The organism is Brevibacterium sp., assembly GCF_052105255.1.
Taxonomy (GTDB): domain Bacteria; phylum Actinomycetota; class Actinomycetes; order Actinomycetales; family Brevibacteriaceae; genus Brevibacterium; species Brevibacterium linens_B.
Map to the genome: position 1 here is coordinate 57,933 of NZ_JBQDYQ010000003.1, position 87,012 is coordinate 144,944.

The 87,012-nt window shown below is 64.2% G+C and carries 85 protein-coding genes and 1 pseudogene (1 of these 86 cut by a window edge); 69 read left to right on the forward strand and 17 right to left on the reverse strand.

Annotation, left to right across the window (positions count from 1 at the left end; translation table 11 throughout):
* The 34 genes from ACTIIH_RS01700 to ACTIIH_RS01865 form a co-directional block, all read left to right on the forward strand.
* Positions 1 to 289, forward strand: partial view of a hypothetical protein gene (locus tag ACTIIH_RS01700; RefSeq protein ID WP_441450192.1) — the 3' portion only. The gene continues 95 nt to the left of window position 1, outside the view; 289 of the gene's 384 nt are visible here — the last part of the coding sequence; its start codon lies off the left edge, out of view; the stop codon is at positions 287 to 289.
* A gap of 198 nt (positions 290 to 487) precedes the next feature.
* Positions 488 to 634 (forward strand): hypothetical protein, encoded by a 147-nt coding sequence (locus ACTIIH_RS01705; RefSeq protein WP_441450193.1) that lies wholly within the window; start codon positions 488 to 490, stop codon positions 632 to 634.
* The gene (locus tag ACTIIH_RS01710; RefSeq protein WP_441450194.1) at positions 627 to 758 is read left to right on the forward strand and encodes a hypothetical protein; all 132 of its coding nucleotides are present in this window, start codon (positions 627 to 629) and stop codon (positions 756 to 758) included. Before ACTIIH_RS01705 ends, ACTIIH_RS01710 begins: the two co-directional genes overlap by 8 nt.
* Positions 759 to 785: 27 nt before the next feature.
* On the forward strand, positions 786 to 1,961 hold the full coding sequence (locus ACTIIH_RS01715; RefSeq protein ID WP_441450195.1) for a hypothetical protein: 1,176 nt from the start codon (positions 786 to 788) through the stop codon (positions 1,959 to 1,961).
* Positions 1,958 to 2,290, forward strand: a complete 333-nt coding sequence (locus ACTIIH_RS01720; protein ID WP_441450196.1) for a VRR-NUC domain-containing protein — start codon at positions 1,958 to 1,960, stop codon at positions 2,288 to 2,290. The genes ACTIIH_RS01715 and ACTIIH_RS01720 overlap by 4 nt, the downstream gene beginning before the upstream one ends.
* A gap of 2 nt (positions 2,291 to 2,292) precedes the next feature.
* The gene (locus tag ACTIIH_RS01725; protein WP_441450197.1) at positions 2,293 to 3,057 is read left to right on the forward strand and encodes a hypothetical protein; all 765 of its coding nucleotides are present in this window, start codon (positions 2,293 to 2,295) and stop codon (positions 3,055 to 3,057) included.
* 1,252 nt (positions 3,058 to 4,309) lie between these two features.
* On the forward strand, positions 4,310 to 4,468 hold the full coding sequence (locus tag ACTIIH_RS01730) for an HNH endonuclease (protein ID WP_441450198.1): 159 nt from the start codon (positions 4,310 to 4,312) through the stop codon (positions 4,466 to 4,468).
* A gap of 35 nt (positions 4,469 to 4,503) precedes the next feature.
* Positions 4,504 to 5,049, forward strand: coding sequence for a hypothetical protein (locus ACTIIH_RS01735; RefSeq protein ID WP_441450199.1), 546 nt, complete (start codon positions 4,504 to 4,506; stop codon positions 5,047 to 5,049).
* A 239-nt stretch (positions 5,050 to 5,288) separates the two neighbouring features.
* On the forward strand, positions 5,289 to 6,719 hold the full coding sequence (locus tag ACTIIH_RS01740) for a hypothetical protein (RefSeq protein WP_441450200.1): 1,431 nt from the start codon (positions 5,289 to 5,291) through the stop codon (positions 6,717 to 6,719).
* A 22-nt stretch (positions 6,720 to 6,741) separates the two neighbouring features.
* A complete protein-coding gene (locus ACTIIH_RS01745; RefSeq protein ID WP_441450201.1) occupies positions 6,742 to 8,142 on the forward strand; it encodes a phage portal protein in 1,401 nt (466 codons plus the stop codon).
* Positions 8,093 to 9,064, forward strand: coding sequence for a hypothetical protein (locus ACTIIH_RS01750; RefSeq protein WP_441450202.1), 972 nt, complete (start codon positions 8,093 to 8,095; stop codon positions 9,062 to 9,064). The genes ACTIIH_RS01745 and ACTIIH_RS01750 overlap by 50 nt, the downstream gene beginning before the upstream one ends.
* A gap of 80 nt (positions 9,065 to 9,144) precedes the next feature.
* Positions 9,145 to 9,744 carry a hypothetical protein gene (locus tag ACTIIH_RS01755; protein ID WP_441450203.1) on the forward strand — a complete coding sequence of 200 codons (600 nt, stop codon included), beginning with the start codon at positions 9,145 to 9,147 and terminating at the stop codon, positions 9,742 to 9,744.
* Positions 9,745 to 9,763: 19 nt separating this feature from the next.
* Positions 9,764 to 10,747 (forward strand): major capsid protein, encoded by a 984-nt coding sequence (locus tag ACTIIH_RS01760; RefSeq protein ID WP_441450204.1) that lies wholly within the window; start codon positions 9,764 to 9,766, stop codon positions 10,745 to 10,747.
* Positions 10,747 to 11,088, forward strand: a complete 342-nt coding sequence (locus ACTIIH_RS01765; protein ID WP_441450205.1) for a hypothetical protein — start codon at positions 10,747 to 10,749, stop codon at positions 11,086 to 11,088. Before ACTIIH_RS01760 ends, ACTIIH_RS01765 begins: the two co-directional genes overlap by 1 nt.
* An 18-nt stretch (positions 11,089 to 11,106) precedes the next feature.
* Positions 11,107 to 11,511, forward strand: coding sequence for a Gp19/Gp15/Gp42 family protein (locus tag ACTIIH_RS01770; RefSeq protein WP_441450206.1), 405 nt, complete (start codon positions 11,107 to 11,109; stop codon positions 11,509 to 11,511).
* The gene (locus tag ACTIIH_RS01775) at positions 11,511 to 11,906 is read left to right on the forward strand and encodes a DUF6093 family protein (protein WP_441450269.1); all 396 of its coding nucleotides are present in this window, start codon (positions 11,511 to 11,513) and stop codon (positions 11,904 to 11,906) included. The genes ACTIIH_RS01770 and ACTIIH_RS01775 overlap by 1 nt, the downstream gene beginning before the upstream one ends.
* Before the next feature lie 10 nt (positions 11,907 to 11,916).
* Entirely contained in the window at positions 11,917 to 12,309 is a 393-nt protein-coding gene (locus ACTIIH_RS01780; protein ID WP_441450207.1) for a hypothetical protein, read from the forward strand.
* On the forward strand, positions 12,306 to 12,725 hold the full coding sequence (locus ACTIIH_RS01785; RefSeq protein ID WP_441450208.1) for a hypothetical protein: 420 nt from the start codon (positions 12,306 to 12,308) through the stop codon (positions 12,723 to 12,725). Before ACTIIH_RS01780 ends, ACTIIH_RS01785 begins: the two co-directional genes overlap by 4 nt.
* 30 nt (positions 12,726 to 12,755) lie before the next feature.
* Positions 12,756 to 13,049 (forward strand): hypothetical protein, encoded by a 294-nt coding sequence (locus tag ACTIIH_RS01790; RefSeq protein WP_025780231.1) that lies wholly within the window; start codon positions 12,756 to 12,758, stop codon positions 13,047 to 13,049.
* Between the two features lie 9 nt (positions 13,050 to 13,058).
* Positions 13,059 to 13,574, forward strand: a complete 516-nt coding sequence (locus ACTIIH_RS01795) for a phage tail tube protein (RefSeq protein WP_441450209.1) — start codon at positions 13,059 to 13,061, stop codon at positions 13,572 to 13,574.
* Positions 13,575 to 13,671: 97 nt separating this feature from the next.
* Entirely contained in the window at positions 13,672 to 14,211 is a 540-nt protein-coding gene (locus tag ACTIIH_RS01800; protein WP_441450210.1) for a hypothetical protein, read from the forward strand.
* A gap of 149 nt (positions 14,212 to 14,360) precedes the next feature.
* Positions 14,361 to 14,576: a hypothetical protein gene (locus tag ACTIIH_RS01805; protein WP_441450211.1), complete on the forward strand. Its 216-nt coding sequence runs from the start codon at positions 14,361 to 14,363 to the stop codon at positions 14,574 to 14,576.
* Positions 14,577 to 14,594: 18 nt separating this feature from the next.
* Complete coding sequence (locus ACTIIH_RS01810; RefSeq protein WP_441450212.1) at positions 14,595 to 20,663, forward strand: phage tail tape measure protein; 6,069 nt, start codon at positions 14,595 to 14,597, stop codon at positions 20,661 to 20,663.
* Positions 20,664 to 20,668: 5 nt separating this feature from the next.
* Complete coding sequence (locus ACTIIH_RS01815) at positions 20,669 to 21,544, forward strand: hypothetical protein (RefSeq protein WP_441450213.1); 876 nt, start codon at positions 20,669 to 20,671, stop codon at positions 21,542 to 21,544.
* Positions 21,545 to 21,555: 11 nt separating this feature from the next.
* Complete coding sequence (locus ACTIIH_RS01820; protein WP_441450214.1) at positions 21,556 to 22,584, forward strand: hypothetical protein; 1,029 nt, start codon at positions 21,556 to 21,558, stop codon at positions 22,582 to 22,584.
* Between the two features lie 9 nt (positions 22,585 to 22,593).
* The gene (locus tag ACTIIH_RS01825; protein ID WP_441450215.1) at positions 22,594 to 23,715 is read left to right on the forward strand and encodes a hypothetical protein; all 1,122 of its coding nucleotides are present in this window, start codon (positions 22,594 to 22,596) and stop codon (positions 23,713 to 23,715) included.
* 389 nt (positions 23,716 to 24,104) lie between these two features.
* The gene (locus ACTIIH_RS01830; protein WP_441450216.1) at positions 24,105 to 27,695 is read left to right on the forward strand and encodes a hypothetical protein; all 3,591 of its coding nucleotides are present in this window, start codon (positions 24,105 to 24,107) and stop codon (positions 27,693 to 27,695) included.
* 11 nt (positions 27,696 to 27,706) lie between these two features.
* Positions 27,707 to 28,462, forward strand: a complete 756-nt coding sequence (locus ACTIIH_RS01835) for a glycerophosphodiester phosphodiesterase (protein ID WP_441450217.1) — start codon at positions 27,707 to 27,709, stop codon at positions 28,460 to 28,462.
* Positions 28,455 to 28,859: a hypothetical protein gene (locus tag ACTIIH_RS01840; RefSeq protein WP_441450218.1), complete on the forward strand. Its 405-nt coding sequence runs from the start codon at positions 28,455 to 28,457 to the stop codon at positions 28,857 to 28,859. Before ACTIIH_RS01835 ends, ACTIIH_RS01840 begins: the two co-directional genes overlap by 8 nt.
* 2 nt (positions 28,860 to 28,861) lie before the next feature.
* Positions 28,862 to 29,170 (forward strand): hypothetical protein, encoded by a 309-nt coding sequence (locus tag ACTIIH_RS01845; protein WP_172171065.1) that lies wholly within the window; start codon positions 28,862 to 28,864, stop codon positions 29,168 to 29,170.
* Positions 29,171 to 29,200: 30 nt separating this feature from the next.
* Positions 29,201 to 30,076, forward strand: a complete 876-nt coding sequence (locus ACTIIH_RS01850; RefSeq protein ID WP_441450219.1) for a hypothetical protein — start codon at positions 29,201 to 29,203, stop codon at positions 30,074 to 30,076.
* Positions 30,077 to 30,091: 15 nt separating this feature from the next.
* Positions 30,092 to 30,574, forward strand: coding sequence for a holin (locus tag ACTIIH_RS01855; RefSeq protein ID WP_441450220.1), 483 nt, complete (start codon positions 30,092 to 30,094; stop codon positions 30,572 to 30,574).
* 174 nt (positions 30,575 to 30,748) lie between these two features.
* Complete coding sequence (locus tag ACTIIH_RS01860; protein WP_441450221.1) at positions 30,749 to 32,416, forward strand: polysaccharide pyruvyl transferase family protein; 1,668 nt, start codon at positions 30,749 to 30,751, stop codon at positions 32,414 to 32,416.
* A gap of 21 nt (positions 32,417 to 32,437) precedes the next feature.
* Positions 32,438 to 32,707, forward strand: a complete 270-nt coding sequence (locus tag ACTIIH_RS01865; protein WP_441450222.1) for a hypothetical protein — start codon at positions 32,438 to 32,440, stop codon at positions 32,705 to 32,707.
* Here the strand turns inward: ACTIIH_RS01865 and ACTIIH_RS01870 are convergent.
* The 7 genes from ACTIIH_RS01870 to argG form a co-directional block, all read right to left on the reverse strand.
* Positions 32,704 to 32,877 carry a hypothetical protein gene (locus ACTIIH_RS01870; RefSeq protein ID WP_441450223.1) on the reverse strand — a complete coding sequence of 58 codons (174 nt, stop codon included), beginning with the start codon at positions 32,875 to 32,877 and terminating at the stop codon, positions 32,704 to 32,706. The genes ACTIIH_RS01865 and ACTIIH_RS01870 overlap by 4 nt on opposite strands.
* Before the next feature lie 14 nt (positions 32,878 to 32,891).
* Positions 32,892 to 33,089 (reverse strand): hypothetical protein, encoded by a 198-nt coding sequence (locus ACTIIH_RS01875; protein ID WP_441450224.1) that lies wholly within the window; start codon positions 33,087 to 33,089, stop codon positions 32,892 to 32,894.
* Between the two features lie 240 nt (positions 33,090 to 33,329).
* The gene (locus ACTIIH_RS01880; protein WP_441450225.1) at positions 33,330 to 33,536 is read right to left on the reverse strand and encodes a hypothetical protein; all 207 of its coding nucleotides are present in this window, start codon (positions 33,534 to 33,536) and stop codon (positions 33,330 to 33,332) included.
* A 12-nt stretch (positions 33,537 to 33,548) separates the two neighbouring features.
* Positions 33,549 to 34,310 (reverse strand): tyrosine-type recombinase/integrase, encoded by a 762-nt coding sequence (locus ACTIIH_RS01885; RefSeq protein WP_441450226.1) that lies wholly within the window; start codon positions 34,308 to 34,310, stop codon positions 33,549 to 33,551.
* Positions 34,311 to 34,646: 336 nt separating this feature from the next.
* Complete coding sequence (locus ACTIIH_RS01890) at positions 34,647 to 35,327, reverse strand: hypothetical protein (RefSeq protein ID WP_441450227.1); 681 nt, start codon at positions 35,325 to 35,327, stop codon at positions 34,647 to 34,649.
* 179 nt (positions 35,328 to 35,506) lie between these two features.
* A complete protein-coding gene (locus ACTIIH_RS01895; protein ID WP_441450228.1) occupies positions 35,507 to 36,313 on the reverse strand; it encodes a DNA alkylation repair protein in 807 nt (268 codons plus the stop codon).
* Between the two features lie 253 nt (positions 36,314 to 36,566).
* Positions 36,567 to 37,988 carry an argininosuccinate synthase gene (gene argG, locus ACTIIH_RS01900; protein ID WP_441450229.1) on the reverse strand — a complete coding sequence of 474 codons (1,422 nt, stop codon included), beginning with the start codon at positions 37,986 to 37,988 and terminating at the stop codon, positions 36,567 to 36,569.
* A 130-nt stretch (positions 37,989 to 38,118) separates the two neighbouring features.
* On the opposite strand from argG, the gene ACTIIH_RS01905 reads away from it, so the two are divergent.
* The gene (locus ACTIIH_RS01905) at positions 38,119 to 38,385 is read left to right on the forward strand and encodes a hypothetical protein (RefSeq protein ID WP_441450230.1); all 267 of its coding nucleotides are present in this window, start codon (positions 38,119 to 38,121) and stop codon (positions 38,383 to 38,385) included.
* Positions 38,386 to 38,398: 13 nt separating this feature from the next.
* Entirely contained in the window at positions 38,399 to 38,563 is a 165-nt protein-coding gene (locus ACTIIH_RS01910) for a hypothetical protein (protein ID WP_441450231.1), read from the forward strand.
* 60 nt (positions 38,564 to 38,623) lie between these two features.
* On the opposite strand, the gene ACTIIH_RS01915 is transcribed toward ACTIIH_RS01910, so the two are convergent.
* Positions 38,624 to 40,171 carry an APC family permease gene (locus tag ACTIIH_RS01915; RefSeq protein WP_441450232.1) on the reverse strand — a complete coding sequence of 516 codons (1,548 nt, stop codon included), beginning with the start codon at positions 40,169 to 40,171 and terminating at the stop codon, positions 38,624 to 38,626.
* A 209-nt stretch (positions 40,172 to 40,380) separates the two neighbouring features.
* Here ACTIIH_RS01915 and ACTIIH_RS01920 point away from each other — a divergent pair, with 209 nt between their 5' ends.
* The 6 genes from ACTIIH_RS01920 (at position 40,381) to ACTIIH_RS01945 (ending at position 47,476) form a co-directional block, all read left to right on the forward strand.
* Positions 40,381 to 41,427, forward strand: coding sequence for a CPBP family intramembrane glutamic endopeptidase (locus ACTIIH_RS01920; protein ID WP_441450233.1), 1,047 nt, complete (start codon positions 40,381 to 40,383; stop codon positions 41,425 to 41,427).
* 96 nt (positions 41,428 to 41,523) lie between these two features.
* Entirely contained in the window at positions 41,524 to 42,000 is a 477-nt protein-coding gene (locus ACTIIH_RS01925) for a DoxX family protein (RefSeq protein ID WP_441450234.1), read from the forward strand.
* A gap of 188 nt (positions 42,001 to 42,188) precedes the next feature.
* Positions 42,189 to 42,755: an isochorismatase family protein gene (locus tag ACTIIH_RS01930; RefSeq protein WP_441450235.1), complete on the forward strand. Its 567-nt coding sequence runs from the start codon at positions 42,189 to 42,191 to the stop codon at positions 42,753 to 42,755.
* Between the two features lie 139 nt (positions 42,756 to 42,894).
* The gene (locus tag ACTIIH_RS01935; RefSeq protein WP_441450236.1) at positions 42,895 to 45,222 is read left to right on the forward strand and encodes an MMPL family transporter; all 2,328 of its coding nucleotides are present in this window, start codon (positions 42,895 to 42,897) and stop codon (positions 45,220 to 45,222) included.
* Positions 45,223 to 45,413: 191 nt separating this feature from the next.
* Positions 45,414 to 46,859 (forward strand): histidine kinase, encoded by a 1,446-nt coding sequence (locus ACTIIH_RS01940; protein ID WP_441450237.1) that lies wholly within the window; start codon positions 45,414 to 45,416, stop codon positions 46,857 to 46,859.
* Entirely contained in the window at positions 46,856 to 47,476 is a 621-nt protein-coding gene (locus ACTIIH_RS01945; RefSeq protein WP_441450238.1) for a response regulator, read from the forward strand. Before ACTIIH_RS01940 ends, ACTIIH_RS01945 begins: the two co-directional genes overlap by 4 nt.
* A gap of 146 nt (positions 47,477 to 47,622) precedes the next feature.
* On the opposite strand, the gene ACTIIH_RS01950 is transcribed toward ACTIIH_RS01945, so the two are convergent.
* On the reverse strand, positions 47,623 to 48,024 hold the full coding sequence (locus ACTIIH_RS01950; protein WP_441450239.1) for a VOC family protein: 402 nt from the start codon (positions 48,022 to 48,024) through the stop codon (positions 47,623 to 47,625).
* Positions 48,025 to 48,073: 49 nt separating this feature from the next.
* Positions 48,074 to 48,490 carry a hypothetical protein gene (locus tag ACTIIH_RS01955; RefSeq protein WP_441450240.1) on the reverse strand — a complete coding sequence of 139 codons (417 nt, stop codon included), beginning with the start codon at positions 48,488 to 48,490 and terminating at the stop codon, positions 48,074 to 48,076.
* 300 nt (positions 48,491 to 48,790) lie between these two features.
* On the opposite strand from ACTIIH_RS01955, the gene ACTIIH_RS01960 reads away from it, so the two are divergent.
* From ACTIIH_RS01960 to gap, 4 genes are all read left to right on the forward strand, one after another.
* Entirely contained in the window at positions 48,791 to 50,719 is a 1,929-nt protein-coding gene (locus tag ACTIIH_RS01960) for a serine hydrolase domain-containing protein (protein WP_441450241.1), read from the forward strand.
* 149 nt (positions 50,720 to 50,868) lie between these two features.
* Entirely contained in the window at positions 50,869 to 51,237 is a 369-nt protein-coding gene (locus tag ACTIIH_RS01965; RefSeq protein ID WP_231488465.1) for a carboxymuconolactone decarboxylase family protein, read from the forward strand.
* A 45-nt stretch (positions 51,238 to 51,282) separates the two neighbouring features.
* Positions 51,283 to 52,380, forward strand: coding sequence for a GlxA family transcriptional regulator (locus tag ACTIIH_RS01970; RefSeq protein ID WP_441450242.1), 1,098 nt, complete (start codon positions 51,283 to 51,285; stop codon positions 52,378 to 52,380).
* Positions 52,381 to 52,616: 236 nt separating this feature from the next.
* A complete protein-coding gene (gene gap, locus ACTIIH_RS01975) occupies positions 52,617 to 53,612 on the forward strand; it encodes a type I glyceraldehyde-3-phosphate dehydrogenase (RefSeq protein WP_101594990.1) in 996 nt (331 codons plus the stop codon).
* A gap of 213 nt (positions 53,613 to 53,825) precedes the next feature.
* On the opposite strand, the gene ACTIIH_RS01980 is transcribed toward gap, so the two are convergent.
* Entirely contained in the window at positions 53,826 to 54,143 is a 318-nt protein-coding gene (locus ACTIIH_RS01980) for an XRE family transcriptional regulator (protein WP_169253309.1), read from the reverse strand.
* A 203-nt stretch (positions 54,144 to 54,346) separates the two neighbouring features.
* Here ACTIIH_RS01980 and ACTIIH_RS01985 point away from each other — a divergent pair, with 203 nt between their 5' ends.
* Positions 54,347 to 55,144: a hypothetical protein gene (locus tag ACTIIH_RS01985; RefSeq protein ID WP_441450243.1), complete on the forward strand. Its 798-nt coding sequence runs from the start codon at positions 54,347 to 54,349 to the stop codon at positions 55,142 to 55,144.
* A gap of 32 nt (positions 55,145 to 55,176) precedes the next feature.
* On the opposite strand, the gene ACTIIH_RS01990 is transcribed toward ACTIIH_RS01985, so the two are convergent.
* Positions 55,177 to 57,096 carry a bifunctional sugar phosphate isomerase/epimerase/4-hydroxyphenylpyruvate dioxygenase family protein gene (locus ACTIIH_RS01990; RefSeq protein ID WP_441450244.1) on the reverse strand — a complete coding sequence of 640 codons (1,920 nt, stop codon included), beginning with the start codon at positions 57,094 to 57,096 and terminating at the stop codon, positions 55,177 to 55,179.
* The gene (locus ACTIIH_RS01995) at positions 57,093 to 58,418 is read right to left on the reverse strand and encodes an MFS transporter (protein ID WP_441450245.1); all 1,326 of its coding nucleotides are present in this window, start codon (positions 58,416 to 58,418) and stop codon (positions 57,093 to 57,095) included. The genes ACTIIH_RS01990 and ACTIIH_RS01995 overlap by 4 nt, the downstream gene beginning before the upstream one ends.
* 242 nt (positions 58,419 to 58,660) lie before the next feature.
* Between ACTIIH_RS01995 and ACTIIH_RS02000 the strand changes: the two genes are divergently transcribed.
* Genes ACTIIH_RS02000 through ACTIIH_RS02010 form a run of 3 tightly spaced genes read left to right on the forward strand, consistent with a single transcriptional unit; the run spans position 58,661 to position 60,740 of the window.
* The gene (locus ACTIIH_RS02000; RefSeq protein WP_441450246.1) at positions 58,661 to 59,410 is read left to right on the forward strand and encodes an IclR family transcriptional regulator; all 750 of its coding nucleotides are present in this window, start codon (positions 58,661 to 58,663) and stop codon (positions 59,408 to 59,410) included.
* A 2-nt stretch (positions 59,411 to 59,412) separates the two neighbouring features.
* Positions 59,413 to 59,883: a type II 3-dehydroquinate dehydratase gene (aroQ, locus tag ACTIIH_RS02005; protein ID WP_441450247.1), complete on the forward strand. Its 471-nt coding sequence runs from the start codon at positions 59,413 to 59,415 to the stop codon at positions 59,881 to 59,883.
* Positions 59,880 to 60,740 (forward strand): shikimate dehydrogenase, encoded by an 861-nt coding sequence (locus ACTIIH_RS02010; RefSeq protein WP_441450248.1) that lies wholly within the window; start codon positions 59,880 to 59,882, stop codon positions 60,738 to 60,740. The genes aroQ and ACTIIH_RS02010 overlap by 4 nt, the downstream gene beginning before the upstream one ends.
* 3 nt (positions 60,741 to 60,743) lie before the next feature.
* On the opposite strand, the gene ACTIIH_RS02015 is transcribed toward ACTIIH_RS02010, so the two are convergent.
* Entirely contained in the window at positions 60,744 to 61,574 is an 831-nt protein-coding gene (locus ACTIIH_RS02015; RefSeq protein WP_441450249.1) for a DedA family protein, read from the reverse strand.
* Positions 61,575 to 61,703: 129 nt separating this feature from the next.
* Here ACTIIH_RS02015 and ACTIIH_RS02020 point away from each other — a divergent pair, with 129 nt between their 5' ends.
* The 9 genes from ACTIIH_RS02020 to ACTIIH_RS02060 all read left to right on the forward strand — a co-directional run bounded on the left by ACTIIH_RS02020 (position 61,704) and on the right by ACTIIH_RS02060 (position 72,650).
* The gene (locus ACTIIH_RS02020; protein WP_441450250.1) at positions 61,704 to 62,102 is read left to right on the forward strand and encodes a hypothetical protein; all 399 of its coding nucleotides are present in this window, start codon (positions 61,704 to 61,706) and stop codon (positions 62,100 to 62,102) included.
* Positions 62,038 to 63,591 carry an ATP-binding protein gene (locus ACTIIH_RS02025; protein ID WP_441450251.1) on the forward strand — a complete coding sequence of 518 codons (1,554 nt, stop codon included), beginning with the start codon at positions 62,038 to 62,040 and terminating at the stop codon, positions 63,589 to 63,591. Before ACTIIH_RS02020 ends, ACTIIH_RS02025 begins: the two co-directional genes overlap by 65 nt.
* Positions 63,588 to 64,247, forward strand: coding sequence for a response regulator transcription factor (locus ACTIIH_RS02030; protein ID WP_441450252.1), 660 nt, complete (start codon positions 63,588 to 63,590; stop codon positions 64,245 to 64,247). Before ACTIIH_RS02025 ends, ACTIIH_RS02030 begins: the two co-directional genes overlap by 4 nt.
* Before the next feature lie 75 nt (positions 64,248 to 64,322).
* Entirely contained in the window at positions 64,323 to 65,672 is a 1,350-nt protein-coding gene (locus tag ACTIIH_RS02035; protein ID WP_441450253.1) for a glycosyltransferase family protein, read from the forward strand.
* A 106-nt stretch (positions 65,673 to 65,778) separates the two neighbouring features.
* Positions 65,779 to 67,026 carry a glycosyltransferase family 4 protein gene (locus tag ACTIIH_RS02040; protein ID WP_441450270.1) on the forward strand — a complete coding sequence of 416 codons (1,248 nt, stop codon included), beginning with the start codon at positions 65,779 to 65,781 and terminating at the stop codon, positions 67,024 to 67,026.
* The gene (locus ACTIIH_RS02045) at positions 67,023 to 68,357 is read left to right on the forward strand and encodes a glycosyltransferase family 4 protein (protein WP_441450254.1); all 1,335 of its coding nucleotides are present in this window, start codon (positions 67,023 to 67,025) and stop codon (positions 68,355 to 68,357) included. The genes ACTIIH_RS02040 and ACTIIH_RS02045 overlap by 4 nt, the downstream gene beginning before the upstream one ends.
* A complete protein-coding gene (locus ACTIIH_RS02050) occupies positions 68,354 to 70,186 on the forward strand; it encodes an ABC transporter ATP-binding protein (protein WP_441450255.1) in 1,833 nt (610 codons plus the stop codon). Before ACTIIH_RS02045 ends, ACTIIH_RS02050 begins: the two co-directional genes overlap by 4 nt.
* On the forward strand, positions 70,183 to 71,478 hold the full coding sequence (locus ACTIIH_RS02055; RefSeq protein ID WP_441450256.1) for a phosphotransferase family protein: 1,296 nt from the start codon (positions 70,183 to 70,185) through the stop codon (positions 71,476 to 71,478). The genes ACTIIH_RS02050 and ACTIIH_RS02055 overlap by 4 nt, the downstream gene beginning before the upstream one ends.
* Entirely contained in the window at positions 71,475 to 72,650 is a 1,176-nt protein-coding gene (locus tag ACTIIH_RS02060) for a phosphotransferase (RefSeq protein WP_170286963.1), read from the forward strand. The genes ACTIIH_RS02055 and ACTIIH_RS02060 overlap by 4 nt, the downstream gene beginning before the upstream one ends.
* 37 nt (positions 72,651 to 72,687) lie before the next feature.
* On the opposite strand, the gene mgrA is transcribed toward ACTIIH_RS02060, so the two are convergent.
* Both mgrA and ACTIIH_RS02070 read right to left on the reverse strand, forming a co-directional pair.
* The gene (gene mgrA, locus ACTIIH_RS02065; protein ID WP_101554562.1) at positions 72,688 to 73,728 is read right to left on the reverse strand and encodes an L-glyceraldehyde 3-phosphate reductase; all 1,041 of its coding nucleotides are present in this window, start codon (positions 73,726 to 73,728) and stop codon (positions 72,688 to 72,690) included.
* Positions 73,729 to 73,768: 40 nt separating this feature from the next.
* The gene (locus ACTIIH_RS02070; RefSeq protein WP_441450257.1) at positions 73,769 to 74,431 is read right to left on the reverse strand and encodes a 4a-hydroxytetrahydrobiopterin dehydratase; all 663 of its coding nucleotides are present in this window, start codon (positions 74,429 to 74,431) and stop codon (positions 73,769 to 73,771) included.
* Between the two features lie 80 nt (positions 74,432 to 74,511).
* Here ACTIIH_RS02070 and ACTIIH_RS02075 point away from each other — a divergent pair, with 80 nt between their 5' ends.
* The 6 genes from ACTIIH_RS02075 (at position 74,512) to ACTIIH_RS02100 (ending at position 81,966) form a co-directional block, all read left to right on the forward strand.
* Positions 74,512 to 75,897: a GntP family permease gene (locus tag ACTIIH_RS02075; protein WP_441450258.1), complete on the forward strand. Its 1,386-nt coding sequence runs from the start codon at positions 74,512 to 74,514 to the stop codon at positions 75,895 to 75,897.
* Positions 75,898 to 76,216: 319 nt separating this feature from the next.
* Positions 76,217 to 77,020, forward strand: coding sequence for a GntR family transcriptional regulator (locus ACTIIH_RS02080; protein WP_441450259.1), 804 nt, complete (start codon positions 76,217 to 76,219; stop codon positions 77,018 to 77,020).
* On the forward strand, positions 77,017 to 78,240 hold the full coding sequence (locus ACTIIH_RS02085) for an anhydro-N-acetylmuramic acid kinase (RefSeq protein WP_441450260.1): 1,224 nt from the start codon (positions 77,017 to 77,019) through the stop codon (positions 78,238 to 78,240). Before ACTIIH_RS02080 ends, ACTIIH_RS02085 begins: the two co-directional genes overlap by 4 nt.
* A 116-nt stretch (positions 78,241 to 78,356) precedes the next feature.
* Entirely contained in the window at positions 78,357 to 79,865 is a 1,509-nt protein-coding gene (locus ACTIIH_RS02090; RefSeq protein WP_441450261.1) for a sodium:solute symporter, read from the forward strand.
* Entirely contained in the window at positions 79,862 to 80,875 is a 1,014-nt protein-coding gene (gene murQ / locus ACTIIH_RS02095) for an N-acetylmuramic acid 6-phosphate etherase (RefSeq protein WP_441450262.1), read from the forward strand. Before ACTIIH_RS02090 ends, murQ begins: the two co-directional genes overlap by 4 nt.
* Positions 80,872 to 81,966: a BadF/BadG/BcrA/BcrD ATPase family protein gene (locus tag ACTIIH_RS02100; RefSeq protein WP_441450263.1), complete on the forward strand. Its 1,095-nt coding sequence runs from the start codon at positions 80,872 to 80,874 to the stop codon at positions 81,964 to 81,966. Before murQ ends, ACTIIH_RS02100 begins: the two co-directional genes overlap by 4 nt.
* 7 nt (positions 81,967 to 81,973) lie before the next feature.
* Here the strand turns inward: ACTIIH_RS02100 and ACTIIH_RS02105 are convergent, their stop codons facing one another.
* A complete protein-coding gene (locus ACTIIH_RS02105; protein ID WP_441450264.1) occupies positions 81,974 to 82,495 on the reverse strand; it encodes a GNAT family N-acetyltransferase in 522 nt (173 codons plus the stop codon).
* A gap of 1,071 nt (positions 82,496 to 83,566) precedes the next feature.
* Here ACTIIH_RS02105 and ACTIIH_RS02110 point away from each other — a divergent pair.
* The 4 genes and pseudogenes from ACTIIH_RS02110 to ACTIIH_RS02125 all read left to right on the forward strand — a co-directional run bounded on the left by ACTIIH_RS02110 (position 83,567) and on the right by ACTIIH_RS02125 (position 86,067).
* Complete coding sequence (locus tag ACTIIH_RS02110) at positions 83,567 to 83,899, forward strand: hypothetical protein (RefSeq protein WP_441450265.1); 333 nt, start codon at positions 83,567 to 83,569, stop codon at positions 83,897 to 83,899.
* On the forward strand, positions 83,896 to 84,438 hold the full coding sequence (locus ACTIIH_RS02115) for a helix-turn-helix domain-containing protein (protein WP_441450266.1): 543 nt from the start codon (positions 83,896 to 83,898) through the stop codon (positions 84,436 to 84,438). The genes ACTIIH_RS02110 and ACTIIH_RS02115 overlap by 4 nt, the downstream gene beginning before the upstream one ends.
* Before the next feature lie 69 nt (positions 84,439 to 84,507).
* The gene (locus ACTIIH_RS02120; RefSeq protein ID WP_441450267.1) at positions 84,508 to 84,834 is read left to right on the forward strand and encodes a hypothetical protein; all 327 of its coding nucleotides are present in this window, start codon (positions 84,508 to 84,510) and stop codon (positions 84,832 to 84,834) included.
* Positions 84,835 to 84,883: 49 nt separating this feature from the next.
* Positions 84,884 to 86,067: pseudogene (locus ACTIIH_RS02125) on the forward strand (IS3 family transposase).
* The last annotated feature ends 945 nt before the right edge of the window (positions 86,068 to 87,012 follow it).

The window sequence follows — 87,012 nt, forward strand, 5'->3', positions numbered from 1 at the left end:
ATGGCTCGATGAGCACCCCGACCAGGTGCCCGGACGGACGATCACTGAGAGCGAATGGTCCGAGTACGTCAACAGCACGAACGGGAAATACCTCGCCGGTGCTGACCTGCTCGAAAAGGCAGGCATCACCGTCGTTCCGGACCCGGAGCCGACGAACGCGGAGAAGCTGGCGAGCCACGTTCTCAGGATCACCGATGACCTGTATATCGGTCTATCCCAGGACGACATTGACAAGATCGCCAAGTGGCTCGACGCGCAGGGCGTGAAGGTGACGGGAGGCGAGTCGTGACCCAATCACACACGCCCACCATCCATTGCGACGGAGACGATGCGTTCTGCGGTGCATGGGACATAGACCACTACGAGACCGGAGCATCCACCGTGAACGGCGTTCAGATTACCCGGGCCGAGAGGTCGCCGGGATGGTTGACGAACGGCGACGAGGACTATTGCCCGGAGCATAAAAGCGAAGCGGAGGCTGGTAGCGATGACCACTAACCCGTACACCCCCGACGAGATCGAGCTGCGCGATTGCTACGCCGCGAGCCTGCACGAACACGCCGGTACGGTGTGCGCCGAGTGGCGGACTGGATGCGTGTCCGCGCCGATCGAATCGAGGAGGAAGCATGAGTGAGACCCCACGCAGCCCCGACTGCCGCGACGGCAACTGCCGCAAGTGCGACGGCCAAGCCTGGGACAACACCACCGATGCGCTCGCCTCATGTGGCTGTACTTGCCACCTCGAACCCACCCACTGATCAACACCACCACAGGAGACAACCCGGATGCCTTGGCTCAGGACTGGTGACACCGCCGCTAACCACCCCGTCGTCCTCAGCGTCCTCGAAGACGAGAGGGTCGACGACAGGCTGGTCAACGAGGCATTCGGGTTTGTCCTCCGCTGCGCACTCCAATCCACCGCCCACCTCACCGACTACGTCATCAGCCACGGCACCGCCGTGCAGATGGCAGGCCACTCACGTGCCGCTGAGCTGATCAGTGTCGCTATTGCCGCCGGCTACCTCACCGAGGTGGCTGACGGGGAAGGCCGACGCGCCTACAAGCTCATCGAGGACGACACCTTCATCCACATGCGAACGAGAGAGGAGATCGAATGGGAACGCCAACGCAAGCTCGACAACTCGAACCCTGCACTCACGATCCCCGTGCGCCTCCGCGACGGTGACGCATGCCGCTACTGCGGCCTCGTCGTCAACTTCCAAGGCGACCGGCGCGGCCAGAAGGCAGGAACGTACGACCATCTGGACAGGCAGGTGCAGTCACCAAAAGACATGGTGGTCGCCTGCGGCAGATGCAACGCGGCCCTGCTCGATGCGCCGCGGGCTCATCGTGAGAAGCAGATGATGCCCCCGCCGAAGAAGCCCTACTTCAAACCGAAGACGTTGGAGTGGTTGCGCACCCACGAGTACGTGACCACCCACAACATCGTCCTCCCCGACACTGCCGAGGCCGACGTGAGAGCCGGGCGTGTACCGCCCGGCCGTGACGCCGGCACCGCAGCACAGAGGACACCTGAGAACCCTGCATCCCGGTCCGAGGGACAGACCGCCACCCAGGCGGAGCGTGACCCCGCGGGAGACGTTCACCGGTCCGAGGGACCGCACGACGACCAGTCGTGTGATGACCCCGCGGTGAACACAGTCTGGACCGAGGGACTATCCGCCACCCAGGCGGAGTCAGACCCCGCAGACACCGGCTCTGGACCGAAGGGACCGCCCGACACCAACCAGTCGGAGTGTGACCCCGCAGAGCCACCAAGCAGGTTCCAGCAGGTTCCAGCAGGTCGTGTGCATCCAGGATCTGGATATGCCGGGTCGGGTCGGGACGGTAAGGGTTCGGTACGTGACGGTACGGGCAGGGCTGGGCCTGGACGGTCGGCGCCACCTGTTGCCCTTGTGAACTCTCCTGCTGGGAAGAAGCGGAAGAGGAGGAAGCGGTGAAGGTACAGGATTACCGGGCTCTCCAAGCTAAGGCCATGTCGGAGAGACAGCTGCAGGATCAGATCATCGAGCTCTCGAAGCAGATGGGCTGGTTGAGCTTCCATGACTATGACTCGCGTCGCTCGACACCTGGGTTCCCAGATCTGGTGTTGGTGCACCCGAAGCAGCGTCGTGTGATCTGGCGTGAGCTCAAGTCGGAGACGGGCACGACGTCGGCCGAGCAGAAGGCGTGGATCTCCACCTTGTTGCTGGTCGGTGAGGACGTGGATGTGTGGCGGCCCCGCGATTGGGTGAGTGGTCGTATCGAGAAAGAACTGAGAGGACGTTGACGATGTGGGATGCCCGTGATGTTCGGTCGGCATCATTGCCTGAGCTGGTGCGCATGTGTGCTCCGATCGTGCAGCAGTTGGAGGTGACGAAGCTGAGGCAGGATGCCACCACTCCGCAGGGTGAGCGCCGGTCGTCGGATGCTGTGCCGATGGTGTTCCGCATTGGTGCCGCCGAGGTGGCTGATCGGATCACCGAGGTGCTCAGGTCAATGCTCGCTGCTTGGGTGTCAGAGCAGGAGCGGCCGGTGCATCGGATACTGTCGGTGCCGCAGTTGGTGGCCAGCTTGGATCCGTTGCGTGACTGGGTGGTCAAGCATGCGCAGGCTGAGGAGTGGCATGACCGTCTGCTCGAGCAGTGCCTCAAGGCGTTGGAGCAGATCGACATTCCACCTGAACGTGTGTTCGCTGGCGTGTGTCCGACAGGTGGTTGCGGTGTGGAGTTGTGGCCCATCATCGGGGAGGACGTGACGGTGTGCCCGAGGTGCCAGGCCCAGGTGGATGTGCGGGCACGGAGGCGTGAGGGGCTCCGGCGTATCGAGGCGTTCGAGGCACCGCTGTCTCGTGTGGTCGATACACTGCGTGCGGCTGGTGAGCAGATCACCTATGAGCAGGCACGGAAGTGGACGAGTCGTCGTGATGCTCATGATCGTGTGATGCTCAACGCTGTTGGTCACGATCAACGAGGCACGAAGCTGTATCGCCTCGGTGATGTTCGTGCTGTGCTGACGCGAACGACACGCCGCAAGGCGCGATCCTTGCGGGCGTAGACTTTCAGTCATCTGTCCCATACAATTCTCGTAGAGTCACCAGAGGTGGCGATGAAGGTCTGACACGGTTCTCCGGTCAGGCCTTCTGTCATGTTCGGAGGCAGTCAGTGAAGAAGCTCTGCTCGGTCGCCGGTTGCCCGGTCCTGTTCGAGGGCACCAAGTCGCGATGCCCTCGCCATGAGCGCACCGCCGACCGTACTCGCGGCACGTCCCGCCAGCGTGGATATGACCGTGACCATGAAGTGTTGTTCCGCACCAAGGTCCTCGCTCGTGATCGGTTCTGCGTCATCTGCAAGAAGAGACCGGCTCGAGACGCCGACCACTATCCTCGATCACGCCGCGAGCTCGAAGCTGCCGGCCTCGACCCGAACGATCCGCAGTACGGTCGCGGCCTCTGCGGACCATGCCATTCGAAGTCGACTACCCTCCATCAGCCAGGAGGCTGGGCGGCAAGATGACTTGGCGTTTGCAGACCCCCAGGGGGTGCAACCGAACCTGTCTTTATAAAGTACCGCGGGGGATAGCGCGGACCCACTTGGATAGTTCAAACATTTCCGGTATCACCCCAGGTCAAAGCCTTAACTAAGCTCCGTTTTCTCACTGAGAACGGGGCTTCTTTCATCCCCTTTCATCCGAGCGATTCGGGTGTCATGAGGTGGCGCGATGCCACGAAGAGGAGACAGAAACAGTGGAATCCCAGGAACCCACATGCCCGATCTGCGCCACCCAAGTTCCACCAAAGGGGCGAACCGGACCGCGGAAGACGTACTGTTCAGCCGCATGTCAGCGGGAGGCAAGCCGGCCGAACGCGATCATCGCGAGCAAGAGGGCCACCGCGCGACAGGCGGAGGAGAACAGGGAGCTGCGGGCAGCCACAGTCAAGGTCTGCCCGGTATGCGGCGACGAGTTCTCTCCGGCCAAGAGCATGAGGCAGATCTACTGCACCAAGCCGTGTCTGCGGAAGGCGACGAGGGACTCCAAGTCGAAGCAGTGCTCAGAGCCAGGCTGCGAACGCCCGGTCAGGGCGCGCGGGGTGTGCCAGATGCACTATCGACGCGACGCTCGCGCAGACGGCCGTGAGAAGTCAGACCCGTGGTCGCCACGGCGCAGAGAGGCCTATCACCAACGTCTCGCGAGGAAGCTCGCGCCGGGGTCCGAGCGGGTCAACCGCCTCGAAGTGTTCGAACGCGACGAATGGACCTGCGCAATCTGCAACACCCCGGTCGACCCGACACTTTCGTACCCCGACCCGATGAGTGCCAGCCTCGACCACCAGATCCCGCTGGCGAAGGGCGGGGAGCACACCTACAACAACAGCCAATGCACCCGCCTGTTCTGTAACGAGAGCAAGGGTGCTCGCCTCATCGCTGAACTTCGACAAGGCGACCACGCAGGAGCGACTCCTGCGTAACTACTCACGGCGCGACGCCGTGCAAGGAGGAAACCATGGGCAGCGGAGGACGCCGTAGTCGCTCGGGGCCGCCGGCCGACCCGCGCTCAGCGCGATCGGACCAGCGTGGCTTGAGCTTCAACAGTCTCCCGGCAGAAGGTTACGACGGCAAGGTGCCGGAGTTCCCTCTGCCGACGATGCACCGCACGACTATCGAGGTCGTCGAGAAGGCCAAGAAGGAAGTGCCGGACAAGAAGTCCACTATCTCATTGCGCCGCCGCGAGATTCGCATCTGGCGGGACGTGTGGGAGCTGCCCCAGGCCGCGGCTTGGGCGACACCGAAGTTCCGGTGGTTGTGGACAACTATCGCCGAGTATTGCCGGCTCAAAGCGCTCGTCGAGAAGTCCCCGGACTCGAACGCCACTCTTGTCGCGCAGCTGCACCGCTACCGTGACCAGATCGGCCTGACCAGGGCCGGTATGCGCGAGCTCGGCTGGGATATCTCCGACGAGGTCGTCGAGGATCCAGGCCCATCGCGCTCGCCTAAGCGTTCGTCGGACGGCAAAAAGGACGGACCTCAGCGGAGACTGAGGGCGGTTTGATGACCGAGTTCGTGGTCGATTTCCCGACGCTGGGGGATCTCGCGGACGGATGGATCAGACAGCATTGCCGAGTGCCTGACGGGTTCCTTCGAGGCAAGCCCTTCGAACTGTCCGACTGGCAGTTCTGGGTGTGTGCCAACAGGTGGCGTGTTCGCGAGGGGACGGTGTTCGTCCCGCCGGAGGAAGTCGGGCCGGACAATCCGCCAGTGCTGAATCAGGCGTTTTACTACCGCGTCACGATGACCGTGGCACCCCAGAAGACCGGCAAGGGTCCCATGGCGGCGTCGTTCGTCGCGTTTGAGGCGGTCGGCCCGTCGGTGTTCGGCGGCTGGGCGGAAGAAGGCGACCTGTACCGGTGTGAGGACTTCGGGTGCCCGTGCGGGTGGGAGTACGAATACCTGGCTGGTGAGCCGAAGGGCATCCGGCACCCGTCGCCAGTCATCCAGCTGTCGGCGACGAACGAAGACCAGGTCGACAACATGTACCGGCCGTTGAAGGCGATGATTAAGCGCGGACCGCTGCAGCACATGATGGCTGTCCGTGAGGGCTTCATCCGAGTCTTCGGCGAGCACGAGGACGATGATCTCGACCGTATCGACGTTGTCACCGCTTCGGCGAACGCCCGCCTCGGTAACCCGATCTCCGACGCGGAGCAGGACGAGGTCGGCCTGTACACGGTCGCGAACAAGCTGACTGGTGTCGCGCACAATCAACGCCGTGGCGCGGCCGGTATGGGCGGTCGTACGCACGCGTACACGAACGCCTGGGACCCGGCCATGGACTCGTACGCGCAGGAGCTCTACGAGTCCGGCCTAGACGACGTGTTCATCTTCTACCGCAACCCTGACGAGGACCTCCGCGATTCGGACGGGAAGCCGCTGAAGTACTCCCGCGCCGATCATCGCCGGAAGATCCACGAACACGGCTATGCAGGCTCCTGGTGGGTCAACCTCGACTCCATCGAGGCCGAAGCGGTGGCGCTGCTGCAGAAGGACCCCGCCGAGGCAGAACGCTTCTACGGCAACCGCCTCGTGCAGGGTTCGGGTGCGTTCATCGCTCGGCAGCTCTGGGACGACAGTATGGGCACACCGTCCAACGAGAGGCGCATCTCCCTCGGGTTCGACGGTTCAACGTCAGGCGACCACAGTGCGATCCGCGCCGAAACGATCGACGGGTACACGTTCACTCCCACCTACGGGCCGGACAATCGTCCTGCACACTGGGACCCGAAGCAGTGGAACGGTCGCATCCCTCGCGGGGAAGTCCACGCTGCCGTGTCGGAGATCTTCGCGAAGTACGACGTCAGGCGCATGTACTGCGACCCCCGCGACTGGCGAACCGAGATTGAGGACTGGGCGAACCTGTACGGCGACGAGGTTGTTGTGCAGTGGCCGACCTACTCGATCCAGCGAATGTTCGACGCTCTCAACCGGTTCCACACTGACCTCGTCGAGGGACGCATCATCACCGACGACGACCACCAAGCCAGATTGCATGCACTCAACGCGATCAAGATCGCCAAACCCGGCGACAAGTACATCCTCGGCAAACCCGCCGACCACCAGAAGATCGACCTGCTCATGTCGACTGTCATTGCCCACGAGGCGGCCGCGGACTCCCGCGCCGCCGGGTGGGATGACATCGATAACCGCATGTTCGTTTTCCGCTGACCACAACCGAGGGAGGTGACCAATGGCTGTTCCTGACGCCGCCGCGAAGCTCTCGGACACAGAACAGGCCCTGTTCTCTGAACTCCGCAACGAGCACGAGAAGCGTCGATCCGTCATGATCAAGATGGACCGCTACTACGAAGGAGTTCAGCGTCTCGAACACATCGGTCTCGCCGTACCCCCGGAGCTGCGCCGCTTCGAAACGGTCGTCAACCTCCCCAGGATCGCCGTCGACGAAGTCGAACGCCGCCTCGACGTGAAGTCCCTCATGCTCCCCGATGATCAGATCGCGAACGAGGACCTCCGCGTCGGTTGGGAGTACAACGACCTCGACGCCCAAGCCCCACAGGCCCACAAGGAAGCCATGATCTTCGGCCGCTCCTTCGTTACCGTCGGAAGCAACGAGGACGATCCTGACCAGCCGCTGATGACGGTGGAATCACCTCGTCACATGTCAGTGAAGATCGACAACCGTCGCCGGCAGATGACCGCAGCCCTGCGCCAGTACATCGACCCCGAACGCAAAACCGACTCTGCGACTCTCTACCTGCCCAACACCACCATCTGGCTCACCCGAGACAACGGCACCCGCTGGCAAGTCACCGACCGCGATGACCACAACATCGGCCGCGTCCCCGTCGTCATGTTCCTCAACCGACAGCGCACCGGCTCCTGGTTCGGAACCAGCGAAATGCACGACGTCCTGCCCCTCACCGACGCAATCGCACGCTCCCTGACGAACCTGCAGATCGCCGCCGAGACACACTCAGTTCCGCAGAAGTACGTCCTCGGCATGTCCAAGGGTGACTTCGTCGACAAGAACGGCGACCCGATCCCCGTCTGGGAGTCCTACTTCTCCGGCATCTGGGCACACCAGAACGACAAGGCCAAGGTCGGCCAGTTCTCACCCTCCGACCTCAAGAACTTCCACGACACCGTCAACCACTACATGGCGCTCGCCGCAGCGATTACCGGACTCCCAGTCCGGTACATGGGCCAACAGTCCGTGAACCCCGCAGCCGAGGGTGCTATCCGCGCCGACGAGGCTCGACTGGTGAAGAACACGGAACGTAAGCAAGTCAGCTTCGGTGCCTCCTGGGGCTGGTCGATGTCGCTGCGTGAACGTTTCCGCACCGGCGAGTTCCCCCGCAACGGCCGAATCCGCCTCGAATGGTACGACGCCGGCACCCCGACCATGGCTCAGCGCTCCGACTCCATCCAGAAGCTCTCCGGCGGCACCCCAATCCTTTCCCGCGAGGGCGCATGGGACGAGCTCGGCTGGTCCGAAGCACGAAAGGCCCGCGAGCGTCAGTACTTCCTCGAGCAGGAAGCCGACCCGTACTTCCAGCGGATTCAGGAGAAGGAGGAGCTGAATGATCCTTCCGTCCTCCGCGATTCAGTACAAGAGACAGATCACGCGTGAGAACGCCGCGGCGCTCGCCTCGGTGAAGCGTCTGTGGTCTCGGATGGGTCTCGACTTCGATGCAGGGTGGGCCAGAACCGCCCCGCAGGTGTTGCGGGTGATGCATCGTTCGCAGCTGTCTCTTGCCGAGGCTGCGGCCGAGTTCATCCCGACAGTGCTTGATGAGACCGGGCAGGACCCGGATCTCGTCGCCGAGGTGGTCCCTGAGTCGTTCGTCGGCATGAACGGTGACGGCCGGGACCTTGGTACGGCCCTTGCCATGTCGACGATCGTGTCAAAGGCTGCTGTCGCGGAGGGAATGGCCCCGCCTGCAGCCCTGGCGAAGGGTGGACGGTGGTTGACTATGGCCGCCGGCACCGCGCTCTCAGATACTGGCCGTGCCGCTGAGCAGGCAGCGACAACCGCTTCGTCGGCTACGGGGTTCGTTCGGATGCTCACACCTCCGTCCTGCAGTAAGTGCGCGATTCTCGCAGGCCGCTGGTATCGGTGGAACGCGAGCTTCCAGAGGCATCCTCGGTGCGATTGCCGGGGCATACCCGCTTCGGAAGCAGTAGCCGGAGACTTGACCGTTGACCCCTATGCCTACTTCGAATCCTTGTCACCTGCCGAGCAGGCGAAGCATTTCGGGAAGAACGAGGCCGAAGCGATCCGGGAGGGCGGCGACATCTTCCAGGTCGTCAACGCTCGCCGCGGTATGACCCCATCAGGAATGTGGACTTCGGAGGGCACGACCCGCCGCGGCTACTTCCGCTGGGGTTCCGAGGCCGGAGGCCGCGGCACCCGTACTCGCCGTCTGTCCGTCCCCGAGATTGTGCGCCGTTCGGGCGGCGACAAGGCCACAACCCGCAGGTTGTTGCGCCAGTACGGATACATCACCGAGCAGGGGCAGATCCCCACCGGTGCGATCGCGTTCGGTCGCTGACCGAACCCATCACAGACCACCCCGTTTGCGCGAGGCACACGGGCGTTTGCCACGCGACGTGGCACCACCAAGGAGGAACCATGAAGCACTCTCGTGTGCTCACTGCCTACAACCCGTACACCACCGATCCGTTCATCCGGTTCTTCGCCGCCCCCGCGGACGCTGAGACACCGGGATCTGACCCTGGCGATCAGGGCCAGAACGACGACTCCAAGGAGCAGACCCCGGCCGCCGGCCAGTCTGCACCGAAGGTACCCGCCGACGATGAGGAACTCGGTGAAGGCGGGAAGAAGGCGCTGCAGTCCGAGCGCGAGGCTCGCAAGCAGCTCGAACGAGAGATCGCTGATCTTCGGTCCAAGAACAAAGAGTACGAGGACGCTACGAAGTCAGCGGAGGAGAAGCAGGCGGAACGTCTCGCCGAGCTCGAAGATTCGAGCACGAAGAACGCTCTGCGTGTCATGCAGTACGAAGTTGCCGCTGCCAAGGGCCTGCCCCTGTCCGCGGCAACCAGGCTGACCGGCGACACGCAGGAAGCTCTCGAAGCCGATGCCGACGAACTGATGAAGCTCCTCGCTCCATCTGCTCCTGCCACGCCGAAACCCGACCCGTCGCAGGGTGCCGGGTCGAGCAAACCCAAACCCAAGAATCTCGCTGATGCAGTGAACCTGCATTACAGCTGACCCCTGAAAGGACACCGCCATGCCAGTTTCTCTCGCTGAAGCGAAGAACAACGCGGTCGAAGACTACGATCCTGCCGTGATCGACGAGTTCCGCAAGGAATCCGCGATCCTCGACAACATGATCTTCGACGACGCCGTCAACCCCGCCGGTGGCGGAGCAACCCTCACCTACGGGTACCGCCGGCTGAAGACCCAGGCCGACGCTGCCACTCGTGCACTCAACACTGAGTACACACCCGGCAACGTGGAGACCTCGAAGCACTCGACCGAACTCGCCGTCCTCGGTGGTTCGTTCACGGTCGACCGCGTCATCGCCTCCATCGGCCCGGCCGCATCCAACGCTGTCATGCTCAACATGCAGCAGAAGATCAAGGCCGCCGTCACCAAGTTCCAGGATCTCGTCATCAATGGCGACACCGCCACCGATGCGAACGGATTCGACGGCCTCGACAAGGCCCTCACCGGATCCTCCACGGAACTCACTGACGGTGCCGACTGGACCGACTTCGACACCAACCCCCGCGCCGAACACAAGGCACTCGACCTCATCGACGAGTTCCTTGGTCTCCTCGACGGGACTCCCACCATCATCCTCGGCAACCGCCGCGCACTGGCACGCCTGCGCGCTGCAGTCCGCCGAGCCGGTGAGTACGTCAAGAACCCCGTCGACGACCTCGTCGGCGCCGACGGCCGCCCTATCGTCCGCGAGACCTACGGTGGCATCCTCTTCGCCGACCCGGGCGCGAAGCCCGGCACCAACGACCCGATCATCCCGATCGAGACCGACGGCACCACCTCCCTGTACGCATACCGCGTCGGACTCGACGGCTTCCACGGTGTCACCACCGTCGGCTCCCAGATGGTTCGCACCTGGATGCCGAACTTCGAAGAGGCCGGCGCCGTGAAGAAGGGCGAAGTCGAACTCGGACCCGCCGGTGTCGCGCTCAAGGCCACCAAGTCCGCAGCTGTACTTCGCGGGCTCAAGGTCCAGGCAGGCGTCTGATGCGAGTCACCACTCCCGTCAAGGGGTTCACCGGCATCGTCGTGGGCGTTCAGTTCACCGACGGTGCCGGTGACACCGACAGCCCGACAGCGCTGGCCTATTTCCGCCGCCACGGATACACCGTCAGCGGCGAAGAGCATACCCCTGATTCCGACGACTCTGGCACCACAGAAGACGCGGAAACAGGCGACGAAGAGACCGAAGAGGAAACTCCCGTCGTGAAACCGGCGGGTAACGCTTCCAAGCAGGCCTGGTACGAGTATGCGCTCGCCACTGGGCTGTCAGAAGACGACCTCGAGGGCCTTGACCGAAACGAGATCCGCGACCTCGTCGCTGAGTAATCGAAGGGACTGGATGGTATGGCTTTCGCGAATCTCCAAGACGTCCAGACACGCCTTGGTCGACTGATTTCTGAAGCACCTGAGATTGATCAGGTCAATGCTTGGATCAGTGACGTTGAGGCCACCATCCAGTCTCGAATCGAAGACCTGCCCGACCGGGTCGCGATCGACCCGGTGTACGAGGCGTTGGTGAAGAAGATCATCGCGCAGATCGTATGCCGGAAGATCAAGAATCCCGACGGCAAACAGAACGAGCGAATCGACGACTACTCCTATGGCCTCGGGTCGGAAGCCGCGCGCGCGGACTTGAAGCCGACTGAGGACGAATGGGAGGAGCTCGCGCCGGGCAGCTCTGCGGGGTCCGAAGCGTTCACCGTCCGCATGCCGATCGCGCCTGGGTTCTCGGAGCGGTGGGTGTGGTGATGGATGCCGGGGCGTTGCTGGCTGGCCGTGCCAGAGCCGAGCAGATGATGAGGGACAAGTGCATCATTCGTCGCGTCACCGGCGAGACCACCGACCGGGAGACCGGGAAGGTGGTGCCTCTCTACGACGACGTCTACACCGGCAAGTGCAAGCTGCAGTCCTACGAGGGCTACGAGCAGTCGAGGACGGCGGCCGAGACCACAGTGACCGTGCAGCGCATGTCCGTGCACCTGCCTGTGGGTGCGTACCGCATCAACGTCGGCGACATCGTCGAGATCACCGTATCCCGCGTGGACCCGATGCTCACGGGCCGGGCGTTCCGCATCACCCAGGAAGCCCCGTTCAAGACGTTCGCCACCGCTTACCGCGTGTTCGTCGACTACATCGCGGACTGAGGAGGACCATATGCCACTGGACACCTCAGAGACTCAGAAGCTCGTTGATGCGATCGACAAGTTCGACTCTGATGTTCGTTCAAAAGCGGAAGCCGTGCTGGTCAAAGGTGCCGTGCAGATCAAGAAGAACATGCAGGAAGATGCCCGAGGTTCGAAGTACTTCAAGCAGTTCGCGAAGAAGATCAGCTACGAAACCACGAAGCGGAAGAACACCACCGAGGTGGAGATCGGCCCCGAGAACGACAAGCCGACCGGGAAGAACCCCGGCGGCGGGCCCGGCGCTGCTATCGCCTACTTCGGTGGTGCGAACGGTGGCGGCGGCACTCTCGATTTCGATGAACCCGTCGAGCGGGAGTTCGACACCATCGACGACTTCCTTGGCAAGCTCGGTGATGCCCTGTGAGCATCCTCGCCCTCACCGACGCGATCGAAGAAGTGTTTCCGGACGGGACCCTGTTCGAGGCGGTGAAGCCCAACGAGAAGGGCCAGTACGTCGAGGACGCGTTCCCCTGGGTCGTCGCTCGCATCCACATCCCGAACACACTCTCCCGCTCCATGGCCGGCACCCGCCACGCGCAACGCGTGCGCATCGCCGTCACCATCGCCGGACTCACCTTCGCCTCGGTCAGAGTCAAGGCCGACAAACTCGACCCCATCGTCGAGGGCGCCCGCCCTGCAGCTGAGGGATGGTCCCTGTCCCCGATCCGCAGGCTCAACACTCGCGACATCGTCGAGGACGACTCGATCACGCTCACCTCGGCGAACCGTCACCCGGTCTACACCGTCATCGAGTGGGAACTCACGGCCGCCAGGGCCTGATCCCGACCACACCCACACCAGGAGGCACTCATGCCCTATTTCGTACGCGTCAAGGACAAGTCGACGAAGCACCAGTTCGACGTGCCCGAGACCGATCCCCGGATCGGGAAGACCTTCACCTTGGTCAACTCCGACCGTTACCCGCGCTCTCGCAATCCGCGACCGCCGAAACATCACGTCCCCAACGTCCCTGCCCGACTGGCTGCCCCGGTCGAGCAGGGTTCGTCCGATGACAGCCAGAAGTCGGACGTTCCGGCTGCGGCATCCGCCGACGCCACCGAAACACCTGAGTCGAAGCCGGCTCGGGCCAACTCAAGAAAGTGAGGCCATGTCATGGCTGAAATTCCATCGACGCCGGCGGACGGCAACTTCAAGGTCGTCTGGGTTCCTGCGATCGCCGATACCGCGAATCCCACGGTCACCGAAGTCACTGCAGAGGGTGCTCTCGACATCAGCTGCTATCTGACCGGCGACGGGTGGAACCCGACGAAGGAACAGGCAACGATCCCGGATCCGCGCCTGTGCTCCCGCCAGGAGTTCGGACGACCGGGCCGAAAGACCCCGGGCCTGTCGATCACCGTCATCGACAACACCAACTCCGACAACGCGACGGACTCCAACGAGGCCGTCGAAACGATCGTCGAAGGCGCCCAGGGCTACTTCGTCGAGCGCATCGGCGTCGCCTACGAGGACGACTTCGCCACTGACCAGAAGGTCAGCATCTACCCGGCCACCGCCGGTGAGAAGCAGGTTCTCGCGCCGGAGGCGAACTCCGTCACCCGCGCGACGATCCCGCAGTTCATCTTCGCCGAGGTGAAGACGGACGTGGCGCTCGCCGCCGGGGCCTGACCCTCCCCAACTCCTGGCCGTGCGTGGCTTTTCTCCTGTCCACGCACGGCCAGGGCTCCACCATCCACATCACACAGGAGAGAACAGGAGAAACACCATGTCGAAGCTCGGCACAACCCGCCCCACGTCCGTCGTTGATCTCGTCACGAACCTCGGTCTGCTCGCTGAGCACCAGGCTGCCAGTGACGAACTCGCCCACCTCAATCGCACCCAGTCGGCGGCTGACCGGATGAACAACCCTTACTCGAAGGAGATCCGCGCCGTTGCGAAGAAGGTGCAGGACATCGAGAAGCAGATGGAAGAATCCACCGTCTGCATCAAACTGCAAGCTCTCAAACGCACCGAGTACGCGGAGATCACTGCGAAGCACCCGCCTCGTGAGGACAACGATGTCGATGCGGCGCTCGGTTTCAACACGGACACGTTCGGTGAAGAGGTCATCCCCAGGTCGATCGTTGCCGCCTGGTGGAAGACCACCAAGGAGAAGATCGATTTCACCGGCGATGACTGGGAAACCGAGTCTGCTGAGATCACCGACGCCCAGTACGCGGACTTCTCCACCGCGGTGCTCAACCTCAACCAGAGGGCCACGTCGGTCCCTTTTTCACAGAGCGCCTCCGCCGTGAACCGGAGCTGAGAGCCGAGGTCGAAGCTGCTGAACGCCTCGGCGTCAGCGTCAAACGCTTCAACGGCTGGGAGCCGACCATCACCTACGTCTACGACGACGATGGTCGGCTTCTCTCGTCCCAGGCCGAACCCGAGTGGGACGAAGCACAACGCAACTGGATGCTCTCACTCGCTGAATACCGGGCGGGTATCTGCCCGATCTGCGGGTACCCGAAGGAAATCTGCCAAGCAGCGGAGAACGCGAACCAGTTCGTCGCGAACCCACCGTCGAGGTGCCATGCCACGACCGCGCTCAAGCAGTTCCAGAAGGACAACGAGTACGAGCATCCGGAAGCGCTCGTGTGGTCCGCATCCATCAAACCCCGACCGTCGTAACCACTGAGGAGGTGCCCCTTGGCTGATCGTTCCGTAGCGTGGAAACTCACTCTTGACTCCACCGGCGTCGTCTCCGGTTCCCGCCAGGCACAACGTGCCATGCAGGACCTGGAACGCAACGGTGTCTCCAAAGCGCGAGTGGGTCTCTCGAAGCTCGAAGCCTCAGCCAAGGCGCACCCTCAGGCATGGTCAGCTCTCGGTACTGCCGCTCTCGGGTTCGGCACCGCCGTGTCCATCGGGTTTGGTATGGCAGGCAAGGCGGCTATGACCTGGGAGTCCGACTGGGCTGGTGTCACGAAGACCGTCGACGGCACACAGAAGCAGATGTCGGCCCTCGAATCCGGTCTGCGCAGCCTCGCCCGAAACGAACTCCCAGCCTCCACCACGGAGATCGCCGCCGTCGCCGAGGCCGCCGGCCAGCTCGGTATCAAGACCGGCAACGTCCTCGCGTTCACGAAGACCATGATCAACATGGGCGAGTCGACGAACCTCTCCGCCGAAGAGGCCGCCACCTCCCTCGCCCGGTTCTCCAACATCATGGGAACCAATCAGAAGGACATCGGCCGCCTCGGCGCATCCGTCGTTGGTCTCGGCAACAACTTCGCCACCACTGAACGCGAAATCGTGGAAATGGGCATGCGCATCGCCGGCGCCGGCCGACAGGCAGGCCTCACTGAGGGTGACGTCCTCGGCCTCGCCACCGCCCTCTCGTCTGTCGGAATCGACGCGGAGGCCGGCGGTACCGCGATCTCCATGGTGATGAAGAAGATCGGCAACTCCGTCGCCGACGGCGGCGACAGCGTCGAAGAATTCGCACGCCTCGCAGGCATGTCCTCCCAGGAGTTCTCCACCGCCTGGGGAGACGACGCTGCAGGAGCTCTCACCGAATTCGTCGCAGGTCTCGCCAAGGCCCAAACGTCCGGCGAGAACGTCAACAAGACACTCTCCGACCTCGGCATCACCGGCATCCGCGAATCCGACGCACTGCTGCGCCTGTCCGGAGCATCCGACGTCCTCAAAGACGCGCTCGCCACCGGCAATGAGGAATACGCGCGTGGAATCGCCCTCATGGAGGAAGCGAACAAACGCTACGACACTGCCGAGTCCCGCGTCCGTGTCGCTGGTAACGCAGTCAAGGACGCCGCGATCTCGTTCGGTGACGTGTTTCTCCCTGCCGTTGCCGAAGCCGCCGACGGCGTCGCCGACTTCGCGAACTGGGTCAGCGATCTCCCTGCCCCTGTGAAGGACTTCGGTGGCAGCCTTGCAGGTCTCAGTGGTGCAGCCGCGGTCGCTGCTGGCGGGTTCCTTTTGCTGGCGCCGAAGGTCTTCGACATCGTTGATGGGTTCAAGACCCTCAACATGGAGCACCCGAAACTCTCCGGCGGACTTGTGGCAGCAGGCAAGGCGGCTGGGGTCGCCGCGGCAGCAATTGCCGGAGCGCAGATCGTGTCGCGGATCTTCGGCAAGGATGCCAAGGAAGCAGCCGCGTCGTCTGACGAGCTCACAGCCGCCCTGGTGAAGCTCTCAGACAGCACTCGGACGAGTTCGAAAGAGACCATCCTCGACCCTGCACTGTGGGACAACGCGAACACGGCCTGGGCGAAGCTGGTCAGCGGTGACAAGTTCGAGGACATTAAGGACTGGGGCGACGCACTCGAACAGGCCACGGACAAGGGCAGAAGCTTCACAGCATGGTTGGATTTCACCAACACCGGACAGCTTGACGTCGTCAACGAGCAGATCAAGAGGACTGACGAGTCGCTTTCCCAGTTGGCATCCGGAGGGTCTCTGGACACTGCTCAAGCCGGGTTCCGGGCGATTGCTGAGGAGGGCCTGGCCGCCGGAGTGGAGCTCGAGGACACGTTCGCGAAGTTCCCCGAGTACCGCGACCACCTGATCAATGTGGCCTCGGCATCCGGGCAATCAACGGACGAGGCCAATCTCCTCAAGTTGGCGATGGGCGACATCACCCCGGAAATGCTCGAAGCCGGAGGCGCTACCGAGGAGAACGCGGAGAAGCTGCAAGAACTCGGCATCAACGCGAAGACCACTGAGGACAAGATCAAGGACCTCGCGGATGAGATCCGCAACTTCGGTTCCACCGTCCTCGACGAACGATCGGCAGCACGTGAGTTCGAGCAGGCTCTCGACGACGCCGATGAGGCGTTGAAGAAGAACGGCAAGACCCTCGACATCACCACTCAGAAGGGCCGCGACAACGAGGCCGCTCTGGACGGGCTCACCTCATCGGCTCGGGATTGGGCAGCCAGTATTGTCGAGTCCTCAGGGTCGGCGGAAGAAGCCCAGAAGAAGATCGACGACAAGCTCCGTCCCGCTGTCATTCGGTCCGCCCGCAACTTCGGCATGGGCAAGGACGAAGCCGAGCTCTACGCCGATTCGATCCTCAACGTTCCCGAGGACGCGAAGACCGACGTCAAGACGAACGCCGACAAGGCGACGAAGAAGACGAAGAAGACGAAGGAAGCCGTCCGAGACCTCGACGGCGACAAGGCGAACGTGTCTGTCCACGCCGACACGGACCCCGCCAAGGAAGACGTCAACGGGTTCGTGAAGTGGTTCCGGGAGCACTCGACCGTCACCATGACGGTGATCCAGAAGATCCAGAAGGTCTTCGACCCCAAGGTGCCTGACCAGGGCGGCAAGAAGGACAGCAAGGGCAACAACTCCCGAAACCCCATGGGCCGATACCACGGCGGCATCGACGTCAAAGGTATGGCCGCCGGCGGTGTCATGGACGTCGCCGAGATGGTCAAACCCGGACAGATCCGATTCGCCGGCGACCGTCCGGACGTTGATGAAGCCTGGATCCCCCTCGACGGGTCCGCACGGTCGAAGAAGATCCTCTTCGAAGCACTCCGTCGTATGCCCAACCTCGCCGTCGGCATGGCCGAAGGTGGAATCACCGCCGCCGAACGCCGCAAGGAAGAACGCGAACGCCGCGCACGAGTCCGCGACCTCCAAACCGAGCTGCGCACAGACATCCGCCGCGGCGACATCCGCGACCAGGTCACCGGGTCACTGTCCGGCGGGTACTCCGCCGTCGACCGACTCAAGACCCTCGCAGGCAACGACGACCTATCCCGCAGCGCTCGCCGCCGTGCCGGCATCGACGCCCGCGGCTACGAGAAGTCGCTCAAGTCGCTGTACTCCTCGCTGGAGAAGATCGAGGCGAAGACGGAGAAGGCGCAGGACAAGCTCGACGAGCTCAAGCAGATCCAGAATTCTGTGTCGTCGTCGATCCAGGGTCGGGCGTACGAGCTCGATGTGTCTTCGCAGTGGGCGCAGGACAAGAACGGCACCTGGCAGCAGACCACCGGAGTCTCCGGTGTCCGCACGAACGCGGCCGCCGCCGCAGCGAAGGTGAAGGGTCTGGCCGGGAAGCTCAAGAAGCTCGCCGGCATGGGCTACGGTGGCGCGATCCTGCAGGAAGTCGCCAGCGCGGGTTCCATCGACGAGTCGATCACCATGGCCGACGAACTCCTCAAAGGATCGTCGTCGGACGTGCAGTCGATCAACGCCTCCTACAAGGACATCGCGAAGTACTCGAAACAGGCCGGCGCCTACGTCACCGAAGGGTTCTACTCCGGTGGAGTCAACGCAGCCGCCGGACTGGTCAAGGGCCTCGAATCTCAGAAGAAGACCGTCGAGAAGACGATCGCGAAGATCGCCAAGGGCATGGAGAACTCCCTCAAGAAGGCTCTCGGCATTCACTCCCCGTCAACGGTCATGTACGCCCGCGGCATCGACACCGTCGACGGCCTCGACAACAGCCTCCTCGACGGCATCACCCGCATCCAGGACACCGCAGCGAAGCTCGGCCTCGCCGCCGTCCCACCCGTGACCGCACTCGGCCCGATCCCCACCGACTATGCGACCACCCCCGCGCTCGCCTCGGTGGATTCGGCCTCGGAGTACGGGTCGTCGCTCGCGTCGTCGCAGGGTCCGACTGATCTTGCTGGGTCGCAGCAGGGTGCGGATGTGTCGTGGGAGGACACGGTCGCGACGACGGAGGAAGCTCTGACGTCGATGCAGGCCCTCACCGCCGCCGCGTACATGCAGATGACCGCTGACACGGATGCGTCTCTGTTGGCTCGTCAGGACGGCACTGCTGCCGCGATGACGGGGATGCAGGAGACGATGACGAGCGGGCTCACGGCGATGGGTGCGGATCTGGCGTCGCAGATGTCGACGATGGCTGGCACGCAGTCGACGGCTCTGTCGGGGATGGTCTCGAATCAGGTGAAGAACCTCGAGACCATGGCCTCCGATCAGGCGAAGAATCTCAAGGCGATGGGCAAGACCCAGTCGGATGAGTGGTCGGCGATCAAGAAGTCGACGACCACGACTGCCGGCGAAATGCGCAAGGGCGTCGATACGACCATGGGCGGCATGGACAAGGACGCGGGGAAGCGTCTGGGCACGCTCGGCAAGACCGCTGATACCGGGTTCTCCGCGATCGAGCGCGGCGGCAAGGCGAACTTCTCGGGCCTGCGTTCTGGCATCGATAAGACGATGGAGAAGGTCCCCGGTGACGTCGGCAGCTCCCTCAACGACACGGCGGACGTGCTGAACTCGTTCGCGAAGGAGATCAATAAGTCCTTCGGTTCCGTCGGTGTGAAGCTCTCCGGGGTGAAGAAGCCGAAGGGTGGGTTCGATCGTGGCGGCATCCTGCCAGGGTTCACCCCGTATTCGGCCGGTGACGACCAGCTCACCCCGATGCGTTCCGGCGAGGGCGTGTACGTCTCCGAAGCCATGCGTGACCCGTATGAGCGGGAACGTCTCCACGCAGTGAACGCGGCCGCGCTGCGCGGTGAACCGTTGCACCAGTTCCGTGAGGGCTACGCCGGTGGTGGCATCATCTCCGCCGGCAAGTGGTGGGAGGCGCGCGGCGCCCGAGTCGGCGAACACTCGCACTGGGGCCGCGTCGGCACTCACTCTCCGAACTCGCAGCACTACAACGACAACGCGATCGATGTGAACTACGGTCCCGGCGGTCGCAACGCGATCGAGACCCGGTTCTTCGATGCGAACATCGCCGCGTTCAAGGCCGCATTCCCCTGGGCGTTCGTCCTGTGGAAAGCTGCCGGGCACTTTGATCACCTCCACGCCGACAACCGGGGTAAGGCCGTCGGTGGCGGTGCCATGGATGCAGGCATCCTCGGCGACATCTCCTACACGGGCGACATTGCCAAGGAGCTTGAGAAGGCCGCCCGGCGCCGCGGTAAGGAACTCATCGCGAAGTACTCCGAGAAGCTCGACGGCAACACGCTGACCGGGCAGCTCGGCACCGGTGTGATGGAGAAGGTCGTCGCCGGGTCGATCAAGCAGGCCAAGGAGTACGCGAAGACCTTCACCGAGGGTGAGGGCGACTCTGGCGGGAACGTGGAGCGGTGGCGACCGACGGTCATCTCCGCGCTGAACTTCATGAACCAGCCCCTGTCGAACGTGGGCCGCACTCTGCGTCGCATGAACCAGGAGTCCGGTGGCAACCCGAACGCGGTCAACAACTGGGACATCAACGCAAAGCGCGGTTACCCGTCGCAGGGCCTCATGCAGGTCATCCCGCCCACGTTCCGCGCCTACGCCCGCGCACCGTACAACAAGAACATCCTCGACCCGATGTCGAACATCGTCGCCTCGATGTCCTACGCCCTCTCCAAGCACGGATCACTCGCGAAGGCCTACGACCGCCGAGGCGGGTACGTCAACGGCACCAAGTCGGCACGGAAGGGCGTGCACAAGGTCGGCGAGGCCGGTTGGGAGTACGTCGACTTCGATGGCGGCGAGACGGTCATTCCTCACCAGCAGTCCGTGTCGATCGAGAATCAACTGCTCCGCGGCGGCCCCTCCACCCTTGCACTTGACCAGGCATCGGTGAACGCGATCGCCACCGCGGCCGCCGGCCAACTCACTGCCGGGGACCTCGCGGCCGCGATCGAGGGTGTGCAGCTGACGGTGCGGGTCGGTGACCAGGACATGAGCGGGTACGTCCTCGCCACTGTCGCCAACGGATACGAAGACTCGAAGCGCCGTGTCTCTCGATCCTCGAACCTGATGCGGAGCTGACACTGATGAACCCACTCATCCACGCCGAGTTCGACCTCGACGGGTACCGATTCGGAGACGGCCACCCCGTCTACCTCTCCCACGTCGACACCCCGGGTATTGCGTGGCGGGACCAGGACATCGTCAACCCGGTCGGGTCGAACGTGTTCTTCGGCCGCGACTACGCCGACCCGAAACCGTGGGGCCTCGACTTCACCATCACCGGCACCACCCCGGCCGAAGCAGCCGAGAACTACTTCGCCCTGGCCAACGCCTGGGCCGCGCAGCACGTCCGCGACGTGCCCGGTGCTGAGATGCCGCTGGACTTCAACATGCACGGTACCGCCCGGCGCATCTACGGCCGCCCCCGTGATCTGAAACCCGACGACGCTACCGACCTGTTCGTCCTCGAAACGATCAAAGCGAAAGCCACGTTCCAACCCTCGTCAGCGGAATTGGTCGACGGCACTCCTCGAGTCCTGCAAATGACGATGACGCCCGGCGCCGCCGGTGGGTTCACCTTCCCCGTCGTCTTCCCCATCTCCACCACCCGCGGCGGAACCCGCCAGGGCATCATCGCGAACGGCGGAGGACTCACCCCCACCCACGACGTGCAAGTCGAGATCCATGGCCCCGTCGGGAAAGCCAGAGCCACCGGACCCGGCTGGGAGTTCGGACTCACCAACAATCTCGCCCACGACCGTTCCATCACCCTCGACGCCCGCAGGCAGACGATCCTCTGGGACAACGGCGCATCCGCAGCCGGACTCATCACCCCCGGCACTCGCCTCGACGACATCACCATCCCACCCGGCCAATCGGAACTCACCTTCAAAGGCACCGACCAAACCGGAACATCCACCCTCACCGTCACCTGGCGGCCCACCATCACCACACTTTAAGGAGACCCATCATGGCATTGGATCAAGTCTGGGCCGTCGGCGGCGAAGCAGAGAACCCAATCGAAGGCGCTCGCCTCTCTCTGTATGCGGCGCTGCGCGGCGCGCGCGGTGTCATCCTCCCGAACGATATGAAAGTCTCCGCCCTGCCTGTTCCTGGCCCGTTCGTGCGTATCGTTCAAGGCGCGGCCACGTCCCCGAACGACTATCTCGGGATTGACGGCGGTGCCCAACAGTATGCAGGCCGTGAAGACAGCCACACCGACTTCCCGGTCGCGGCCACAGGATCATCGGGTGCGCAGACGAAGTACCTGATTTGGGCTGTCCACGACGAACAGCACGAACCGGGCCTTACCCCTGATGACCCGGTGAATGATCCTCGCGGAACCTACCAGTGGGTGTCGTCGATCAACGGGCTCACGTTTCCACACGCCCCGCTTGTCAGGCTCAACCAGCCGGCGAACACGGCGACGATCACCAAAGAGATGCTCACCGACATTCGCGAGCTCGCAAGCCCCCGCAAAGACTTCGGCCAGTTCTCCCGCCCCCGAGTTGCCGGCGACAACGTGGGCACCACCCCGAACCTCGTCACCCGGTGGAGCGTCGACTCCAAGGAGTACTACGGCGAATTCTTCCCCGGTGGCGACAACATCCCCAACGTCGGGCAGATCTACCTTCCCCACTGGGCCACCCACATGAACGTCTCCGCAAAGTGGATGGGCCTATCCATGAACACCTCAGCAAATCCCCGGGGACGCTACTGGATTGAGTACGGCGACGAATACCGCTCCCACACGTGGACCGGTGGCCGCCAGTACGAATTCTCAACCCAGCAGTTCGGGTTCAGCCCCACACAAACCGAATGGTCCCTCGAAGACGCCGTCCCCATCCCGAAGAAGCTGCGCGGCAAGAACGTCGACTTCTGCTTCAAAGCCGGACTCAACTCCGGCATCCCCACCGACAGCGTCGCCATGTACTCACTCGGCGGCATCAGCGTCCGAGTCGACTACACCGAACGCGCCATCGACGCCGACACCATCTAAGGAGGCACCGTGCCCAAATGGCGCTACATCGCCACCCGCCTCAACGGTGACGGCACCGAAACCTTCCTCAACTTCAACGTGCCGCTCTCCGCCACCGAGGTCAACCCCGTCGTCAACGGTCACGGCGGAATCAAGGGAACAATCACCCCCGAGATAGCATCCCTGAAAACCGACGACGGAGAACACCTGTTCGTACCCTGGTGGACCGCGATCTACGCAGAAGAAGACGGCCACATTCGCGGCGGCGGCATCCTCAAAGACTACGACGACGAAGCACCCAAACTGCAGCTCGACTGCATCGGCCACACCGGCTACCTCGTCGACACCCGCTACACCGGAACCAAATCCATCGAACGAGACGACCCCCTCAAAGTCTCCCGCCACCTCTGGGACCACACCCAAACCCGCCCACACTTCAACCTCGGAATCGAATTCGCCGGCGCCGACAAGTCACGAGACATGTTCATCGGCGACGACTCCATCCTCCCCACCCAGACCCCAACCAAAGTCACCCCATACGTCCTCGCCTACTACCAAACCCACGACCTCGCCAAAGAGTTCGAACTCCTCGCATCCCTCGCCCCATTCGAATACACCATGACCCACGAATGGAACGCCGACAAAACAGCAATCCGCCACATCCTCCACTACGGATACCCACGCCTCGGCGCTCGCCGCACCGACTTGCGGTTCGTGGTCGGTGAAAACGTCGTCGAGCAGCCGAAGTTCGACATCGGTGGAGACACCTACGCTTCCGATGTGATCGTGCTCGGTGCGGGTGAGGGGTCGAAGATGATGCGCGCTGAGGACAATGACCCGGCGCCGAGGCGTCTCGGCCGGGACGCGGTCATCATCGACAAGACCATCACCACTCCCACCGAGGCGAAGAAGCGTGCAGCTGCGGAACGGAAGCTGCTTGCGGGTACCGCAGACGTGACCGAGATACAGGTTCGGCAGCACCCCCACGCACCACTCGGTTCCTACTCAGTCGGCGACGACATCCGAATTGAGACCGCCGATGGATGGTCGGGGATCCGGTCGCTGTGGGTGAAGATCCTCGGCATTCAGATCCGACCCGAATCGAACGTGACGACGCTGCAGATTATGCGTGCAGAGAAGGTGAGCAAATGACCCTGGACCGCCTGTACCGCGACGTCGAGAACCTCAAGCACCAGTACAAGGGACTCGCCGGCGGACCGCAGCTCGCGCTGTCGTCGATCGAGAACGGTGCAATCGACTCGATGGACGCCGACGGCAACCTCAAGATGACCATCGGCCAGCAGGACGACGGCGGCAACACCATCAACGTCATATCCGGCCCCACCCCACCGACCCCGGTCGGGTTCACGGTCGACGTGGATCACGGGAAGTTCATCGTCCACTGGTCGGGAGACTTCGATGGGGACAAGTTGGCCCCTTCGGATTGGTCTCGTGCTGAGGTGCATGCCTCCCAGGATCCGTTCTTCGTCCCAGACCGCACGACGGCTCGTGGGTCGATTGTGTCGGCTGCGGGTGGCGAGGTGACGATCGGTGTCCTCAAAGGACCGTGGACGATCAAGATGCTCGCCTGGTCGCAGGCAGGGAAAATGTCTGCCCCGTCCGCCCCGGTGGATGTTGAGGTGCCGGGGTACGGCGACATTGTGCTCGAGGAGATCGACGCGGCACAGACCCGCATCGACAACGCCCGCGCAATCCTCGTCGACGGCCAAGAAACCCTCGGCACCAAACTCGACGAAGCAGACACCGCGCTCGCCTCGTTGCGTGATTCCCTCGATAACCTGGACGAGACGACCCTCCCAGCACTGCGGCAAGATCTGGACGCGGCTGAGGGGCGGTTGGATTCTGCCGAGGGGCAGATCGCGGATGCGTTCGGGCAGATCGCCGAGGTTCCGGGGAAGATCGACACAGCGAAGCAGGCGGCGATTGGTGCGGCGCAGGCGGATGCAGAGGCGAAAGCATCCGCGGCAGAGCAGGCAGCGAAGGCGCACGCTGATCTAGTGGCCGAAGGCGCTGAGGCTGATGCGATTGCCGCGGCGAAGGCTGACGCGAAAACGAAGGCTGACGCGGCGCAGGCGGCAGCCATCGCTGCAGCTGCCCTCGATGCGACCCAGAAGGCGAATTCAGCACGCTCTGCTGCTGAGGCGAAGGCCGCCACCGCCCAACAGCAGGCCGACCTCGCCAATGACAAAGCGCAGGCCCTGATCGAAGCCGGGCCGAACATCATCGTGAACGGTGACTTCGAGAACCCGAGCCCGAACATCTGGCCGAACACGACCTACCAAACCGGCATCAGCGTCGTCTCCGCAGACCATGCAAGGTCTGGCACTCGTGTGATGCGCGCAGACTCAAGCTCGGTCAACCGCTACCCACTGACAGACTGGCGGGAATCCGCCGCCGGACGTATCTACTACGCCGAGGTCTGGTGCTACCACGACGACACTGACCCCACTTATCGAGGCAGAGTGTCGTTCTATGCGCAGGCACAACTGAAAGATGAGTCGACCCCAGGCTTCTACGGGGCGGATCTAGACGGAAAAACCGTCTACGTCTACCAGGACCAGATGACACCTGGACAGTGGAACAAAATCGCCGCCTACATCACCACACCAGCAGATACTCTCCGAGTACGGGTGGCCCCGCATGTGCTCCGGAATGAGACTCCGTATGACTTCGACGACTTCAAGGTCATTGACGTGACAGAAAGTATCAGTGCCCTACGCGAAGCAAGGGCTGCGCAAGCTCGTGCGGACGCCGCGCATACCGCCGCCGGGTCTGCGCAGGCTACGGCTGATGCGGCAATGTCTACGGCCAACGGTCTAGCGAAAGTGCTTCACGGCACAACCGCCCCGACGGGCACGGCCCCGAATGGGACGATCTGGTGGCAGCACAAGACGAATCTTTCTGGCCCGGTCATTGGTCAGTGGAACCGTGTGAGCGGTTCATGGGTGTCCACACCGATCAGCTCGGAAGCGATCGCCAACCTCGATGTCGGGAAGCTCACGGCTGGTGCCGCCGAGCTTGCCGCAGTCGTGTCTCAGAAGATCGCGGCCGCTGTCGGTCAGTTCCTCGAACTCGATGTGGGCCAGTTGACGGTCACTGAGCAGTCGAAGCTCGCTACCGTAGTAGCCGAGCAGATCGCCGCAGACGTGGGCGAATACGTGAAACTCTCAGTCGGCCAGCTCGTCGCCGGTGAAGGCGTCATGGATGAGGCTGTCATCCAGAAGCTGTTCACTGATGTTGTTGTGGCTGGCATCTCTCAGGCGCAGGAGTTCATCGGTGAGAACGCTCTATTGACGAACTCGGTCACTGCTCCGAAGATTGTCGCGAGCGAGGAGCTGTGGGCGAAACTGGGCCAGTTCGTGAAGATTCGGGCTGAGCATATCCAGGCTGATGCTCTCGACTTCATGGTCGCTCGCGGTGGCACCTACCTCACGTCGGGCGGTAATGGTTCCTGGTCCGATAACGGGCTGTTCATTTCCAGCCCAGACGGCACTTCCCTCGTCCGGTTCCCCACAGACGGAACACCACTGAGCCTGACGGCGTCGGATGTGCAGATCGACCGCGCATCTATCGGTGAACTGGACGTCAGCGAAGAGACCGTCCGCTCCGGTGGCACGTTGAATCTTGCGTCGGGTGTTACCCCGCCTGCTTCACCGCCTGAACTGTCTCTGGGATGGGAGTCGGTGGCTGAGTTCGACCGGCCCTCACCGGGATCGTCTTTCGACTGGCTGGGACTGGGCGCGTGGGGTACGAAGTGGGTCCGTGCCGTCAACGTCCTCGGTAGTGTCGGTGACACCTTGGACGCGTTCGAAGTGTATTCGGCCAGCGGTTCGTTTGAGAAGAAGATCAGCCTCGACATCAACCCTCGCTCAGGTGTGACGGTCATCGGCGACGTGGCGTACACCATCGGCCCTGACTATAATCCCGCGAACGCCGGGAAACAGTGGGTGCATGGGTTCAACCTCAATACGGGGGTGAGAGTCACCCGGTGGCAGTTCACGCGGTTCACGCTGTCAAACCAAGCGAAGATCGCGATAGGAAACGATGGCACTAACCTCGTGGTCGCTGGTGTCCACCCGACTGCGGGGACGCTCTACGTCATGAGGTACAACCCTGCAACGGGCGCCCAGGTGGGCGCTGACATGACGGACACCAGCTATGACGTTCAGTACACGAAGGAACTGCAGGGCGTCTACATCACGGGGTCGGTCGCGTATGTGGCTCACGCGAAAGACACCCGCAGGTACGCGATCAGTGGTGGAACGCTGACGAGGACGGACAACGGATGGCGCAACCCCGAAACGGACGCAGCTGGTCTGGCGTTCACCACGACCCCGTTCCTCGTGGCGCAATCAGGCGAACTCTACCGGGGGTCAACGTTCCAAGATTCCACGTTTGAGGCTTGCTACACGTGGTGGGACGGCACGCACGAGACCACACCGTCACCGATCGCGGCCCTGGACATGCAGGCGGCTCGTGTTGTCTCGGTGTCGTTGGCTCGTCGTGCGGGTCTGCAGAAACGCTTCTACTTCCGTGCAGGGACTGGCAACTGGGAGCGGCAAACCCTCGACCAGGGGGTCACGTCGATCACGATCTATTCGTTGAATCCTTCCGCCGGACACTACCCGTTGCCGACAGCGAATTCGTTCCCGAATGCTGAACCGGCGATATTCAGGTCCGCGAACGGCAACATCGAGTTCAGAGGCAATGGGTCAGGTAAAGCGGGTCCGTTGACGTTCCACGCTGACGGCACCATGACCTCAGACGCGATCCCATCGTGGGTTCCGGTCACGTCATTCCTCAACGGATCCGCACCGGCATCGTTCGGGTTCGCACCCGCGTATCGAATTTGGCCGGACGGGAAAGTTGAGTGGCGAGGGTGTCTCGCCGTCAACAGTGCAACGGGAATGACCGAGGTCATCACTGTTCCCGCCACGGCAGTCCCCGCTCATTTCGTCCCCAGGCCGGTGAGCTGCAACGGAGGGTCGGGAGGCGGTATTGCTCACGCTGAGATCGCGCAACCAGGCAATGAGAACAAGATCCGTACCCGCCCGGTCAGCGGGACCTTGGCCTGGATCTCCCTCGACAACTTCTCCTACTACCTGACATGAGGAGGTTCATCGTGTCGCTGCTGCTCTCAAGCGTGTTCAATGTCGCCGCCCCGGAACCACAGACCGGGGCCGTTGACACCATCGCCTACCCGAACATCTCTGCCCACCGTGGCGGGAAGACCATCTACCCGGAGAACACGCTCACCGCGTTCAAACAGGTGGCGGCGAATCATCCGGGGCAGATGCTCGAGTTCGATGTGCGCTACCTCAAAGACGGCACCGCAGTCGTCATCCACAACGCCACCATTGATGCCACAGCCACCACCACCGGCACAGTCGCAGACATGACATTGGCCCAGTGGAAGAAGGTGCGCATCAAGGATCCCGCCGGGGGAACTGCACCCACGTCCACCCTGCAGGAAGTCCTCGACGAGTTCGCCGGCACCGGAGTCGTCATGGAGCCGGAACTGAAAGACCATGACCAGGCGGACAGGTTCATCGAGCAGCTGTGGCCGTACCGGCATGATCTGATCGTCCAGTCCACGAACCTCGACAACCTGAAACGGTTCGTGAAATCCGGGTTCCACACCCTCCAAGTCACCTCGGTGCCCGAGACCGTGGACATTATCCCCGGCATCTACGCCCTCGCCGTTCGACACACAGTGCTCACCCCAGCGATTGTCGACATGATCCACGACAAGGGGCTGCCTGTGTGGGCGTGGACACCGAACACGCAGGCCGCCGTCGACGACCTCCTGAACATGGGTGTTGACTCCGTTTGCACCGATGATCCGAGACTGTCAGTGGAAAGAGAACCCAATGGATAAAACTTCGCGCATACTCCGAACAGTCGGCTCCATTGTGTTCCTCGCCGCCGGAGCCTTCTACGTTTTCGCCCCGCCTAACACCACCACGTCATTCTTCGATACCCCCGCACCAGCAGTGGCGTGGGGGTGGGTGTTCGCAGCGGGGGGACTCGTCTCCCTCCTCGGTACGCTATCCCGGATCGTTCACGTGGAACGCCTGGGAGTACTCTTAGTCATCGTCGCCGCAGCCATGCTCACCGCCGGCCAATCCCTAGTCATGTTCGGCACAGACGAAATCACCTGGACCCGCGGAGGCGGCACCCTCGTCTACTTCGGATTCGGCCTCTGGGCCTTCGAACGCTGGTGGAAACTCGGCCGTGATGAAAGAGCTATCAACGATGTTGCAGATGCGAGGTAGAGATGGATGCAGAGATCATCAAGTTCATCATCGGTGGTGGCCTCACCGTCCTCGTCGGCGCAGTCGGGAAGTTCATCTACGACCTGATCCAAGGCCGTGTCATCAAAGAAGACTCCGCGGTCGCCCAGTGGAAGGGCATCGCCGAATCCCGGCTGCAGGAGATCCGCGAGCTCCGACGTGAGCTCGGCTGGTATCGCGGCGTGTACCCACGTCTCTGGCATGCCTACGAGCGTCTCGAGCCGCCAGACAAAGAGAAGTTCCCGACCGTCCCACCACCACCCGACCCAATCCCGGACAGCCCCTCCCAGTGAGGGGCTTTCTCATACCCGAAAGGAGGGCGCATGGCTTGGAGAGTCGCACGAGCACTCGACAAACTGCTCGCCCAGATCAACGCCTACGCCCCGAACCGATCCAAGATCAGTGACGGGTCCATCGGAGATACCGCTCATAGTTCCAGAGTGAGCGACCACAACCCGGACTCCCGCGGCATCGTCCATGCGAGGGACTTCACCCACAGCCCTGCCACCGGTTTCGATGCTCACGCGTTCGTCCGCCGACTCGCCAAGGCCGGGGACCGGCGCATCAAGTACCTCATCTCGAACCGACAGATCAGCAACCCGTCCATCAGTGGTGGCCGTTGGCGGCCCTACTCCGGCAGTAACGCACACACCCAGCACGCTCACGTGTCCTGCGTGTACGGGGCACTCGAAGACAACACCGCCAACTGGCCCGGCCTCGGCACGATCGCCGGCACCATCACCGAACCCACCACCCCCACCTCACCAGCCAGATCGGAAGGGATCCTCGGCATGACGAAACTCATCAACAACCGGTCCACGAAGAAACAGGCAGTCCCCGTCAAGGGACACCGAGTGCTGCGCACCAACGGCAACACGAAATCCGCGATCGCTGTCGGCCCCGTCGACTACGCCGTCACCGCCACTGTCACGGCTGAGGGACTCGCCCCCGGCAAGTCTCTGTACCTGCGGGTCGTGCGCGCCGGCTACAAATCCGGCAAGGCACTCAAAGTCGGCCGCACCATCGCCTACGAAGAGTTCAACGGCACCACCGGCAAAACATTCGCCTCGATCACAGCGATCGGCCAGCTCGGCAAGGAATACCCTAAGGGATATAGCAACCGCGTCTACCTCCTCGCCGAAACCAACCAGGCCGGAGTCACCATCACCGACGTGCGGGTCGAGGGCCTGCGCAACTGAAAGGACAGCATCATCATGGCAAACCTCACCACCCGAGAATTCTGGGCGTCCACTGCCGAACGTGCCGTACGCACAGCCGCGCAGACCGCGATCGCCCTCATCGGTACCGACCAAATCGGCATCCTCAACCTCGACTGGGGACAGATCATCTCCGTCGTGGCCACGGCCACGATCCTCTCCCTCCTCACCTCGGTCGCCGGTGACACGGCAACGAAGAACGGGCCAGCCTTCGTCCACGCCGAGGGCATCGGCATCGAAAACGCCGAAGCGGAAGAAGCTCTCAGGCGTGAACGTGCCGGCGAGACCATCGACACCTCGACCGCAGTTTCATTCGTCACCGACGCCTCCGAAGGTGACAGCGAGGAAGGATTCGAAGACGATCTCGGAGAACTCTCCGAGGAAGAGGTCGCCGCCGGCAACGACGAACAACTCGAGGAGCTCGCCGCCGACGAGGTGGACGACACCCCACCGGCCGAGGGTTACCGGCCCCGGCACTGACCTCGGCGACACCACGGCCCCGGCCTCACCCTGACGGTGAGGCCGGGGCCGCTTTGTGTGTCCGGAGCCACTGCGCAGTGCATCACAGAGGAAGTCTTAACGCGGTGCTTCTTTGATAAGATCCGGTAACCGCACAACCGCTCAGTTAGTCACGTTCGCGCTGGAGGCACATAAATGGAGATCGGTCTCATCGGCATCAACAAATACTCGAAGTATTTGAATTTCGCCTGCGATCTCCACGCCTACGCGTTCCAAGAGTTCTTGTCTCAGAACGGGTACTCAGCAACTCTTCTCGATTACAAGCCGGTCGACCATGACAACTTCGATATGCGGCATCCTGCCAAAAATGCGGAGAAGGACTACGTCGAGGCAATCAAGAAGAAGGCGAGCCCGGCAACGTTGGATCGGCTCGGAAGCCTGGCGTACGGTTATCGGACCGCGGGCCCAGAACGAGAGCGCCGACTCGACAAGTTCGAAGATTTCGTCCAGCAACGGATGAGGTTCACTGGGGAGCAGTACGATTCGGATTTGCTCGAGGTCGAAGATCCCGGCTTCGACTGCTACATATGCGTTACCGATGTGATCTGGCAGTCACTTCCCAAACACGACTTCGACCGAGGTTTCCTCCTCGGCAGCAAAGCGTTTGAAGGGAAGCCGAAGATTGCGTACGCCGCCAGCCGTGGAGCGGCAAAAGACTTCACCCCCGACCACGAGTCCCTGTTCTTCGAGTACCTCGACGACATCGACACCATCACCGTTCGGGAACGAGACTTCAGCGAATACATCGAAGCCCGGTCAAACAATCACGCTCCACTAGTTGTGGACCCGGTGCTGTTGCACGACCGATCTTTCTGGGACGAAGTGGCAGTCGAGCCGTCCGAGGAACGATACCTCGTTCTCTACTACGTGATGGAGCGGGCCACGGACACGATCGACAAAGCCGTCGAATACGCGAAGCAACATGATCTAACAATCATTGAGCTCTCAGATAGGCCATTCAAGTTCGGCAAGATCAATGACCCTGACGTGAAGCACGTTTCGCGCTACGACATCGGGATGGACGAGTGGCTTGGCTATATCCGAAACGCTGAAGCTGTGTTTACAAATTCGTTCCACGGCTGCTGCTTCTCGATGATCTTCGAGAAGCTCTTCTTCGCAGGACGCCGGAACGGTCAGAAAGTTCCGAACTTCTTAGCCCAATTCGGTCTGGACAGTCAACGGTTCGGCCCGGACACCGAGCTTGACAGTCTCCCTGCCGGCATCGACTACGGAGTAGCCGCAGAGACCCTCGCACGCATGCGCCAGGAGTCATCTGATCTGATCCTGCAAGCGTTGCGTGATGCCGAGCAGCGTCTCGAAGCCGACACGGCCGGGAACGCGTCCAAACATGATCGCCGCCGGCGAGCACTCACCTACCCGGTGATCTTCAACAGCGGAGAGACCGGCGCGGTCGCTGACCGTGTCCTCCGCGAAGACGAGGACGTCAAGGTCACCCAACTCAAGAGTGGTCGCCTCGAGTACTCTCGGCGAGGGCGCCGCTTTACGAACGATGGAGGAGCGCTCGTTGAGCGCGGACACTTCTCGCGTCCTGGGCATGAAGTGTCCGGATGGACTCTGCGTTTCAGGGTCGACAACCGATGGTTCTGGTACTTGAAAGACGGCACGGTCGCACCCGCAAGCACGTCAGGATCTGAAATCGAAAGCCGGAAGCGTGTGTTCAAGTCCGGTGACAGAATCCCTCACCTGCCGGTGAACAAAATCAGCGTCGTCGTGCTCATTGCCCAATGGTGTGAAGCAACGTCATTGACTTCACGGTTCCGACGCCGCCTCAGCGTGTCATAGCCGTCAGTTACTGTCCGATGTATGACCGAGGACTACGGCACAGCGACCTGGCGGTATTGGCAGGAGATCCGAAACGATGCCGGCGCCCGCGGTTCGTACCGCGATCGTCCGCCGGTCGCGGTGCGTGCCCGTGTCGTGTTCGAGCGTGACGGCGAAGTGTGGCTCGACGGGATTGCGACGCGACTCGGGTTCGATGGTGCGATCTTCGTTGAGCTCAACGATCGGCGCATGCAGACAGTGGGCGCGTGGTTGCCACCGGATGATGTGTGGTGGGAGGGGAAGCGGGCCTAGACGGCGTCCTCCTCGGCTTCCCACCGCTCGTATTCGGCGTTCTCGGCGCGTTCGTCAGCTCGAGCCTTGCGAATACCTCGGCGCACACCTTCTTCGATGACGAAGATCGATACGAAGAGAGCCACGAACACGATGACCGCGACGGCGATGATGGGACCGATTACTTCCATGGTGTCTCCTGGGTCTACTTGAACTTCTTATTGGGCTTGTAGTTGAAGACGGACTGACCGTCTCGGTACGCAGGCTGGTTGCGCGCTTCTTGCTCTTTGCGTTCGTCGATGCGTGACCATCGCATTCCGATGCGCACGCCGGCACCGATGACGAATATGAGGATGACGAGGCTGAGCGCCCAGATGATGAGCGTAGCTATTGCTGATCCCATTGTGTTCTCCTGTGGTGTGGTGCGGGCATGATCGGATCATAGGTCCGCCTGTGATGCCGGGGAGTGCGACTACGCACTTAGTGTCCGATTCGTTATTGAGGCAACTGTGGGCGGGCACTTCGTGGGCACAATTTGGGCACATCAGTCCGCAACGCGACCATCGAGAACCACCTAGGAAACCAGGATAATCAACGATCACGTCGTGTCCTGGGCTTCCAATCGGGTTCAAATCCCACCGGCTCAGTCATTGCGGAGCCATTCGTCGATTCGTCGGTCGATGTCAGCTGCTTCCGCGATCGCCTCTTGGTAGAGCTCGACGGCTGCTGTGGTGATGGGGCGGCCGGCGACGGCGTCGTCGGCGATGCGTCTGGCCCAGTGGTCTCGGTGGCCTTCTGCTCTCTCGTGTGCACGCCGGAGGGTTTCGTATTCGGTGAACGTGGTGCTCATGATGATGTCCTTTCACGCGGCGAGGAGGGCCATGGCTGCGGCTCGCTTCTCGTCGGAGACTTTGGTGTAGATCGCGGTGGTTGAGAGGTTGGAGTGGCGCATGAGTTCTTGGACGACGCGGACGTCGACGCCGCGTTCGAGGAGTGTGGTGCCGAACCAGTGGCGGAGTCGGTGTGGGCCGCCGGTGACGCCAGCGCGCCGCATGGCTTTGCCGACGAGGTCGCTGGCGCTGTTGGCTTTGACTGGCCCGACCGTGGTGGTGGAGGGGAACCAGTAGCCTTCGCGGGGCATGAGGCGGGCGAATTCTCGGACGGCCTCGGCGAGCGGGAGTTCGGCGTAAACGCCGCCTTTGCCGGTGACCCTCACAATGTTCTGCTGGAAGTCGATGTCTTCTCCTTGGAACTTCGCGGCCTCGTGGATGCGCAGCCCTTGGTATGAGCAGAGCAGGATCATGGCGCGTGTCTTGAGGCGCAGTGGCAGGTCGAGGATCGCTTCGAGCTCGTCGGGGGTGACCGGGCGGGGGAGGCCCCGCTGGGCTTTAGGTGCGGGGAGTTTCTTCGTTATGTCGACGTCTGTGTATTCCATCTTGATCGCCCACGACCAGAACGCGCGCAGGTGGTTGAGGTACGTCAACCGACTCGAGTTCGACAGATCGTCTCGGCCGAGCTCGCGCAGGAGATCCGTGATCGTGAGGTCGAGTGGCTCCTTGTGGAGGCGGATGAACAGCATCCGACGTTCGTCAATTGTTCTCTTCGACAGGCCCTGCGCGGTCATCCACGCACACCATTCTTCAACTATTGGGGAAGTCATAGAGACAACGTAAGTATTGCCAATGGGGGATTCCATACGTTGATGCTGAACCGTTATGAGGTGTCTCACTAGACGGCCCTCCGGGTCGGACGCAGCGGCACGACGGGAGCCGGCGACCGCTCGGGGAGGGGCACGACATTGGGTGATGGAAGGTTGGCTCTCTTGGGCGAAAACCCAACCTTAGGATCAGAAGGTTGGGGGTTCGAATCCCTCGTGGCGCACAGACGGAGAGTCCCTCACCTGGCAGGATTGCTGGTGAGGGACTTTTTCGTGTGCCTGGAGTCGGGTCGATCTGATGGCTTATAGGCCAAAATGTGTGTACAGAATAGCCGGCTTGCCCAGCAGGCAGCAGGGCAACACCGGGTTGAACATGACTTCTGATCCGGAGGTTGGGTTCTGTTGGGTGCTGAGATGAGGAAAGCCCGTCGCCATCGTGAAGAGCTCGGTGAGGTCATCGAGGTGGTCGCCGACCGGCCCGGTCCGAAGACCGTGACGGGGTTCGTCCTCGGGTGGGTGCTCTTCACAGCTCTGACATTCATCAACCCGGGGGAGATGCCGCTGCTGGCGGTTGCTCCGGGCATCATCTTCGCGGTGATGTTCGGTCTGATCCTTCTCTATCTCTCGGGTGAGCGACTCATCGTCTGTGAGCGCGGGATCCTTGTCGGTTCCATTGCTCCTGGCAGTCGTCCCTACGCCATTCCCTATCAGCAGATCACGCCCGGCAGCATTGCCGGGGTCGCCGGTGCGAACAGATATCTCAAAGAAGTCAGGCTGCAGGGGGCAGAGGTCGCAGTCGACGCCGCGAGCGTCGTGGTGGACGAGGAATGGTGTCCACTTCGTTGCCTGTTCGGCCGAGGACGCCAGGCGCGGACGCAGACGTTTCACACTGGCGCTCGACCCGATTCCACGGTCGATCGACGGTCGCTGGATCTGGTTCGCGGGGACCGGCCGACGCCCCGCAGGCGCGGCGGTCGAGGCCATCGCTCGGGCCGCCTCGGCGGCGGGGTATGCGCAGCTGGCTCAGGTCGCGCTCGATCGCGGAGTCGTCGAGCTGACCGGCAACCCCGAGGACGCAGCACGACAACTGCCCGGCCACCCTCCGGTCGGCAGGGGTGGAGTCAGATAGCTGGGACTTGGCCCACCGGCGGCCGGGCGTCGAGTCATCTGGCGGCGAGAACGGCCTCACGCTGTTCCGTCGACAGGCGTTTGACGGCCTCCCTGATCGTCACTCCCGAGGCACGGTGGGCACGCGGGAGGATCCAGTCGAAGACGAGGTCGGGGCGTTTGCGCGAGGTATCGTGCAGAACCCAGCCGATGGCCGTGCGGACGAAGAATTCCTTCTCCTCGAGCATCGCATCGGCGAATCGGGAGAACCTGTCGAAGTCGCCGCGGCCGTGTCGCAGCGGGACCAGGTGCGCCAACAGGGCCGAGTCGCGAATCCAGAAATCCTCATCGCTCGCCCAGCGCTCCAGGGCGGGGTCGAAAGCGGCATCCCGTTCGCTCAACGGCTCGATGAGGTCCCCGGCCAGAGGGTCGACGAGCGCCCAGGTCATCGCCTCGCGGAGTAGGCCCCCGATGAAATCCGCATCCCCGCCGCCGAGGCGGTCCTTCGACTGGATGAGTACCATTGTGGCCGCGGCGCGTCGCTCGTGGACGGGTGTGGGGTGCCCTGCTGGCCCGGCGCCTGTGTCCGTTGGTTCAGCGTTGCCGGCCGAGTCGTCCGACGACGTCGGCGCGGCCCAGAGGGTTCGGGCGAGATCGATGACCTCATCGTGGCTGAGCTTCGCTGTGCGCAGAGCGGTGCGAACGACGGCATGAGTATCGGGCACGCTCACCCCGTAATGGAGGAGTTCGCTCTTGAGGTAGGCCTTCTCCTTCTGGGCGCGTTCGCTGCTGCCACGGGCGCGCAGATCTCGGTCGACCGCCTCGGCGAGGGTCTGGACGTTGTACCGGGAATCGGAGGTCATGGAACGAATCATTCCACGGTCGCACCGCACCGCACGGCATCGTGCGGACGCGGGCGCTGCAGCTCGCGGTGAATGCGAAACGGCCGGCAGGCGGACTCCGTCGATCACATTGATCGGGGAGTGCGCCTGCCGGCCGTTCTCTGTTCTCAACCGGAGGCCGCGAGTCTCATGCTGCGCAGTGTCTCCGGAAGTCTTTCACCATCCGGCGCGGACGGGGCTCAGCCCTACCGGCACCGGCGTCGGGCGCGTGACCTCAGTCCGTTCCTGCGTCGAAGGCGGCGGACAGGCCTGCGCGGTCGCTGGCCTCGTCGACGTCGACAGTGGAGTTCGCGATCTCCTCGGCGCCGCCGGCCTCCAGTGAGCCCACGAGTTCCGAGGTCGGCCCGGATACGATGCCCATGGCCGCGTACTGCTCGAGACGGGCACGCGAATCAGCGATGTCGAGGTTGCGCATGGTCATCTGGCCGATGCGGTCCTCGGGGCCGAAGGCGGCATCGCCCACGCGCTCCATCGACAGCTTCTCCGGGTGGTAGGACAGGTTCGGGCCCTCGGTGTTGACGATCGTGTAGTCGTCGCCGCGGCGCAGGCGCAGGGTGACCTCGCCGGTGATCGCCGAGGCGACCCACCGCTGCATGGACTCACGCAGCATGAGCGACTGCGGGTCGAGCCAGCGTCCCTCATACATCCGGCGGCCGAGGCGGCGGCCCTCTTCGTGGTAGAGGGCGATGGTGTCCTCGTTGTGAATGGCGTTGAGCAGGCGCTCATAGGTCACGTGCAGCAGCGCCATGCCCGGAGCCTCGTAGATGCCGCGGGACTTCGCCTCGATGATGCGGTTCTCGATCTGGTCGGACACGCCCAGGCCGTGGCGGCCGCCGATCTCGTTGGCCTTGAAGACCAGGGCAACGGGATCGTCGAAGACTTCTCCGTTGATGGCGACTGGGCGGCCGGCCTCGAAGCGGACCGAGACCTCTTCGGACTTGACCTCGACGTCGTCACGCCAGGCGGCGACGCCCATGATCGGTTCGACGATGTCGAGTCCGGCGTCGAGGAACTCGAGGGTCTTCGCCTCGTGGGTGGCGCCCCAGATGTTCGCATCCGTGGAGTAGGCCTTCTCGGCCGAGTCGCGGTAGGGGTAGCCGTGCTCGACGAGCCATTCGCTCATCTCCTGCCGGCCGCCGAGCTCATCGACGAACTCCGAGTCGAGCCACGGCTTGTAGATGCGCAGCTTCGGGTTGGCCATGAGTCCGTAGCGGTAGAACCGCTCGATGTCGTTGCCCTTGTAGGTCGAGCCGTCGCCCCAGATGTCGACGCCGTCTTCCTTCATGGCGCGCACCAGCATCGTGCCGGTGACAGCACGGCCGAGGGGAGTGGTGTTGAAGTAGGTCTTGCCGCCGGAGCGGACGTTGAACGCACCGCACTGCAGGGCGACGAAGCCCTCCTCGACGAGCAGACGCTTGGCGTCGACGAAGCGGGCGATCTCGGCACCGTATTCCTTGGCGCGTTCGGTCACCGAGTCCAGGTCGGGCTCGTCGTACTGGCCGATATCGGCCGTGTACGTGCACGGGATGGCCCCCTTGTGGCGCATCCACGCGACCGCGCAGGAGGTGTCCAGTCCGCCGGAGAAGGCGATTCCAACGTGCTCACCGACTGGGAGCGAAGACAGTACTTTCGACATGGCACCAGCGTAACGGCATTCGCCGCCGAATGTCGAATTGTTATGCATTGGAATGTATTTTTATGTGAGTGGGGTGAGTGAGGCGATGGAATCTCGCCGAGGCGGCCCCGCCGATTGCTATCGTGAACAGGTGACGAAACTTCCCGCACCTCAGTTCACCGTCCGCACTGAGACATCCGGTGACATCGATGCCATCCACGCATCCGGCTACGGAATCGAGGGCCTGTCGTTCGTCGGCGTCCTCGATGGTGAGGTCATCGCCCACGCCATGCTCTCCCGGTGCTTCGTCGGAGAGGCGCCCGGAGTCTGCCTCGCGCCCTGTTCCGTGTGGCCCGAGCACCGGCGCCGGCACCCCCGTCATCGAGGCGCTCCTCGCCGAGGCGGCCCGCAGCGGTGAGGCATTCGCCGTCGTGCTCGGTCACCCCGAGTACTACCCGCGCTTCGGGTTCACACCGGCCTCGGGATTCGGCATCACCCTGCACGTCGAGGTTCCCGACGAGGCGCTCATGGCGATGTCGTTGGCCGGCGAGGTGCCTGCGGGTGCCCTGGCCTTCGCGCCAGAGTTCGGGGTCTGATCCGGGGCCGCCGCGCCTCACCCCGTTCGCCGGAAAGATCCACGCCCGACCCAGCGCCACCTACAGCTTCGCGCGGTGGGCGCGGATCGCCTCGGCGACGGCGATGGCGTCACCTTCGGGAGCGTCGGACTTCCGATCCGGACGTGCCGTGAACAGGTAGATGAATCCGGAGACAAGCACGACGACCAGACCGATGAGCACGATCCAGTCGGCGAAGAACGATCCGGAGTCGCCGGGAAGCGAGAGCAGGACCATCGCGAAGATGCCGTAGGCCAAGGCCGCGATGTTGACGACGATGCCCCAGCCTCCCAGCGACCACGGCCCCGCCGGTTTCCACCCGCGCAAACGCTGACGCAGCGCCCCGAGGACGACCATCTGGAAGGCGAGGTAGATGCCGAGGATCGCGAACGAGGTCACGGCGACGAGGATTCCGTCGTTGAACCAGATGAGCACGCAGATCAGAGCGGGTGCGGTGCAGGCGACGATGAGGGCGTTGTGTGGGATCTTCGTTCCGTCGGTGACCTTCGACAGCCACGTGTGCCCGGGCATCATGCCGTCACGGGCGAAGCTGAAGATCAGTCTCGATGCGGCGGCCTGCAGGCTGAGCACGCACGAGATGAACGCGAGGATCGCAACGAGCAGGAAGATCTTCGCACCGACATCGCCGAGGCTGCCGGCGAGGATCGCGGGAATCGGGTCGGCGACCTCGCCGGCGACGATCTCCTCGAGATTCGGTGCCGCGAGCACATACCCGCCGAAGGAGAACAGTGCGGAGATCGCTCCGACGAAGATCGTCATGAGCATCGCCTTCGGAATGCCGCGGGCCGGATTCGACACCTCCTCGGCGACGTCGCCACACGCTTCGAATCCGTAGAAGAGGAAGAGCCCAGCGACTGCGGCTCCCATAAAGACGGGCAGGTAGCTGCCGTCACCGGCGGTTCCCATGGTGTCGAAGAAGACGGAGAAGCTGTGCTTGCGTTCGAAGATGAGCAGGAACAGGCCGAGCCCGATGACGCCGATGAGTTCGGCGAAGAGGCCGATGCGCGCGATGCGGGCCAACCATTTCGTGCCCGAGAAGTTGATCGCCAAGGCCAGCACCAGCAACCCCAGGCCGAGGAACAGAGTGGAGTTGCGGCTGAGTTCGAGGCCGAAGAGGCTTGCGAGGAATCCAGCACCGAATTCCGCCACCGAGGTGATCGTGACGATGAGTGCGCAGATGTAGATCCAGGCGGCCATCCACGCATATCGCTTGCTCCACAGCCGCCTCGCCCATGGGTAGATTCCGCCGGCGATGGGGAACTGGGAGACGACTTCACCGAAGACGAGGGCGACGAGCAGCTGCCCGCAGGCGACGATGACGATCCACCAGATCGAGGGCGGACCACCGGTCGACAGTGCAACGGCCAGCAGCGAATAGACGCCGACGAGCGGTGAGAGGTAGGTGAAGCCGAGGGCGAAGTTCGCCCACGGGCTCATCGACCGCTCGAACGAGTCACCGTAGCCGAGGACGGCGAGGTGGTCGGAATCGGAAAGATGGCCGTCGGCACGATTGCCCGCGGAGGTGTGAGCGCCCGCGGGATGGTGGGCATTCGAGGGGAGATCGGACATGATGCAGTTCCTTCATTCGAATCGTCGTTGATCCTGTGCTGTTCACATCGTATCTCCGATTCTCACCTGCGGAAGCGTTCTCGTCCGTGCGGCTGATCGCGATTTCCGCCTCGTGGCGGAGGTACCGAACGACGGTGAGTCATAGCGTGGAATCACAGGCACGGACCACCGATGAAACCGCGGACGCCGTGTAGGAGCAAGGAGGAATCGTGAATACGCAGACGCACACTCAGGCAGGATTCGCCGAGGAGGTCGACGCGAAAGGGCGACCACTCGCCGTCGCGCCCTCCCGGGTCCCGTGGCTCGAGATCGGCATCTTCGCCGTCATCGCCTTCGGCCTCGCGTGGCTGGCCTGCCTGCCGCTGTGGACTTCGGGCGAGGGCATCAGCGACCCGCTCGCCGTGACGGTCTTCGGCGGACTCATGATGTTCACACCTCTGGTCGCCAGCATCATCGCCTCCATCGTCCAGCGCCGCCGCGCCCGTGCCAGGGGAGAGGTCTTGGCCAGCGCTGCCCGCTACTTCGGCTTCTGGCCGTTGCGTCCCTTCGGTCGAGTCATCGGGGTGACCATCGCGGCCTTCTTCGGCATCATGGTTCTCGTCGTCCTCGGCTATCTGGTCAGCGCGGCGTTCGGATGGCTCACGCTCGACCTCACCGGGCTGTCCGCGTTCAAGGAACAATTGGCCACACTCCCGGGCATGGAGTCGGTGCCGATTGCGGTGGCTATCCTCGGTTATCTGCTGCTCATGCTCGCAGGCTCGATATCCAATTGCTTCGTCACGATCGGTGAGGAATTCGGTTGGAGGGGGTGGCTGCTCACCAGCCTCCGCCCCCTGGGCACCTGGCCGGCTCTGCTCATCGTCGGCGTGGTCTGGGGACTGTGGCATGCACCGCTCATCCTGCTCGGCTACAACTTCAACCGCCCCGACATCATCGGCCTGGGACTCATGGTCGGCGGCTGCATCATGGTCGGCATCCTCTTCGGCTGGTTGCGCCTGCGCACCGGATCCGTCTGGCCGGCGGTCTTCGCTCACGCGGCACTCAACGGATCCACCGGCATGTTGTTGGCCTTGGTCATCGATGCGGGGGCCTCGACTCCCGACCCGGCGCTCATGACTCTCCTCGGGGTTTCGGGTTGGATCATCTCCGCTGTCGTCATCGCCACACTCGTTCGGACGGGGCAGTTCCGGAGGCAGCCGGAGCTGGGAATCAAGAAAGCCGCCCCCGCCGCACCAGATCACCGGCAGACCGTCTGATCACCATCGAAATATGACGCCGGGGCCGGCCTCGAAATTGAGGCACGGCCCCGGCGTCCGTTAGGCTCAAAACCCCATAGACCTAAGGAGTCCCTTGTGATTTTTGGCCCATCGCTGCTGCAGACGGCAGGACGTATGCTCACCGCACCGATCTTCATCACCGGCGGACTCTCGGCTGTGAAGGATCCCGCGGGCAAGGTGGCGATGGCCGAATCGACTCTCGATTCCATCCGCGAATTCGTCCCCGGACTGCCCGATGACAACGAGCTGCTCGTGCGCATCAACGGCGGCGTGCAGATCCTCGCCGGTGCCACCCTCCTGCTCGGCATCAAGCCGCGACTCTCGGCACTGGCGCTCGCCGGGTCCCTCATCCCGACCACGCTGGCCGGGCACTCGTTCTGGGAGATGGAGGGCGGCGACGCGAAGGCCCACCAGACCCAGTTCTCGAAGAACCTCGCGGCCCTCGGCGGACTGCTTCTCATCGCCGGGGACAGTGGCAACGCCAAGGCCATCGAGAAGGCCGCAAAGAAGGCAGCGAAGAAGGCCGAGAAGCGCGCCCTCAAGCAGGCCTGAGGTCAGTGATGGTCTGTGTGCTCGAAGTTGCGGACGATCCGTGCGGACAACCTCGGTGAATTTCAGCACAGATCGTCCGCATCTCGGCGTTCGCTCAGCACCTGGCGCGCCCACCACCAGTCGCACCAGCCTTCAACCGAATCCGCCGCCCCCCTGAAAATCGGCCGGGAAACGCCTATGCTCAAGGCATGGCCAAGGCACTTCTCATCGTCGATGTCCAGAATGACTTCACCGAAGGCGGCGCGCTCGGTGTGACCGGAGGTGACGCCGTCGCCGAAGGCATCAGCGCCCACCTCGCCGCACATGCCGGCGACTATGACGCCGTCATCGCCTCCCGCGACTGGCACGATGCCGACAACGACAACGGCGGCCACTTCAGCGACTCCCCGGACTTCGTCGAGTCCTGGCCCGTCCACTGTGTCGCAGACACCGAGGGCGCAGCTTTCGACCCGCTCCTCGACACCTCTGCCATCACCCACGAGATCCGCAAGGGGCAAGGCAAACCCGACTATTCGGCTTTTCAGGGGATCACGGAAACGGGGAGCCGCCTCGGCGAGCTTCTCAACGAACTCACCATCACCGAGGTGGATGTCGTCGGCATCGCCACCGACCATTGCGTACGCGCTTCGGCCCTCGATGCGCTGAACGCGGGACTGAGCGTTCGAGTGCTCACCGACCTCATCGCGGGCGTCGGGGGAGACTCGAGCACGGCGGCACTCGCGGAGGTCGAAAAGGCAGGGGGCGAGCTCGCCTGAGCCGCTGACTCTCCACCCGTGCCGTAACCTCAGCCGCAAGCATCACCCCAGGTCAGGGCATTTTCTCCATCGAAAGTTGCAGATCGAATCCGAACTCGCAGGCGATGTGTGTGACTCCTTAGATTGATGGACTGGAGTCATGAACTCACCACTGGCGAAAACCGCACATACGCTGACATCGAAGCGCGGTTCGTGGCTCGTCCTCGGCGGGATCGTCGTGCTCGTCGCTCTGCTCTTCGGACTTCTGTCCGGGGCAGGGAAGGACCGACCCAGCGAAACTGCTCCGGCCGACTCCGAATCGACGCAGGCCCAGACAATCCTCGACAAATTCCCCGAGGCGGACAAACAGTCCGTCATGGTCGTGGCGTCGAATGAGGACGGATCCGAACTCTCTGCCGACGACCAGGCGCAGCTGAAGAAGCTCGGCGGCTCGCTCGGCGATTCCGTCGGCGACGAATCCTCGGAGACCGTGACAGGACCGATCCTCAGCGACGACAAACAGGCCGCGCTGCTCATGGTGCCGATCACGGTGGGCCTGACGAACTCGGACACCGCGAAGACCGTCGACGACCTGCGCACCGCCATCGCCGACGACCCGACCGCTCAGTCGCTCACAGACGACGGTATGTCTCTGCTGGTCACCGGCGGTCCCGCGATCGGCGCCGACATCGCCTCGGCGTTCAACGGTGCGGACTTCACCCTGCTCATCGTCACCATCGTCATCGTCGCGCTGCTGCTCATCATCACCTACCGTTCGCCGGTCCTGTGGCTGCTGCCGCTCATCGTCATCGGCACCGCCGACGGACTCGCCTCGACCGTGACCGCGGCCGTCGGCGACTGGCTCGACCTGCAGTTCGATGCGGGCATCATCAGCGTTCTCGTCTTCGGCGCCGGCGCGAACTACGCGCTGCTGTTCATCTCCCGCTACCGCGAGGAGCTGCGTCGCTTCGTCGACCACCGCTCAGCACTCGCCGAAGCTTGGACCCACACCGCGTCGACGATCCTCGCGTCGAACCTCACCGTCGTCCTGTCCTTGCTCAGCCTCGTCTTCGCAATCATCCCCGGCACCCGCGGACTGGGCATCACCGCAGCCGTCGGACTGCTCATCTCCGCAGCCGCCGTCCTCTTCGCATTGCCGCCCGTGCTCGCGATCTGCGGAAAGACGATGTTCTGGCCCTTCATCCCGAAAGACGAGCGGACCGCGGATGAAGAGACGACCCCGGCCGAGGCGGCCGCCGCGAACCGTGGAACCGCACCTGGGGATGGCACCGCACCTGCGGGTGCGGCCAAGCCCTCGATCTGGCGCACGATCGCCACCCGCGTGGTGCGCAAACCGGGGCTCCACCTCGGCGCCGGGATCGTCATCCTCGGTGTCATGGCCACCGGCTTCATCGGGTCCTCGATTGGTCTTGACCAGACCGAGAAGTTCCGGGTCCAGTCCGAATCGGCTCAAGGCCTCGACGTCCTCGCCGACCATTTCCCACCCGGCGAATCCCAGCCGATCTGGATCGTCGCCGATACCGACCATGCCGATGACGTCGTCGATACGGTCAGCGATATGGACGGCGTCGTGCGCGCCGCGCCGATCGAGGACACGAACATCGATGGCACCTCGGTCACGAAGATCATGGTCACAGGCGAATACGAACCCGACAGCGCGAAGGGACTCGACCTCGTCGAGGACATCCGCAGCGACGTCCACGCCATCGACGGAGCCGACGCTCAGGTGGGCGGCGCCGCGGCCACGGAGCTCGACGCTCGCGACGGCAACCAGACGGACTTCTTCACGATCGTCCCGATGGTCCTGGCGATCAGCTTCATCATCCTGCTCGGCATCCTCCGTGCCCCCATCGCGGCGTTCACTCTGCTGCTTGTCAACGTGGTGTCCTCGGCTGCGGCGATCGGGCTCGGTGCCTTCCTGTCACGGACGATCTTCGGCCAGTCCGCCCTCGATGCGCAGGTGCCGATCCTCGCGTTCCTCTTCCTCGTGGCTCTCGGCATCGACTACTCGATCTTCCTCGCCCACCGGGCGAAGAAGGAGTCCGTCGTCCACGGCGGACGCCAGGGCATGGTCGAAGCCGTCGCGCACACCGGTGGAGTCATCACGAGTGCCGGCATCGTCCTGGCCGGAGTGTTCGCGGCGCTGGGCATGCTGCCTCTCATGGTCCTCGGCCAGCTCGGCCTCATCGTCGGAGTCGGCGTGCTCGTCGACACGATCATCGTCCGCACCGTCATCGTGCCCTCGATCTTCGGACTCGTCGGCGACAGGATGTGGTGGCCGAACAAGGAGATCACTCATTTCGATGAGGGTGGTGCTGGTGGTGAGGCCGGTGGCGCTGGCCGCGCTGCCGGTCCCGGGCAGGCAGATGACGTCGACGGTTCCGCCGTCGACTCGGAGCCGACCCACCTGCTCGCCGAGCAGGAGCACGCAAACAGTGGTTCCGGCTCACACCGCGGTCGGCACTGACTTCGCGGGTCGAGCCTCGAACACATGTCAAAGTGAGTTGCCGGGCCCGGGCGGCGGGGAGACTCATCGTCCGGGCCCGCACCGCCGGCGGAGGCCCGGCCTTCGCACCATTTCGTCGCCCGGCGTGCCACCGACCGCGGGCATTCACACGACTTCGCCACCGGGATGTGGTTGAGTTGGCAGGGAGAATCGTGAGTACGGACCAACGTACGCAACAGCATCGCCTCGGCACCAACGCCTACGAGGCGGATCTGCAGGAAGGTGGCAGCGTGGGCGGGCGCAGATGGACGGAACGGACGATGGAGATCGGCCAACATGCCATCGCGCTCGTCCTCGTGCTCATCTCCTGCATCCGCGCGATCACCACCGGCGCCCCGATGCTCGCCGCGATCGCCGTGAGCGTCGTCTTCCTCGCCTGGTACGCCCTGGGCGCGGTCCGCGCTGCCCGAACCGGAGCGCTGGTGCTGGCGAAATGGTGGCTCATCGTCCTCGCCGCAGCGTGGCTGTGCACCCTGCTCGTCTCCGCCGAGTTCATCTGGGTCGCCTTCCTCCTCTGGCTGCTCGCCGGTCACCTCTTCTCCCTGCGCATCGCCATCGTCTTCACTGCCCTGACCTATATCGCGACCATCGTCGCGCCGCTGGCCCACTATGGTCAGGTGCTCCCGCCGAGCATCATCGGCTCGCTCATCGGTGCCGTTTTCGCGCTGGGGCTCTCCCGCGGCTACATCGAACTCCTCCGTGAAGGTCGTCGCCGGGAGGAACTGCTGCGCTCCCTCGAACTCGCCCACCAGAACCTGCTCGACCTCCAGGACGAACTCGCCCTGACTCAGCGGCATGCCGGCGAGATCCAGGAGCGCACCCGTGTCTCCCGCGACATCCACGACACGATCGCGCAGTCGATCTCGTCGATCCGCCTCATCGCCCACGCCGAGGCGGAGCGCACCACCGATGACCACGCCGGGCAGGTGCTCGCCCAAGTCGAGGACCTCGCCGCGCAGAGCTCCCGCGACGTCCGCCGCATCATCGCCGCCCTCGCCCCGGCCGAACTCGAGGACGGTGCGCTGACCGCGGCGATCCGGCGGCTGCTCGCCAGGCTGGAGGAGGACAGCTCGATCACGGGTCGCCTCGACGTCGACGAGACCCTGCCGACCCTGTCCGCCGAGGCGGAGGTGGCGCTGCTGCGGACCGCGCAATCGGCTCTGGCCAACGTTCGCCAGCATTCGCAGGCCACACGAGTGATGGTCAGCCTCATGGACCTCGACGGGGCGATCAGAATGGACATCGTCGACGACGGGGTCGGAATGGCCGATCCGCACAACCGGCAGCGGAACCCCGATTCGGGATTCGGCCTCGACTTCATCGGCTCCAGGATGCGCGAACTCGGCGGTGAACTCGTCATCGAATCGAGTCAGGGCTCCGGGTTCGCGATCTCCGCGACCCTGCCCAGCCAATCCCAGGTGCACACCCGGGGTGAGGGACTCAACCCCGCCGTCGAGGGCACGGACGCGGATTCGGGCCGCCGCCTCGGCGAGGGTGAGGGCACAGGCTCGGACGGGGCGGGCACGGATGAGTCGGGCCGCCTCGGCGAGGGTGATATCAATTCAGGGGAGACCCGCGATCCAGGAGAGAACGCATGAGCATCCGAGTCATCCTCGTCGACGACCATCCGGTCGTGCGGGCGGGTCTGAAATCCGTCATCGATGCTCCGGACCACATCGCTGTGATCGGTGAGGCCGGAAGCGGTGAAGAAGCGCTGACGGTTGTCGACGATCTCGACCCTGATGTCGTCCTGTGCGACCTGCGGCTGGGGGAGGGGATCGACGGCATCGAGGTGACGAAGCGGCTGCGGGCACGGCAGAACCCGCCGGCGGTGCTCATCCTCACCACCTTCGACCTCGACTCGGAAATCATCGCCGCGATCAACGCCGGGGCCTCGGGGTACCTGCTCAAGGACATCGACCCGGGGGACATCTCTACGGCGATCGAGAAGGCGGCGAAGGGGGAGACCTATATGCCTCCGGAGATCTCGTCGAAGGTCTTCGCGGCGATGCGCAATCCCAGCCCGAAGCTCACCCGGCGCGAACGCGACGTCGTCAGACTCTTGGCCACAGGGGCGTCGAACGCGCAGATCGCGCAGGAGCTCTTCGTCACCGAGGCGACGGTGAAGAGTCACCTCGTCAATGTGTTCACGAAGCTCGGGGTGGATTCCCGTGCCCGCGCCATCCGCGTCGCCGAGGACCAGGGGCTGGTGTAGAGGCCTCGCTTCTCGCAGTCTCCGCCGAGTTTAGGTCGCTATCGGATGTTTGAAGCCGAATATAGGTCACCATCGGAGACTTCTGAGCGAATAAAGTATCCGATGGTGACCTATATTTGCGGGCTGGGTGGACCTGCTGATCTCAATTACTCGTTCGTGAACCGAGTGAACTGCGCTTCATCGTTGACCGAGGTGCCTCGGTATTCCTGCTGTTGCCCACTTGGCACCAGGTCTTGGTAGTAGCCGAGCCGATTGCCCCAGGGATCAGCGAAGTCGACAAAAGCGACGACTCCAGGCAGCTGTGACGGTTCGGACCCTTCTATCCCGGAGGAGTCGAGAAACGACAACGCCTTGCCCAGATCGAGCACACGAAAACGGACTCGGTTGAGCAATGGGGCTGCTGGGTCTTTCCCTGACACCTGAAACCAGCATTCTTGGCCGGGGATCGGAGCCCACTCGAAGAAGTCGTCGTGCGGCTCGAACTCCGGCTCGCGACCGAACAGCGAGCTGTAGAACGATCGCGCTGCGGCGGTCTCGCCGGTCGGCACGCAGACCTACAACGTGAAACCCGCAGTCTTCACAGCAGAAACTCCCGCATCATTTCCCATGGCTCTTGTCCTCCTCGCAACCAGCTGTGTCGTGTGTGTCCTCGAACCAAGCGCGCGGAACGCCGTCCTCCAGCTTCGTCAGATCGAGGTAGCGGAGGATGATTCCATCCCGGCTCAATGCGGCATAATTGCCGACCGGCACCTCAACTGGCGAAATGGTCCGCGAGGCGGCGTTTTCTAGGCTAATCGTCGTGACATCGTCGACCAGCAGCACCGGACCGGGCCCAAGCGCACGTTCAGCCGGATCATCTTCGACCATCACGCAGGCGCGGTCGTTGACTCCTAACAACGCAGTCCGCGGATCGGGCCGCCAATAGACGTTGAGCCCGCCCGCCACGTGGGCGGAGACAGCGGCAGAGAGATCATCAGTGGGGACCATGGTGAAAGCGTGCGCGAGTATCGTCATACTGAGCTCTCATTCTGTTGAACATTGAATCGGCATTGATGTCGCGGTTCTGACAGTCACTGTGCTTCGAGGTTATCTGCCAGGTTTCGAACCCAACTGTCAGGTGAATAACTGATTGGTAATGATCTGCGGTGTCGCGCCTGGTGAGGGAGCCGGACCTTCACTCTGGTGTGTGCAGCGTTGCCCGAATCGGCCCGCTTCGACTACGGAGTTTCACCTCCTACCGGTAGTCTGTTCCCTGCACATCGGGACAGCCGCGCACATGCGCAGCGCAGTCCAGGTCGAGACAGCGGAGGTGACATGGCAGGCGACGACGAGACGTTTCCGCCCCGCCCGGTGACCCCGCCGAACCGCCGCATCGGTGCACTGTCCGGCAATACCAAGGGCATCAACACATCCACAGACACCGCCACCGAGGCAGCTCCCGGCCGATCCGCGGACGCGGACTCTCAGCAGCCCCCGGTCTCCCAGGGCCCCGCAGTTGCGCAGTCCGGAGACGACGATGCGGACGCCTCGGCGCCGGATATCACCCTTCCGCACGTCGGGGAACTCGAATCGGCCAGCGAAGACGCCATCGTCGACCCCTCCGAAGCGGTGCTCGAGAGCATCGACCTCGATACCTGGAAGTGGCCGGAGTTCTTCGCCTTCGCACTCACCCGGATGCAGGAGATCTTCCCGACCGGCGGCATCCCGCGCGGCATCGGACCTGTGCGCGAATACGTCACCGACGACAACGACTTCCGCCCGCTGACCATCGATCGCGAGAAGTGGCCGGCGATCGACGATGACTGGACCACAGTCGGCGACGTCCTGGCCAACACCCACACCGACGCCTGGCTCGTCACCCGAGGCGGGGTGGCACTGGCTGAGGAATACGCCTGGCCGATGAAGCCGGCCCGCCAGCACATGCTCTTCTCCGTGAGCAAGTCCATCGTGGCCACCGTCATCGGAGCGCTCGCCGACGCCGGGCTGCTCAGCCCCACCGACCTCGTCACCACGCATGTGCCCGCTCTGGCCAAGAGCGGCTACGCGGGGGCAACGATCCGCGACCTGCTCGACATGCGCTCGGGCATCAAGTTCTCCGAGGAATACCTCGAGAAGGATTCGGAGATCCGAGCCCTGTTCGAAGCCGTCGATTTCGCGCCGCGGACGGCCGCCTCGGCGAACGGGATCAAGAACTTCCTCACCAGACTGACCAGCGAGCGTGACCACGGATCGGCTTTCGTCTACCGCAGCTGCGAGACCGATGTGCTCGCCTGGATCGCCGAGACGGTCACCGGCCAGCCGTTCTCCATCGTCACCAGCGAATACGTGTGGTCGAAGATCGGCGCCGCCCACGCTGCCCAGGTCTGCCAGGACCGGTGGGGCGGATCGATCGCCGACGGCGCCATCAGCGCGACCTTGCGCGACCTCGCCCGCTTCGGCGAGATGATCGCCCGCGGCGGCACCACCGAAAACGGCGAACGGGTGCTCTCGGCGGAATGGGTCGACGACATCTTCACCGGTGCCGAGGACTCGGCGAAGATCTTCGCCGCATCCCCGTCGGGGCGTTCCTATCCGGGCGGCATGTACCGCAGCCAGTTCTGGCTGCCTTCGGCCAGCCGGGACGTCGTCATCGGCATCGGCATTCATGGGCAGATGCTCTACATCGACCGCGCCACGCAGACCGTCGGTGTCAAGCTCTCGAGCGACCCTGAACCGGTGAGCCTGGCCGCCCAGCACGGCACCTTGGCCATGTTCGAAGCCATCGCCGAGGCGATCCCGACCACCGCTCGGACGCCTGCCGATCCTGCCCCCACCGAGGCGGCTCCCCGACACGCTGCACCGGGCACCACGCCAGCAGCGCCGAGCGCTGCTGCGCCCGCCGACCCGAGCATCGGCAGTCCCGAAGCGGAGAGCGCCGAGGCGCTGGCCGCAGAGTCGATTCCGGTGGCTGCGTCACCGGCCGAGGCGGTGCAGGCGGCCGCGAATTCCGTCGAATCGGTCCCCGCAGACACCCTGCCCGCACCGGCAGAGGCCGCACCGGTGGCTCCGGCTCCCGCCGACCCGGCATCCGCAGCGCCGGCAGCTTCAGACCCTGCATCTGCAGCGCGCATGCCTCCGCTGAGTGAAGCAACGTCTCCTGCGGTTGCACCTCGTGATGTCTCGCCTCCCGCAGCCGCACCTCAGGAACCGCCTCTTCCGGGAGCGCAGACTGCCCCTCTCATCGGCCACAACACGCTCTACTGAGGCCGAGCGGGTCGCGTGTCTCCTGCGGACGGATCCACCTCGAAACAGCGCGGATAGTCGAGACGGATCCACCCGCAGAAGACAGCGGTTGTCATCATCGGGCGAAACCCGTGCAGCCGAGGAGCGAAATCGGTAGCGTGAGGATCGGAATGACACCGATAACAGGAGATACGACGATGACCGACTTCTTCGACCGCGAGACCGACGGCAAGTACGACAGGGCCTACAAAGAGACCACTCCCGACATTCTCAAGGCATTCGGCGAATTCAACAACGCCGTCTTCGCTTCCGAAGGTCGTGAGATCCCGCTGAAGTACCGCGAGCTCATCGCCTACGCCGTCGGGCTCACCACCCAGTGCGCCTACTGCATCGATGCGCATTCGAATGCCGCCGTCAAAGCCGGTGCCACAGAGACCGAACTGGCCGAGACCGCCTGGACCGCCTCGGCTCTCCGCGCCGGTGGAGCGTATGCCCACGGTCGTCTGGGCTTCAAGCTCACCGGGGTCCACGAGCACTGAGTGCGCACCGGGGCGAGTCCCGATTGCCTAGACTGAGAGGCGATCATGACTGACGAGCCCCGCACCCTTCCGCGCAGAACACCCCGTTCCCGCCCGCACCGCATCCTCGTGCTGGCATTGGACGGGGTGTCTGCTATGGATCTTGGCGTCCCCGTCCAGGTCTTCGGCCGCGAGTCGAACGCCGCCACCGACCGCACCCGCACCGAGGTGGCTCCCCGCTCCCAGCCGAATCCGAGCGGTGAGGCGGCTTCCGCCGTCCCCGGTGCACGAACGACGACCGTGCCCGCGGGCAGCTGGCCCTATGAAGTCGAGGTCTGCGGCATCACCGCAGGCAAAGTGGCTGGATCGGACGGCCTTGACTATTCCGTCGATCGGGGTCTCGAAGCGTTGGAGGCCGCGGATACGGTCATCCTGCCGGGTGCCACCTCGGCGGTGGCGGACGAACCGCCCGCTTCGGTCATCGGGGCCCTGCTCTCGGCGTTCGAACGCGGCGCGCGGATCGCCGCGATCTCCACCGGCACGTTCGTCCTCGCGCGCACGGGGCTGCTCGTCGGGCGACGCGCCACCACGCACTGGTCGACGGCGAAGGAGCTTGCTCGACGGTTCCCCTCGATCAAGGTCGACGAGAACGTCCTCTTCATCGACGAAGGACAGCTGCTGACCTCCGCTGGAGCCGCCTCGGCGATCGATCTGTGCCTCCATCTCATCCGCAGCGACCACGGGGTCGGACTGTCCAACCAGGTCGCCCGGCGGCTGGTCGCCGCCGCCTACCGCAGCGCGGGCCAGGCACAGTACGTGCCGCGCAGCGTGCCCGATCCTCTTGGCGACGACTTCGCCGACACCCGCGAATGGGCACTGCAGCACATCGGGGAGAAGATCACCCTGCGCGATCTCGCCGCCAATGCCGGAGTCTCCGTGCGCACCTTCTCTCGTCGCTTCGTCGAAGACACCGGCTATACCCCGATGCAGTGGGTTCTCAGGGCCCGAGTCGATGTCGCCCGAGAGCTGCTGGAGAATTCCGACCTGGGCATCGAGCAGATCGCTGACCAGGTGGGACTCGGGACGGGGGCGAATCTGCGGATGCACTTCCAACGCACCCTCTCGACCTCACCGAACGACTACCGCCACTCCTTTCAGGGTTGAAAAGGCACTCTTCCCAGGGCTGAGTACAGGCCGCTTCGAGTGGTGAGGGCTGGGCGCTTTTCGGTACATTTCAGCGACCCGGATCACACGTCAGCGGCTCTGGCCAGAAACTTTCGGCATCTGGCAATACGACTGGCGAGAACCTTGCGCAGATTGACTGTCTGGCCACTGTTGCCACGCGTGGAAGTCGCCCATGATGGAGATATCAAGACGAATCCCGTGTAAAAGGAGTGACATTGACTCGCATCGCCATCAATGGTTTCGGTCGCATCGGACGCAGCACCCTGCGGGCCCTGATCGAGCGCGGCAGCGAGCTCGAGGTCGTGGCCATCAACGACCTCGGCGCCGTCGACGATCTCGCTCGGCTGCTGAAGTTCGACACCACCCTCGGACGCTTCAATCACGACGTCGAGGCCACCGAGGATTCCCTCATCATCGACGGCAAGACCATCAAAGTCTTCGCCGAGAAGGATCCGGCCAAGCTGCCCTGGGGCGAGCTCGGCATCGACATCGCCCTCGAATCGACCGGCCGCTTCACCAAGGCCGACAAGGCCAGCGCCCACATCACTGCCGGCGCGAAGAAGGTCCTCGTCTCCGCTCCCTCGAAGGGTGCCGACGTCACCCTCGCCTATGGTGTGAACAGCGAGGCGTACAAGCCCGAGCACACCGTCATCTCCAACGCCTCGTGCACGACGAACGCCCTGGCTCCGCTGGCCAAGGTCCTCGATGACCTCGCCGGAATCGAGCAGGGCTTCATGACCACCGTCCACGCCTACACCGGTGACCAGATGGTTCAGGACGGCCCGCACAAGGATCCCCGTCGTGCCCGTGCCGCTGCCGAGAACATCATCCCCACTTCGACGGGTGCGGCCAAGGCCATCGGCCTCGTCCTCCCGCAGCTCGACGGAAAGCTGTCCGGCGACGCCATCCGCGTTCCCGTCCCGGTCGGCTCGATCGTCGAGATCAACACGACCGTGTCCCGCGAGGTCACCCGCGACGAGGTGCTCGACGCCTACAAGAAGGCCTCGGAGGGCGAACTCAAAGGCATCCTCGAGTACGAGGACGAGCCCATCGTCTCCTCCGATATCGTCGGTCAGCCCGCTTCGTCTATCTTCGACTCCGCGCTCACCCGCGTCGTCGGCAACCACGTCAAGGTCGTTGCCTGGTATGACAACGAGTGGGGCTTCTCCAATCGTGTCGTCGACAACCTCGAGTTCATCGGCAAGAACTGACGTTCTCCGCTGATGTTTCCCGGCGCTCGTCGCCGGCGACATTTTCGGCGCCGAGGTGGTCCCTCGGAGTCAACGGATGCACCTGTGGCCTCGAATCCGCTCAATGCGGATTCGAGGCCACAGCCTTGTGATGACTCAGCCGCCCTTGTGGTGACTCAGCCGCCGGAACTTCACTGACGACGCCTGGTCGCTCAGCATCCTTTAGCGGAGAGCTCAGACGTCATCGGAGCCGGGGGTGCCGCCTTCGTCTTCCCACCGTTCGATCGCGCGGACTTTTGCGCGGCTGAATTTCAGGCGGATGCCGTAGCCACCCTCTGCGCCGTCGGGAATGAACCGTGCACCGTATTCCTCGAGGGCGAGGATGAGACGACGTTCCTGCTCGGCGGTGAGGTCCGCGATTCCCTTTTCGTAGTCCTTGAGTTCGGACTTCTTGATCTCGGCCTTGTCTGCCACATGCTTGGCTGACACCTGGCAGAGGATCCGCGATGCGCGTGCCAGGGGGCCGTCGATGATGATCTCTTCTGTGCTCATGGCTCCACCTTGCCAGAGCCCACCATGCCTGCCAAGGCCAGTTGCCTGAGACATTTCGCAGGTGGGAGTGGTTTATATATATGTTCGATTCATGACCGAGCATGTTGTGTCAGTGCCGGTGTCTAGTGTTCTTCTCAAGCTTCCGACATCGGAGTCGGCGGCACCGCGTCGCAGGGTGCGGCGCATGACGGAAGGTCAGAACAATGATGATCACGACCAACAGCGTCGCTCGCTTGGCGCAGAGGTGCGGAGAGTTCCTCGGCGACTTCGGTCAGGCGATGACACCGAGCTACCCGAGTAGCCTCGCGCTGTGCATTCTTGACGCGATCTATTCGACGGGCTCCCACCCGACAGCGGTGGATAACATCGTCGCCCGGTACATCGCCCGACACGGGAACAGTGACGGTGCGAAATCGCTTCGCTATTCGATCGCCGCGGCTGGAGGGGCGGACGTGTGGGCGCGCGAGGTGATCTGCAACCTCAAGCCGGCCAGTACCCGCCCCGGGGCAGTTCTCAAGGCTGAGGTCGTCGACAGCGCCGTCCGAGTCATGGTCGACCATGGAATCGATGATGTTGGTGATCTGCGGGCGGCGGTCGGTGAGGGAGTCGGCAGCTTTGCGTTCTCCAGCGACGTGTCGAAGGGGTGGCGAGCTCTGCCCAGCCAGAGCTCGGGCATTACCTGGCTCCACCTGCTGATGCTCGCCGGGTCCACCCATTTCGAAGTCGACCACAAGGTGGTCGGATACCTCGCCGAGGTGGCCGATCCCGAAGCCGATCTCACCGTCGACTACGTGCACGCTGAGATCGACGCGGTCGCGCGCGTGCTCGACGCCGAGGTGTCGACCGTCGAAAGGATCGTGTGGCATGGCTCACACGGTCGCATCCTCTCACAGTTCAAGGACGAGGACCTTCTGCCGGCCAGCGGTCCAGTTGAAGGGCCTGAGACGTCCAGCGCGGTCTGGGAGTTCTGTCCGGAACCGCTGGTGAGCAGACCCCTCTGAACCGTGTCGAGCGCTGCGCCTTTCTGATCGGTTCAGCTCTCAGCGTTGCGTCGGTACTGAGCCGCCAGCCGCACCGGTGCGTTCGGAGCACCGAAGCCGTGATAGCCGGTGCGGCGTTCGACCATCTCGAAGAAGACCGAGCCGATCGTCGACGTATAGAAATGGAGGAATTCGCCCTCGTCGTCACGGTCGTAGAGGATATTGTGCTCGCTGAGCCGATCCAGCAGCTCCGGTGCGAGGTCGAAGCGTGCGGCAAGGTCTTCATAGTAGTTCTGCGGCACTTCCAAGAACTTCAGGCCTCGCGCGACCGCGGTCATCGCGGCAGTGAAGATGTCGTCGCAGGCGATGGCCACATGCTCGGGGTAGGTCTCTGCGGTTGAACCAGCACCTCGGCCCAACGCGTTGGGACTGTGGTCGGGGGAGACGTTGAGCGGCATCCTCACTGCCCCATCGGCGCTCGACATCACTTGGGAGCGCACAAGGCCGGAGGGGCTCGGCACGTCCTGGGACGGCAATGCGGTCAGAGCGAGGAGGGAGGTGTAGAAGAGCACTGCTTCGTCGTAGTGATGAGCAGGCTGAGCGAGGTTGATGTGGTCGATCGCCGACTGCCGGTCGTCCGGGACGGTGCCGAACTCGTCGGTCCACTGCGGATCCTCACCATCGCCATCACCGAAGAAGACCTCTGATCCGTCGGGTGCGAAGACCCCACGCAGCACCTCTTCGTCGTGTGCCTGATCGCGGGGGACTTCCGTGGCCGAGAGCAAGAGTGCACGTTCCATTGCGGCGTCGGCATTGTCGACGGCGAAGCCGATGCCGCGCAGAAATGTTCCGGACCCGGTGGAGTCTGCTGCCAAGGCGGCGGCTTCTTCAGCCGGGTCGGTGGTTTCGTTGGTCACGGTGGTGAATTCGTCGCACGGGCTGGCGGGCTCAGTGACGACGATTCGAGCCTGACCGCGTTGCCACAGCTGCACATGTGGTTTCGTGCGGTGGAAGCCGACGAACCGGAAGCCGAGCTGGTGGATCAACCGGGTGAGCGCGCCCAGGTCATCGGTGTTCAGTTCGACGTAGTCGATACCTCGCGGCTCCGCGACCTGCGGCAGCGGCTGCAGGTCGAGCCCCACATGAGCGCCGTCCGTGCCGACGGCCGACACATTGGCTTCGAGCCATCGCAGAGAACGCAGTCCGTCGACAGCGGTGCGCTGAGTGTTGGCCTGCCGGAAGGAATCGTTGAAGACCTCGAGCGACACCGGTCCGGCATAACCGGTACCGGCGACGCGAGCGAGGAAGTCGGTGAGATCCCACGAGCCTTCGCCGGGGAAGACTCGGTGGTGACGGGACCAACTGAGCACGTCCATCGACAGGGACGGAGCGTCAGCGAGCTGGAGGAAGAAGATCTTCTCGCCCGGGATCTCGGCGATGCGTGACAGGTCCGTGCCACGGGAGAGGATGTGGAAGCTGTCGAGGCAGGTGCCGATGCGCGGATGGTCGGCGGCCCTGACGAGGTCCCAGGCACGATCGTATTCGGAGACGAACCGACCCCATGCCAGAGCCTCGTAGGCGACGTCGATGCCGTGTTTCTCGGCCAGATCGCCGAGGCGGCGCAGCTGATCGACGACGACCTGATCATCGTCGATGGTTGCGGTGGCGACGTTCGAGCACAGCAGCATCGTGGTCATGCCGAGCCGCTTCATCAACTGGAACTTCGCCTCGGCACGGGCCAGGTTTGCGGCGAACAGCTCGTCCTCGACGCCTTCGAAATCGCGGAAGGGCTGATAGAGGTCAAGACTCAGTCCGAGCTCTGCGGCCAGTGCGGCGGTCGCTTCGGGGGAGTTGGGGGAGACGATGAGGTCCTGTTCGAAGATCTCGACTCCATCGAATCCCGCCGTTGCGGCAGCCTGCAGCTTCTCCTCGAGCGTGCCCGACAGGCACACCGTGGCAATCGAAGTTCTCATCGTGACCTTTCCTCGTGGATGACATCGATCTCTTCCAGGCTCAGTCCCTTCGTCTCCTTTGCCGTCATCGCGACCAGGCCGACGACGATGCAGACGGCCGCGGTGAACGCGGCGACCGAGACCCAATTCTCTCCTCCGGCGCCGGCGACAGCGGACGCGAGGACCGGAGCCAGACCGCCGGAGACCGCGAATCCGACCTGTGTGCCCAGTGCCAGACCTGTCACTCGTGCCGTCGTCGGGAACATCTCGGCGTAGAACGAGGGCCAGATGGAGTTGGCCAGCGAGTACGCACAGCCGGACATGATGGCGCCGAAGACGAAGATGAGCGGCCAGTTCCCGGCCGAAACCGCACCCAGGTACGGGAACATCATCAGACCCGACCCGACGGCCCCGGTGATGAAGACCGGCTTCCGGCCGAACCGGTCGGAGAGCAGCGCGGCGGCCGGGATCGCGAACAGAGCGACACCGTTGGCGATGACCGAGACGAGCAGCATGGTTGAACGCTCGAGTCCGACGATCGACGTGGCGAACGACAGCGACCAGACGGTGAAGACCATATTCACGGTGTTGACCATGGCGCATACGGCCACGCGGACGACCGCGGCCTTATGCCACCGGAAGACCTGCATGAGAGGTGGGTTGTCGGCGCGTGCCTCCTTGAACGCCGGCGGCTCCTCGAGGCCACGACGGATGAGCCAGGCGGTGAGCACGACGAGCGCCGACAGCCAGAACGGTACGCGCCAACCCCAGCTGAACAGTGCTTCGTCGGGCAGGAAGGCAGTGAAGGGGATGAACACTGCGGTGGCCAGCAGGGTCCCGGCCTGAGTGCCGTGCAGGGTCCAGCTCGTCGTCCACGATCGTTTCCCTTCGGCCGAATGTTCGAGGGAGACGGAGATTGCGCTCGCCTGCTCGCCCGAAGCGGATAGGCCCTGGACGATGCGGCAGAGCACGAGCAGGATCGGGGCCAGCATGCCGACCTGTTCATAGGTCGGCAGGCAGCCGACGAGGAAGGTCGAGACGCCCATCATGAACAGAGTGAGCATGAGGACGAATTTGCGACCGAAGCGGTCACCGAGCGGTCCCATGATGAGTGCGCCCAGCGGGCGCACGACATAGGCGACTCCGACTGTGCCCATCGCCAAGAGGATGGCGATTCCCGGTGCGGTGGTCTCGGGGAAGAACAAGGTATTGAGCACCAGCGCCGCAGCGGTTCCATAGACCGCGAAGTCGTAGTACTCCAGAGCGGAGCCCGTCCAGCTCGACAGAGCCGCGCGCAGCGGTGTCTTCCTCGTGGGGCGAGCTTCCTCGATCGCGTTGCTCATGCTTCCTCGCATCTCTCATTCTCAGGGACATGTCGACGGCCTCAGCGCTGTCGTGCGTTCATCGGACCGGCATGGTATTGCCATAGTGTGGCAATACTTGTTACATTGTGGTTTACAGTGTGATGGAGATGACATAGCCTGTCAACGTGGAACTCGGGAACTCTGCTTTCCGGACTCACGAACCGCCCGCACACACTGCCCCAGCACCACCGAACTGCCACAGCAACGCGAGGAGGCGAAACATGCCGCCCAAGGGCTCGAACTCGGTGACGAAGACCTTCGAGATGCTCGAACTCCTCGGCGAATCACCGGAGGGGATCAGCGCCGCCCAGGCCGCCGAGGCGACCGGCTACCCCTTCTCGACGGCCTACCGCCTCCTCGGCGGGCTCGTCGAATCCGGGTATGCCAGCTTCGATTCGCGTACAAAGATCTACACCCTCGGGATGGAGGTCTTCCGACTGGCCCAGAAGGTCGCGCACCGGCAAGGGCTATCCGGAGCGACGAAGGACCTGCTCCAGGAGCTGACGGCCTCCACCGGCGAATCGAGCATCCTCGCCGTCCGTCGCGGCAATGCCGCTCTCACCGTGCTCACCGTCGACGGCCCGCAGTTCCGTACGACCACCGACCCCGGGGACGAATCACCGTTGCACACCTCCGCGATCGGCCAGGCTCTGCTCGCCCATGATCCGCAGGTCGATGCCACGGTCGCCTCCCTCGACCTCGTCGCCCGCACTCCGAACTCGATCACCGACCCGGCACAGATGCTCAGGCGCCTCGAACAGATCCGCACCGACGGCTGGGCGGGACAGTCCGAAGAGAACGACATCGGCATGAATGCCCTGGCCGTACCCGTCTTCGACCTCGACGGCACACTGCTGGCCTCACTCGCGCTCGCCGCACCCGTCTTCCGCCGCAGCCTCGACGAGCTCATCGAATTCGTCCCCCGACTGAACGAAACTGCGGCCTTGATCGCCGCCCGATTCCCGAGGTGACCATGGTCGAACCGCACACCGAGCCCGAAATCCTCATCCTCAACGGCCCCAACCTCAACCTCCTCGGGGAACGCGAACCGGAGATCTACGGCCGCACCACCCTGGCCGATATCGAGGCCATGTGCGCCGACACCGCCGCCGAGGCGGGGTTGGGCGTCCGCTGCATCCAGTCCAACCATGAGGGCGGGCTCATCGACGCCGTCCACGACGCCCGGCACTCCACTGTCGGTGCGATCATCAACGCGGGCGCGTACACGCACACCTCCCTGGCCCTGCACGATGCGCTCAAATCCTACAACCACCCGATCATCGAGGTGCACCTGAGCAACCCGCATGCGCGGGAGGCCGTGCGCCACCACTCCTACCTCTCACCCGTGGCCGCGGCCGTCATCGCCGGGGCCGGTGCACAAGGCTATGTCCACGCGGTCGAGATCCTCATCGACCTCCTCACGAATGCGAAAGCGAGACTATGACCTCATCCCTCCTCCTCGGCCTCATCGGCGACGGCATCTCCGCATCCCGCACCCCGCGGATGCACGAGAACGAAGGTGCCGCGCACTCCATCCCCACGATCTACCGCACCATCGACATCAGCAGCCCCCACCTCGCCGAGGCGACACTGACGGAGCTGCTCACCGCAGCGATTCGCCTCGGTTTCGACGGGCTCAACATCACCCACCCGTTCAAGCAGCAGGTCATCGGCCTTCTCGATGAGGTCGATCCCGTGGCCGCGCGCATCAACTCGGTCAACACAGTCGTCATCGACGATGCCGGACGGACGATGGGATACAACACCGATGTCACCGGTTTCGCCGCCGGATTCCGTGCCGGACTGGACGGTGCCGCCACCGAGGCGGTCGTGCAGATCGGTGCGGGCGGTGCCGGCCGTGCGGTCGGGTTCGCCCTTGCCGAACTCGGGATCGGCGACCTCATCATCGCCGACACCGATGTGCAGCGTGCCGAAGGACTCGCCGCGGACATCGTCGAAACGTCATCGGTCGGAACTCGGGCGCGAGCGATCGGGCTCGATGAGCTGCAAGGGGCGGCCGCCTCGGCGCAGGGGATCGTCAACGCCACCCCGGTGGGGATGGAGGCGTATCCGGGAGCCCCGGTCGACACCTCGGTGTTCGGGTCGGAGACCTGGGTGGCCGACGTCGTGTACTTCCCGCTCGAGACACAACTGCTCGCCGAAGCCAGGGCCAAGGGGTGCCGCACGCTCGACGGATCAGGAATGGCGGTCAATCAGGCCATCGACGCGTTCGAGCTCTTCAGCGGCCAGAAGGCGAACCCGCAGCGCATGCGCGAGACTTTCCTGTCCTTCGGAGCCTGATGCTCAGACCTGTGCCTTCTTCTGCTTGCGGTATTCCTTGAAGAAGCTGAAGGCGAAGATACCGACGATGAGCGCCAAAGTCAGCCACAGGGCGTACTTGTCGATGACCTTGAGGATGTCGACGGCGGCCTCTCCGAGCTGATAGCCCAGGAATGTCCAGATGAGCGTGAAGATGAGGCAGCCGAGGAGATCGGCGACGAGGAACAGCGACAGCCGCATCCGCGTCCATCCCGCGACGAGATAGACGAGGGTGCCCGGGATACCCGGGCAACGCGAGATCAGCGTCATGAGGAACAGCGCCCAGCTCGGGATCTTCTTCAGCTGGTTGATGCGTTTGAGCTGGCGCTCGTTCTGCGCGAAGAGCCGCAGCACACCGTCGCCCCAGCGGCGACCGGCCAGCCAGAACGCCCAATCGAGTTTGGCCATGCCGACGAAGCCTGCGACGACGACCAGCCACAGCGGAATCTCACCGACCCGGGCATAGGCGGCGGCAGCGACGATCGAGGTCTTCGCGCCGTTGATGAATTCCTGGACGACCGGAGCATGGACGAGCATCCACGGTCGCAGCGGCATGAGGCCGAGGTAGATGAGCGGGACGCCGATGATGATGAACAGCAGCAGCTTGTCGAGGCCGGCAGCCTTGCCCTGCCAGGGTTTGATCGCCGCCCACGGATTCTCCTTGGGGTCAGTCTCGGAGCCGGCATCCGGCTCGGTAGTCGCGGAACCGTCTGTCCATGCGGAACCGGTGTCCGGCTCGGTGGGCTCGGACGTCGTCGATGAGGAGTCTGCGGATACGGGCTCTGCCTCGTCGCGGTCCGCGCGATCGTCGCTCATCGGTGGGCTCCTGCGGGTCGTCGGGGCGGTCGGCGCTTACGGTATCACAGGCGCCCGAACATCCCGCTTAAGAAGACTCTCATCGCCTCCGGCTCGACTTTGCCGCAGGCCTTGGGCAATGTGGTCGGTATGGGTGGGCGATCGAAGATCCTCGGCTGGGTTGTGGCCGGTCTCGTCATCATGCTCGCACTGCTGACCGTCCTCATCGTGCGTAATACCGCCCAATCCGAACCGCCGGATCTCAGCCCGGTGGAAGTCACCCCCGAACCGACGGAGACCTCCGAGCCGACGATGCCCGATCCAGACGCCGACAGCTCTGCCGAGGCAGACTCCGGTGGCAGCGCCACCGACGGCCGCACATCGGACGGCAGAGAGTCCGGAGATGCGGACCCGCAGGAGATCGAGCACTCCTACGAACCGGTGCCCAACCCACCTCGCGAAGTCCCCGACGACGATGATGACAATGACGATGACGGCGACGATGATGACGATGACGATGACGATGACGGGGACGACGATGACGACTGAGCGGCGCGTCGGGCTGACCGTTCAGAACCGGCTGACCATCACCGTCGCCGCGCTGTCCGTGCTCACACTCTCTATCGTCGGCCTCATCCTCTACACCGTGGAGTCGAACAACGTGTCCAGCCGGACCACCGCCTCGATGTCCCAAGAGATCGACGAGATGCGGACGTTCTCCGAGAACGGAATCGACCCGCAGACCGGCAGACCATTCGCCTCCGTCGATGAGATCCTCAGCAATTTCCTCGCCCAGAACAGGCCGGACGAGGACGAGGTGCTCTTCGCCTTCCTCACCGACGGCAGAGTGCTCTATCAGGGCGAACCGGAGGACCTCCTCGGCAGTTCGAGCGCCTTCGAGAAGGCCGTGGCTGGTGCGGCCGAGAAAGGCGGGGAGGTCCGCCTGACCGTCGGCGACGTCGAGTACGAAGGCTTCGTTCTGCCCATCACCGGCGCCGAGGCGGGAGCCGCCACGACCACGGACACCCAGACCGCGCCCACCGACTCGACGACCCGGACGAAGGGCGTCGGCGAAGTCGCGGGCGGAGCGGCCGCGACGAACGGGGCGGGAGCCTTCGTCGTCGTCCACAACGTCTCGGCCAGCCACGCCGACCTCGTGCAGATCATGCAGATCTATGTCGTCGTCGCGCTCGCCGCCACCCTGCTCATCGCCGGTCTCTCCTCACTTCTGGCGCGACGGCTGCTGTCACCGGTGACCGAGCTGAGGCGGACCGCACAGTCGATCTCCGGCGGTGACTTCAGCAGTCGCCTGAAGACGAAGGGCCATGACGACATTGCCGAACTCGGGCACACCTTCAATGACATGCTCGACCGTCTCGAGGCGGCTTTCGAAGCTCAGCGGCGGTTCCTCGACGATGTCGGGCATGAGCTGCGCACCCCGCTGACCATCCTCGGCGGTCATCTGGAGACGATGAACGCGGAGGACGTCAGCGACGTCGAGGAGACGCGGGCGATGCTGCTCGATGAGACGGATCGGATGGGCCGCCTCGTCGAAGAGCTGCTCCTGCTGGCCCGTGCCCGACGCCCTGATTTCGTGCGTTTCGCCGAGGTGGATCTCACTGTGGTCGTGTCCGATTCCTTGGCGAAGGCCAAAGGACTGGGAGATCGGGAGTGGGGCCTCGAGGTGCCCGAATCGCTGAGCTTCCACGGGGACCGACAGCGCCTTACGCAGGCGCTCCTGCAGCTGGCGGCCAATGCCGTCGAGCACACCGAGGACGGTCAGGTGATCGTGCTCGGTGCCCGCGACGACTCCGAATCCGTGCACATCTGGGTCCGTGACGAAGGCGAAGGGGTGCCCGACGAGATCGCCGAGGACATCTTCGACCGCTTCTGCCGCGGCTCGACCGACGGGGCCGGCTTCGGGCTGGGGTTGTCGATCATCTCCGCCATCGCCGAGGCGCATGGAGGCAGAGTCGTTCTCGACCAGACCTCCATCGGTGCACAGTTCCGCATGATCCTGCCGAAAGGACAGAAGTGAAGAGCATTCTCGTGATCGAGGACGAAGAGCGGATCTCCGCCTTCATCTCGAAGGGCCTGACCGCCGCCGGATTCAGTCCGCAGATCGCCGCCGACGGCCTCACCGGGCGAGACTTGGCCTTGACGGGAGACTTCGCACTCGTCATCCTCGACATCGGTCTGCCCGGACTCGACGGATTCAGCGTGCTGAGACATCTGCGCGAGCGACGACCCGAACTGCCGGTGCTCGTGCTTACCGCCCGGGACAACCCGGACGACACGATCTATGCCCTCGAGTCAGGGGCGGTCGACTATATGATCAAGCCCTTCCGGTTCGCGGAACTGCTGGCTCGGGTCCGTCTGCGGCTCAAGGAGAGTCCGCAGGAGCAGGAGGTCACGGAGCTCATTCGCGACGAGGTGCGCATCGACCTGCTCAAGAGACAGGTGTGGGTCAAAGACCGTCTCGTCGAGCTCTCCGCTCGGGAACTGTCCCTGGCCGAGATCCTGCTGCGCAACCGCGGCAACGTCCTCTCCCGCGGACAGCTGCTCTCCCATGTGTGGGGATTCGACTTCGACCCCGGCTCGAACGTCGTCGACGTCTATATCGGGTACCTGCGCAAGAAACTCGGCTCCGATTTCGTCACTACCGTGAGGGGCTTCGGATACCGCGTGGACTGAACCTAAGATCTTTCTCATCCGCGTCTTAACTTCATCTTAAGCACAGCCGACAAGCTGAGATGTATGAGAAGACGCTTGAGAGTCGCACTGTTCTCCCACGACTCGCTGGGACTGGGCCACATCCGCCGCAACCGGGCACTGGCTTTTGCGCTGGCCCGGGACCTGCCGGCACTGACCGGCCGTGAGGTCTCCGGTCTGCTCATCGCCAGCAGTCCCGAGGCCGCGCGATTCGACCTGCCGGATGGGTGGGACTGGGTGATCCTGCCCGGAGTCACTCCCGCACCCGGCGGCTACGTGCCCCGGGCGCTCGCCTCCTCGATGCAGGGGCTGAGGGCACTGCGGGCGGCGGCGATCTCGGCGATCCTCGATCAGCAGCGGCCCGAGCTCTTCATCGTCGACCGGCACCCCTTCGGCATCGGCGGCGAACTCGCCGAGGCCATAGACCGGGTTCGGGGCCACGGCTGCCGCACCGTCCTCGGCCTGCGCGAAGTCCTCGACACCCCGTCCGTCATCGCTGCCGAATGGGAGAAGGTCGGAGGGCCCGCACGCGTGGCCGAATCCTTCGACACGGTCTGGATCTACGGTGACCCGGACGTCTACGATCCCCGGTCCACCGGGGAAGTGCCGGCTCCGCTTGCGTCCAAGGCCGTGACCACCGGCTACCTGTCACAGGGCCGCCCCGCTGACGGCGGCCCACTGCCAGTGGGCGCCGACGCAGCGAGCGCGCAGCCGGTCGGTGCCGAAGCAGCCGACACCGCGGAGGCAGAGTTCGGTTCCGAGCGGTTCCTCCTCACCTGCCTCGGCGGGGGATCCGACGGCGGAAGCCTCGCCTCCATCGCCGTCGACGCCGATCCGCCCGACGGCCACCGTCACCTCATCGTCACAGGTCCGCAGATGGCCACCGAGGAGTTCGACCGACTGCGTGCACGTGCCGGTGGGGCCACCACCGTCATCCGCCACTGCGACGACATCCCCGGACTCGTCGCCTCCGCCGAGGCGGTCGTGTGCATGGGCGGCTACAACACTCTGGCCGAGCTCATGGCCACCGATACTCCCGCGCTTGTCGTCCCCCGCAAGGGTCATCGGGCCGAGCAGCCCAGGCGGGCATTCGCCCTCTCCGCAGCCGGAGCGGTCGATGCCCATACGATCGAGCGCCTCGACGCCGATGTGCTCAGCGAATGGTTCGCCGGCCGGGTCGGGCGACCCACAGACCGCTCCCATATCGATCTCACCGGATTGGCCACCGTTCCCCGCCTGGCAGCGGACCTCATCGCAGATGACCGCGCCGAGGCAACGGCACTCGCATCCGAACCGGCACCGACGACGGCGGCCCTGCCGATCTCTGCGACCGCACCGACCGTGACCGACACAGCACCGTCCGCCCGTCTGTCCATCGCTCTGGAGGAGACCAGCCATGCTGTCTGAACAGACACCAACCATTTCGACGCCGGCCACGCCGACACCGCGTCCACCGGCAACCACGACCGCTCCGACGGAAAGACATCCCGGCCGCCGCGCCTATGTGCTCAAGATGTACCCGCGGTTCTCCGAGACCTTCATCGTCTCCGAGATCCTCGCCCGCGAAGCCGCCGGAGAGGACCTCGTCATCTTCTCCCTGCGCCCGAGCACGGACACCCGCTTCCACCCCGAACTCGCCCGCGTCCGCGCCGAGGTCATCCACATCGACCGGCCCTCGAGCGCCCGCAGCTTCTGGCAGACCTTCGCCGAGGCCGCAGCGGAACCGCGCGTGGCCGCGGCAGTGCCGGGCCACCTCGGCGAGCTCATGGAACTGAGCCACGATGATGTGATCCAAGCGCTCACCCTCGCCCGGTTGGCACTCGACCACGAAGTGACGCACCTGCACGCGCACTTCGCGTCGGTGGCGACGACGGTGGCCCGGACCGTCTCGGCGCTGACGGGGATCCCGTACTCCTTCACCACGCATGCGAAGGACATCTTCCACGAGGATGTCGTGCTCACCGACCTCGCCCGCAAGACCGCGGACGCCGACCATGTGATCGCGATCAGCGAATTCAATCGCCGCTACCTGTCCACGGTGCTCGGGCCCGAGCTGGCCGACCGGATCGTCGTCGTGCGCAACGGCCTCGAACTCGACCGCTTCCCGTACCGGCCCAGGCAGGGAGCAACGGGCGAGGTTCCCTCGCTGCTGGCTGTCGGCCGCCTCGTCGAGAAGAAGGGGTTCACCCACCTCCTCGACGCGCTCGCCCGCCTCCGCAGGGAAGGAACGGATTGCCGCCTCGACCTCGTGGGCACCGGCCCCCTCGAGGAGGATCTGCGGTCCCAGTCCCACGCACTCGGACTCGACGACCTCGTCACCTTCCACGGAGCGCTGACTCAGGCCGAGGTCCGCGACATGCTCACCGACCATGACATCCTCGTCTCCCCGTTCGTCATCGGCTCCGACGGCAACGCCGACGGCCTGCCCACCGTGCTGCTCGAGGGCATGGCCACCGGAATTCCCTGCATCGCCGGGGCCGTCACCGCCGTGCCCGAGGTCATCGACCATGGCGGGACCGGGTGGCTCGTCGACGGCACCGATGAGGCGAACATCGCCTCCACCATCGCCGAGGTGGCCGCCGCCCTCCGCACGGATCCCGCCCGCATCCGTGCGGTCACCGATGCCGCCCGCGACCGGGTATGCCGTTTGCACGACTCGGCCGTCCAAGCGGGGCAGCTCGCGAGCCTGGCCGACGCTGCGGCGGTGCCTGGGGCAGTCCCTGCCGTTCCGACCGTCCGTGAAATGGAGTCAGTGTCATGAGAATCGCCTATGTCCTCCTCGACCCCGGCATCGGAGTCTTCGGCACGAAAGGTGCCAGCGTCCACGTCCAGGAAGTCGTGCGCACCTTCCGAACACTCGGCCATGAGGTCAGCGTCTTCTGCACCCGCACCGATGACGACGTGCCCGCCGATCTCGCCGACCTCGATGTCACCCGGCTCGAGGTGCCGCGCGGTCTCGACCGCTCCCAGCGTGAGATCGCTCTGCTGCGACTGTCCGATATGCTCGCCGACCTGGTCACGGACACGGCGGCCGCCCCGGGGCAGGGGTTCGACCTCGTCTACGAACGGTATTCGCTGTTCTCCACGGCCGGGGCTCGGATCGGTCAGCGCCTCGACGTGCCTTTGATCATGGAGGTCAATGCGCCTCTGCTCGACGAGCAGCGGACCCACCGCGGACTCGTCCACGCCGAACACGCCGCCCGTGCCACCGCGGCGAGCTTTGCCGGAGCCGCACGCATCGTGTGCGTGAGCGAACTCGTCGCCGACTGGGTCCGCACCGACTATCCCGGCCTCGACGACGTCAGCGTCGTCCCGAACGGAGTGAACACGCAACGCATCACCCCACGGTCAGATCACGGCCGCCTCGGCGGGGAAGGATGCGGGTCGCCCAGCGGTGACGCGATACGGGAGGACCGCCCCGGTGGGGGACCTGCGAATGTTCACGGTCCGGTGCGGATCGGGTTCGTCGGCACGCTCAAACCCTGGCACGGCACGGATCGGCTCATCGCCGCCTGCGCCGGACTGGTCGGGGATTTTCACGTCGACATCGTCGGCCACGGCCCCGAATCCGAGGCGCTCGAGAACCGGGTGCGTACGCTCGGGTTGGACGGACGTGTGCACTTCCACGGTGCCATCGCCCCCGAAGCCGTGCCGGAGGCGCTGCGAGAATTCGACATCGCGGTCGCCCCCTACCCGGCGGGGGAGAACTACTTCTCGCCACTCAAGGTCTACGAATACCTGGCCGCCGGACTGCCCGTCGTTGCCTCGTCGGTCGGCGCGATCCCCGGCGTGCTCGCAGGAACCGGAGCCGCGATCCTCACCGACCCGGCCGACACCGCTGATCTCACCCGCGCCCTGCAGAGACTCATCGACGACGCCGAACTGCGCACGACGATGGGAGCACGCGCCCGCGCAGAGGCCCTGACCCGCCATTCCTGGACCCGTCGGTGCCAACAGATCCTCGCACCGGTGACGGGAACCGCCGGCGACACAGCCGCCGGAGAAACCGCCGCCGTCGATGCCGGTGCCGCCCCCATCGACATGAGGATGCCGGTGTCAGGACGGCACCCCGCCTCGGCGGTGATCTCATGAGCGGCAAGAAGCTCACGGCCTCGGCGCTGCGGCGGACCCTGCGGATCATCCGTCCGCACCTGCGCCGGCACACGTGGCTGATCATCGGCGGGATGGCCGCACTGCTGGCCGACGTCGTCTTCCGCATCCTCGAACCCTGGCCGATCAAGATCGCCGTCGACGCCGTCACCGCGGCCCTGGGCGCCCAGATCGCCCCGACGTTCGGTCTCGACGCCGGAGTCGGCACGACGCTCGCGGTCGTGGCCATCGGCCTGGCCGTCATCGTCGGCGGACGGGCCGCGGCGAACTACGCCTCGACGATCTGCTTCGCCCTCGCCGGCGCACGCGTGGCCACCCAACTGCGCTCACGCGTGTTCGACCACGTCCAGTCCCTGTCGCTGCGCTACCACTCGAAGGCCTCGATCGGAGACACCTCACAGCGACTCGTCGGTGACATCGGACGGCTGCAGGAGGTCGCCGTCACCGCGGGCCTGCCCCTGGTCGGCAATGTCATCACCCTCGCCGTCCTGCTCGTCGTCATGGTCATCCTCGACCCGGTGCTCAGCGCCATCGTGCTCGTCACGGCGGCGGTCTACGGACTGCTGTCGAAGGCGGCGACCCCGAAGATCACGAAGGCCTCCCGGTCCACCCGCAAGGGCGAGGGCCGACTCGTCGGATCCGCCGCCGAGGCGCTCGGTGCCATCCGCGTCGTCCAGGCCTACGGACTCGAGAAGACCGTGGCCCGCGACTTCGCCGACGGCAACGAACGCGCACTCAAAGCTGGGGTGCGGGCACGCCGTCTGGCCGCCGGGCTCGAACGCTCCACGGATGTCCTCGTCGGCATCTCGCAGGCCCTCGTTCTCGCCTTCGGCGGGTGGCAGGTGCTGCGCGGGGCGATGTCCCCGGGTGACCTCGTCCTCTTCCTCCTCTACCTCAAGATCGCGATGAAGCCGCTGCGGGACATGGCCAAATACACCGGCCGGATCGCCCGCGCGGCCGCCTCGGGGGAGAGGATCGCCGACCTCCTCGACGAACCCGTCGAGATCGCCGACGCCCCCGACGCCGTGTCCATGGGCCCGGTCTGCGGCGACGTCGTCTTCAACCGCATCACCTCGACCGATGGGCACGGCAGGCCGCTGTTCGACGAGCTCGATCTGCTCATTCCAGCAGGACAGAAGATCGGCATACTCGGTGCCTCCGGGGCCGGAAAATCGACCCTGATGAGCTACCTGATGCGGCTGTCTCAACCGGACTCCGGTTCGATCTACCTCGACGGCTACGACACCCACAACGTCACCCGCGCCTCCCTGCGGCAGAACGTGTCCGTCCTCCTCCAGGAGTCCGTGCTCTTCGCCGCGAGCGTGCGTGAGAACATTCGCTACGGTCGGCTCGACGCCACCGACGCCGAGGTGGTCGCCGCCGCCCGTGCGGCCCGTGCCGATGAGTTCATCCGCTCTCTTCCCGACGGCTACGACACCGAGCTCGGCAACCGCGGAGACACGCTCTCCGGCGGGCAGCGGCAGCGCTTGGCCATCGCTCGCGCCCTCGTGCGCGACGCCCCGGTCGTCGTCTTCGACGAAGCGACGACAGGGCTCGATCCGCAGACTCGCGCCGAGGTGGCCGACTCAGTGTCCGCGCTGACCCAGGGGCGGACAAGCATCGTCATCAGCCACGACGTGGCGATGATCCGCGGACTCGACCGCGTGGTGTGGCTAGAAAACGGGCGGATCGTCGAGGACGGAGCGCCCAGCGAACTGGCGGCGGCTGCCGACTCGCGCTTCTCCCGGTGGATCCGTTCGCAGGCCGACGAAGCCGACAGCTTCCCCACCTATGCAGGAGCCTCATCATGACCGCATCGATTTCCGACCCTGTGCACGACGTCGTGGACGCGAGATTCGCCCTGTTGCCCTATATCGACGAACTGCGATCGGCAGAACGGCTCTCCCGACGCCTCGGCTTCGCGGTTCGTCCTCGCCGTGTCCGCGTCAAACCGGGGCAGAGCGCCATCGTCGCATGGCAGCGAGAGGAGGCCAGCCGCCTCGGCGAATTCGATGGTTGGGGATTCACCGCGGTGATGACGAGCCCGGACAAGCTCGCCAACGCTCGGCGGCGGGCCGCCCGGCACGGGCAGGAGCTGGTCGTCCACGAGGCTGCCGACCCGCGCTCGGCGGGTGCGACCGGTGCGGTGCTGGTCAGCGGCGACGTGCTTGCCGACCCCAGGATCGGCAAGCATGTCGCACGGACACTCGACCACCTCCGCGGGGATCTGCGGATCATCGGATACAACCCCGCCAGGCGGCTGCTGCTCAAACACACCCCGGCCGATGGGGCGCCGGAATTCGTGCGGATCGCCGCCGACTCCCAGATCCACCTCGCCGAGGCAGCCGACCGTTGGCAGCGCGCGCAGCTGCCGAGCCTGCCGGTCGAGTTCGTCGGCGGACGTGAGACTGCCACGCGTTCGCCGTGGTGGGGGACCGGCGACCTGGGCGATCGACCGGATCCGAACGTCGCCGAGGAGGTCGGCGTGATCATCGCCGAACTGCACAGAAGCGGTGTGCCTGACAACGGCGGAGAACCGGCAGAGAGTGTAGGCGCTTCGGCGGAGGCGGACCGTGCGCTCGGCTCTCCGCTCGACCAGCTCGAGACCATCAGCCGGTCGCTGGTTCGTCTGCTCCCGGAACGAGAGGCGGACATCGTCGGACTGCTCTCAGAACTGAGCAGACGGCTCGGGTCGAGGCGAGGATTCGGACCGAATCGACGCCTCGGGCCGAAGCGGGAACTGCGGGAGATCCACGGGGACCTGAGCCCCGACCAGGTGCTTCTGGCGAATTCCGAGTGCCGGATCATCGACCTGGATCGATCAGGGTATGGGGCGATCGGGATGGATCTGGGGCGGTGGATTGCGGCCTGCCGCGTCGATTCCCGGTTGCACGAGCTCGAGCGACCCTTCATCGACGGCTACCGTTCCGCCGGCGGCGAGGAGACCGACCTGGGCGCATGGACGGCGTGGGCGATGCTTGTGGCCGGACTCGAACCCTGGCGAAACTGCTCCGAGAGCTGGAGGGACGAGACGATGCGAATCATCGACCTCGCGGGCACCGCTCTGGAAGAGAACGCCCCGACGACGGAGGTCGGATTATGACCGCGACGAAGCAGACCGTGACGAAACAGATCGCGGCGAAGCAGATCGCGGCGAAGCAGGTCGTGACGAAAAAGTCTGCAGCGAAGTGGGGCGCGGCCCTGCACATCCCCGACGCAGTCACGATCGGCGGACAGGACTGGAATGTGCGTCGAGCCTGGCCCGCAGGAGACAGTCGAATCGCGTGGGAGGCTTCTCTTCCTGGCCAGGGGATCCGGGTCGGCTATCTCGACGAACGCGGCGTGACGGTCCTCGACGCTGACCGTGACCCGAAGCTGCCGGGTCTCGCCAGGCTGCTCGCAGACGGAGGCAGGTTGGTCTCCCATCGACCGGGCAAACGCGCCGTCGTCCGCCTGCGCGACGGCAGCTTCGCCAAATGTGTGCGCGACGGAAAGGCCTCCGCCGTCATCGCGGGACAGCGCCGAGCGGCTGGGTTCCTTCCCGGTTTCGCCCTCCCGCAGGTGCTCAGTTCGGATTCTTCGACCGTTGTGCTCAGCGTGGTGCCCGGGGTCGAACTCCACGATCCTGCGAGGCTCGGAGCGGAGTGGTCACGCGCCTGGGCCGAGTCCCTCGACGCCTGGGCTCAGGCAGAGCCACATCCGACCGGTACCGTGACAACGGCTGCGACGAGGCTGCCGACCGCGATGCCGTTTCATGGGACCGCGGACGAGGTCGAAGTGCTCCACTTATGGCGTGAGCGCGCCCGTCCTCTGCTGGAGACCACGCGGACGGTGCGAGGGGAGACTCTGCTCGCCGACGTGGACGAACTCATCGCAGAGGTCACGGTCGAACTCGACGACGGGGCCGCCTCGGCGAGGGACGGATCGATCGGGCTCATCCACCGGGACCTGCACGATAAGCAGATCATGTGGGATCCGGTCTCCGGACCGGGACTGCTCGACGTCGATACGGCGTGCCGGGGTGAACGGGCGCTCGACCTCGGAAACCTCTGCGCGCATGCCCGGTGGCGCACCGAGCAGGGACTGTGGACCTCCGCCGAGGCGGCCGTGGTCATCGATGAGATCGCCCGGGTCGCCTCAGCGGCGGGGATCGACCCGGCCAGGGTCAGCGCATACGAACATGCCACCCTCATTCGGCTCGCCTGCGTCTACGCTTTCCGGCCCGCGTGGAGCGACCGGATCGGGTGGCTGCTCGAGGCGGCGCAGGCGATGTGAGACTGCGACACTTGAGCCCTGCGGAGGGCCGCTGACTTCACTCGGCAGTGCTGCGTCGCGCGTCTCCCCAGATATCGACTCCGGAATCGACGGCGAATTCGTCGATTGCCGTGAGTTCTTCATGGCTCAACGGTGCCGCGTCGAGAGCCGCGACATTGTGCTCGAGCTGTTCGACACGGCTGGCCCCGATGACCAGCGAGGACACTCGGTCATCCCGCAGTGCCCAGGACAGGGCGAGCTGTGCCAACGACTGACCGCGAGCGGCCGCGATGTCGTTGAGCCCGCGGATCCGGGCGAGGTTGTCGGCGCTTAGGAACCCGTCCTTGAACGATGGCTTCGCCTTGCCCGCTCGCGAATCTTCGGGCACTCCGTCGAGGTACTTGTCCGTGAGCAGGCCCTGCGCCAGCGGGGAGAAGCAGATGACACCGAGCCCTTCGTCAGCGGTTGTGTCGAGGAGCTCATCATCGTCGATCCACCGGTTGATCATCGAGTACGAAGGCTGGTGGATGAGCAGGGGAGTGCCGAGATCGCGGGCGATCCGCGAGGCCCGGGCCGTATCGGCGGCGGAGTATGAGGAGATCCCGGCGTAGAGCGCGCGACCGGAGCGCACGGCGGTGTCGAGTGCGCCGATGGTCTCCTGGAGAGGCGTCGAAGCATCGGGGCGGTGGGAGTAGAAGATGTCGACATAGTCGAGGCCGAGTCGGCGCAGTGACGCATCGAGGCTGGCCAGAAGGTATTTGCGGCTGCCGCCGGGACCTCCATATGGGCCGGGATGCATGTTCCAACCGGCCTTCGTCGAGATGATGAGCTCATCGCGGTAGGGGCGGAGGTCTTCGCGCAGCAGCCGGCCGAAGTTCGTCTCCGCCGAGCCCGGGGGAGGTCCGTAGTTGTTCGCCAGGTCGAAGTGCGTGATGCCCATGTCGAAGGCGCGACGAACGATATCGCGCTGGTTCTGGAAGGCGACATCGTCGCCGAAGTTGTGCCACAGTCCCAGTGACAACGCAGGCAGGACGAGTCCGGATCGGCCGACGGGGCGATAGGTCATCGAGTCGTAGCGGTTCTCGGCTGCTAGGTACACACGGACTCCCTGGAGTGAGTGGAAGAGGTCGGGTCCCAGCTTACGGGCGTGCGGCCAGCGTGCACACGCAGGCGCGATTGCCGTCGGCGTCGGCAAGGACGGTGAATGACGGTGCCTGGGACTCGTCGACGATCGTGCCTCCGGCGTCGACCGCGGCTCTGATCCGCTCCGGCGCGACCGCCGCCGGCACGGAGACATCGACGTGCAGACGCTGGTGCGGAACCTCGTGTTCTTCGCAGTCCTGGAACCACAGCAGCGGCATCTGGCCGGAGGGGTCGACGACGTCGGGGCCGGAGACGTTGCTCGCATCCCCGGTCAGGAGCGCCGCCCAGAACGGGGCGATGGCGTCCTGATTCGCGGTGTCGAGGCCGAGTTCGAGAAGTGCCGGGATGGTCGGGTCCGCCTTCACGCCCGTTGAGGCGGCCAGCTCGCTGATCTGCCCGGCGAGGTTGAGGTCGCGTTCGGTCACGGCACCGGTGTCGTGGCTGGTCAACCTGATGTCGACGTGCGGGAACGTCAGGGTCACATCGGGATGGTGGCCGGCCTCCTCGGCGGCTGCACCGATGCGGGCGACGAAGTCGAGTCCGGTCGCGAAGTCGCCGGTGAGGAACCGGGCGCCGATGCAGTCCGGCAGCCCCTGCCAGTCGCCGAGTCCTTGGGAGTCGAGTGCGTCGAGCAGCTTCTGTCCGGTATATGCAGTCATGGCTTCATGCTAGGGACTTCTCCGTCCCGCGTGAACCCCTCGTTCCCGGATCCTGCAGGCAGGGGCGTAACGTTGCCCCGGTGATTGGCTCAACCGCATACCTCGTGACGCTTCTCTTCGCGTCGATCGCGCTTCTCATCTTCCTCATCAACTGGAAGACGAAGCTGCATCCGTTCCTCGCTCTCCTCATCACCTCCGCCGTGACGGCCCTGGCCGCCGGTGAGGAGATCGGCAAGATCCCGGAGACGATCGCCGCCGGAGCCGGCGACACCCTCGGCGAGACCGGCGTCGTCGTCGCCCTCGGAGCGATGCTCGGACGGCTCCTGGCCGACAGCGGCGCCATCCAGCGGATCGCGAACCTCGTCATCGAGCACTCCTCGCCGAAGGCCGCGCCGTGGATCATGACGGGTGTCGCCTTCATCATCGGCATCCCGATGTTCTTCGAGGTCGGCCTCGTCGTCCTCATCCCCGTCATCTACGCGGTCGCCTCGCAGCTGGAGAAGAAGACCGGGCAGAAGAAGCTGTGGTACCTGCGCATCCTCGTTCCCGCGATCGCCGCGCTCGCCTGCCTCCACGGCATGGTTCCGCCCCATCCGGGACCGCTCATCGCCGTGTCCGGACTCGACGCGAACGTCGGAATGACCATCGGCCTCGGCCTGGTCTGTGCGATTCCCACCGTCATCCTCGCCGGCCCGGTCTACGCCCGCTGGATCGCCCCACGGGTCAAGCTCGAACCGACCGCTGACCTCATCGACCAGTACACCGGAGCCCGCGCCGAGGTGGACCAGAAGGAACTGCGAACGATTCCGGTCTGGCTCGCCTTCGTCACCGTCCTCGTCCCCGTCGTGCTCATGCTCGTGCACACCGTGGTGCAGCTCGTGGCACCGGAGTCATCGTTCGAACCCATCGCCGAGGTGATCGGCAACCCGATCATCGCCATGCTGGCCGGAGTCATCTTCGCCGCCATCGCACTCGGATGGACCTCGGGAATGGGCGGTGAGCGGATCCGCAGCTCCTTCGGCGACAGCCTCAAGTCGATCGCCGGAGTCATCCTCATCATCGGCGGCGGTGGCGCCTTCAACGAGGTGCTCAAGGACTCGGGCATCGGCGACGCCGTCGTCGGCGCGACCTCTCACCTGGAGATGAACCTCATCCTGCTCGGCTGGTTCATCGGCATCCTGCTGTCGTTCGCCACCGGATCGGCGACCGTCGGAATCACCTCGGCCACCGGCATCGTCGCACCTCTCATCGGTGATCACTCGGGGGCATACGTGTCTCTGGTCGTCATTGCGATCGGCTCGGGATCGATCGGCCTGAACTGGGTCAACCATGCGGGATTCTGGTTCGTCAAGGAGAGCTTCGGCATGACGATCGGTCAGGCGACGAAGACTCACATGATGGTCCAGACCCTGGTCAGCGTCTTCGGACTGATCTTCGCCTTCCTGCTCTCACTGCTCTTCGTCTGACCGGAGGCGTGCGCTCGCCCGACCTCCGCCCACCCGGTCTCCGCCCGTCCGCCCGGCCTCCGCCCGCACGGCCTCCGCCGGCCCGGCCTCTGACCGCCCGCCCTCTGCTCGCCGATTTCTGCCGATCAAGCCGGAGCGCGGATATGTCATGGTCGACGACGCCATATTCGCGGCCACGCTTGACCGAAAGGAGGGAGCGCTTGAACGTGAGCGAGCGCTTGATCGACGGCACGAGTGCAACGCTGACCGAGGGGGATGGGCACCACAAAATAGACCAGTGGTCTTGATTTAGTGGTGTGTCCTGTGCCTCAATGGTGGTGTGACGAAATTCCATGCCATCCGCGACCAGCTCCTCGACCGCCTCGAGGACATGGCCGCCGGTGAGCAGTTCCCTCCGGAACGACAGCTCGCCGAGACTCTCGGCATCTCGCGGATGACCCTGCGCCGCGCCATCGACGAACTCGTCGCCAAGGGCATGGTCCGCAGGCGTCACGGCACGGGCGTCTTCGCACTCGGGCCGAAACTCGACCAACCGCTGGCGGCGAGCTCCTTCACCGAGGATATGCTCGCCCGCGGAGTGCGTCCCGGGTCCCATATCCTCAGCTTCGACGTCGCCGAGGCGGGCGCGCACATCGCTCGTCGACTCCACATCTCCGAAGATGACGACGTCATCGCGATCCTGCGTCTGCGCCTGGCCGACGACGAACCGATCGCTCTCGAAGAACTCCACGTCCCCTCGGCTCTCGTTCCGGGGCTGAGCCCAGGCGACCTCGAGGACCAGTCCTTCTACGATCTGCTGCGCCGGAATTTCGGCATCCGCCTCAACCACAGCGTGCAGACGATCGAGCCCACCCTCCTCGATGCCGGCGAAGCTCAACACCTCGGCGTCGAAGAACTCTCACCGGCCCTGCTGTTCGAACGCATCTCCCGCGGTGCCGATGACCGCCCGTTCGAGTTCGTCCGCTCGGTCTACAGAGGCGACCGTTACAAGGTCCGCACCGAACTCACCGTCCCCGCCCCGGCGGCAGCCGGAGCCGCAGCCGAAGCCGTTCCCACCGGCACCGTCCCCACCGGCACAGCTCCCGCCACCGTCACCGACCACACTGGAGGAGTGCAGCCATGATCATCGCCGGCCTCATGACCGGAACCTCCGCCGACGGTCTCGACCTCGTCATCGCCGAGTTCCGACCCGACCCCATCAGCGACACGGAACCCACCCCCAGCTTCGACCTCGTCGGCGCGGACCCCACCACCCTGACCGTGCGGATCCTCGCCGAACGCGAAACCCCGTTCGACGACCGACTCTCCGCCGACATCCTTCGCCTCCTCGAACCGGCAGATCTGCCGTTGTCACTGGTCAGCAGCGTCGACGCCCGGCTCGGCCGGTTCTGCGCCGACGCCCTGTCCGAACTCTGCGCCGACCACGACCTGACCCCTGACCTCGTCGTCAGTCACGGACAGACCGTCCGCCACGACATCACCGACGGGCAGGTCACTTCGACCCTCCAGCTGGGACAGCCGGCCTTCATCGCAGAACGACTCGGTGTTGCCGTGCTCTCCGATGTCCGCTCCCGCGATGTCGCCGCAGGGGGACAGGGCGCCCCGCTCGTCGGGCTGCTCGACTCCCTCCTGCTCTCCGACGTCGAGGCTCCGACCGCGGTGCTCAACCTCGGCGGAATCGCGAACATCACCGTCATCGCTCCCGGTGAGGACCCCATCGCCTTCGACACAGGCCCGGCCAACGCCCTCATCGACATCCTCGCCCGCCGCATCACCGACGGGCGGCAGAGCTATGACCGCGACGGTGCGCTCGCCGCTGCAGGCACCGTCGACGAGGACCTGCTCACCGCGCTCCTGACCGAACCCTTCTACGGCCGCCCGGCCCCGAAATCGACGGGCAAGGAACTCTTCCACGCCGCCTACCTCGACTCATTCCTCGAATCCCACCCCCGCCTCGGCGAGCATGATCAGATCGCCACGGTCACGGCGCTGACCGCGCACACCATCGCCGAGGCGGTCCGAGATCACGATGTCACCACCGTCATCGCCTCGGGAGGTGGGACGAGGAATCCGGAACTCATGCGCCGCCTCGGCGAGGAACTGGGTGAGGGCATCGCGCTGACGAGCACGGATGAGGCCTTCGGACTGCCCGAAGGCGGCAAGGAAGCGCTGCTCATGGCTCTCCTCGGATGGCTGAGCTGGCACGGACTCGACGGCACCGAACCGAGCCTGACCGGGGCGATCGGGCCGCGCATCGCTGGCCGGTTCACTCCCGGTGACGGTCCGCTGCAGCTGCCCGAGCCCCTCCACCGGCGACCCACCCGACTGAGGCTGAGCGACTGAGACTGGCCGACTGAACCGCGGCCGCCACCGGTAACGCCCGCCCGGCCACACAAACGAACGCACCTCCTGACCACCGACCACCCGACACACTCCACACCCCCAACAAGGAGAGACCAATGCAGATCATCGACCTCCTGGTGATCATCGCCTATCTCGTCGCAACGGCGTGGCTGGGACTGGCACTGAGCGGCAAGCAGAGCAGCCTCAAGGGCTACTTCCTCGGCGGGCGCGACCTGCCGTGGTGGGCAGTCTGCCTGTCCGTCGTCGCCACCGAGACGAGCGCGCTGACCGTCATCGGCATCCCCGTCATGAGCTACCTCGGCGACCTCAACTACCTGCAGCTCGGACTCGGCTACATCGTCGGCCGCGTCATCGTCGCCTACTTCATGCTGCCGCGCTACTACGACGGTGAGATGATCACCGCCTATGCCTACCTGGGCAAACGTTTCGGCCAGTCGACGCAGACCACGGCCGGCGTGACCTTCCTCTTCACTCGACTGCTCGCCGACGGCATCCGCGTGCTCGCCGCAGCCATCCCGCTCAAGGTCATCCTCGACGGGCTCGGCATCCACACGAACTACTTCGTCATCATCGTCGTCCTCTCGCTTGTGACGATCGTGTACACGTTCATCGGCGGCATCAAGGCCGTCATCTGGGTCGATGTCGCGCAGATGATCCTCTACGTCCTCGGCGGCGTCCTCGCGATCATCATCATCTCCGCATCGATCGGCGGCGGATGGCTCGCCGAGGCGGTCGAGGCCGGAAAGACGAACATCTTCGTCTTCGAGGGCAACCCGATCTCTGCGGACACCTCGTTCATCCCGTCGGTGCTCGGCGGCGCCGTGTTCGCGATGGCCTCCCACGGTTCCGATCAGCTCATCGTTCAGCGCCTGCTGTCGTGCCGGTCGAAGCTCGAGGCGCAGAAGGCTCTCATCACCTCCGGATTCGTCGTGGTCGTCCAGTTCGCGATCTTCCTCGCCGTCGGTCTGGCTCTCTGGGCGTACTACGATCACGCACTGCCTGCGGACCTCGGCCTGACTCGCGACGACGAGATCTTCCCGCTGTTCATCATCGAAGGACTGCCCACGGGAATCTCCGGACTGCTGCTGGCCGGTATCCTCGCTGCCGCGATGTCGACGCTGTCGTCGTCGCTGTCGGCCCTGTCGTCCTCGACGGTCAACGACGTCTACGCGAAGCTCAAGCGCACCCCGATGACCGACGAACAAGGATTCAAGGTCGGTCGCTGGGCGACGATCGGCTGGGGGATCGCGTTCATCCTGCCGGCCACGGTCTTCGAATCCGACTCCGGCAACATCGTCATCCTCGCGCTCGGCATCGCCGGCATCACCTACGGCGGTCTGCTCGGCGCGTTCGTCTTCGGCATCGTCAACAAGCGGGCCCGGGCTGTCGACGCGAACATCGCTTTCGCCCTGGCCGTGGCCGGCAACGCGTTCTTCTTCGTCATGGAGAAGTACGTCACCGGTGAGGTATGGGTCGCCTGGCAGTGGTACCCGCTGCTCGGCGTCATCGTCACCTTCATCGTCGGCGGCCTGCTCGGTCTGCGCCACACGACCAAAGTCGAAGAGCCCACCATCGCCGAGGCGGAAGGAAGCCCCCGTCCATGACCTCCTCCCAGCCGGGCTCAGCCCGCCCGACCCCGCCGATGTCGGCCGGACGGCCGCTGTCGCCGACCGAGCAGCGCAATCCGGCGAGCTCCGGACTCGACGACCTCGACACCCTCGGGGTGCTGCGAGTCCTCAACGCCGAAGACCACGCCGTCATCGACGCGGTGGCCGCGGCCCTGCCGCAGCTGGCCGAGCTCGTCGACATCGCGGCAGAACGCATGCGCCGAGGCGGCCGTGTCCACTACTTCGGAGCGGGCACCTCGGGGCGGTTGGGCGTCCTCGATGCGAGCGAACTCTTACCGACGTTCAACCTCGAACCGGGCCGGGTCATCGGGCACATCGCCGGCGGTCAGGCGGCATTGGTCAATGCGGTGGAGAACGCCGAGGACTCCGGGGCTGACGGATCCGCGGCCGGTGCCGAGCTCGGACCCGACGATGTGGCCATAGGCATCGCCGCGAGCGGGTCGACCCCGTACGTCGGCGGGGCGCTCGACGCGGCGCGAGCCAACGGCGCTCACACCGTGCTCATCTCGAACAACCCGCACGCCGCTCTGGCCGACAAGGCCGATGACCACATCGTGCTCGACACCGGTCCCGAGGTGATCACGGGGTCGACGCGTCTCAAGGCCGGCACCGCGCAGAAGCTCACCCTCAACGGGTTCTCGACTGCGCTCATGGTCGCCCTCGGACGCACCTGGGACAACCTCATGGTCTCGGTTGTCGCCACGAACGCGAAGCTGCGCGAACGCACTGTGCGCATCCTCCGCGAGGCCGCTGACCTGGGCGATGCCGACGCGCGAGCTCTGCTCGAGCGCTGCGATGGCGATCTCAAGACCGCCATTGTCGTCTCTTTCACCGAGGCGGCCCCCGCCCTGGCTGTGTCGACCCTGGAGTCCCATGACGGATCGGTCAGGGACGCGATCGCCGAGCTTGTGGGGACGAAGACGCCGGATGGCTCGGACGCCGGAACGGACTCGGAAGGTTCCGGCCCGGGTACCGTGGGCGCATGAGCCTGATCCTCGGCATCGACATCGGCGGCACCGGCAGCCGTGCCGCGCTCGGCGAGGTCGATGAAGCGAGCGACCATCGCCGCGAACACGGCCCTTCCGCCGCGCTCCCCAGCCTACGCATCGTCGACCAGATCGCCGGACCGCGCATCGAGATCGGGCCGAGCGGCAGCAACGTCATGTCCGTCGTTCGCGATCTCGTGAAATCTGCCGCAGAGACGTGGCCCGATCGCTTCTCCGAGGTCAGCGGCATCGGCATCGGTGCGACCGGGATCGCCTCTCTCGCCGAGGATCCTGCCGAAGTCCTCCCCGAGATCTCGGCCGAGTACGGCGTGCCGGCGGTCGCCGCCATCGATGCCGTGACAGCTCATCTCGGCGCCCTCGGTGGGAGTGGCGGGGCGATCACCGTGCTCGGCACCGGAGCGATCGCCATCGCCCACCCCGGGCCGGACGCGGCTGGCCACTGGTCAGCCGAATGGTCACGAGCCGATGGCTGGGGACACCTCTTCGGCGATCGCGGGGGAGGAGCGTGGCTGGGACGCCATGGTCTCGAACTCGCTCTGCGCACTCACGACGGCATCAACGAACGAGGTCGTGCGCTGCTCTTCGCGGCCACCAGACGATTCGGCCCACCCGCCTCGTGGCCGGGTCAGTTCTATACCCGCAGCGACCGGGCCGGACTCCTCGCCGAATTCGCTGTCGACATCGCTGAGACTGCCCGCTCCGGCGACACAGCATCGGCCGACCTGCTCCGCAGTGCGGGAAGAGAAGCCGCGCGCAGCGCCGTCGCCGCGCGAGCAGCTCACCGTGTCGACGCTTCGTTGACCTCGGCTCCCGCTGACGCTGTCCCGCGCTCTGTCGCCACAGGTGCGGATAACCGAGCCACTGATAAGCCCGTACACATCACGCTCACCGGGGGAGTCGCGGCCGCGGGGAGCCACCTCGTCGAGGGATTCGGCACCGAAGCCGCACGACTTGATCCGTCCATCACCATCGTCGAGCCCGCAGGCGGACCGCTCGATGGGGCACTCACTCTGGGCCACCTCGGTGCCGGTGGGAGACTCAGCGCGCAGGACAGGACCATCTGGACCTGACTGGGCGTCAGCCGCACATGGCCTGCCGCACCATCCGCACTTCCCGCACTCCGTCGTAGTCGTCGGTCTTCACTGTGCCGTCGGCTACGAACCCGTTCTTCGAGTAGAACGCCTGGGCACGGGGATTCGGATCCGCCACCCACAGTGCAGTCGTCACGGACGGATCGATGACGGCGTCGAGGAGGTCCTGGCCGACGCCCGTGCCGTGCATGGATCGATAGGCGTAGAGCACGTAGAGGTGGCGGTCTTCGGGGCGTTCGTCCTCGGCAGATTCCGTATTCTCGGGCGGGCCAGCCATGGCGATGCCGACGATCTCCCCGTCGGATTCGGCGACGGCGCAGGTGAACTTCGACGGAGCCGCCTCGGCGAGGATTTGCGTCCACATATGGCGGCGTCGATCAATGAGGTCGGGGGCATCGAGGAGTTCGTCGGGCATGATCCCGCGGTAGGTCTCGAGCCAGGTGTCGACGTGGACGCGCGCCATGGCTGCAGCATCGGCGGGCTCGGGCGGGCGAACTGCGTGGGTCATGACTGGATGCTACCGGCCGACGCGGCCAGGAGGATCGTTCTCCGGCACGAAATATTCACCTGACCTGCACCTGCCGACAAACAGTTGTCCAGCCGGGGCACCCAGGATCGAGAGAGTGAGAGCGAACCGCGAACCAGTCACCGCCGTCGAATCACCAACCTCGGGCCACCCACTTCCTCCACCGCTCCGGCCGTCACCACCCGGTCCTCGGAACACCGGTGGGGGAGCCGTCGCATTCGAGCCGGTGGCAGCACCATCGCCTACCGACCTCGAGCTGCCGATGGGCCCGCGTACTCGGCTGTATCGCTTCTTCGAAGCCCTGCCGGCGGCGTATCGGCGCGTTCCGGAAGTTTAGGAGCATCCTCAGGCATGCCGACCTGTTGTGCCACTAGATATGACACGTACTCGCCGTAGGGCATGCCGAGTTCGTCAGCCTGAGCGCGCACAATCTTGTCGACAGGTTTGCGCAGGCGCGTCGAGATTGATTTCTCTGCCCGGTTGGGCACGATAGGTCGTCCGACAGTCATATCTGAAACATATCGCCCCGAGGGATTCGTTTCTAGAAATTCACGCGCGTGTCGCGATGATTTTTGCAATTCAGCATCGCGCTACTTGTGCGGCACCGCACCCATCTAACCGAGCCTGCTCTGACAGGCCTAGACAATGCCAGCGAGCCGCACGTCTCTTGGCAACATTCGCTGAATAGCGCACTCCCAGTCCGCTTCTACGAGATTCTGGAGGCTGCGCGGACGAACCCGAACGGCCACAGGGTTTACGAACTAATCAACGCTTTGAAATCTACACATAACCAGGCGGGGGTCTTGCTTAAGCGTGCTCATGGAGATAGTCCCCGACCAGCGACCGGATGCACCCGCACGGTTCATCAGCTCCGTGATGGTGGCCAACGCATCGGTCGTCCGGGCACCCGCAGGCGTCACCGTGCCACTCGGAATCTCCGTTCTACCAATGCATAGCCCACTCACGAGCGCTGATCCCACGCCCGTCTAGGAACTCGCGAGCTTCCTCATTCAGCTGCATCTTCAAACACTCTCATTCACCAGTCCCCTCGGAGTGAGTACCTACGGGGAACAGAAAAAGGCGTGGGCCAGTGAGTGGGCGAAAATCCGCAAGGATTACCTATCGGGCAAGCTCCTGGACGTGACCGTGCTTCCCGCCGGCGGGGGGCCGGCTGTTCGGTGGGAGTGTCCTATTTATGGTGAAACGGGGTCCCCTGTGGCCTCGGAGAAACTGGCTCTCACAGCTGGTCGTGGGCACACGAACGTCCATGTCAGTCCCGAGGATCTCCAGGAGCTCGAAGATATGAAGGTGTTGCGCATGCCGGAGAACCTTCTGAGTCCCTATCAGCGTCGGCGCCGCGAGGAACTCGAGGCTGACGACCAGTGAGCGCATCGGAGTCGCCACGGCCGTCCTGGGGTGTTCAGCAGGCTGCGCGTGAGTGTGGGGTGTCTGTGGCTACGGTCCGTCGACGTATCAAGGACGGGTCATTCCCCAACGCCGAGCAGGGAGCCAGGGGCGCGTGGTTGATCCCGGTCACCGACCTGATCGCGGCGGGCCTCAACCCTGGTCAGCCCTCCCCTCCTGACCATGCGCAGGAGGTATCCACCGTCCCTGCTCATACAGAGAAAGACCATGGTCAAAGAGCATCCTCGCAGGCAGAAGGCTATGCACAGCTTGAGCAGAAGTTACTCAGTGAGCAACGTGAAGTTGAGCATCTGCGTACCCAAGTGCACACCCTGCAGAACAACCTCGACGACCTCCGCACGGCCATGCGCATGCTCGAACCAGCCTCCCAAGACCGACAGAACACAGCCGCACCGGAGCCTGAAAAGACTGCTGCCGAACAACCGGCTCCTGAGCCTCCGCAGAAGTCGGCAGCGCGGTCGCCATTCCTGAGCCGGCTGGTTGGTCGGTCGAGGTCATAATCACGAGGTAAACGACTTCTACTGTCTTCAGTGCTCCGCCTAGTAGAGTCTCAGTGCGAAGATGGGCACATGAATCAGACCCGGGGCAAGATCATCGCCGCTCTCCACTGGTCCCGAATGAAGCCCTATCTGGATGCGGCGAGCCAGAACAAGAAAAAGGCCCTGGCCCTCTATCAGTGGCACGGTGAACTCACCGCAGCTGTGCAAGAAGTACTCGGGATCACAGAAGTACTCTTGCGGAACGCAATGGACCGTGCGCTCCAAGACTGGAATAACGCACGCTTGGGAACGACCTCCAGCTGGCTTCTGTACGAACCTGCAACACCGTTGAGGAGCCTTTCCCGAGGAAAACGCCGTTCAGCCTATGGCCGAGCAGTTAAAGAATGGGACTGCTGAAGGTTTGGTTGACTTCACGACTGGATAAATTCCAGGAAGGATAGAAGTCATGCCAAAGATCTACACCGATGAGTTCAAGCAGTCAGCGCTCGATCTCATCAACGACGGGATGACCCAGAAGCAGGTCTGCGCCGACCTCGGCATCTCGAAATCAGCCCTGCAAGCCTGGGTGCGTGACTCACGGCTACGCGACCACGGACTCGAGCCCGCGACCGAGCCCGACGAGTCACGCGCTCAAGCGGCAGCGCTGAAGCGCATCAGGGAACTTGAACGAGAGAACAAAATTCTCCGCGAGGCTGCAGCGTATCTCTCGCAAGCGAATCTGAAACTTGGTGGCAACCACCCAAAATGATGTACCCGCTGGTCCGCGACCTTGCTTCCACCGGAGTACCGGTGGCGGTGACCTGTCGGGTGCTCGGCTTTACGAAGCAGGGGTTCTACAAGTGGTGCGCAAATCCGGTCTCGGCTCGGGACTGGGACGAAGCGCACGTGATCAATGCCGCCTACGACGTGCACATGGACGACCCGGAATTCGGGCACCGGTTCATCGCTGATGAACTCCGGGCGTCCGGGCACGAGGCGTCAGAACGTCGTGTGTGGCGATTGTGCTCGCAACAGGAACTGTTCTCCCACACGATCAAACGAGCTCGGAAACACGGTAAGAAGCCTGGCCCGCCGGTGTGTGATGACCTCGTCGAACGCGACTTCTCATCCTCGGCAATCAACGAGTTATGGTTGACCGACATCACCGAGCATCACACCAGTGAGGGCAAGCTGTACATGTGCGCGGTCAAGGATGTGTTCAGCAACAGGATCGTTGGCTATGCCATCGATGCGAGAATGAAATCCCGGCTGGCTGTGGAAGCGATTGACGATGCTGTAGCCCGCCGTGGCGGGGCCGGCGTCGTGGCCGGCTGCGTGGTCCACTCGGACCGCGGGTCGCAATTTCGTTCTCGGAAGTTCCAGCAGGCCTTACGGCATTATGGGCTCGTCGGATCGATGGGTCGGGTCGGTGCTGCCGGTGATAACGCGGCGATGGAATCGTTCTTCGCCGTGCTGCAGAAGAACGTCCTCGACCGGGGCCGTTGGGACACGCGAGCGAGGTTGCGGACAGCGATCGTGCACTGGGCCGAGCGGACCTATCACCGCAAGCGTCGGCAACGGCGTTTGGGTAAACTGACCCCGGTTGAATACGAGCTTGTTCATCACAAGGCCGTCGCCCTGGCGGCGTAAACCCCGGAGTCAACCAAACCTTCAGCAGTCCCAATCGTCTGAGCGAGATCCCGCGCACCCCCGCCATGGTGCGACCGTTACACATGACGATGTACTGGCCCAATTGATGTTTGGACTGTGGAAGGATTTACTGCCCAATCACAAGCCTGAGGCTGGAAACAACACTGAAAATGCGAACAGGGAGAGACTTTGGGAAGACGCTTTAGAAGCAGCTTTCCCAAACGTGCATGACCCCGATGGGAGCGAAACGTTCTGGCGCGTAGCTCACCTGCACCAGCTCCGGAACCGGGTTTCACATATGGAACCGTTGCTCAACATCAATGTGAACCGAAGCCTCGAAGACGCTTTCAATCTTGTCCAGAGCATCGATGATGACATAGCTGCTTGGGTCTCTGGCGGGAGCCGAGTAGCTGCAGTCATGAAGCGGAAGCCATCTGTATAAAAAGAAAGAGCCAACAGGCGCGATACGTCCTGCAGACTCTTTCTAGGCATAATGAGGGATCTTGTCCTCACTTTCTTACTGATAAGACTACGCTTTTTCTACGTATTTGCAACTGTTCCAACGTGTTGCATACCCCATAGGGTGAGGTCATAATCGCGCAGAATCGGGTTTCGATCGCCTCCTTTTGGTGTAGGGGTCGGTCGCGGCTTATGCGTGCCCTGACCAGGAGATTTCACCTCTCGGCGTGTTCAAGGTAGCCAGCGAACCAAGTCAGATGGTTCCGGCGTTCCGAGTTCTAGTCCACGCAGAAACGGTCACCATGGTGACCGTTTCTGCGCACGTTGAGCGTTCCCTCTCAGCGCCGACTGACTATTTTCGGGCAACCCCCGAGATAGTTCCTCGTGTCGGGAAGTAGATTGTCTGGTTCTTCTTCGACCAGGGGTGCCACTTGGTCAAGTCCCTTTTCGTGGTGTTCTTCGGTAGTTCCTTTAACTTGGTATTAA

Excerpts from the sequence above, each read along its gene's own strand:
- ACTIIH_RS01745 (WP_441450201.1), top strand. The coding sequence starts at position 6,742 with ATGGCTGTTCCTGACGCCGCCGCGAAGCTCTCGGACACAGAACAGGCC.
- ACTIIH_RS02085 (WP_441450260.1), top strand. The coding sequence starts at position 77,017 with ATGATCATCGCCGGCCTCATGACCGGAACCTCCGCCGACGGTCTCGAC.
- ACTIIH_RS01935 (WP_441450236.1), top strand. The coding sequence starts at position 42,895 with ATGAACTCACCACTGGCGAAAACCGCACATACGCTGACATCGAAGCGC.
- ACTIIH_RS01840 (WP_441450218.1), top strand. The coding sequence starts at position 28,455 with ATGGATAAAACTTCGCGCATACTCCGAACAGTCGGCTCCATTGTGTTC.
- ACTIIH_RS01960 (WP_441450241.1), top strand. The coding sequence starts at position 48,791 with ATGGCAGGCGACGACGAGACGTTTCCGCCCCGCCCGGTGACCCCGCCG.
- ACTIIH_RS01955 (WP_441450240.1), bottom strand. The coding sequence starts at position 48,490 with ATGACGATACTCGCGCACGCTTTCACCATGGTCCCCACTGATGATCTC.
- ACTIIH_RS01820 (WP_441450214.1), top strand. The coding sequence starts at position 21,556 with ATGGCATTGGATCAAGTCTGGGCCGTCGGCGGCGAAGCAGAGAACCCA.
- ACTIIH_RS01990 (WP_441450244.1), bottom strand. The coding sequence starts at position 57,096 with ATGAGAACTTCGATTGCCACGGTGTGCCTGTCGGGCACGCTCGAGGAG.
- ACTIIH_RS01705 (WP_441450193.1), top strand. The coding sequence starts at position 488 with ATGACCACTAACCCGTACACCCCCGACGAGATCGAGCTGCGCGATTGC.
- ACTIIH_RS01965 (WP_231488465.1), top strand. The coding sequence starts at position 50,869 with ATGACACCGATAACAGGAGATACGACGATGACCGACTTCTTCGACCGC.
- ACTIIH_RS01850 (WP_441450219.1), top strand. The coding sequence starts at position 29,201 with ATGGCTTGGAGAGTCGCACGAGCACTCGACAAACTGCTCGCCCAGATC.
- ACTIIH_RS01710 (WP_441450194.1), top strand. The coding sequence starts at position 627 with ATGAGTGAGACCCCACGCAGCCCCGACTGCCGCGACGGCAACTGCCGC.
- ACTIIH_RS01860 (WP_441450221.1), top strand. The coding sequence starts at position 30,749 with ATGGAGATCGGTCTCATCGGCATCAACAAATACTCGAAGTATTTGAAT.
- ACTIIH_RS02010 (WP_441450248.1), top strand. The coding sequence starts at position 59,880 with ATGACCTCATCCCTCCTCCTCGGCCTCATCGGCGACGGCATCTCCGCA.
- ACTIIH_RS01995 (WP_441450245.1), bottom strand. The coding sequence starts at position 58,418 with ATGAGCAACGCGATCGAGGAAGCTCGCCCCACGAGGAAGACACCGCTG.
- ACTIIH_RS02100 (WP_441450263.1), top strand. The coding sequence starts at position 80,872 with ATGAGCCTGATCCTCGGCATCGACATCGGCGGCACCGGCAGCCGTGCC.
- ACTIIH_RS02040 (WP_441450270.1), top strand. The coding sequence starts at position 65,779 with ATGTACCCGCGGTTCTCCGAGACCTTCATCGTCTCCGAGATCCTCGCC.
- ACTIIH_RS01735 (WP_441450199.1), top strand. The coding sequence starts at position 4,504 with ATGGGCAGCGGAGGACGCCGTAGTCGCTCGGGGCCGCCGGCCGACCCG.
- ACTIIH_RS02045 (WP_441450254.1), top strand. The coding sequence starts at position 67,023 with ATGAGAATCGCCTATGTCCTCCTCGACCCCGGCATCGGAGTCTTCGGC.
- ACTIIH_RS01980 (WP_169253309.1), bottom strand. The coding sequence starts at position 54,143 with ATGAGCACAGAAGAGATCATCATCGACGGCCCCCTGGCACGCGCATCG.
- ACTIIH_RS01870 (WP_441450223.1), bottom strand. The coding sequence starts at position 32,877 with ATGGAAGTAATCGGTCCCATCATCGCCGTCGCGGTCATCGTGTTCGTG.
- aroQ (WP_441450247.1), top strand. The coding sequence starts at position 59,413 with ATGGTCGAACCGCACACCGAGCCCGAAATCCTCATCCTCAACGGCCCC.
- ACTIIH_RS01895 (WP_441450228.1), bottom strand. The coding sequence starts at position 36,313 with ATGACCTCCGATTCCCGGTACAACGTCCAGACCCTCGCCGAGGCGGTC.
- ACTIIH_RS02060 (WP_170286963.1), top strand. The coding sequence starts at position 71,475 with ATGACCGCGACGAAGCAGACCGTGACGAAACAGATCGCGGCGAAGCAG.
- ACTIIH_RS01795 (WP_441450209.1), top strand. The coding sequence starts at position 13,059 with ATGGCTGAAATTCCATCGACGCCGGCGGACGGCAACTTCAAGGTCGTC.
- ACTIIH_RS01765 (WP_441450205.1), top strand. The coding sequence starts at position 10,747 with ATGCGAGTCACCACTCCCGTCAAGGGGTTCACCGGCATCGTCGTGGGC.
- ACTIIH_RS01750 (WP_441450202.1), top strand. The coding sequence starts at position 8,093 with ATGATCCTTCCGTCCTCCGCGATTCAGTACAAGAGACAGATCACGCGT.
- ACTIIH_RS02055 (WP_441450256.1), top strand. The coding sequence starts at position 70,183 with ATGACCGCATCGATTTCCGACCCTGTGCACGACGTCGTGGACGCGAGA.
- ACTIIH_RS01790 (WP_025780231.1), top strand. The coding sequence starts at position 12,756 with ATGCCCTATTTCGTACGCGTCAAGGACAAGTCGACGAAGCACCAGTTC.
- argG (WP_441450229.1), bottom strand. The coding sequence starts at position 37,988 with ATGTCGAAAGTACTGTCTTCGCTCCCAGTCGGTGAGCACGTTGGAATC.
- ACTIIH_RS02090 (WP_441450261.1), top strand. The coding sequence starts at position 78,357 with ATGCAGATCATCGACCTCCTGGTGATCATCGCCTATCTCGTCGCAACG.
- ACTIIH_RS01915 (WP_441450232.1), bottom strand. The coding sequence starts at position 40,171 with ATGTCCGATCTCCCCTCGAATGCCCACCATCCCGCGGGCGCTCACACC.
- ACTIIH_RS01730 (WP_441450198.1), top strand. The coding sequence starts at position 4,310 with ATGAGTGCCAGCCTCGACCACCAGATCCCGCTGGCGAAGGGCGGGGAG.
- ACTIIH_RS01875 (WP_441450224.1), bottom strand. The coding sequence starts at position 33,089 with ATGGGATCAGCAATAGCTACGCTCATCATCTGGGCGCTCAGCCTCGTC.
- ACTIIH_RS02015 (WP_441450249.1), bottom strand. The coding sequence starts at position 61,574 with ATGAGCGACGATCGCGCGGACCGCGACGAGGCAGAGCCCGTATCCGCA.
- ACTIIH_RS01970 (WP_441450242.1), top strand. The coding sequence starts at position 51,283 with ATGACTGACGAGCCCCGCACCCTTCCGCGCAGAACACCCCGTTCCCGC.
- ACTIIH_RS01815 (WP_441450213.1), top strand. The coding sequence starts at position 20,669 with ATGAACCCACTCATCCACGCCGAGTTCGACCTCGACGGGTACCGATTC.
- ACTIIH_RS01930 (WP_441450235.1), top strand. The coding sequence starts at position 42,189 with ATGGCCAAGGCACTTCTCATCGTCGATGTCCAGAATGACTTCACCGAA.
- ACTIIH_RS01885 (WP_441450226.1), bottom strand. The coding sequence starts at position 34,310 with ATGACCGCGCAGGGCCTGTCGAAGAGAACAATTGACGAACGTCGGATG.
- ACTIIH_RS02050 (WP_441450255.1), top strand. The coding sequence starts at position 68,354 with ATGAGCGGCAAGAAGCTCACGGCCTCGGCGCTGCGGCGGACCCTGCGG.
- ACTIIH_RS01760 (WP_441450204.1), top strand. The coding sequence starts at position 9,764 with ATGCCAGTTTCTCTCGCTGAAGCGAAGAACAACGCGGTCGAAGACTAC.
- ACTIIH_RS01890 (WP_441450227.1), bottom strand. The coding sequence starts at position 35,327 with ATGGCCTCGACCGCCGCGCCTGCGGGGCGTCGGCCGGTCCCCGCGAAC.
- ACTIIH_RS01800 (WP_441450210.1), top strand. The coding sequence starts at position 13,672 with ATGTCGAAGCTCGGCACAACCCGCCCCACGTCCGTCGTTGATCTCGTC.
- ACTIIH_RS02000 (WP_441450246.1), top strand. The coding sequence starts at position 58,661 with ATGCCGCCCAAGGGCTCGAACTCGGTGACGAAGACCTTCGAGATGCTC.
- ACTIIH_RS01725 (WP_441450197.1), top strand. The coding sequence starts at position 2,293 with ATGTGGGATGCCCGTGATGTTCGGTCGGCATCATTGCCTGAGCTGGTG.
- ACTIIH_RS01755 (WP_441450203.1), top strand. The coding sequence starts at position 9,145 with ATGAAGCACTCTCGTGTGCTCACTGCCTACAACCCGTACACCACCGAT.
- ACTIIH_RS01780 (WP_441450207.1), top strand. The coding sequence starts at position 11,917 with ATGCCACTGGACACCTCAGAGACTCAGAAGCTCGTTGATGCGATCGAC.
- ACTIIH_RS01715 (WP_441450195.1), top strand. The coding sequence starts at position 786 with ATGCCTTGGCTCAGGACTGGTGACACCGCCGCTAACCACCCCGTCGTC.
- murQ (WP_441450262.1), top strand. The coding sequence starts at position 79,862 with ATGACCTCCTCCCAGCCGGGCTCAGCCCGCCCGACCCCGCCGATGTCG.
- ACTIIH_RS01985 (WP_441450243.1), top strand. The coding sequence starts at position 54,347 with ATGATGATCACGACCAACAGCGTCGCTCGCTTGGCGCAGAGGTGCGGA.
- ACTIIH_RS01775 (WP_441450269.1), top strand. The coding sequence starts at position 11,511 with ATGGATGCCGGGGCGTTGCTGGCTGGCCGTGCCAGAGCCGAGCAGATG.
- ACTIIH_RS01945 (WP_441450238.1), top strand. The coding sequence starts at position 46,856 with ATGAGCATCCGAGTCATCCTCGTCGACGACCATCCGGTCGTGCGGGCG.
- ACTIIH_RS01740 (WP_441450200.1), top strand. The coding sequence starts at position 5,289 with ATGACCGTGGCACCCCAGAAGACCGGCAAGGGTCCCATGGCGGCGTCG.
- ACTIIH_RS01880 (WP_441450225.1), bottom strand. The coding sequence starts at position 33,536 with ATGAGCACCACGTTCACCGAATACGAAACCCTCCGGCGTGCACACGAG.
- ACTIIH_RS01865 (WP_441450222.1), top strand. The coding sequence starts at position 32,438 with ATGACCGAGGACTACGGCACAGCGACCTGGCGGTATTGGCAGGAGATC.
- ACTIIH_RS02025 (WP_441450251.1), top strand. The coding sequence starts at position 62,038 with ATGACGATGACGGCGACGATGATGACGATGACGATGACGATGACGGGG.
- ACTIIH_RS01770 (WP_441450206.1), top strand. The coding sequence starts at position 11,107 with ATGGCTTTCGCGAATCTCCAAGACGTCCAGACACGCCTTGGTCGACTG.
- ACTIIH_RS02020 (WP_441450250.1), top strand. The coding sequence starts at position 61,704 with ATGGGTGGGCGATCGAAGATCCTCGGCTGGGTTGTGGCCGGTCTCGTC.
- ACTIIH_RS01845 (WP_172171065.1), top strand. The coding sequence starts at position 28,862 with ATGGATGCAGAGATCATCAAGTTCATCATCGGTGGTGGCCTCACCGTC.
- ACTIIH_RS01855 (WP_441450220.1), top strand. The coding sequence starts at position 30,092 with ATGGCAAACCTCACCACCCGAGAATTCTGGGCGTCCACTGCCGAACGT.
- ACTIIH_RS02120 (WP_441450267.1), top strand. The coding sequence starts at position 84,508 with ATGAATCAGACCCGGGGCAAGATCATCGCCGCTCTCCACTGGTCCCGA.
- ACTIIH_RS01805 (WP_441450211.1), top strand. The coding sequence starts at position 14,361 with ATGCTCTCACTCGCTGAATACCGGGCGGGTATCTGCCCGATCTGCGGG.
- ACTIIH_RS02070 (WP_441450257.1), bottom strand. The coding sequence starts at position 74,431 with ATGACTGCATATACCGGACAGAAGCTGCTCGACGCACTCGACTCCCAA.
- ACTIIH_RS02105 (WP_441450264.1), bottom strand. The coding sequence starts at position 82,495 with ATGACCCACGCAGTTCGCCCGCCCGAGCCCGCCGATGCTGCAGCCATG.